114 protein-coding genes and 3 tRNA genes (1 of these 117 only partly in view) are annotated in these 111,000 nt (G+C 68.8%); 59 read left to right on the plus strand and 58 right to left on the minus strand.

Annotation, left to right across the window (positions count from 1 at the left end):
* The 8 genes from ACYVL2_RS01830 to ACYVL2_RS01865 form a co-directional block, all read right to left on the minus strand.
* Positions 1-731: hypothetical protein (locus ACYVL2_RS01830; RefSeq protein WP_460539604.1), on the minus strand; the 731-nt coding region annotated here is incomplete at its 3' end.
* Positions 732-754: 23 nt separating this feature from the next.
* On the minus strand, positions 755-1,549 hold the full coding sequence (locus ACYVL2_RS01835) for a hypothetical protein (RefSeq protein WP_460539606.1): 795 nt from the start codon (positions 1,547-1,549) through the stop codon (positions 755-757).
* Positions 1,550-1,555: 6 nt separating this feature from the next.
* Positions 1,556-2,302 (minus strand): hypothetical protein, encoded by a 747-nt coding sequence (locus ACYVL2_RS01840; protein ID WP_460539608.1) that lies wholly within the window; start codon positions 2,300-2,302, stop codon positions 1,556-1,558.
* Between the two features lie 36 nt (positions 2,303-2,338).
* Positions 2,339-2,728 carry a hypothetical protein gene (locus ACYVL2_RS01845; RefSeq protein ID WP_460539610.1) on the minus strand — a complete coding sequence of 130 codons (390 nt, stop codon included), beginning with the start codon at positions 2,726-2,728 and terminating at the stop codon, positions 2,339-2,341.
* Positions 2,729-2,933: 205 nt separating this feature from the next.
* The gene (locus ACYVL2_RS01850) at positions 2,934-3,065 is read right to left on the minus strand and encodes a hypothetical protein (RefSeq protein ID WP_460539612.1); all 132 of its coding nucleotides are present in this window, start codon (positions 3,063-3,065) and stop codon (positions 2,934-2,936) included.
* 10 nt (positions 3,066-3,075) lie between these two features.
* Entirely contained in the window at positions 3,076-3,846 is a 771-nt protein-coding gene (locus ACYVL2_RS01855) for a transposase family protein (RefSeq protein WP_460539614.1), read from the minus strand.
* 129 nt (positions 3,847-3,975) lie between these two features.
* Positions 3,976-4,809, minus strand: coding sequence for a phosphotransferase (locus ACYVL2_RS01860; protein ID WP_460539616.1), 834 nt, complete (start codon positions 4,807-4,809; stop codon positions 3,976-3,978).
* A gap of 71 nt (positions 4,810-4,880) precedes the next feature.
* Complete coding sequence (locus ACYVL2_RS01865; protein ID WP_460539618.1) at positions 4,881-5,552, minus strand: hypothetical protein; 672 nt, start codon at positions 5,550-5,552, stop codon at positions 4,881-4,883.
* Positions 5,553-5,824: 272 nt separating this feature from the next.
* Between ACYVL2_RS01865 and ACYVL2_RS01870 the strand changes: the two genes are divergently transcribed.
* On the plus strand, positions 5,825-7,033 hold the full coding sequence (locus ACYVL2_RS01870) for a hypothetical protein (protein WP_460539619.1): 1,209 nt from the start codon (positions 5,825-5,827) through the stop codon (positions 7,031-7,033).
* On the opposite strand, the gene ACYVL2_RS01875 is transcribed toward ACYVL2_RS01870, so the two are convergent.
* The 3 genes from ACYVL2_RS01875 to ACYVL2_RS01885 all read right to left on the minus strand — a co-directional run bounded on the left by ACYVL2_RS01875 (position 7,024) and on the right by ACYVL2_RS01885 (position 10,375).
* A complete protein-coding gene (locus ACYVL2_RS01875; RefSeq protein ID WP_460539621.1) occupies positions 7,024-7,368 on the minus strand; it encodes a hypothetical protein in 345 nt (114 codons plus the stop codon). The genes ACYVL2_RS01870 and ACYVL2_RS01875 overlap by 10 nt on opposite strands.
* 14 nt (positions 7,369-7,382) lie before the next feature.
* On the minus strand, positions 7,383-8,924 hold the full coding sequence (locus tag ACYVL2_RS01880) for a hypothetical protein (RefSeq protein WP_460539623.1): 1,542 nt from the start codon (positions 8,922-8,924) through the stop codon (positions 7,383-7,385).
* A gap of 68 nt (positions 8,925-8,992) precedes the next feature.
* Positions 8,993-10,375, minus strand: a complete 1,383-nt coding sequence (locus ACYVL2_RS01885) for a hypothetical protein (RefSeq protein ID WP_460539625.1) — start codon at positions 10,373-10,375, stop codon at positions 8,993-8,995.
* A gap of 199 nt (positions 10,376-10,574) precedes the next feature.
* Between ACYVL2_RS01885 and ACYVL2_RS01890 the strand changes: the two genes are divergently transcribed.
* Positions 10,575-10,910, plus strand: a complete 336-nt coding sequence (locus ACYVL2_RS01890) for a hypothetical protein (protein WP_460539626.1) — start codon at positions 10,575-10,577, stop codon at positions 10,908-10,910.
* On the opposite strand, the gene ACYVL2_RS01895 is transcribed toward ACYVL2_RS01890, so the two are convergent.
* The 3 genes from ACYVL2_RS01895 to ACYVL2_RS01905 are packed head-to-tail and all read right to left on the minus strand — an operon-like array spanning position 10,894 to position 12,855.
* The gene (locus tag ACYVL2_RS01895; protein WP_460539628.1) at positions 10,894-11,805 is read right to left on the minus strand and encodes a hypothetical protein; all 912 of its coding nucleotides are present in this window, start codon (positions 11,803-11,805) and stop codon (positions 10,894-10,896) included. The genes ACYVL2_RS01890 and ACYVL2_RS01895 overlap by 17 nt on opposite strands.
* A gap of 4 nt (positions 11,806-11,809) precedes the next feature.
* Positions 11,810-12,118: a hypothetical protein gene (locus ACYVL2_RS01900; RefSeq protein ID WP_460539630.1), complete on the minus strand. Its 309-nt coding sequence runs from the start codon at positions 12,116-12,118 to the stop codon at positions 11,810-11,812.
* The gene (locus ACYVL2_RS01905) at positions 12,118-12,855 is read right to left on the minus strand and encodes a hypothetical protein (protein ID WP_460539632.1); all 738 of its coding nucleotides are present in this window, start codon (positions 12,853-12,855) and stop codon (positions 12,118-12,120) included. The genes ACYVL2_RS01900 and ACYVL2_RS01905 overlap by 1 nt, the downstream gene beginning before the upstream one ends.
* A 117-nt stretch (positions 12,856-12,972) precedes the next feature.
* Between ACYVL2_RS01905 and ACYVL2_RS01910 the strand changes: the two genes are divergently transcribed.
* The 4 genes from ACYVL2_RS01910 to ACYVL2_RS01925 are packed head-to-tail and all read left to right on the plus strand — an operon-like array spanning position 12,973 to position 17,164.
* Positions 12,973-14,361: a hypothetical protein gene (locus ACYVL2_RS01910; protein ID WP_460539633.1), complete on the plus strand. Its 1,389-nt coding sequence runs from the start codon at positions 12,973-12,975 to the stop codon at positions 14,359-14,361.
* 5 nt (positions 14,362-14,366) lie between these two features.
* Positions 14,367-14,696, plus strand: coding sequence for a type VII secretion target (locus ACYVL2_RS01915; protein WP_460539635.1), 330 nt, complete (start codon positions 14,367-14,369; stop codon positions 14,694-14,696).
* On the plus strand, positions 14,696-15,910 hold the full coding sequence (locus tag ACYVL2_RS01920) for a hypothetical protein (protein WP_460539637.1): 1,215 nt from the start codon (positions 14,696-14,698) through the stop codon (positions 15,908-15,910). Before ACYVL2_RS01915 ends, ACYVL2_RS01920 begins: the two co-directional genes overlap by 1 nt.
* A gap of 18 nt (positions 15,911-15,928) precedes the next feature.
* Entirely contained in the window at positions 15,929-17,164 is a 1,236-nt protein-coding gene (locus ACYVL2_RS01925; RefSeq protein WP_460539639.1) for a hypothetical protein, read from the plus strand.
* On the opposite strand, the gene ACYVL2_RS01930 is transcribed toward ACYVL2_RS01925, so the two are convergent.
* Positions 17,122-17,943, minus strand: coding sequence for a hypothetical protein (locus tag ACYVL2_RS01930; RefSeq protein WP_460539641.1), 822 nt, complete (start codon positions 17,941-17,943; stop codon positions 17,122-17,124). The two genes, ACYVL2_RS01925 and ACYVL2_RS01930, sit on opposite strands and share 43 nt — an antisense overlap.
* A 658-nt stretch (positions 17,944-18,601) precedes the next feature.
* Here ACYVL2_RS01930 and ACYVL2_RS01935 point away from each other — a divergent pair.
* The 7 genes from ACYVL2_RS01935 (at position 18,602) to ACYVL2_RS01965 (ending at position 27,352) form a co-directional block, all read left to right on the plus strand.
* Positions 18,602-18,883: a hypothetical protein gene (locus ACYVL2_RS01935; protein ID WP_051393149.1), complete on the plus strand. Its 282-nt coding sequence runs from the start codon at positions 18,602-18,604 to the stop codon at positions 18,881-18,883.
* A gap of 42 nt (positions 18,884-18,925) precedes the next feature.
* Positions 18,926-19,315, plus strand: a complete 390-nt coding sequence (locus ACYVL2_RS01940; RefSeq protein WP_460539643.1) for a hypothetical protein — start codon at positions 18,926-18,928, stop codon at positions 19,313-19,315.
* Entirely contained in the window at positions 19,312-22,449 is a 3,138-nt protein-coding gene (locus ACYVL2_RS01945) for an ATP-binding protein (RefSeq protein ID WP_460539645.1), read from the plus strand. The genes ACYVL2_RS01940 and ACYVL2_RS01945 overlap by 4 nt, the downstream gene beginning before the upstream one ends.
* 239 nt (positions 22,450-22,688) lie before the next feature.
* Entirely contained in the window at positions 22,689-24,335 is a 1,647-nt protein-coding gene (locus tag ACYVL2_RS01950) for an MFS transporter (RefSeq protein WP_460539647.1), read from the plus strand.
* Between the two features lie 2 nt (positions 24,336-24,337).
* The gene (locus tag ACYVL2_RS01955) at positions 24,338-24,907 is read left to right on the plus strand and encodes a hypothetical protein (RefSeq protein WP_460539649.1); all 570 of its coding nucleotides are present in this window, start codon (positions 24,338-24,340) and stop codon (positions 24,905-24,907) included.
* A complete protein-coding gene (locus ACYVL2_RS01960) occupies positions 24,904-26,034 on the plus strand; it encodes a M23 family metallopeptidase (protein ID WP_460539651.1) in 1,131 nt (376 codons plus the stop codon). The genes ACYVL2_RS01955 and ACYVL2_RS01960 overlap by 4 nt, the downstream gene beginning before the upstream one ends.
* Positions 26,035-26,404: 370 nt before the next feature.
* Complete coding sequence (locus ACYVL2_RS01965; protein ID WP_460539653.1) at positions 26,405-27,352, plus strand: SMI1/KNR4 family protein; 948 nt, start codon at positions 26,405-26,407, stop codon at positions 27,350-27,352.
* A gap of 229 nt (positions 27,353-27,581) precedes the next feature.
* Here the strand turns inward: ACYVL2_RS01965 and ACYVL2_RS01970 are convergent, their stop codons facing one another.
* From ACYVL2_RS01970 to ACYVL2_RS01990, 5 genes are all read right to left on the minus strand, one after another.
* On the minus strand, positions 27,582-28,475 hold the full coding sequence (locus tag ACYVL2_RS01970) for a hypothetical protein (RefSeq protein ID WP_460539655.1): 894 nt from the start codon (positions 28,473-28,475) through the stop codon (positions 27,582-27,584).
* Between the two features lie 300 nt (positions 28,476-28,775).
* On the minus strand, positions 28,776-28,958 hold the full coding sequence (locus ACYVL2_RS01975; protein ID WP_460539657.1) for a hypothetical protein: 183 nt from the start codon (positions 28,956-28,958) through the stop codon (positions 28,776-28,778).
* A gap of 85 nt (positions 28,959-29,043) precedes the next feature.
* A complete protein-coding gene (locus tag ACYVL2_RS01980; RefSeq protein WP_460539659.1) occupies positions 29,044-29,493 on the minus strand; it encodes a MerR family transcriptional regulator in 450 nt (149 codons plus the stop codon).
* Between the two features lie 318 nt (positions 29,494-29,811).
* Positions 29,812-30,654 carry a Rossmann-fold NAD(P)-binding domain-containing protein gene (locus tag ACYVL2_RS01985; protein ID WP_460539661.1) on the minus strand — a complete coding sequence of 281 codons (843 nt, stop codon included), beginning with the start codon at positions 30,652-30,654 and terminating at the stop codon, positions 29,812-29,814.
* Between the two features lie 35 nt (positions 30,655-30,689).
* Complete coding sequence (locus ACYVL2_RS01990; protein WP_460539663.1) at positions 30,690-31,280, minus strand: hypothetical protein; 591 nt, start codon at positions 31,278-31,280, stop codon at positions 30,690-30,692.
* Positions 31,281-31,433: 153 nt separating this feature from the next.
* Between ACYVL2_RS01990 and ACYVL2_RS01995 the strand changes: the two genes are divergently transcribed.
* From ACYVL2_RS01995 to ACYVL2_RS02030, 8 genes are all read left to right on the plus strand, one after another.
* A complete protein-coding gene (locus ACYVL2_RS01995; RefSeq protein WP_460539665.1) occupies positions 31,434-32,072 on the plus strand; it encodes a histidine phosphatase family protein in 639 nt (212 codons plus the stop codon).
* A gap of 175 nt (positions 32,073-32,247) precedes the next feature.
* Complete coding sequence (locus ACYVL2_RS02000) at positions 32,248-34,581, plus strand: fibronectin type III domain-containing protein (protein WP_460539667.1); 2,334 nt, start codon at positions 32,248-32,250, stop codon at positions 34,579-34,581.
* Positions 34,582-34,640: 59 nt separating this feature from the next.
* Positions 34,641-35,375, plus strand: a complete 735-nt coding sequence (locus ACYVL2_RS02005) for a DUF7873 family protein (protein WP_460539669.1) — start codon at positions 34,641-34,643, stop codon at positions 35,373-35,375.
* 481 nt (positions 35,376-35,856) lie between these two features.
* Positions 35,857-36,381: a hypothetical protein gene (locus tag ACYVL2_RS02010; protein ID WP_460539671.1), complete on the plus strand. Its 525-nt coding sequence runs from the start codon at positions 35,857-35,859 to the stop codon at positions 36,379-36,381.
* Positions 36,382-36,862: 481 nt separating this feature from the next.
* Positions 36,863-37,642, plus strand: coding sequence for a hypothetical protein (locus ACYVL2_RS02015; protein ID WP_460539673.1), 780 nt, complete (start codon positions 36,863-36,865; stop codon positions 37,640-37,642).
* Complete coding sequence (locus tag ACYVL2_RS02020; RefSeq protein WP_460539675.1) at positions 37,642-38,010, plus strand: hypothetical protein; 369 nt, start codon at positions 37,642-37,644, stop codon at positions 38,008-38,010. The genes ACYVL2_RS02015 and ACYVL2_RS02020 overlap by 1 nt, the downstream gene beginning before the upstream one ends.
* A 284-nt stretch (positions 38,011-38,294) precedes the next feature.
* On the plus strand, positions 38,295-39,002 hold the full coding sequence (locus ACYVL2_RS02025; RefSeq protein ID WP_460539677.1) for a sensor domain-containing protein: 708 nt from the start codon (positions 38,295-38,297) through the stop codon (positions 39,000-39,002).
* Positions 39,003-39,100: 98 nt separating this feature from the next.
* Positions 39,101-39,964: a class I SAM-dependent methyltransferase gene (locus ACYVL2_RS02030; protein WP_460539679.1), complete on the plus strand. Its 864-nt coding sequence runs from the start codon at positions 39,101-39,103 to the stop codon at positions 39,962-39,964.
* On the opposite strand, the gene ACYVL2_RS02035 is transcribed toward ACYVL2_RS02030, so the two are convergent.
* On the minus strand, positions 39,961-41,103 hold the full coding sequence (locus tag ACYVL2_RS02035) for a HEAT repeat domain-containing protein (protein WP_460539681.1): 1,143 nt from the start codon (positions 41,101-41,103) through the stop codon (positions 39,961-39,963). The genes ACYVL2_RS02030 and ACYVL2_RS02035 overlap by 4 nt on opposite strands.
* A gap of 322 nt (positions 41,104-41,425) precedes the next feature.
* On the opposite strand from ACYVL2_RS02035, the gene ACYVL2_RS02040 reads away from it, so the two are divergent.
* From ACYVL2_RS02040 to ACYVL2_RS02060, 5 genes are all read left to right on the plus strand, one after another.
* Positions 41,426-42,265 (plus strand): hypothetical protein, encoded by an 840-nt coding sequence (locus ACYVL2_RS02040; protein WP_460539682.1) that lies wholly within the window; start codon positions 41,426-41,428, stop codon positions 42,263-42,265.
* A gap of 134 nt (positions 42,266-42,399) precedes the next feature.
* A complete protein-coding gene (locus tag ACYVL2_RS02045) occupies positions 42,400-43,224 on the plus strand; it encodes an endonuclease domain-containing protein (RefSeq protein ID WP_460539684.1) in 825 nt (274 codons plus the stop codon).
* Positions 43,225-43,382: 158 nt separating this feature from the next.
* Complete coding sequence (locus ACYVL2_RS02050; RefSeq protein ID WP_460539686.1) at positions 43,383-43,820, plus strand: hypothetical protein; 438 nt, start codon at positions 43,383-43,385, stop codon at positions 43,818-43,820.
* 6 nt (positions 43,821-43,826) lie between these two features.
* A complete protein-coding gene (locus ACYVL2_RS02055; RefSeq protein WP_460539688.1) occupies positions 43,827-44,429 on the plus strand; it encodes a DUF1707 SHOCT-like domain-containing protein in 603 nt (200 codons plus the stop codon).
* 319 nt (positions 44,430-44,748) lie between these two features.
* Complete coding sequence (locus ACYVL2_RS02060) at positions 44,749-47,721, plus strand: S8 family peptidase (protein ID WP_460539690.1); 2,973 nt, start codon at positions 44,749-44,751, stop codon at positions 47,719-47,721.
* Between the two features lie 201 nt (positions 47,722-47,922).
* Here the strand turns inward: ACYVL2_RS02060 and ACYVL2_RS02065 are convergent, their stop codons facing one another.
* Positions 47,923-48,645: a winged helix-turn-helix domain-containing protein gene (locus ACYVL2_RS02065; protein WP_460539692.1), complete on the minus strand. Its 723-nt coding sequence runs from the start codon at positions 48,643-48,645 to the stop codon at positions 47,923-47,925.
* Positions 48,646-48,948: 303 nt separating this feature from the next.
* Here ACYVL2_RS02065 and ACYVL2_RS02070 point away from each other — a divergent pair, with 303 nt between their 5' ends.
* The 4 genes from ACYVL2_RS02070 to ACYVL2_RS02085 all read left to right on the plus strand — a co-directional run bounded on the left by ACYVL2_RS02070 (position 48,949) and on the right by ACYVL2_RS02085 (position 52,287).
* A complete protein-coding gene (locus ACYVL2_RS02070) occupies positions 48,949-50,013 on the plus strand; it encodes a hypothetical protein (RefSeq protein ID WP_460539694.1) in 1,065 nt (354 codons plus the stop codon).
* Between the two features lie 12 nt (positions 50,014-50,025).
* Positions 50,026-50,754: an LmeA family phospholipid-binding protein gene (locus ACYVL2_RS02075; RefSeq protein ID WP_460539696.1), complete on the plus strand. Its 729-nt coding sequence runs from the start codon at positions 50,026-50,028 to the stop codon at positions 50,752-50,754.
* Between the two features lie 338 nt (positions 50,755-51,092).
* Entirely contained in the window at positions 51,093-51,944 is an 852-nt protein-coding gene (locus ACYVL2_RS02080) for a sulfurtransferase (RefSeq protein WP_460539698.1), read from the plus strand.
* Between the two features lie 28 nt (positions 51,945-51,972).
* Positions 51,973-52,287: a DUF1416 domain-containing protein gene (locus tag ACYVL2_RS02085; RefSeq protein WP_460539700.1), complete on the plus strand. Its 315-nt coding sequence runs from the start codon at positions 51,973-51,975 to the stop codon at positions 52,285-52,287.
* 96 nt (positions 52,288-52,383) lie between these two features.
* Here the strand turns inward: ACYVL2_RS02085 and ACYVL2_RS02090 are convergent, their stop codons facing one another.
* Both ACYVL2_RS02090 and sigJ read right to left on the minus strand, forming a co-directional pair.
* Entirely contained in the window at positions 52,384-52,857 is a 474-nt protein-coding gene (locus tag ACYVL2_RS02090) for a carboxymuconolactone decarboxylase family protein (RefSeq protein ID WP_460539702.1), read from the minus strand.
* Positions 52,858-52,868: 11 nt separating this feature from the next.
* The gene (gene sigJ, locus ACYVL2_RS02095; RefSeq protein ID WP_460539704.1) at positions 52,869-53,771 is read right to left on the minus strand and encodes an RNA polymerase sigma factor SigJ; all 903 of its coding nucleotides are present in this window, start codon (positions 53,769-53,771) and stop codon (positions 52,869-52,871) included.
* A gap of 90 nt (positions 53,772-53,861) precedes the next feature.
* Between sigJ and ACYVL2_RS02100 the strand changes: the two genes are divergently transcribed.
* The gene (locus tag ACYVL2_RS02100) at positions 53,862-54,536 is read left to right on the plus strand and encodes a hypothetical protein (protein ID WP_460539705.1); all 675 of its coding nucleotides are present in this window, start codon (positions 53,862-53,864) and stop codon (positions 54,534-54,536) included.
* A 2-nt stretch (positions 54,537-54,538) separates the two neighbouring features.
* Here ACYVL2_RS02100 and ACYVL2_RS02105 read toward each other — a convergent pair whose 3' ends face one another.
* On the minus strand, positions 54,539-55,681 hold the full coding sequence (locus ACYVL2_RS02105) for an NADH-quinone oxidoreductase subunit D (protein WP_460539707.1): 1,143 nt from the start codon (positions 55,679-55,681) through the stop codon (positions 54,539-54,541).
* Positions 55,682-55,783: 102 nt separating this feature from the next.
* On the opposite strand from ACYVL2_RS02105, the gene ACYVL2_RS02110 reads away from it, so the two are divergent.
* A complete protein-coding gene (locus ACYVL2_RS02110; RefSeq protein ID WP_460539709.1) occupies positions 55,784-56,242 on the plus strand; it encodes a DUF1707 SHOCT-like domain-containing protein in 459 nt (152 codons plus the stop codon).
* Between the two features lie 99 nt (positions 56,243-56,341).
* Here ACYVL2_RS02110 and ACYVL2_RS02115 read toward each other — a convergent pair whose 3' ends face one another.
* From ACYVL2_RS02115 to ACYVL2_RS02145, 7 genes are all read right to left on the minus strand, one after another.
* Positions 56,342-56,860: an SUKH-4 family immunity protein gene (locus tag ACYVL2_RS02115; protein WP_460539711.1), complete on the minus strand. Its 519-nt coding sequence runs from the start codon at positions 56,858-56,860 to the stop codon at positions 56,342-56,344.
* Between the two features lie 36 nt (positions 56,861-56,896).
* Complete coding sequence (locus tag ACYVL2_RS02120) at positions 56,897-57,436, minus strand: hypothetical protein (protein ID WP_460539713.1); 540 nt, start codon at positions 57,434-57,436, stop codon at positions 56,897-56,899.
* Positions 57,433-57,957, minus strand: a complete 525-nt coding sequence (locus ACYVL2_RS02125) for a hypothetical protein (RefSeq protein ID WP_460539715.1) — start codon at positions 57,955-57,957, stop codon at positions 57,433-57,435. Before ACYVL2_RS02125 ends, ACYVL2_RS02120 begins: the two co-directional genes overlap by 4 nt.
* A gap of 52 nt (positions 57,958-58,009) precedes the next feature.
* Positions 58,010-58,507: a WXG100 family type VII secretion target gene (locus ACYVL2_RS02130; protein ID WP_460539717.1), complete on the minus strand. Its 498-nt coding sequence runs from the start codon at positions 58,505-58,507 to the stop codon at positions 58,010-58,012.
* Positions 58,508-58,532: 25 nt separating this feature from the next.
* Positions 58,533-58,859: a WXG100 family type VII secretion target gene (locus ACYVL2_RS02135; RefSeq protein ID WP_460539719.1), complete on the minus strand. Its 327-nt coding sequence runs from the start codon at positions 58,857-58,859 to the stop codon at positions 58,533-58,535.
* A 2-nt stretch (positions 58,860-58,861) separates the two neighbouring features.
* Positions 58,862-59,263 (minus strand): YbaB/EbfC family nucleoid-associated protein, encoded by a 402-nt coding sequence (locus ACYVL2_RS02140; protein WP_460539721.1) that lies wholly within the window; start codon positions 59,261-59,263, stop codon positions 58,862-58,864.
* Between the two features lie 70 nt (positions 59,264-59,333).
* Positions 59,334-60,281 carry a glycoside hydrolase family protein gene (locus ACYVL2_RS02145; RefSeq protein ID WP_460539723.1) on the minus strand — a complete coding sequence of 316 codons (948 nt, stop codon included), beginning with the start codon at positions 60,279-60,281 and terminating at the stop codon, positions 59,334-59,336.
* A gap of 178 nt (positions 60,282-60,459) precedes the next feature.
* Between ACYVL2_RS02145 and ACYVL2_RS02150 the strand changes: the two genes are divergently transcribed.
* The 3 genes from ACYVL2_RS02150 to ACYVL2_RS02160 are packed head-to-tail and all read left to right on the plus strand — an operon-like array spanning position 60,460 to position 62,746.
* Complete coding sequence (locus ACYVL2_RS02150) at positions 60,460-61,203, plus strand: LamB/YcsF family protein (RefSeq protein WP_460539725.1); 744 nt, start codon at positions 60,460-60,462, stop codon at positions 61,201-61,203.
* A complete protein-coding gene (locus ACYVL2_RS02155) occupies positions 61,200-61,859 on the plus strand; it encodes a 5-oxoprolinase subunit B family protein (protein WP_460539727.1) in 660 nt (219 codons plus the stop codon). The genes ACYVL2_RS02150 and ACYVL2_RS02155 overlap by 4 nt, the downstream gene beginning before the upstream one ends.
* On the plus strand, positions 61,856-62,746 hold the full coding sequence (locus tag ACYVL2_RS02160; protein ID WP_460539729.1) for a 5-oxoprolinase subunit C family protein: 891 nt from the start codon (positions 61,856-61,858) through the stop codon (positions 62,744-62,746). The genes ACYVL2_RS02155 and ACYVL2_RS02160 overlap by 4 nt, the downstream gene beginning before the upstream one ends.
* On the opposite strand, the gene ACYVL2_RS02165 is transcribed toward ACYVL2_RS02160, so the two are convergent.
* From ACYVL2_RS02165 to ACYVL2_RS02175, 3 genes are all read right to left on the minus strand, one after another.
* A complete protein-coding gene (locus ACYVL2_RS02165; RefSeq protein WP_460539730.1) occupies positions 62,743-63,531 on the minus strand; it encodes a class I SAM-dependent methyltransferase in 789 nt (262 codons plus the stop codon). The two genes, ACYVL2_RS02160 and ACYVL2_RS02165, sit on opposite strands and share 4 nt — an antisense overlap.
* A gap of 86 nt (positions 63,532-63,617) precedes the next feature.
* The gene (locus ACYVL2_RS02170) at positions 63,618-64,763 is read right to left on the minus strand and encodes a trans-sulfuration enzyme family protein (RefSeq protein ID WP_460539732.1); all 1,146 of its coding nucleotides are present in this window, start codon (positions 64,761-64,763) and stop codon (positions 63,618-63,620) included.
* A gap of 77 nt (positions 64,764-64,840) precedes the next feature.
* Positions 64,841-66,871 (minus strand): cytochrome c oxidase assembly protein, encoded by a 2,031-nt coding sequence (locus ACYVL2_RS02175; protein WP_460539734.1) that lies wholly within the window; start codon positions 66,869-66,871, stop codon positions 64,841-64,843.
* A 130-nt stretch (positions 66,872-67,001) separates the two neighbouring features.
* Here ACYVL2_RS02175 and ACYVL2_RS02180 point away from each other — a divergent pair, with 130 nt between their 5' ends.
* The 4 genes from ACYVL2_RS02180 (at position 67,002) to ACYVL2_RS02195 (ending at position 70,977) form a co-directional block, all read left to right on the plus strand.
* Complete coding sequence (locus ACYVL2_RS02180) at positions 67,002-68,147, plus strand: DUF5925 domain-containing protein (RefSeq protein WP_460539736.1); 1,146 nt, start codon at positions 67,002-67,004, stop codon at positions 68,145-68,147.
* Positions 68,148-68,327: 180 nt separating this feature from the next.
* Entirely contained in the window at positions 68,328-69,761 is a 1,434-nt protein-coding gene (locus ACYVL2_RS02185) for a collagen-binding domain-containing protein (protein ID WP_460539738.1), read from the plus strand.
* A 58-nt stretch (positions 69,762-69,819) separates the two neighbouring features.
* The gene (locus ACYVL2_RS02190; RefSeq protein ID WP_460539740.1) at positions 69,820-70,482 is read left to right on the plus strand and encodes a pentapeptide repeat-containing protein; all 663 of its coding nucleotides are present in this window, start codon (positions 69,820-69,822) and stop codon (positions 70,480-70,482) included.
* A gap of 171 nt (positions 70,483-70,653) precedes the next feature.
* On the plus strand, positions 70,654-70,977 hold the full coding sequence (locus ACYVL2_RS02195) for a DUF3817 domain-containing protein (RefSeq protein WP_460539742.1): 324 nt from the start codon (positions 70,654-70,656) through the stop codon (positions 70,975-70,977).
* 88 nt (positions 70,978-71,065) lie between these two features.
* Here the strand turns inward: ACYVL2_RS02195 and ACYVL2_RS02200 are convergent, their stop codons facing one another.
* The 3 genes from ACYVL2_RS02200 to ACYVL2_RS02210 form a co-directional block, all read right to left on the minus strand.
* A complete protein-coding gene (locus ACYVL2_RS02200; RefSeq protein ID WP_460539744.1) occupies positions 71,066-71,674 on the minus strand; it encodes a hypothetical protein in 609 nt (202 codons plus the stop codon).
* 161 nt (positions 71,675-71,835) lie between these two features.
* Positions 71,836-71,912, minus strand: a tRNA-Pro gene (locus ACYVL2_RS02205).
* Positions 71,913-72,115: 203 nt separating this feature from the next.
* Positions 72,116-73,012: a metallophosphoesterase gene (locus ACYVL2_RS02210; protein ID WP_460539746.1), complete on the minus strand. Its 897-nt coding sequence runs from the start codon at positions 73,010-73,012 to the stop codon at positions 72,116-72,118.
* Between the two features lie 24 nt (positions 73,013-73,036).
* Between ACYVL2_RS02210 and ACYVL2_RS02215 the strand changes: the two genes are divergently transcribed.
* The 4 genes from ACYVL2_RS02215 to ACYVL2_RS02230 all read left to right on the plus strand — a co-directional run bounded on the left by ACYVL2_RS02215 (position 73,037) and on the right by ACYVL2_RS02230 (position 76,987).
* Complete coding sequence (locus tag ACYVL2_RS02215) at positions 73,037-73,498, plus strand: GatB/YqeY domain-containing protein (RefSeq protein WP_460539748.1); 462 nt, start codon at positions 73,037-73,039, stop codon at positions 73,496-73,498.
* Between the two features lie 108 nt (positions 73,499-73,606).
* Positions 73,607-75,211 (plus strand): peptide chain release factor 3, encoded by a 1,605-nt coding sequence (locus ACYVL2_RS02220; protein ID WP_460539750.1) that lies wholly within the window; start codon positions 73,607-73,609, stop codon positions 75,209-75,211.
* A gap of 1 nt (position 75,212) precedes the next feature.
* On the plus strand, positions 75,213-76,058 hold the full coding sequence (gene rsmA / locus ACYVL2_RS02225) for a ribosomal RNA small subunit methyltransferase A (protein ID WP_460539752.1): 846 nt from the start codon (positions 75,213-75,215) through the stop codon (positions 76,056-76,058).
* Entirely contained in the window at positions 76,055-76,987 is a 933-nt protein-coding gene (locus ACYVL2_RS02230; RefSeq protein WP_460539754.1) for a 4-(cytidine 5'-diphospho)-2-C-methyl-D-erythritol kinase, read from the plus strand. Before rsmA ends, ACYVL2_RS02230 begins: the two co-directional genes overlap by 4 nt.
* Positions 76,988-77,060: 73 nt before the next feature.
* Here ACYVL2_RS02230 and ACYVL2_RS02235 read toward each other — a convergent pair whose 3' ends face one another.
* From ACYVL2_RS02235 to ACYVL2_RS02265, 7 genes are read right to left on the minus strand one after another with little or no spacing between them, the layout of a single operon-like run.
* Positions 77,061-77,822 (minus strand): type III pantothenate kinase, encoded by a 762-nt coding sequence (locus ACYVL2_RS02235; protein ID WP_460539756.1) that lies wholly within the window; start codon positions 77,820-77,822, stop codon positions 77,061-77,063.
* Positions 77,823-77,825: 3 nt separating this feature from the next.
* Complete coding sequence (gene nadC / locus ACYVL2_RS02240; RefSeq protein ID WP_460539758.1) at positions 77,826-78,707, minus strand: nicotinate-nucleotide diphosphorylase; 882 nt, start codon at positions 78,705-78,707, stop codon at positions 77,826-77,828.
* On the minus strand, positions 78,704-80,359 hold the full coding sequence (locus ACYVL2_RS02245) for an L-aspartate oxidase (RefSeq protein WP_460539760.1): 1,656 nt from the start codon (positions 80,357-80,359) through the stop codon (positions 78,704-78,706). The genes nadC and ACYVL2_RS02245 overlap by 4 nt, the downstream gene beginning before the upstream one ends.
* Positions 80,356-81,822, minus strand: a complete 1,467-nt coding sequence (locus ACYVL2_RS02250; RefSeq protein WP_460539762.1) for a S10 family peptidase — start codon at positions 81,820-81,822, stop codon at positions 80,356-80,358. The genes ACYVL2_RS02245 and ACYVL2_RS02250 overlap by 4 nt, the downstream gene beginning before the upstream one ends.
* Before the next feature lie 11 nt (positions 81,823-81,833).
* Entirely contained in the window at positions 81,834-82,256 is a 423-nt protein-coding gene (panD, locus tag ACYVL2_RS02255) for an aspartate 1-decarboxylase (protein ID WP_460539764.1), read from the minus strand.
* A complete protein-coding gene (gene panC / locus ACYVL2_RS02260) occupies positions 82,249-83,094 on the minus strand; it encodes a 4-phosphopantoate--beta-alanine ligase (RefSeq protein WP_460539766.1) in 846 nt (281 codons plus the stop codon). The genes panD and panC overlap by 8 nt, the downstream gene beginning before the upstream one ends.
* The gene (locus ACYVL2_RS02265) at positions 83,091-84,011 is read right to left on the minus strand and encodes a Rossmann-like and DUF2520 domain-containing protein (RefSeq protein ID WP_460539768.1); all 921 of its coding nucleotides are present in this window, start codon (positions 84,009-84,011) and stop codon (positions 83,091-83,093) included. Before ACYVL2_RS02265 ends, panC begins: the two co-directional genes overlap by 4 nt.
* Positions 84,012-84,140: 129 nt before the next feature.
* Here ACYVL2_RS02265 and ACYVL2_RS02270 point away from each other — a divergent pair, with 129 nt between their 5' ends.
* Positions 84,141-85,073, plus strand: a complete 933-nt coding sequence (locus ACYVL2_RS02270; RefSeq protein ID WP_460539770.1) for an SAM-dependent methyltransferase — start codon at positions 84,141-84,143, stop codon at positions 85,071-85,073.
* A 6-nt stretch (positions 85,074-85,079) separates the two neighbouring features.
* Here ACYVL2_RS02270 and ACYVL2_RS02275 read toward each other — a convergent pair whose 3' ends face one another.
* Positions 85,080-85,289 carry a hypothetical protein gene (locus tag ACYVL2_RS02275; protein ID WP_460539772.1) on the minus strand — a complete coding sequence of 70 codons (210 nt, stop codon included), beginning with the start codon at positions 85,287-85,289 and terminating at the stop codon, positions 85,080-85,082.
* A gap of 29 nt (positions 85,290-85,318) precedes the next feature.
* Entirely contained in the window at positions 85,319-86,248 is a 930-nt protein-coding gene (locus ACYVL2_RS02280) for an AraC family transcriptional regulator (protein WP_460539774.1), read from the minus strand.
* 107 nt (positions 86,249-86,355) lie between these two features.
* Between ACYVL2_RS02280 and ACYVL2_RS02285 the strand changes: the two genes are divergently transcribed.
* Both ACYVL2_RS02285 and ACYVL2_RS02290 read left to right on the plus strand, forming a co-directional pair.
* A complete protein-coding gene (locus ACYVL2_RS02285; RefSeq protein ID WP_460539776.1) occupies positions 86,356-87,012 on the plus strand; it encodes an NADPH-dependent FMN reductase family protein in 657 nt (218 codons plus the stop codon).
* Positions 87,013-87,069: 57 nt separating this feature from the next.
* Positions 87,070-88,716 (plus strand): ABC-F family ATP-binding cassette domain-containing protein, encoded by a 1,647-nt coding sequence (locus ACYVL2_RS02290; protein ID WP_460539778.1) that lies wholly within the window; start codon positions 87,070-87,072, stop codon positions 88,714-88,716.
* Here ACYVL2_RS02290 and ACYVL2_RS02295 read toward each other — a convergent pair.
* Together ACYVL2_RS02295 and ACYVL2_RS02300 are read right to left on the minus strand one after the other, a co-directional pair.
* Positions 88,713-89,540, minus strand: a complete 828-nt coding sequence (locus tag ACYVL2_RS02295; RefSeq protein WP_460539780.1) for an HAD family hydrolase — start codon at positions 89,538-89,540, stop codon at positions 88,713-88,715. The two genes, ACYVL2_RS02290 and ACYVL2_RS02295, sit on opposite strands and share 4 nt — an antisense overlap.
* A gap of 59 nt (positions 89,541-89,599) precedes the next feature.
* Complete coding sequence (locus ACYVL2_RS02300; protein ID WP_460539782.1) at positions 89,600-90,448, minus strand: HAD family hydrolase; 849 nt, start codon at positions 90,446-90,448, stop codon at positions 89,600-89,602.
* Between the two features lie 117 nt (positions 90,449-90,565).
* Here ACYVL2_RS02300 and ACYVL2_RS02305 point away from each other — a divergent pair, with 117 nt between their 5' ends.
* Positions 90,566-90,931 carry a DUF488 domain-containing protein gene (locus ACYVL2_RS02305; RefSeq protein WP_460539784.1) on the plus strand — a complete coding sequence of 122 codons (366 nt, stop codon included), beginning with the start codon at positions 90,566-90,568 and terminating at the stop codon, positions 90,929-90,931.
* A gap of 49 nt (positions 90,932-90,980) precedes the next feature.
* Here the strand turns inward: ACYVL2_RS02305 and serS are convergent, their stop codons facing one another.
* Positions 90,981-92,237: a serine--tRNA ligase gene (gene serS, locus ACYVL2_RS02310; protein ID WP_460539786.1), complete on the minus strand. Its 1,257-nt coding sequence runs from the start codon at positions 92,235-92,237 to the stop codon at positions 90,981-90,983.
* A 66-nt stretch (positions 92,238-92,303) separates the two neighbouring features.
* Between serS and ACYVL2_RS02315 the strand changes: the two genes are divergently transcribed.
* The 5 genes from ACYVL2_RS02315 to ACYVL2_RS02335 all read left to right on the plus strand — a co-directional run bounded on the left by ACYVL2_RS02315 (position 92,304) and on the right by ACYVL2_RS02335 (position 95,790).
* Positions 92,304-92,645 (plus strand): metallopeptidase family protein, encoded by a 342-nt coding sequence (locus ACYVL2_RS02315; protein ID WP_460540197.1) that lies wholly within the window; start codon positions 92,304-92,306, stop codon positions 92,643-92,645.
* Positions 92,646-92,727: 82 nt separating this feature from the next.
* Complete coding sequence (locus tag ACYVL2_RS02320) at positions 92,728-93,147, plus strand: TOBE domain-containing protein (protein WP_460539787.1); 420 nt, start codon at positions 92,728-92,730, stop codon at positions 93,145-93,147.
* Complete coding sequence (gene modA, locus ACYVL2_RS02325) at positions 93,144-93,899, plus strand: type 2 periplasmic-binding domain-containing protein (RefSeq protein ID WP_460539789.1); 756 nt, start codon at positions 93,144-93,146, stop codon at positions 93,897-93,899. The genes ACYVL2_RS02320 and modA overlap by 4 nt, the downstream gene beginning before the upstream one ends.
* Positions 93,896-94,723 (plus strand): molybdate ABC transporter permease subunit, encoded by an 828-nt coding sequence (locus ACYVL2_RS02330; RefSeq protein WP_460539791.1) that lies wholly within the window; start codon positions 93,896-93,898, stop codon positions 94,721-94,723. The genes modA and ACYVL2_RS02330 overlap by 4 nt, the downstream gene beginning before the upstream one ends.
* A complete protein-coding gene (locus ACYVL2_RS02335; RefSeq protein ID WP_460540199.1) occupies positions 94,705-95,790 on the plus strand; it encodes an ABC transporter ATP-binding protein in 1,086 nt (361 codons plus the stop codon). Before ACYVL2_RS02330 ends, ACYVL2_RS02335 begins: the two co-directional genes overlap by 19 nt.
* On the opposite strand, the gene ACYVL2_RS02340 is transcribed toward ACYVL2_RS02335, so the two are convergent.
* The 4 genes from ACYVL2_RS02340 to pheA all read right to left on the minus strand — a co-directional run bounded on the left by ACYVL2_RS02340 (position 95,725) and on the right by pheA (position 99,413).
* Positions 95,725-97,017 (minus strand): MFS transporter, encoded by a 1,293-nt coding sequence (locus tag ACYVL2_RS02340; protein ID WP_460539793.1) that lies wholly within the window; start codon positions 97,015-97,017, stop codon positions 95,725-95,727. The two genes, ACYVL2_RS02335 and ACYVL2_RS02340, sit on opposite strands and share 66 nt — an antisense overlap.
* Before the next feature lie 69 nt (positions 97,018-97,086).
* Positions 97,087-97,767, minus strand: a complete 681-nt coding sequence (locus ACYVL2_RS02345) for an ArsR/SmtB family transcription factor (protein WP_460539795.1) — start codon at positions 97,765-97,767, stop codon at positions 97,087-97,089.
* 41 nt (positions 97,768-97,808) lie between these two features.
* The gene (locus ACYVL2_RS02350; protein WP_460539798.1) at positions 97,809-98,459 is read right to left on the minus strand and encodes a GOLPH3/VPS74 family protein; all 651 of its coding nucleotides are present in this window, start codon (positions 98,457-98,459) and stop codon (positions 97,809-97,811) included.
* 36 nt (positions 98,460-98,495) lie between these two features.
* A complete protein-coding gene (gene pheA, locus ACYVL2_RS02355; protein WP_460539800.1) occupies positions 98,496-99,413 on the minus strand; it encodes a prephenate dehydratase in 918 nt (305 codons plus the stop codon).
* Between the two features lie 168 nt (positions 99,414-99,581).
* Between pheA and ACYVL2_RS02360 the strand changes: the two genes are divergently transcribed.
* Positions 99,582-99,654, plus strand: a tRNA-Glu gene (locus ACYVL2_RS02360).
* A gap of 85 nt (positions 99,655-99,739) precedes the next feature.
* Positions 99,740-99,814 (plus strand) — tRNA-Asp (locus tag ACYVL2_RS02365).
* A 116-nt stretch (positions 99,815-99,930) separates the two neighbouring features.
* Here ACYVL2_RS02365 and ACYVL2_RS02370 read toward each other — a convergent pair.
* A complete protein-coding gene (locus ACYVL2_RS02370; RefSeq protein WP_460539802.1) occupies positions 99,931-100,437 on the minus strand; it encodes a hypothetical protein in 507 nt (168 codons plus the stop codon).
* 90 nt (positions 100,438-100,527) lie between these two features.
* Between ACYVL2_RS02370 and ACYVL2_RS02375 the strand changes: the two genes are divergently transcribed.
* From ACYVL2_RS02375 to ACYVL2_RS02385, 3 genes are all read left to right on the plus strand, one after another.
* Positions 100,528-101,052 (plus strand): DinB family protein, encoded by a 525-nt coding sequence (locus ACYVL2_RS02375; RefSeq protein WP_460539804.1) that lies wholly within the window; start codon positions 100,528-100,530, stop codon positions 101,050-101,052.
* Between the two features lie 107 nt (positions 101,053-101,159).
* Positions 101,160-103,208, plus strand: coding sequence for an RNA degradosome polyphosphate kinase (locus ACYVL2_RS02380; RefSeq protein WP_460539806.1), 2,049 nt, complete (start codon positions 101,160-101,162; stop codon positions 103,206-103,208).
* Positions 103,205-104,086, plus strand: coding sequence for an NUDIX hydrolase (locus tag ACYVL2_RS02385; RefSeq protein WP_460539808.1), 882 nt, complete (start codon positions 103,205-103,207; stop codon positions 104,084-104,086). Before ACYVL2_RS02380 ends, ACYVL2_RS02385 begins: the two co-directional genes overlap by 4 nt.
* Here the strand turns inward: ACYVL2_RS02385 and ACYVL2_RS02390 are convergent, their stop codons facing one another.
* Both ACYVL2_RS02390 and ACYVL2_RS02395 read right to left on the minus strand, forming a co-directional pair.
* The gene (locus ACYVL2_RS02390; RefSeq protein ID WP_460539810.1) at positions 104,087-105,001 is read right to left on the minus strand and encodes a hypothetical protein; all 915 of its coding nucleotides are present in this window, start codon (positions 104,999-105,001) and stop codon (positions 104,087-104,089) included.
* Between the two features lie 95 nt (positions 105,002-105,096).
* The gene (locus ACYVL2_RS02395; protein ID WP_460539812.1) at positions 105,097-106,194 is read right to left on the minus strand and encodes an alkene reductase; all 1,098 of its coding nucleotides are present in this window, start codon (positions 106,192-106,194) and stop codon (positions 105,097-105,099) included.
* Positions 106,195-106,250: 56 nt separating this feature from the next.
* On the opposite strand from ACYVL2_RS02395, the gene ACYVL2_RS02400 reads away from it, so the two are divergent.
* Positions 106,251-106,625 (plus strand): MerR family transcriptional regulator, encoded by a 375-nt coding sequence (locus tag ACYVL2_RS02400; protein WP_460539814.1) that lies wholly within the window; start codon positions 106,251-106,253, stop codon positions 106,623-106,625.
* 10 nt (positions 106,626-106,635) lie between these two features.
* Here the strand turns inward: ACYVL2_RS02400 and ACYVL2_RS02405 are convergent, their stop codons facing one another.
* Positions 106,636-109,725 carry a glycoside hydrolase family 3 C-terminal domain-containing protein gene (locus ACYVL2_RS02405; RefSeq protein WP_460539815.1) on the minus strand — a complete coding sequence of 1,030 codons (3,090 nt, stop codon included), beginning with the start codon at positions 109,723-109,725 and terminating at the stop codon, positions 106,636-106,638.
* A gap of 102 nt (positions 109,726-109,827) precedes the next feature.
* On the opposite strand from ACYVL2_RS02405, the gene ACYVL2_RS02410 reads away from it, so the two are divergent.
* Positions 109,828-111,000: the 5' portion of an Hsp70 family protein gene (locus ACYVL2_RS02410; protein ID WP_460539817.1), read on the plus strand. Its footprint extends 1,158 nt past the window's final position; the window shows 1,173 of its 2,331 coding nt (coding positions 1-1,173); it begins with the start codon at positions 109,828-109,830; its stop codon lies beyond the right edge, outside the window.

Here is a 111,000-nt window from a genome sequence, read left to right on the forward strand (position 1 = left end):
GCACCGGCTCCGCGACCGCCGCCTCCGGCGCCACGACCACCCGCGCCCGCACCGGCACCGCGGCCGCCGCCCATGGCGCCGCCGCCCATCATGCCGCCGGTCCCGACACCGGCACCGGCACCGCCGCCGACACCGGCCCCGGCTCCACCGCCGATGCCACCGCCACCGCCGAGGCCGGGGCCGCCCCCAGGGCCTCCGCCGAGCCCACCGCCGCCACCGAGGCCGGCCAGGCCACCGGAGACGTCATCGGGGTCGTAGCCGCCGGCCGACTCCCACGGGTTCTCATCGTCAAGGCCGAGATTGCTTCCGGAGCTGTAATCGCCGAGGCCGGAACCGGTTCCGCCGGCGCCGGCACCGGACCCGAAACCGCCGGCTCCAGGTTCATAGTCGGAGAGGTTGGGCGAACCGCCCGGGGTGCTGTTAAAACCGCCCATGCCTCCGGTGGAGGGCATATTGGGTTTCGGGGCGCCGGTGACGCCCGGGGAGGGATCGACCTGCTCCCCGTCGGCGATGGGCGCCGGATTCTCCGCCTCATTGCCGAAATTGAGGCGGCCCGCGTCGGTCTTGGCGTTCTGCCGCCGGTTGACGATATCGTCGACCTGCGCCTGGGCCTCCTCGTTGTACTCCTGCATCGTCTCTTCGCTGGCCCCGGCGATGCGATCCTGCGACTTCCTGCGATAGATCGCGCGCGCCTCGTCGAGAGTCAGCTCACCTGGCTCGTAAGTTGGCATATCGTGTTACCTTCCCGGTCTCGTCAGGGGCCGTAGACCTGAGTGTTTTCGCTCCCGTCGGAGACGTAGCCGCCGTTCTGGACCAGATTCTGTGCGTTGGACTCGATCCATTCGCGCTCTTCCTGTGCAAAGGAGGCGCCTTCGGACACGAGCACTTCCGCGATCGCGTCGCCGCCTTCGAAGACTTCGCAGTCTCCCGAGTGCCACGGCGGCCGGACGTGCAGCTTGTAGTCGTCACAGCATCCCGACTCCTGGTTCACGAGGTTGAAACCGGCGGGTGGGAACGGCGTCTCTCCGGTTTCGAGTGCCTGGTGGGTCCGAAGGTTCGAAGCGGCCTCGTTGAGTTCCTCGTGAAGCTTGCTGATTTTCTCCCGAGTGCGGCCCAGATTCGTGAGAGTGGTGTTCATGTTGTCTTCGAGGCCATCGAAGTCATCCCCGACCCAGCTGTTCGCCAGTGTCGTAGTGGCGCTTCGAAGATCGTCCTCGATGAGCCTCAAGTGCGTGCCGCCCAACCGGTCCCACATATCGGCAATCGGTTGGATCGCGTGCTCGTCCGGCGGCCTGATCGCATCCATGACCATGTCGAAGGTCGCCTGAGTGGGCGTCACATAGGGGTTCGCGTCGTGCGGCAGTGTGAACGAGACGCCCGGGTCGGGGAGTCCGGACATGAGGGCCTCATAGGCCTCCTCCGCCTGAGTACGTCCAAGTGTGCAACCGTCCTTGCTGCACTGCCGCTGGGAGCCGCCATAGAAGTCGGCTTGGAAGTTCTCCAGACCATCATGCTGGTCGATGTCTTCTCCGGGCGTACCGCCGGTCATTGTCGGTCACTCCTCGAGCTTGCTGGAGATAGTTTCATTCAGATTGGGCAGGTAGTCCGACTCGAACCAGTCGGCGAGCTCAGGCGGGGTGAACTCGTAGACAGGGCTCTCAAAGGTCTCCATGCTCTTGAGCGAGAGCGCCTCTTCCACTCCCGGGTCGGGGTTGTACCCGATATCGATGTAGACGAAGTAAGAGTCCTTGAGATACATCGCCCTGGTCGTGTTACCCGTTCCGACGGACGCTAGGACAGCTCCCTCATCCCATTCTCCCGAGATCTCCCGATCGACAACCTGCTCCATTTCAGGTCGCTGGTGGAGCTGCTGGGCCACGTCGTCATAGGTGGTCTGGTAGGCGTCCGCCGCCTCTTCGGCACTGGCGTATGGAGCCAGCACCATGTAGACCCAGCCGCCGCGGTCGCTTCCATAGTGTTCAGCACCAGGATATTCAGGGAAATCGAAACTGAAGTTACACTTCAGTGCGCCGGGGAAGTTGCCTTCGTTCATTCCAATATGGTTGGGACCCTCGGAGTATTCGGCAATGTCCAGTTGCTCGGAGAGCGCGTCGGGATTGAACACTTCGCACACGTCGGTCCAGCCCTGGATCTGAGAGGTGGTGGAATCGACCTCGTTCTCGTTGGCCGCCGGACCCTCGGGGCCCTCGGAACCACCGGAACACGCCGATGCGAATAGGGCCAAGCCGACGATTCCGACTGCGGTCAGCTGTCGGCGATTGCCTATGATCTGCACGCTCACTGCCTTTCTGATAAGGGATCTCGGAACGGACGAGCCCTAGACGGGCTGATTCCCTCCGAGGCTGGTGTAGTCCGGAGGTTCGGAATCCCCCTCCGACGTTGAGTGGATTCCCTGGAGGTCGTAGACGTTGAGCTCGGCGACGTTCGCCTCTTCTGTCAGTTCGTGACCCTCGAGCGCCTGCTCGACGACGTCGATCATTCCCTTGAGCGTCGCCTTCAAGTTCTGAATGTCCATCCAGATGTTGTTGAAGTCCTGCTCGTATTCCCCGGCCTTCCCCGCTTCGTCGGTGAGACCGAAGGCGGGTGCGTAGCTGAGCACACCCTCCTTCATCAAGGGGATGATCTCGCCTTCGATGTATTCGAGTTCGGCTTCGAGCACCGCTTTGTAGTGGTTTGCCTCGTCCGGGTCAAACTCGCGCTGGGCCATCGGTGGCTCCTCCGGGGATGCGGGTTCGGGGTCTTCGTAGCGATTTCAGCTTCAGATTAGCAGGGCTCCGCAAACCGCACGTTCCCGAAGGATCCACCTCGGGGAGGGGCAGACTCGCTGGTCGTGCACTCAAACGATCGGAGTCGAGGGTGCCCATGGAGCGGTGCGGCGATGCCCGTTCACGACGTGAGGGCCCTCCCGCGATTTACTCCTGGAGCCTGTTGATGATGGTCTCGTTCAAGTTCGGCAGGTACTCCGACTCGAGCCAGTCGGCGATCTCGGGTGGGGTGAACTCGTAGACCGGGTTCTCGAAGGGCTCCCTGTTCTTGAACGCCAATGAGTTCGTTTCATCCTGACTGGGTTTCGTAGTCGTTGAGGACCTGGACGGCTTTGGCGATCTCGGTGGTTCGGTCCGGGGCGCAGCGGAGCAGGTCGAAGATTGACCATTTCTTGAGCTGCGCGAATGCCCGCTCGCCGGGCGCTCGGAGTCGGGCGTGGAGGCGGTTCGCCTCCTTCTGCCATTCGGGTTTGCCCTTGCCCCAGAACGGCGTGATGACCAAGCCGTCGTCGAGCCCGCGGTAGTCCTTGTCACCCAAGGCGAACAGGTCGGCCTCGCGCAGCAGGCGCGGGATCTGCCAGATTCTGGCGGCGGTGTCGTGGATCGAGCCGGGGATCGCGCCCGAGATCCACAGCAACTCGCCGCGCTCATCGGTCACCGCCTGTAGGTTCATGCCGTGGTGTCGGCGTTTGCCCGAGTAGAATGGTTGGTCGACCCGGTTGCGGCGGATGCGGATCAGGGTGCCGTCGAGGATGACGAAGGTCGCTCCGGCCCGCCGGACTTGGCGCAGGGCCGTTTGCAGCCCCGGGGCGCGGGCAGCGAGGAGGCCGATGGTCTCGCGGATGCGGCGACATGCGGTGGCGGCCGAGATGCCGAATCCGGCGGCGAGGTCGGCCAGCCGCTCGCCTTTGTGGAGGTGGGCGAGGGTAAGCAGGGCTTGCTGACCGGGGTCCAGGGTCCGCCATCGAGAGCCGATGTGCCGGCGGTGACCCCGGATGAGTCCGGCCACGCGAGTCAGGGTTGCGGTCGACAAGGGCAGCGCGGCGGGGTAGAAAAGCAAGGGAGCTCCTGGAATCTCGATTGGCAGATGTAGCATTCGCCGTTCTACCAGGAGCTTCTTCACTCCCTTAACCCGCTGGAGTGTTGAACCCGTCGCGTTCCAACCGATCGCGCCGGGCAGGCATCGTCGTTACTGAACGAGATTGAGAATCGCGTCCACGACCGGCGCATGGCGATCCGCCAGCGACGCGTCCCACGCGTTACGCAGGTGGAGCGTGACCATGCGGAAGGCCAAGGCGCGCACCAGCAGCTGATTCCACTCCTCGATGTTCCGCCCTGCCACCTGCAGCAGCTCCATCGAGGCGCCATGCCAGCACACGGCATCCACTGCGGCGATTGCGGCACCGAGACCGGCCGGTCGCCAATACACGGCCCAGTCGATGATCGTCGGCGGCTCCCCTTCGGCGAAGAGGACATTGCCGAGCAGGTCACCATGGATGAGCTGCGATGGCGACTCCACCGGTCGAAATGCTGCCGCAAGGCGTTCGAGCATCACATCAGCAGGCAGGGACTCCTCTTGCCAAGCGACGCGGTCAGCGCGAGCCCACGGGTCGTCGTCAGCGTCGATGAACGCCGGGCGAGATAGGGCCGAGATCGCGTGATGGAATGCGGTCCCTGCCCTGACGACGTCCAGGAGGCGTGACTCGTCCGCAGCGCCGGGCACCCACTGCAAGGCTTCCCAACCATCTACGACCCACTGGCCAGATACGGCTCTGATGGGACGCGGCGTCCGGAACTCCGCCGTGTGTACAAGACGTTCGAGCACACCTGCTCGCCAGTTTGCCCCGTCCCCACCCGCGGTCGGGCGCACCACCACCGGCCCAGCTCGCCATGTCAACCCCCGGCCGCCATCGAGCTTCTCAGGCCGCTGCCGAACGCGGCAAAGACCGCACCCGATGGCCTTCTCTGCGCTGTTACCCAAGCAGGTTATCGAGCCTCCGAGTCTCAGCATCCGCGCACCCATCGGGGCTACCTTCCTGTCCGCCACTGGGAGGCAGCACGATCGCCATCAAACGTAGTGCACAGCAAGCAAATTCACTCAAGTTGAAACGACCTCAATGCCTCCTGAACACCGGGGTCGGGGTTGTATCCGACATCGATGTACACGAAGTAGGAGTCCTTGAGGTACATCGCCCTGATGTTGTTCCCAGTGCCGACCGAGGCGAAGATCGAACAACGATCCCAGTCTCCGTATACAGCCCGGTCGACGACTTGCTCCTTTTCCTGACGTTCGCGGAGCTGCTGAGCAACGTCCTCGTAGGTGGCCTGGTATGCGTCGGCGGCCTCTTCGGCATCGCTGTACGGCGCCAGCACCATGTAGACCCAGCCGCCTCGATCCCCGGAATAGTGCTCGGCTTCGGGGTACTCGGGGAAGTCGAAGCTGAAGTTGCACTTCAGTGCGCCGGGGAAGTTGCCCTCCCACTGGCCAAGATGGTTCGGCCCTTCTTTGTAGCGGGCGATGTGCAGCTGGTCCGTGAGCGCGTCCGGATCGAACACCTCGCACACGTCGGTCCAACCCTGCATCAGCGAGGTGGTCGAATCGACCTGTTCCCCTTCACTCACCATGGAGTTGCCCGAACCGCCCGAACACGCCGAGGCGAACAACACCAAGCCGACGACTCCGATCGCGGTCCGCTTCCAGCGGTCGCCTGCAACCTGCACACTCACTGCCTTTCTGGTATCCGGCCGAGCGCTCAGCCGATCCACGCCTCCGCGGGCCACTCGCCTGGACACCGGCATCGGAACGAACGCACGGTGTATCGGCTTCCAGGAGGGATCAGCTCCGGCACTGCCGGTTTGAGGGTTACTTCCTGATTTCGGCAATCAGGTTAGCAACATGCTGCTTTCGGTGCGGTACTCAGGGATTTCGGGTGCCGGCATCGGGAAACTCAACGCGGTGCAAGGAACGCCGTGCGGTGGTTGAATACAGGTTCGGGCAATTCGGTCGAACAGCTGGCACTGAGGTGGGCATGTCGGGAATGGACGCGGGCCGCGGGTTCGGGGACGTCGGGGAGGTGGACCCGGAGCCTCGGGCGGCGTATCGGGATGCTCGAAGACGTTCATTCCGCGGCGATCATCCGGGCCTGGTTCGGTTCGACGGCGTCGCGGCGTTTCGCGGCGGCGACACCGCCGATGCCGAACCCGGTGCCGGGCTGGGAGTCCTGGACGTCTTCGTGTGCACGAACGCGTCCGCGAACGGGACCGGTGTGCTGCTCGTCGACGGGGACGTCGTCGGGGCCGGCGACGGACGGTATCAGGTCGAGTTGCAGCCCGGAGGACACCGGGTAGAAGTGCAGGGCGCCGATGCTTCGAGCGCGGAGTTCACGATCGATCCCGGCGAGCGGGCGCGGTTCACCAGCGCCCACGGGGTCGCCGTCAGGCACCAGCCGGGGTTCCACACCCGCTTGTACCAGGTCAGCGGCGCCTCGGACTTCCTGCCGACCGTGACCCGGGACGCGGCCCGGAGCGCGAGCCTCGGTTGCCTGGTCACCGTGGTCGGCCTCGTGACGGTGATCGTCGGTGCCGTCTGGGCGGCGCTCACCGGGAGCCAGACCGCGGAGATCATGGCCGCCACCGCGGTACTGCTGGCGGCGGTCGGGCTGATGACCGGGGTGGTCATGGGGGTGCGGACGGCGCAGCGGGTGCAACGGCGGGTGGAGGCTTCACGGATCGGAGTGGAGCGGCGCCGGACGAATGCGCTCGCGTTCGCTTCTCCTTATTACCTGCGGCGGTTGGACAGCGGATCGACCGGTGCGGCGCTGGTATTCGATCTGTTCCTCTATCGAGTGGAGCGACGCGACGACGGTTCGGTCGCCTACACCGGCGAGGACGAGGAGTTGCCGCTGGCCCATGCCGGTCCGGTGCGGCTGTGGATCGACGACGTCGAGGCGCCCTGCGACTGGTCGACCTGGTTCTATCCGCTAGACGAAGGCCGGCACTCGTTCCGGGTCCAATACGGCCCCGACCGCTTCGGGGAGACGGCGCACCACCGGTTCGCCTTGGTCGTACAGGGATTGAGCGTCGTGCACGTGCCGGTCCGGGTGTTCCGGATCGCCGCGGGCGGTACGGTCTCAAGCCTGCCGCCGCAGGTCTCCCACAGGATCACGCTGGTCGGCGCGTTCGACCGGCGTCACGACGACTGGCTTCCGTCGCGGATGTGGCCGGAGCATCCCGGCCCTCAGGCGTAGACGTCGCCCTCGGGCAGCCGGGACATCTGCGAGGCCACCCAGTCGTCGACCTTGCCGCCGTTCTCGATCGCCGTCTGGAGTCCGGCGATCATGCCGTGCAGCGTCCCCCGAAGGTACTGGAGGTTCCGCCACGTCGTGGCGTGGAACTGCGCGTACTGCTCGGCCGCGTTCTGGTACGCCCCCGGCGTCGAGCCGAATGCCGGGGCCTTCCTGAGGGTCCCGTCGCGCAGCGAGGGGATGATCTCGTTCTCCAGCTCGTCCAGCAGCTCGGCCAGGAATCCCTGGTAGCGCTCGAGAGCGGCCGGATCGAACGTGCGGGTGCGCTGCGTGACCATCTCGCGAATCTCCTCTAGGCGTAGGGGTCTTCGTCTTCGTTGACGAAGCCCCACATGTTCTCGTCCTCGACCAGGTCGACGTCGGGGTCCCGTTCCTGGTCGTCGGCCGGCATGCCGCGGCCGCCGGCGCCGGCGCCGCCCATCATCCCGGTCATGCCTCGGCCGCCCGAGCCGGCGGCCGCCGCCGCTCCTCCTGCCGCTCCACCGGCTGTCGCGCCGCCGGAGACGGAGCCGGTCGGTGCGGCCCCGGTCGTCGATCCAGCACCCGATGGCGCCGACGCGACCGAGCCGCTTGCGATGCCGCCAGGGCCTCCGGACGCCAGTCCGCCGCTCTCGCCACCGTCATCGCCTGAGTCCTTCCACGGCTCGTCCTCGCCGGGGACCCGGCCCGAGGGCGGTTCGAGCGACGGGTCCTGCGTCGATTCAGGCGACGCGGTACCGGCCGGCTGCTCCATCGTCGGCGGTTCGAGGTCCATGTGCGACTCGTCGGCCACCGCCGGGTACGGCTTGTCGCTCGAGGTCGTCCGCATCGACTGCTGCTCGGATTCGTTGTCGGCGCTGCGCTGGCCGATCTCCTCGTCGACGTGCTCGTGGCGGGCGTCGTATTCCCGCCGGTTCTGCTCGACCACGCTCCCGTAATGCTCGTTCGCGTCGGCCACGGCCAGCTCTTTGGCCTCGTCGACGGTGATGCCCTTGGGGTCGAGACCGTCTCGTTCGATGTTGACCGGGCTCTCGTAGTACTCGATGTAGTGCTCGACGCGTTCGTCGATGTAGTCGATGATCTCGGTGGCCAGCTCCGGGTCGGCTCCCGCCAGCGCGAGGACGTGCTCGGCGTCCTGGCAGGTGTAGGAGATGCAGTCGCCGTGCCACCACGCGGGGCGGATGTGGACCGACACCCAGCTGTGCCATTCGCCTTCGATCCAGAACTGCGGCGCCGGGTAGGGAATCTCGCCGGAGTCGCCGCCCTGCAGCGTGTAGATGGATTCTTCGGTGGACTGGAGTCCGGCGACGGTGGTGTCGATGTCGTCGAGGATGTCGTCGACCAGTTCACGGGTTTCGGCGCAGACCTGCTCGAAGGCCTCGAAGTCGGTGCCCGACCAGCCTTCGGACAGGTCGGTGAGGTTTGATTTGATCCGCTCGGACCAGTCGCCGAGCTTGTCGGCGACCTCGTCGTTCCAGCCGGTGCGCAGCCGTGCCAGGGAGTGCTCGTCGGCGTGTTCGGGCCGGACGGCGGCGACGGCGGCGCGGAAGTCCGCTTCGGTCGGGTACGACATGCCTTCGACGCGGGGCCGCAGTCGGTAGAGCTGGTCTTCGACCGGGACGGCGGACATGAGCCGCTGCCAGTCGAGTTCGGACGGGTGTTCGGTCAGGTTGCCGCAGTCGCCGTTGGAGCACGGCGGGCGGATCGGCACGGGGAGGGTGTCGATCGGGCCGTCCGGCTGCGTCTGGATTTGGTCGGGTTGGGTCTGCACGTCGCCGAAGGCCGGTGCCGGGGCGGAGGCGGTGGCGGGCTCGAGTCCCTGGTATTCGGCCGGCTGGAACTGGCTGTCACTCATCTACGGGTTCACCTCGGCGACGACGGAGGGCTTCGGCTCCAAGGTAGCAATGCGCGTCAAGGGGCGCCTCATTCGCCGAGTCGCTCCCACCAGCGTCCGGTCGCCGATCGCCGCAGTCCTCCTCGCACGTCGGCTCGCGGTGCGATTCGCGGCGGCGGCGCTTCGGCGGCCTCGAACCGTTCGATCCGGCAGCGCCATTCGTAGAGGCGGGCTTCGTCCGGGTTCTGTGCGGCGGTCACCTCGACGGCCAGGTCGATTCGGGTGGTGCGGCCTTCGGGCAGGTCGATCTCGACGGTCGCGGTCTCGGGCGGCGCTTGGCCGTGAACGACCGGCAGGAGCGCCCGGGGTGTGGTGACGCTGAGGCGGTGCCGGCCCGGCGGGACTTCGATCCACATGCGGGTCCAGGTGGCGGCCAGGAGCCGGCCGTCGAGTTCGATTTTCGGTGGCGGGACGGCGACGCGGTGGCGGATCGGCGTGATCTCTCCGATCGCGTCCAGGCGTCGGCGTCCTCGGCGGTCGAGCCGGAGCCCGGACACCTGGGCAGCCAGGTGGACCGATTCGAGGTCGGCTTTGACGAACCGGGCGTCGATGAGGACGGCCGCCGCGCCTGTGGACGGTTCGGGCGCGTCGCCGGCCGGGTCGAGCACGTGCGGCGCGAGGCGGCCTTCGGCTGCGATCGCGGCGGTGTCGAGCGGCGGCTCGGGCGGGCAGCGGTTGTAGCGCCGCCAGGTCCACAGGACTCGGACGCCCCAGACGGCCAGCGTCGTCAGCCACATTGCCGCGCACGCCAGGATCGCGGTGGCGGCGGGGGCTCCGAGGGACACGGCCGCCCAGGTGGCCGGGCCCGAGACGGCGGCGACGAGCAGCACGGCCATGAAGCTGCGGCGCTCGCGAGCTCCGGGTGGGAGGTACTGCCAGAATTCGAGCCTGCCTCGCGGGCCGAGCGTGTACCCGGTGTAGCCGGCGAGCGCGCCGCCGACCGGCCCGTTCGCGTACTGGCGGTGCCGGTCGCCGAGCATCCCGATGTAGTCGAGCTCGGCGGTCCGGCCCGGTTGGATGTCGACCGCGCGCCAGGCGCGGGAGTGCTGGCTCTGCACCTCGACCAGGTGCCGCCCGGCCGGGAGCGGGATGCGGATGCGTCCCCATCCGGCCGCGACGGCCCTGCCGTCGACGAGGACGACCGGCACGAGGCTGGATCTGAGGTCGCCGCCGGTGGCGAGCGGGTCGCCGGCGCGGCGGCGCCGGTCGAGGGCCTCCATCGATTCGGCGAGGGTCTTGGAGGCGGGCCCGCGGCAGTGTCCGACGCGCAGGTCCAGGCTGCCGTCGCCGGCCGGTGCAGGGCCGATCCCGGTGATGCGCCAGGGCTTCCACGGGGCCTTGAATCTGGGGCTGCTGCCGTGGATCAACGCCGCCTCGCTCGGTCGGAGCTGCTCGCTGTCATGGGCTCTCACCTCGGCGACCACGGTAGCAACCCGCGCTCGTTCCGGGGGCGCGCGGCCGTTTACGCTGGGGCGGACCCTTGAGGAGGCGCGATGTCGGCGATGCGCGGATTCGACCCGGAGACCACTCCGCAGGCGTTCTTCTGGGTCGCCGTCGCCTTCTACCTGCTGTTCCTGCTGGTGACCGTGCTGGCGTTGCAGAGCAATCTGCGTGAGGCGCTCTCCCCGCGCCGCCGCTGCCGCACGGCCGAATGCGCGGCGACGCACCGGCGTCCCGGTCGGCGTGGTCGAACCGGGCTCGGACGTTCGCGGGGTCGACCATCTGGCGGTGCGCCGCTCGGCGTCGCTGGGCGCGATCGGTTTCGCAGCTGGAGCGGGCGTGGCGCTGGTGCTGTGGCTGCCGGTCCAGTCGGCCACGGACTCGTGGGCCTGGCCTTACTCGTTCGTCGCCCACCTGTGGTGGACGCTGCCGCTGTCGCTCGGCGCGGCCGGGGTCTGGACGGTCATGTTCCGCGCCCGCTACCAGCCGGTCACTCGGTCCAGTTGATCTCGTCGCCGGTCGGGTCGCGCATCACGTCGGGCACGTTCTCGTCGCCGTCGTAGAAGTTGCTCGCCAGCGAATCGACGACGCCGAAGCCGCCTTGGGTCTGGACGCCGTGGCGGAACGCCGTCCCGCCGGTGACCGCGGCGTGCCTGCCTCCGGGGGTCATGGTGAGCGAGCGTTCGGCGAAGGTGCCGAGGCCGAGCAGCATGTTGGTCAGGCCCGATCCGGCGATGTCCATCGGGGAGACCGGGTTGCCGTGGGCCTTCTGGAACACGAAGGTGATGCCCGACAGGCCGGCGGTCAGTGCCGCGCAGCCGGCGGAGATCGACCTGATGGTGGCCTCGAAGGCTTTCACGGTAGAGCAGAAGGCGGTGGCGACCGTGACGCAGCTGGTGCGGATCGCCTCGGCGCCCACGGAGGTGACGACCCCGGCGTAGGCGGCGACGTAGGCCGCGAGGAACACGCCCATGGTGACCGTGCAGGCGAACAGGAACACCCAGTAGATCGTGAGGGCGACCGCCAGCGCGATCAGCTGCGCGCCGATGAGGAACGCGGTGACGGCCAGTTCGCCGAGCTGCTGCTGGATGTTGTCGGAGGCGTCCTTGAACGCCTCGGCGTCCTCGCCTTTCCAGTTGTCGTCGCCTACCCGGTCGGTCTGGCCGCCGAGGGACTCCATGGCCTCGAAGTTCTTCTCGGCGAGTTTGATCCAGGCACCGGCGGACTTGATCATGTCGCCGGGGTTGCACTGGTTCATGTAGATGCTGGTGGCCAGTGACTGGACCGACAGCCCGAAGGTGAGGGCCGGCGGCGCGATCGCGACGGCGCAGCTTTTGATGACGCCTTCGTAGTACCCGGACATGGCCTCGCCGGCCTGGTATATCTCGTCTCCTGTGGACATCGGCTCACCCTTCGCTGCCGAATGCGGTGGCGACCGCGTCGTCGCAGGCTTCGTAGTCGGCCGCGCAGTCTTCGAGGGCGCCGTGCATCTCGCGGAAGCATTCGGCCGCCCCGGCCATCGACTCGGTCACGGTGGAGACGGCCGCCGTGTAGGCGGCGGCCATCGGCAGCGTGACGGAGGTATAGAGGCTCCGGTCTACCGCCCGCAGTTCGGGCAGGATGGCGGTGGCCTCCTCGAGGATGGGGACGACCTCGTTCTCGATGTCGGCGCCCAGCCGGGAGACGAACTCGGTGTCGCAGAGGGTCTCGCCCACTATTTTCCTGCCTTTCGTCGGAGCGATTCGGTTTCGCGGACGACGTCGTCCATCATGCGGCTGCCGAGGCGACCGGCCCGCTCGCCTTCGGCCGGGGCCTGTTCCATGGTCTCGACGGTCTCGTCGGGCAGTTCCCGCTCGAGGTGTTCGCGGGACTGCTCGTGGAGGTCGGCGCGCGCCTGGGCCAGCAGCGAGGTCAGGGTCTCGCCGAGGCCTTCGACGCCGCGGTTGCGGGCGGTCGGCCCGATGTGGACGGAGGCGATGACCCGCTCGGAGGTGGTGGTGACGGCGAGGTCGCCTTCGTCGGTGGCGGCGGTGGCCTCGACGACCGGTTCGGGTTCGGGTTTCGGCGCGGCGCTCTTGCGCATGTTGTCCAGGGTGGCGCCGAGCGCGGCCGCGAGGCTGGCGTCCTGCTCGGACGATCTGATCGGCGGGGTCGCCGGCTCTTCGATGCCGAGGCGGCTGCGCATCATGGCGCTGAACGCCTCGAAACCGCCGGTGGCCAGGGCCTGCTGCACGTCGGCGACGGCCTTGGCACCGGACTCGAGGGCGTCGCGTCCTTCGTCCGCCGGATTCGGCAGACGAGCGCCGGTCTCGACGATCAGGTGGGCGAGCGCCGCGGGCGGCTGCCGGAACCCGGTCGCGGACACTTCGACGGCGACCTCGCCGTCCGCGGCCACGCGGATCGTCACGTGCCCGTCGAGGTCCGTCAGCGTCTGATCTGCGGAGCGGTCCACTCAAAGTCTCCCTAGGTCTGCAGTCGGTCCCACGATAGCCGGGGCTCGCCCCGTCGACGGAGCGTGCGCGACTGCAATAGCCTGGCGCTACGCCGACCTGACGACCAGGGGGACGCCTTGCTGGAATACTTGGAACGCCGCCTGCGGTACCTGGGTCTGCGGCTGCGGAGGGCCCACCGGTTCGCGCCGCACGCGCATTCGCCGTTCCCGGTCGTCGCCGGCCGTATCGACCCACCGGCGGGCTGCGGAGTGATCCGCTTCCGCTCCAGACTGATCGGCCGAGCGGCCGAGCCGGCCGAGCCCGAGACCGCGCCGGGCGAGCCGCTGCCGCCGAAAGGCCGGGAGCATGCGCTGCGCCAGAGCGCCGACCACCTCCCGGTGGTGCTCGTCGACGGCGTTCCGGCCGCGACCGGGCTGGGGTGCGGGCGGATCGTGGTGCCGGCCGGGCGGCACCTGGTGCAGGTGCAGGCTATGGCGTCGGGCCGGTACTGGCCGGTCGAGGTCCCCGACGGCGGGACGGTGCGGTTGTCCTCGGTGGTGGCCGAGCCGCGGTACAGCGGCTTCCTCCCTCAGCGTATGGACCGGTTCTACCGGTGTTTCGCGTTGGGGCCGCGCGCGTTCGTGAAGCCGTATCAAAGCCTGGTCGCTCCGACGGCGCTCGCGGTGGCGTTGTTCGCGGTCGTGTTCCTGGCGACCGGGCCGGCATCGGCGGCCGGACCGATGGCCGCGGTCGCCGTATGGGGTGCTTTGGCGGTCTGGCCGACGGCGCGGTCGTGGTGGCATCGGTTGCGGGGCGTGCCGGTGGCACGGTACGAGCCGGTGCCGGTCGACGGCGCGGTCTCGTGGCGGATCGTCGACCCCGGCGACGAGACCCCGGCCGACGCGGGAGGCCGGGCGGTCCTGCGGATCCATCCGGTGTTCCTGCACGACGCCGGCGGCGACTTCCGGCCCGTCGTCGTCGAGCGGACACGGCCGCCGACGGTGCCGGTCGCGGCCGCGCCGATCCCCGGCCGGCCGGAGCGTCCGGACGCCACCGTGACCGAAGTGCTCGGAGAGGAGTTGGAGGGCATCGGCCGGTGGACGCGATCGGAGTGGCGGGCGCTGCGCCGCCAGATGGGTTGGGACGCCGACTACCGGGAGCGCCTCGAGCAGGCCAGAGCGGCCGAGTCCGGACGCGCGGCGGTGCTCCCGTGGATCGATCCGCCGCGGGTGACGATCGGCGACCGCGAACTGCCGGCGATCTGGGGGCTGAATGAGTACCGGCTGGAGCCGGGCACATATCTGGTTGAGGTCGCGGTACCGGGGCCGCCGCAGCGGCTCGACAAAGGAACGAAGGTCGATTTGCCCGGCAAGGCTAGACTCCTGTACGAGTGCAAACTGGAGCCCGGCGCGGTGACGACGATCGAAGCCTACGCCCGCATCACGACGGTCATGGGCGGCGACGGCCTGGCACTGCGCGAGTACTCCGGCCGCATCTGGACCACCTCGAAACCCCTGGAGCAGTGAGACCGATGAGCTGGATAGACGTCGACGCCGACAAACTCGAAACCGCCGCATCGACCATCCGCGGCACCGCCGCCGAGGTCGAGCACCTCGCCGAGTACGCCCGGGAGGCCGACCCCGACTGGTGGATGTGGGGCCTGGGCGGCATCCCGTTCGCGGCCCTCTACTTCGGGGTCGCCGAGATGGCCGTCCACCCCGCGTTGGAGGACGCGGCCGCGTCCATCGAAGGCCTGGCCGACCGCTTGGACGACTGCGCGCGCGATCACCGCGACAACGACGATGAGATCGCCGCCGAGCTCGAGAAGATCGGCCAGGACATCGACGAGGGAGCGCTCTGATGTCCGGCAACGACTCGGAACTCAGCTGGGACGACGACGCACCCTCGCAGAAACCGACGTTCGGAGAGGACGGCGCCTGGGGCGGGGACTGGAAGAACTTCTACGACGCCTTCGCCGGATCCGGTTCGCGCAAGGCGAGCTTCGACGAGCAGACCAGCGCCCTGCACCAGGCCGGCTCGACCCTCATCCCCGACGACGGCAACACCTCCTACCAGAACACGCACCAGGGATTCGGGATGTACGGCAACATGCCGGTGCATCTGCGATACGACGGCGACACCGTCGGCTCCGACGCGCGAGTGAGCGGCACGAACCCCGACGGCAGCATCGCCTACAACGGACGCTCCCACAGCAACGTCTCGGGCATGAACATGCTGCACAGCGCCGCCGCTCCTGTCAATCTCGGCGTCAACACCTTCAACAACGCCCGCAAGATCGAGAGCCTGACCGACTGGGACGGCTGGACCGGCCTGGTCACCGGACTGGCCGGCGACGTCGCCGCCGTCGGCGGCATGGTCAGCGAGTACAACGCGTTCGTCGAGCACATCACCGACCCGAAGTTCGATCCGGTGCAGTGGCTCGCCGGCACCCTCATCGACTTCCTCATCCAGGCGTTCCAGCCGCTGGAGGACCTGGTAGGGCTCGTGTCGGGCAACGAGACGCGGATGAAGGACTCGGCGAAGATGTGGAACACGGTCGCCGCCGGGGCGCCCGAGGTCGGCGAGTACATACAGCAGACCGGCGCCGAGGCCCTCGCCGACTGGGTCGGGCACGACGGCGACAGCGCCCGTGCCCGCGTCGAGGAGCTCGGCAACTCGGTGCGGGGCCTGGGCATCCTCGCCGAGGGCATGGAGGCGATCCTGCTGCAGATGGCCGACGTCGCCAAGCTGCTCCGCCAGGACATCGTGGACCTGATCGCCAAGGGCGTGTCGTGGATGCTCACCCGGCTGCTGCCGCAGGCCGCGGCCGCGGTCGCGACGTTCGGCGCCTGGGCCGCGAGCATGGTCGCCCAAGGCGTCGCCAAGGTCGCCCAGCTGGTCCTCAAGGCGCTGAACTCGGTCAGAAAAGTGCTCGGCATCTCCATGGACGCCGCGACGGTCGTCCAGAAGATCGCCGAGGGCATCGCCTACATCAGGCCCGTGCTCGACTTTTTGAAGAACAACAAGAACGCCATCAACCTCGGCGCGGGAGTCGCCGAGCAGTTCACGAGGTGAGCCCTGAATTTCCGGTGGTTGCGCGCGCTCGGCTCACAGGCCGCCGCGCCGTATGAGCTGACCCGGCATCCGCTCGGGCGGGCGCAGGTGTTCGCCCACGAGCTGTACTCGATCTTCGTGCGCAGCACCGTCGGGCAGCGCGGCGCACCGGCCCCCGACCAGGGCGCCCTGATCCTCGAGTCGGGCCTGCTGGGCCGCATCGACGAATCGGCGCCAGCGCGGCCGTTCACACCGGTCGTCCTCGTCGACGGCGAACCGGTCGCCACCGGGTTCGGCCGCGCCGACATCGATCTGGCGCCCGGCCGCCACCTGCTGCAAGTCCAGTCCGGGGCCTCGGGCGCCGTCGCGTTGATCGAGGTGCGGCCGGGGAGGTTCACCCGCTGGTCGTCGTTCGTGCCGCAGCGGATCCAGACCGGTGCCGGCGCGAGTGCGTTCCTGCGGCGGTTCCTGCTGGTGCCCAAGCGGACGGTCCCGCTCATGCCCGGGCGCAGGACGACGGCGATCGCCTCGGGGATCGGCGCGGCGGCCGGTTTCATCATCTCCACGATGCTGCTGACCTCGCTCGGCGCGCAGAGCAAGTGGTGGATCCTGCCGGCCTTCGCCGCCTCCGGGTTCGCGGCGTGGGTCTGCTACTGGATCGCCAGAGCGGCCGAGTCGGCATGGGTCGCCTCGGCCGAACGGGCGCTGCTGCGCAGGCGCCGGCCGGCATGGCGGCACCCGGAGCAGGAGATCCGAGGCGGCACATGGCGGCCGATCGACCCGCCCGGCGCGGCGGCCGAGGCGGACGAGAGCCCGGTGCTGCGCGTCGCGCTCGCCTACGTCCAGACGCCGCACCGGATCGTCCACGAGCCCGGGACCGTGCTCGACGAGCGGGCGGTGCGGACCGCCGAGCGCCGGCGGCACCGGTTCGGCGAGGACTATCCGCCGCCGCTGCGGCCCTGGATCCAGGCGCCGGTCGTCCACGTCGACGGGAATCCGGTCCCGGCGGTGTGGGGCCTCAACGAGTACCGGCTCGCTCCCGGCGAGCACCGGGTGGCAGTGGCGGTCCCGCCTCCGCCGGAAGTGCTGGTCGGCGAGGACACCGTCGTCGAACTCGGCCCGGATGCGAAGCAGGTTCACGACGTCGTCGTCCGCGCCGGCGCTTCGGCCTCAGTGGAGGCGATGGCCGAGATCGAGATGACGCCGGGATTCGAAGGCTGGGAGCTGGAGCGCTATTCGGGCGCGATCCGCGACGAATCGGCCTCGGCCAGCTGATCCGAATCCTCTTCGGCATTGCCGTTCTCCAGTGGCCAGACCGTGGCCTCGACCGAACCGACCAGCTCCAGCGGGCCGACCAGCGCGGCGGTGCGGGCGACGGTGAAGTCGGACAGCGCCAGTAGGCCGATGCCGCCGCGGCTCTGGGCCACGGCCGCATAGAACGCCCCGGTGCCGCGGTCCTGGAAGACCCAGCCGGGGCGGGTGTCGGTGGGAATGGTCGGCACCCCGGTGCGCTGGCGGCTCAGGTTCCCGGTCGCGGCCGTGTCCGGCGCGAACGGCGGGACCGGCTGCCTCGGTTCGGGCGCATGGATCGCGCCATTGGCGTCGACGGGCACCTCGGTGCGGTCGGGGACCTGGTAGCGGGTCGGGTCGCCGGAGACGGGGATCGGGGGCATCGTGGTCGGCCGGTCGGCCTCGGTGATGAGCGCCCGCACTTCGACGCGCCCGGCGAAGTGGTTGACCGCCGCGACCCCGATGGCCAGGGCCAGCAGGTCGACGCCGACGGCGAGCAGGACCCTCACGTTCGGGTCGAGGCCGGTGCCGATGCGCACCAAGGAGAACAGCCCGGCGGCCAGAGCGAAGACGACGAGACCGAGCATCGCTCCGGCCAGCGCCACCGGGCGGGGCACGCGCGGGCGGGGCGCGGAGGGCCACTTCTCGGCGGCGCGCACGCCGCCGAGGGCCGCCGCCGAGAGCGCGGACAGCACCAGTCCGGCGACGGCGAAGGCGATCGCCGCGGCGGTGAGCCGTCCGGCGATGTCGTCGAGGTTGTCCATGGTGGTTGCTCCGTGCCTAGGCGTGACAGACGATGCGGGTTCGGCGGCGGCATCGGCCGTCACACAGCGTCAGCATCGCCTAGTCATTGGCATTGGTTTTCGAGTTCTATTGTGCAGTTCTTCGTCGGTATCGAGCGTAGGACACCGAGCACCCCAAGTTTAGTGTCGGATTGCCGACACAGGGTGACCAGGCGAAAGACGCTCGGACCGTGCCCGTCCGAACAGGCGGTGACCGAAGCGTAGGCCCGCTCACCGACTACCCACCACCCAGTCACCGCGAGCCACGGCGGCGAGCCGGGCGCGGTCGCACCGTGAGAACCGCTACGCCGACGCGGTCACCTCGGGTCGAGACCGGTTGCCACCATTCGTAATGAAGCATCCTCACAACGTGTTCGTTCGGTGTCAGATACACGACAGGGAAGGAATCGCATGCCGGACAGCCGCCACGGCCCCACTGTGATGCGCTTGCAACCGAGGCCGGGTCCAACACCTCGCGCACACTGAGCGCCACCGCGCATCGCGGTGACGACAGTGCGTGTTGTCCTGCGTCCGGCATATGATGAACACAGACCCCACGACGGGTTGGGAGACCAGATAAATGAGTGAAAGCTGCGTAACCTGAGGTCCGTGTGACCCTTGTGACGAGATGGGATTGACGATGATCAGAGAGACCCTTTGGACGGTGGCGGCACAGGTCCAAGCTCAGGATGCCGAGATCAACACGCAGGGCATCATCAGCTTCTTCCTCAGCCGCATCGCACCGATCCTGCTGGCCATCCTCGGCCTGATCTTCATCGCCCGCGCCAACAAGGGCGAGGTCAGCCGCGTGCTCACCTCATCGACCATCGCCATCCTCGGTATCGCTTTCATCGCCGGAGCGGTCGTCCTGGTCGCCGTCGGCGGCGGCCTCGTCGACGTCCTCTTCAGCGAAGGCGAATAGCCCCCTCGCCCGCTACCGAGCCAGCCCGGATGGAGGACGCCCATGCGCTTGCGCACTGACGACGACATCTACCGCGCCCGGCTGCTCTACCTCGGCCCGCCCGGATACACCCTCCCCATCCACCTCCCCTACGCCCAGTACGGGGTCTTCGCCGCGCTGCTGGCGCTGTTCATGTTCATCCACTGGCTCTTCACCCGCGAAGTCGAACTCTTCCCGTCGATCGAGATCTCCCTCGCCCTCGTCGCCACCTCGCTGATCTTCCGCTACGTCGACGCCGACCGCCCCGCGACCACCGTGGTCCGCACCCTGCTCACCGACTGGAAGCACACCAGAGACGCCGGGGTCGAGAAACGCGTCCACTCGTTCTCGACCCGATCGATCAGACTGCGTCCCACGCTCGTGGAGACCGTCCGACAAGAGGAGCGCCTATGAGCGGCGAGGATCGCCGACAGCCCGTCGCCAAGTTCTCCGCCCCCCGGCCTCCCGCGCCGGTACGCGACCGCCAGCGCTCGGGAGACCTCGACGACGACGCGACCGCTCTGGCCGACGCCGTCTTCAGGGCGGAGCCCGCCAAGGAGCACCGCCAGGCGAAGCCGGCCGACGAGCCGAGGCGCGCCGAGAACCCGACCGGGCAGCCGACACCTCCCGGCCACCCGGCGGCCACCCCGGCGCCTCAAGCGCGACACGCGTCTCCACCTGCGCCGACAACGCCGCCGTCCACAGGTTCTCCACAGGGTTATCCACAGGAACGGCCAAGTTATCCACAGGGCCGTCCACAGCAGTTCCCACAGGCTCCCACCAGCGGGAATCCACAGGGTCATCCACAGCGCGCCCAGAGTTATCCACAGAGCCCGCCGAGTTATCCACAGGCCGGTGACCAGCGGCGCGGGAGTGTTTCCACAGGTCAATCCCGAGCGCCCAAATCGGGCCATCAGGACGGCCGTCGCGCGCCGTCCCAGGACCTCGTGCCCATCAAGCAGACCCGCAGCGAAGCCGTCGTCACGGCCGCCGAGACCAAACCCACGCGAGTCCCCAAACCGGTCAAACGCGAGAAGGAACGCCAGCCGCTGCGCGACCTGGCGCTGACCGAGATCGCCGGACACGCCACCTTCACGCCGACCACGGTCACCGCCTGGTACGCCCTCCCCGGCGTCCGCTGGTCCTTCCGCCCCGACCTCGAGCGAGAAGCCCTCATCACCGCGATCGCCGAGCAGTTCGCCGGCCTCGCCGGGATGCGACTGCACCTGCGGCGCACCACCAAGCCCTTCCCCGCCGACCAGTGGGCCCGCACCGTCGACCGCAACACCGCCCACCCGCTGCGCACCGTCCCCGGCGGCACCAGCTGGTCGGAGCACCTGGTCGCCGCCCAACGGCACCTGCACTCGCTCTCCCACGCCGAAGGCGAGACCTTCCTGGGCATCTCCTTCGCGCGCCGCTCCATGTTCGACAACCTCGGCGAGAAGGTCGGGCGCATGTTCGGCCGCGGCACCAAGCTCTCCGAACGCGAACGGATCGAACGGCGCAGCCTCCAGTTCGACGAAGTCCTCGGCTCCTTCGGCGTCCGCGCCCGCCGCGCGACCACTTCCGAACTCGAATGGCTCGTCTTCCGGTCGGTCGCCCTCGGCATGGAACCGCCGCGCCTGCTCTCCGGCTCCAACGCCGCATGGGAGGCCGGCGACGTCCTGGCCCTCTCGGAATCGATCGAGCGGTACCGCAGCCCCTACGGCTCCACCGTCAAACTCGTCAACCGGCTCACCGGCGAAGAGAAGCACACCGCCGTGCTCACCGTCGGACGCATGGAAGAACTCGAGATCCCCCAGCGCCACGAGCCATGGCTGCACTTCCACGAACGCTGCCCCTGGCCCCTCGAGCTCTCCAGCCGCGTCGACATCCTCGGCCCCGGCGAAGCGTTCAGAGACCTCGACCACCGACTGCGGCTCATCCGCAGCCAGCAGCACGACTACGACGAGCACGCCCTCGACGCACCGCCCGAACTGCAGCGGCTCGCCGAGCGGGCGCTGAACGTCGGCGACGAGATGACCACCGGCCTCCCGATCGACGCCGCGCGCGCCCACGGCTGGCACCGGATCGCGGTCACCGCCGACACCAAAGACGAATGCCTCGAACGCGCCCGCGTGCTCATGCAGATGTACCAGCGCGAACTGCGGATCAGCCTCCAACACCCCAAGAACCAGGACTGGCTGGCCCGCGAGTTCATCCCCGGCGAACCGATCGCGCAGACCGGGTACGTGCGCCGGATGCCGGTCAAACTCTTCGCCGCCGCACTCCCGCAGGCCGCCTCCACCGTCGGCGACCGGCGAGGCGACCTCATCGGCAGAACCGCCGGCACCTGCCGCCGCCCCGTGTTCCTCGACCTCCACTTCGCCACCGAAGTGCGCGAACGCTCCGGCCTGAGCGTCTTCGTCGCCGAACCCGGCGGCGGCAAGTCGACCCTCATGGGCGCCCTCGGCTACCTCGCCGCCAGGCGCGGCGTCCAAGTCACCCTCCTCGACCCGTCCGGGCCGCTCGCGAAACTCTGCGAGATGCCCGAACTCAAGCCGTACTCGCGAGTGCTCAACCTGACCGGCTCCGAATACGGCACCCTCGCGCCGTACGCGCTCATCCCCTCGCCCAAACGCGAACACTACGAAGACACGCCCGACGGCCAGCGCGAATACGACATCGCCGTCTCCAACGCCCGCTCCGAACGACGCATGCTCGTGCAGGACATCTGCGCGATGCTCCTGCCACCGCAAGTCCAGCGCGAAGCCGCGACCGCACGACTGCTGCGCCACGCAGCGCGCCACGTCCCCGCCGAAGAGGACGCCGCCCTCGAAGACATCGTCGAAAGCCTCCAAGACGCCGAAGACCACGTCTCCGGCGACGGCGCCGAACTGGCCGCACTGCTGCTCGACACCGCCGAGATGCCGCTGGCGAAACTGTTCTTCGGCAACGCCGACAAAGGCGTCCTCGAAGACGACACCGCCCTGACCGTCATCACCATGTCCGGGCTGCGCCTGCCCGACCTGGGCATCGAACGCGAATACTGGAGCGCCGAAGAGGCACTGGCCCTGCCGATGCTCCACACCGCCCACCGCCTCGCCGTCCGCCGCGCCTACGGCGGCGACATGAACCGCCGCAAGCTCGTCGGCCTTGACGAAGCCCACTTCATGGAAGGCTGGAAATCCGGCCGCAGCTTCCTCGTCCGGCTCGCCCGCGACTCCCGCAAATGGAACCTCGCGGCCCTCGTCGCCAGCCAGAACCCCAAGGACATCCTCGGGCTCGACGTCCAGAACCTGGTCAGCACCGTCTTCGTCGGCCGCATCGCCGAAGACGCCGACGTCGCCTCCGAAGCGCTCAAACTGCTCCGCGTACCCACGGACGTGGGCTACGAGCAGGTACTCGCCTCACTGAGCGAAGTCGACGCCACCGAGACCAAACGGCTCCCATACCGCGAATTCGTGATGCGCGACGTCGACGGCCGCGTACAACGCATCCGCGCCGACTTCGGCTGGGTGCGAGGCCTGCTCGACTACCTGAACACCACGCCCGGGGAGGTCAAGTAGTGGCCCACCCCTCCAGCCGCAACTCCCATAACCTAGGCCGACTGGCCCGGCTCCTGCTCGTCCTGACCGCCACCGCAGGGGCGCTCGTCCTCACCCCGAGCGCCGCCGGCGCCCAGGACAGCAGCGGCTGCTCGGACTGGGAATGGCACAACGAGTGGGAAAGATGCCTCCAGAACGTCGCCGACTCCCCCGAAGTCGAATGCTCCGAGGCCCCGACCCCGTCGAGCCCCGACTCCGGCATGGCCGGCTGGTTCGCCGAACCGAGCCTCCCCGACAAAGGCGAAGGCATCGGCCAGTATTCACGGTACGGCTACGCCGGCTACCAGCTGCCGATGTACGCCTCCAAGGAACTGAGCGTCGGCGGCCAATGCATCGACTCCCTGAGCCTTCCCGACGGCGCGGACACGGCGAACGCGCTCGCCAACATGGAGTTCAACACCTCCACGGCCGTCATCGGGGCATCGAACTCGATGCGCCAGGCCGCATGGGACCCGCAGCGCCTGTGGGGCTGGTCGAACGAGTTCATGCAGACCGGCAGCGAAGCGGTCTACAGCCAGGTGTTCACCGTCTTCGGGGCGGTAACGGTCGGCGTCGTGGGTATCTACCTGCTGTGGCGCAGCCGCCAGGCCGACATGAACAACGCCGTCACCACGGCGGCATGGGCGGTGCTGATACTCGTGCTGGTGACGGCCGTGGCGCGCTGGCCCGTGCAGGCCGCGAACTGGGCCGACCACGGGATGGCGGCCGGGCTGAACCTGAGCCAGGGCCTGATCCAAGACGAGGCCGCCGAGGGCTGCATCAGCATGCCGGGCCTCAGCGACGCCGAGTACGAGGAAGCGAGGCGCGCCAACCCGGACGCGGAGTGCATCGACACGCGCAGCGCGGCGGTGAAGGCCTCGGACATGTCGACCGGCGACGTGCTCTACCAGAACTGGCTCAGGGCGATGCTCGGCCAGGGCGAGGACGTCGAGTACCGGACCCAAGGCGGCGAAATCGCCGACGACGAGGACGGCAACCCCGACGTCCAACAGTCGAACACGGCCTACAAGTACGGGCCGGCTCTGTATGCAGCTCAGGCTATGTCCTGGACCGAGGACTATGAATCTGAGGACGCCGGTCGACGCGCAGACCTTATCGAAGAAAAGCAGGAGAATTGGCGGAAACTCGCCACCCTGATCCAGCAAGAAGACCCCGAAGCGTACGAGCACTTGACTGGAGGCCGCGCTTGGGAGCGGACCGGCTCCGGCCTGCTTGCTCTCCTGACGGCACTGTTCTTCTCTCTGTTCGATCTCACTGCCTCGGTCCTCATCATCTTGGGATTCATGATCGTCCGGTTCGCTGTGATCGCGCTTCCGATCATCGGCACGATCGCGATCCTTCGCCCGGCGGGCGGTCCATTCAAGCGCCTGGTCAATATCGTGCTGGCTGCGGTGATCAACGTGATCGTCTTTGCGGTGGCTGCCGTGATCTATCTCTTCGCAGCTGATCGCATCCTCGGCGCCAATCTGCCGAGCTGGATGCAGGTAATGCTCATCGGTCTGGTCGGGGTGGCCGCCTGGCTGCTGCTGCGACCGTTCCGCAGGCTTTCTAGCTTCCAGGGAGCCGGAGGTCCGACCGACGCTCTCTTCGGCCGCACCATCGACAAAGAACGGCGTAAAGAAACCGAGATCGAGCGGCGCCGAGAGACCATCCGGCAGGGCGAAACTCGGCCAGAATCGCGTTCTGATGCCCTGCCGGGCAGATCCTCTGAACGCTCCGAGACCCAGAGCGCACCGCCAGACCAGCGAACCTCAAGCTTCAGCTCCTCGACCAGATCGACCGCCTCCACTTCTGGTGGGAGTAGTGGCGCTCAGGGGGGCGTCTACACCCCGCCGAGGAGGGGTTAGCCATGCGCACGGCGTTGCGGATCATTTTCTCTCGCTATGGCATCGTCGTCATCATCGTGCTGCTCGTGGTCGCGGTCATCGCTCTGTCCCAAGGGCGCGAGGAGTTCCCCCTCAGCTCGGGAGACTCGGAAGAGGAGGCTTCTTCATCCGATACGCCGTCCTTGGAGTTCACCGCCGATGACGGCATCACGGCTCCCGAGTGCCAGGGCGAGGAGTGCGAGGAAGGCGACTCGCCCTTGCACGACCCTTATGACGAGCCCGAGCTTCCGCAAGAGGCCGCTGATAAAGCCGTTGATTTCGCAGAGGCATGGCTGGACGTCGAAGGTAAGGATGCGAACTCGTGGTTCCAGGGGATGCAGCCGTATATGACCGAGGAGACCGCTGAGCTCATGCGCGATGTCGAGCCGGTATCGGTTCCGGCCAGCGAGACCACCGGAGAAGCACTCATCGACGGCGGTAAGGTCCGCATCCCGATGGACACCGGAACCCTGATCCTCACCATGATCGAGGGCGACAGCGCCTGGGCTGATCAGGAGTGGCTGGTGTCCGCAATCGACTGGGAGGCCGCATGACAACTCTCAGCACACCTAAGCGTCCGGGATGGTGGCAACGGTGGATGTGGGGTGTCGCGCTCGCTTCAATGTGCTGTCTCGGGTCGGTGGCGGTCATCGTGCAGCTGCTGGCAGACCAGTCGGACGGTGACGAGGGCGATGTCATGGCCCCTGTCGGCTGCGGCTTGAACGTCATGGTCGACCCGGATGCGGAGCTGCCTACGATCTCCGGCCTCAACGACGATCAGGTGTACAACGCGGCGGTCATCATCTCGGTCGGCCAGGAACTAGAGCTGAGCCCTCGGGCGTGGGTCATCGCTATTGCGACGGCGATGCAGGAATCACGGTTGACCAACCTGGGTCACCTAGGCGATGCGAATGACCACGACTCCCTCGGTCTCTTTCAGCAGCGACCGTCTTCAGGTTGGGGCACCCCGGAGCAGATTCAAGATCCCGTCTATGCCTCGACGAAGTTCTACAAGAAGCTCCAGACGATCGACGGGTGGGAGAGCATGGCGCTGACCGTGGCCGCCCAACGCGTCCAGATTTCGGCTTTCCCGAATGCCTACGCCAAGCATGAGCCGAAGGCGACCGAGATAGTCAACGCCCTGACTGGCGGTGGCGGACGCTCTTCGGCCGTGAATGTGAACCTGGGCGAGTGCGCTGCTCCGGGAGAGCTGTCCGCGGCGGGCTGGATCGTCCCAGTCGACGGCCCGGTCTGGTCGGGGTTCAGAACGGCAGAGCGCCCCACCCACCAGGGCGTGGATATCGGGGTGCCTCGCGGTACTCCTGTTGTGGCGGCGTCCAGCGGTACGGTCATCACCTCAGAATGCAATGCCTTCGCGCCAGATGGCAGCCCCTACTCGTGCGACGTGGACGGCTCGCCATCCATCGCGGGATGTGGCTGGTACGTGAACATCCTCCATGCAGGCGATTATCTGACGCGGTACTGCCACTTCCAATCACGACCACTCATTGATGAAGGCGATATGGTTCGGGCCGGTCAGGTCATCGGCTATGTCGGTTCGTCGGGTCGTTCCTCGGCACCACATCTTCATTACGAAGTGCACTTGAACGCGGACCGCTCAGCGGCGGGTGCCGTGGACCCGGTTGCCTTCATGAACAACGTGGGAGCACCCCTAGAATAGATCGAGTCATTGAGCCCTTCTCAACCTGATTGATGTTCTAGTCGAAGGCTGTGACGGCGCTGGGGGATCCGGGCGGCCCAGGCCGGATGAATACAGTTCAGGGCGATGTCGGCGGTCGGCATTATGGTAGGACCCAATTCATAGCTCCTTTGGCACCAACCCTGTCCAGTCAGGAGGAACGTCGATGCCGCCGGCGGAGTCACTCGGCCCGAAGATCGTCCGTCCCGTTGGGGTGAACAGCGCCGGTTACGTGTTGCTGGTCGATGGAGCGGTGCCGGAGCCTGCCCGACGTGGTCCGGAGACGTATCCGGGCCGGGGCGCGGCGCCGTCGGCCGACCCGGAACGTTTGGAACGGGTGCTGCGTTAGCGGATGCCGGACGCGGTCGGCGCTACTGAAGACGAGATCGCGGACGTCGAGGAGCGCCTTGGGATGTCGATTCCCGAAGAGCTCAAGGCGATACTGCGAGTCACACGGGCCAGATACGGCGATTACGTTCGCTACGGGGAAGACGAGCGGTACGACCGAGATATCAAGGCCCTCGGCGGGATCGAGCTGTTCGGCCTCGACGGCATCGAGCGCGCCTCGGAGGCGGACGTCCGCACGGAGCCGTCGCACCCGTGGCTCGCGGACACGGCGGTGGTCACCCGGTCGGACTCGGCGGTGCAAGGGCTCGTGGCCTCGCCTGGCTGGATCGTGATCGGTGACCACGGTGGCGGTACCGGGGATTGGACCGCTATCGACGTGCTACCGGGACCGTCCGGGCATGTCGGACAGGTAGTGGTGCTGGATCATGAATCGAAGATCGGGGCGCGCTTGCTGGCGGAATCACTCCCTGACCTGGTCATCAACGGCGCCACCAAACCGTCATGGCCCTCCCGGCCAGGGGAGGAACCACCGGAAGTGGTGAGGGTGAATAGCAGCAACGGGCACTCGGTCGAAGCGGCCGCCACCGAGCAGCTCGAGGTGCTGAAGACCGCGGGCAGGGAGCCGTCCGATCTCACACCGCTGGTGGGTCTGCCTCGTCTACGCACGCTGATCGCACAACCGGGCGCGATCGCTGATCCGGTCGTCAGCGGCGATCTGACCGGCCTGGAGTACCTTCAGATCGGGCTGACCGAATGGCGAGCCCTACTCGATGCCGACGCCGTCCCCCGTTCGCCGCTGGCCGCCGGCGTCTCTGGCCACCGCCTTAGCCGTGTGCAAGTCGACCTCGTGTATGAGGCTCTGATCCGTCTCTGGAGCGGTGAGCGCCAGCGGACATCGATCAGACATCGATTGATTCGCCGGGTCAAGGGTCGTTATCAGATGGACTCTTGATGCTTCAGCGAGGGGTACTAGGAAATGGCCAAATCGGTGAGAAAAACGAAATGCAGCCTTGAGATATCGACACCTGATATCCCATTTCAGCCCGAGCAAAAGTTGCGCCTCAACCAAACGACTGCGATGAGGGCGCAACAACCGGTGAAAAATCCACGGAACCATGAGAGCTCAGCACTGCAGCCTGGTAAGTCCCCTGGAGGCGGTCAGATGCACTGAGAATCTACGGTTAATCATCGGACGGGTGGAGAAGCGCTTCGTCCCCGGACACTTTAGTGATGCAGTTGTTCACGATCGTAACCTCGAATGCGAACGATTCGGTCGCTCGAAGAGAGCTGAGCTCAACGCTCATAGGCACAACCGTGCCGGAATCAGACTCCGTCGGTTCACCTTCAAAACTCTGAACCGGCGTGGCGTCGCCGAAGACGCCCTCCCATTCCCTCAGCGCATTTTCCAGCTCCTCGGGTTGAGGGCCGTCATAGCCGACACAAAGATGGCTGGAAGCCAAATTCGGATCTCGAACCACGAATACCGCGCTTAGGAACTTTGCAGCCTGGTCCTGAGGGTCGACTCGATCCGCCGCGTCTTCATCATCCGACCGGACCCTTACCACCTCGGAAACGCAATACCTGCTACCGGTTGCCAGGACGGTAACGGTGAACTGCTCCCGGAAAATACTGTCGCCTATGAACGAAACGGTAGAGTCCACCACCATCCCGGAAGCCGAGCCGACCGGTTCCGTGGTGCTGACCTCTATCTCTGGATAAGCTCCAAGCGCCTCGTCGTACTCGTCACGCAGCGCCACGAGGTCGGACTGAAGCATCTGTGGAGCAGCGTCATCGCAGAGCACAGCGCCAGCGCGATCAGACTCACCGTTCAGACCCGCTTCCAGATACCTGGCCGCCGCCTGGCGCGGAGTTATGGGAGCTTGGTCGCGGGCGTCGGTCTCGTCGGAGGCGCCTCCAGAGGCGAAGCCCGGGGCCATCCACGCGCCCCCGAACAGGACGACGGCCCAGAGACCGGCCATCGAGGCGACGCGGCCCCAGTGCCTCGGCGGATCACCGAAATCCGGTTCCTCGTCGACCGGCACGACCCTGTACTTGCGTTCCGAACCCTTGCCCACACCATCACACTACCGAGACATCGCTCCAACGGGAATCCCATCCCGTTCTGCTTTGCGGAGCACATCCGCGTGCCCCTGGACGCACGGTAGGAGGCTGGAGCGAAGTGCATCTCACGGTCGTACCGGTCCTGTTCGGCCAGCGGAAACGGTCCTTCGGATCGTTTACCGGTGCGCTGCAGATGCTGACAGATGTGCCTCGTCATTGCCGTTGGTCGGTTCGCTGAGAGGTCCGGGGATCCGCTCGGCTGACGGCCGGATGTCCGAAGTTCCGTGGTGAGCGCGATTGGCGCGCCAGCTCGATCAGGCGCTGTGGGCGCAGGCGCAGCCGTCCGCGGTGTGTTCGGAGCGGCAGGTGCAGGATCGGGCGCGGCGGCGTTGGAACCACCACATGCCGACCGCGAGCGCCGCGAGGGCAACAGCCAGGGCGGGCAGCCAGCCGACCACCACGGCTGCGCCCCCGCCGATGACTCCTGCGGCGATCAAGACGGGCAGCAGGCAGCAGGCCAGGCAGGCGAGCCCCGCCAGGCTACCCAGAGTTTTGGGGCCCCGGGCGCGGGCGGATCGCGGTTCAGTGACAGGGTCCGGCACGGTGATGCTCCTCGGCGAGGTCGGCGAACGGCAACGGGCAGCAGGTGCTCTCGGCGCAGGCGGTCAGGTCGTCGCATCCGGCGTCGAGGGCGTCGGTCAGGGCTTGGCGGATGACGGTCAGGTCGGCGATCTTGGCGTCGACTTCGGCGACTTTTTCCCTTGCGCGCTTCTGGAGTCCGGCGCGGGGGCGTGCGTGCCGGTGGCCGCCGATCTCGAGCAGCTCGGCGACTTCTTTGAGGGTGAAGCCCAGTCGCTGCGCGGCTTTGATCACTCGCAGCACGGTGACCGTCTCTGGCGGGTACAGCCGGTGGCCGCCGGGAGACCGCTGGGGTCTGGCGAGCAGGCCGCGCCGCTCGTAGTAGCGCAGCGTCTGCAGGTTCACCCCGGCCGCTGAGGCGACCTGCCCACTGCGCAGTGCCGACCCGCTCACCGCCCTACCCCCGGTGCCGTGGCGTCAACCGACGCGGCCGGTCCGCACACCGCCGCCCCTGGTGAAGCGATGGCACCAGCGCTATTGACCGGGGCGTCGGTTTCGTGTTTGCTCATCGTGGGTCTCCGTCGGGTCTAGTGGAACGGCCGAGCAGGCCGCCCAGCGTGGTCCCGGAAATGCAGCGCATCCCTCGTTCAGTCGTCCCGACCGCGCATGTGCGAGACCGGTGCTGCTTTCCGTATCGACGGTAAACCTGTACCTACGTACCGGATGCAACCTCGATTGCAGGTGACGGTGGACACTCCGAGGCTCCCGGCGTCAGTGGGGCCGGGTCGCCGCAGTGCGGGACGGTAGCCCGTAGCTGCGGCGCAGCAGGTACTCGACGAGCCGCTGGGGCAGGAGTGTGGTGAGGTAGGGCACCCAACGTCCGTCGGCGCCGGCTCCGTAACGGGCGCGCGGTCTCCGTGCTCGGGAGGTCCTCACGATCAGTTCGGCGACGGTGCGGGGGTCGCCGCCTTTGCTCATGCTCCGGTGGAGTGTGCGGCGGGCCGCCTCTCGTACGGCGTCGTAGTCGGGCATGGTCCGTTCGGTTGTCGAGGCGGCGTTGAGCACGTCGGTTCGGAACGCGCCCGGCTCGATCAGGGACACCCAGATGCCCAGCGACCGGACCTCGTGGCGCAGCGCCTCGGTGTAGCGGGCCAGTGCGGCCTTGGACGCGGCGTAGAAACCCTCGCCCGGTTCGCCGACCCATGCCGCCAGGGAGCCGATATTGACGATGCGGCCCCGGCGGCGTTCGCGCATGGTCGGCAGTACGGCGTTGACCACCCGTGCGGCGCCGAACAGGTTGGTCGCGAAGAGGTCCTCGGCTTCGGCGATCGCGGTCTCTTCGGCGATCCCCTCGTGCATCGCTCCGGCATTGTTGACCAGCACGTCGATCCGGCCGGTGCTGGCAAGAATCGTCTGCACGCAGTCGGTGACCGATGCCGTCGAGCGCACGTCCAGCCGCAGCATGGTCACGCCGTCCGCATCGGGACGTTCGCTACGGCTGGTGCCGAAGACCCGATAACCGAGACGCGCGAACTCCTGCGCGGTGGCTTTGCCGATACCCGACGAAGCACCGGTGACCAGGACGACGTCGCTGGAAGTCCGCGGTGTGGCCATGAAGGCGAGTCTGCCAGCCGCATCACCCTGCAGGCCTATGGAGCATCGGCTCGGCCGAGCGGACGCGCACCTTGCCGATCGCACCATGCGGCCATGTCGCGGGTTCCGACCAACATCACGAGAGCTACCGCGGTCACCACGCCGACCATCGAACTCGAGACGACGGCTCCGACGAGCTTGCCGTCCCCGGTGGTGATAGCCAGCAGCAGCCAGGCCGTCGCCGCCGCTCCCATCTCGAGATACTGCAGCGCTATGAGGGTTGTCCGTGCCCATCGCTTTCGGGCGGCGATCGCTCCGGCGATCACGGCGCGAAGGATCGTGCCCCCAACAAGCCAGGCGAGCAGCAGCATCAATGCCGCCCGTGCGAATAAGGGCTCCGAGGTGAGCGCCGCTAGCTGCTTCGCCGGGTCCTCTGCCTCGAAGAGACCCGTCACGGATTCGACGCCGAGACCGGTCCAGCAGAGGAGTCCGAGGAAGACCTGTATCCGCAGGATCGCCACCGCGATCTTGCCTTCAACGGGCATTTCGCGAACGGTCGGGCGAGATTCCGGCTCGGCTTCCGCCGCGCCGGGGTCCGAGCGTTGAGTCATCAGCGACTCCAGCAGGTCGGCGCCTTTGACGTTCAATGCTAGTCGCGTTCTGGCATTGACTCAGTCTGAAATGCGACTGTTCCCCAACACGTTTGGGAACCGTCGCTTCCTGAAGTCGGTTGCGGTGGTGCTGTTCGACTGCGACGGTTGCGGTCAGGCAGTTCAATTCCTCTCGGAAGGCCCGCACCGGTGCGCACCCTCTATGTCGTCACTCATCCAGAGGCGATCCACCATCTCGAGGGCTTGGTCGGCGGGTGGTATGACTCGCGACTCACGCCCTACGGCATCCGTGCCGCGCAGTCCATCGGCCGGGCTCTACGCGCTGCGGTACCCGACGGTACCGAGGTACGGCTGTGCTCCTCAGATCTCCGACGCACAGCTCAGACGGCCGAAGCGATTGCCGAGCGATTCGGCGTTCGACCAGTGCTCGATCCCAGGCTGCGGGAGATGTCGTTCGGCCGCGCCGAGGGAAGGACGCGTGAGTCGTGGGATCGGCTCGTGAACCCGCCGCCGACCGACGGCGACCGAATGGAGCACACCGATGTGCAAGGGGCCGAATCAAAAGTGGCGGTCGCGCGGCGCGCCTACGCGGCCATGGACGACATCCTCCGCAACCAGTACGAACACCAGATCATCGTGACCCATGGTTTCGCCTTGACGTTCGTGGTGGCCGCTTGGATCAAGATGCCGATCGCCTCGCTCGGCCATGTCGTCTTCAAAGCCTCCTCGGGCAGCATCACCACACTGCTCGAGGACGACTTCTACCGAGGCCGCCTGGTGGTCCGCCTTGGTGACACCCGCCATCTCGACGGCGTATCGGCCTCTTGATAACCGACGCCGGTGTGCCGGAAATCGCGCCACTCGATAGCGACCGCGACACGTTCTCGGGTCCAGCCGTTCCACCACGGCGAGCGTGCACCACTGCGGTGATCCTCCGCATTGGAGTCAGTACGCTACAGTGGTCGAAACACCCTTTCTCCGACCCCTGACCCGAATCGCCCCCATGACTTCGAACGCACCCTCGTCCCGCAATATCCGCAGCCTCAACCCCAAAGGCCTGCTCATCGCACTCGGCCTCCCGATCCTCCTGGTCGGCGCCCTGGTCGCCACCCTGCTCGGCACCGGCGCCTTCTCCCGAGACTCGCCCGGCGAGGACGGAAGCATGTGGCTGTGGACAGTCCCCACAGGAGAGATAGCCCGCGTCAACGGGCTCACCGCCGCCACCGATGCCCGCGTCGAAATAGCGGACGGCGCCGGAAACGCGGTGCAGATCGAGCAGAACGACCGCTATCTCATCCTGCGCGATCTCACCACCGGCAAGGTCAACGCGATCGACCTCCGCACCCTGCAGATCACCGGCACCGCCGAGACCGCCCCCGGGGAAGGGGTCCGCCTCGCTCTCCACGACGACCGAGCCTTCATCGTCGACCGCTTGCAGGGCCTGGTCACGCAGGTCGACCCCGTAGACCTGTCGCCGATCGGCGAGCGGCTGGTCTTCCCGGCCGGACTCGTCGGCGGCACCTTCGACGTCGACGGCACACTGTGGATCGGAAGTCCCCGCGAAGGCACCGTCGTCGCCGTCGAACCCGGCGCCAAAGGCGCCCGCACCGCTCGCACCGAGTCCATCGCCGACCCAGGTCAGGAACTCAGTCTCACTGTGCTCGGCGACGGCGTAGCGGTCCTCAACCGCACCGTCGCGCAGATGACGACCCTGCGGCCCTCGGGCGAGATCTTCACCGCCGACGTGGAATTGAGCGGGCCGACACGCACCGCCGATATCAGCCCGGGCCGTTACGCGGCCGTGACGGTCGCCTCCCCTCCTGGCGTAGTGGCCGTCCAAGACGAGCGGTCGCAGACCTTCCCGATCGACGCCGATTCGACCCCGCTGCTCGGCGCGGCAGTGGAGTTCCGCGAGCGCGTCTACGTCCCTGACGGCAGCGCCGACAAGGTTCTCGTGTTCGGCCTCGACGGCACCGAGCTCGACGCCATCGACATCGATGCCGGCGGTGGCCCCATCGAACTCGTCTCCGCAGGCGACATGCTCTTCGCCAATGCCGTGTACACCAACAACGCCGTCGTCATCGCGGCGGACGGCTCCGCCAGACTCGCCCCGAAGGACCGCGACGACGTTCTCGGCGGCAACGTCCCGCCTGTCGAGCCGGTCGGAGACGAGGGTGAGGACGGCGACCTAGGCGTATCGGATCACGAGGACGGCGCTCAGGACGGTGGCGATTCCGAAGCGCCTCCAGTACCGGAGCCGCCCGGTCCCGTCACCGGTCTTCGCGGAGCGGTGTCGGACCGAGCCGTGACGCTCTCCTGGGAGCCCGCCGCTAACAACCACGCACCGATCACCGAGTACACAGTTGAAGGAGACGGGCGCAGTTGGTCCGTCGCTCCAGGTCAGCGGGTCGTGGAAATCGGCGAGCTGGTCAACGGCGAGACGTACGAGTTCACCGTCACCGCCCACAACTCGGAAGGCGCCGGGCCGACGGTGACCAGCGAACCGTTGCGGCCGACCGCCGAGGTGCCCGATCCGGTCGAGCTGGTCACGGCCACGGCCGGGCCCGACGGCACCGTCGCCCTCCAGTGGGGCGAGCCCAATGGGCAGGGGCTCGAGATCACCGGATACCTGGTCGAGTCGGTCGCCGATGACGGGACTCGAGAGCGGGTGGTCGAGACCGCGGAGCCGGGACACACGTTCCTCGACGGTGAGCTCACTTACGGGCGCAGCCACATATACAGCGTGACGACCCTGGCCGGCGACGCCGCGGCGGAGCCCTCGCCGAATTCGGAACCGGTGACGCCTTTCAACAACCCGAACCGGCCTCGCACCGTGCGGGTGGCCACCGACAAGGACAACGCCGGCACCCTCAACGTCTCGTGGTACAAGCCGTCGGACAACGGCAGGGACATCACCGGATACCGAGTCACCGCCGGCGGCGACTCCATCACGGTGACCGGTACGGAGGCCACGGTCTCGGGACTCGGCGACGGCCGGACCGTGGAGGTCTCGGTCGTCGCGGTGAACGAGGCCGGCGAGTCGCCGGCGGCTGCCGCGAGCGGCACCACCATCGACGTCCCGAGGGTCACCACCTGGCACCGGTACCAGTGCCAGGTGGACGGCGAGTGGAAGATCTGCAGGGACTTCGAGTACGACGACGGCGGCGGCAACGTCACCTGTGAGATCACCTGGGACGGCGAGACCACCGGTCCCACTTCGTGTGCCTCTCCGGGCGCGATCGGTTTCATCCCCGAAGGGGATCCGAACCCCATGCGGGTCAGAATCTGGAACGACGCCGGAAGTGATGCTGCCAGCACGCAGATCGAGTGGATGTAATCGGTTGCGCGGGCGGCTACATGGGCCGTACCGTTCTGGGCGAACGAAAGGTAGCCCCCGTGAGCAAGTTGAACCAGATCATCGCCATCGAGAAGAGCGTCAAGAACAGGGCCTCTCGCGCGCTCGGCGACGCCGGCCGCGAGCTGTCCAAGGCGCCGTTGCTGTCCGGCATCTCCCGCACGTACCAGCCCAAGGACGAGGAAGGCGAGCAGCTGCCGTCTGAGTCGACGAAGGTCCAGCGGCGCGTGGAGGAGCAGTTGGCCGAGGTGGCCTCGGCGATGACCCGGATGCTCGACGTCGTGGCGACCAAGGACCGCACCAACGCGCTCGCCACCGCCGACGTGGTGGTCGACGACGAGGTCCTGCTCGCCGACGTCCCGGTCACCTACCTGCTGTTCCTGGAGAAGCAGCTGGCCGACCTCCAGGCTTTCGTGAAGTCGCTGCCCGTACTCGACGAGGCGGAGTCGTGGGGCTTCAACGAGTCGACGAACTGCTTCGCCACTGAGCCGGTCAAGACCGTGCGCACGAAGAAGGTGCCGCGCAACCACGTCAAGGCCGAGGCGACAGAGGAGCACCCGGCGCAGGTCGAGGTGTACTACGAGGACATCCCGGTGGGCTACTGGACCACGGTGAAGTTCTCCGGAGCCGCTCCGGCGAAGCGCGTGGCGACGCTGGTGCATCGGTTGGAGAAGCTGCAGCACGCGGTGAAGTTCGCCCGGGAGGAGGCCAACGGCACCGAGGCCGTCGACGAGCGGGTCGGCGACAAGGTCTTCGGCTACCTGCTGGGAGACTGAAACAACGAGACTCCCCTGTTGAGCGACAGGGGTGCGCGAACAGCGCAAAGCTGAAACTGAGGTTCAGTCTGAGCATCACGCGGTAGAGTTGGGGGTTCGAGTCCCTCCGCCGGTACGAACCGGCGTGGCCCAACTGGCAGAGGCAATCCGCGGAACTTGAGATTCTCGCTCCAGATTCAGCATTCGCCGTGCCGCGCGTGACCGCGAGCGGGTTCCATTGGACATCGGGGTTGGCGGTTCAAATCCGCCCCGCCCTACCACGCAGGGCGGTAGCTCAATGGCAGAGCACGGTGCTAGCAGTAGTTTCACGGCCCGCCGAAGGTTCGCAGCGGCGACATGCGGCACATCGCGGCCCGGGATTGAGGTCAACAACCCGGGCCGCACCTGTGTCCGCCGGCGGCCGGCTCCTCGTGAACCCCGCGTTCGCCGGTTCTGCACTAGGATCGCCGTTCAGAACTGCCCTCGCCTACAGGAGCCCCCAATGGTCGACGCATCGCCCACTCACGCCTTGACCGAACCCGCGCCCACGTTCACCGATATGCCCGGAGTGACCAAAGCCGCGGTGGTGCTGCTCTGGGTCATGTTCGGTTTCGGGACCTGCGGCGCCGTCTTCACGGTCATCGGGATCACCTTCCTGGCGCGACTCGGCCTCGCCGGCATGCCGACAGCGGTGGGCGTGCTCTTCGTCCTCGGCATCGTGCAGGGACTGGTGTGGACCGTGTTGAGGGCTGTGTTCGCGGTCAAGATCGCCCGCCGCCGTAGCACGGGCAGCCGCGGTGTGATCGCGTTGGAAGTCGTCGGTCTGGTCCTCGCCGTGGTGTCCTCTGTCGCCTCGTTCGTTTGGTTCACCCACTTGTTGAACGACACCATGACCGCTTCGGGCGTCGAGGCGTCGACGTCTTCGAATGCCGGGGGCATGTTCGGCACGGTGTTCGGTGCCGCACTGTCCTGTGTCGTCATCGGACTGCTGTTGACACAGGACTCGCGAAACTGGTGTGATCGCTGACGGGAAGACGAACAGCAGTGCGGTGATCCGGTTGCGTTTTGCATCACAGCACTCCACCTCGGACATTATGAATCATGTTCCATTTCGCTCTCACCGATTGGGCGCCAATTCTTCTCATGTCGAGAATTGAACTTTATGGATTGTGAATCGCTCTCATACCCTGCGATGACTCCGGCTGCAGTTGACAGGTGTGCGATTCGAGCGTCATCATTCGATGCATATGATGCAAGTCGGATGGGAGACAAGTACTTACGAACGAAACTGATTCGTTTACGAAGGATCTGAGTCGCATCCGGCCCAGTCATACATCAGAATAAGATTCGCCGCCCGGTGGTCACGAGCTACCAACTTGATCCCGCCGGGCGGCGCCGAGCAAGGAAGGAAGCCTCCCTTGTCCTCTACGACAATACGCTATTCCGGCGTGCCTGAAAACCTCCGTCCCGAGGAGCACGCGCCGCGATCGGGCCCCGGGAGTCCTCTCGTGGAAGTCCCAGGTGACGGCCACTATGACTGGGCCGGTCGGCGGCTGTTCCTGGCCGACGGCTCGCCGGATCCCGATACTCCAGGCGCCTACCGATACCAGCACCGCCCCGACTGCTGCGATCCGGCCGCTTCCGACGACGACCCCGCCAGCCCGTGGTACGAGCCTCCCTACCTGCGTCACCGACCAGGTGACACATGGCAGATCGGCGGCAAGCCCGAAGACCCGCTCGACCCGGGGCCGTTCGGCTCGCCCGGCTGGTATCAGGACCGGCGCACCGGGCGCCATCGGCGCGGCGAACTTCCCGATCCGCTGCCGCCCGACGATCCGTCGCAGGCAAGTCAAGTCTCCGCGTGGATCAGGCTCAACCTGCCCGCACCGGCGCCGGTCATCGAGGTATCGCGACCATCGGTCGACGATTCGGCGACCGCTTCAGAGCCGGCATCGGCCGGTGAGCCGCCACCCGAGCGGGCCGGACTGCGATCGTCGAGCCTGAGGGAGGACGCCTGGCAACGGTTCCTCATCGGCTCAGAGCCTCTGGCGCGTGCGCACATCGACGGGAGAGCGCGACTGCATCGGAGGAAAGGCCGGTTCACTCGGTTCAGACACTGGGTCGCCGACCGGTTTCGACCGGCGGCACCCGCCGAGCGCCCCACAGCGGCGCCTGCGCGCGGAACCGCCCGGGTGCCGCCAGTGGCGGCTCCCAGGCACGGCGCGTACATCGCGGGCTGGGAGCACGCCTTCGACACCAACCGTGCCTTCGGCACCGGGACGTTCTGATGGGGCCGTCACGCTACATCCCGCGGCTAATCCGTCGGCGCTACTTCGCCGCCCTCGACGACCTGCCTCGATTCGAACCGTCCAACGCCAGAGCGGCACCGGGGAGTCTGGTGCCGGTCGACACTCGAACGGTCGATGAGCGACTCATCCGCTTCCACGTCGTCGCCGGGCGACCGCGGCTCCGACTTTCGTTCGTGGACGTCGAGCCGGCGGAGCTCGGTTCGGTGATCGGACTCGACGACCGTCCGGAGCTGGTGATCAGCGAGCAGCGCCATCTCGAATGGGCGAGCGAGGCGGGGCGGGCCCGGAGCATCCGGGCGCTGGCCGTGCAGGTGTGGTCATCCGTCGAGCGCAACTGCGAAGGTTGACTCGAACGATCCAGCGGCATAGATCAGCGCTCACACCACTCGCGGATCTCGCTTCGAGAGAGCAGCACGAGTATGGCAATGCACATCGCGAAGAGCCGAGACTGAGGACCGCAGACGGAGGACACCGTCACCAGTGGCCCCATCAGGCCCGCGCCGACATGGCCGGCAGGGAGGTCACTGTGATCTGGACCGACGCCTCGGGAAGCCACGGTAGGGCTGTCCTCACCATTGGAACGCCAGCTCACAGGCTCGAATGCGCCGGCGGATCGACATAGGTTCGACTCATGCGAAAGACCCTCAAGCAGCTGGGCCGCGACACCGGTTACCTGCTGGCCGGCCTCCCGATCGCGATACCCGCGTTCGTCATCACCGTCGTCGGCGTCGCCGCCGGCGTCGCCACCGCGGTGGTCTGGATCGGTGTGCCGGTCCTCGCCGCGACACTGCTTGCCATGCGCGGCATGGCCGCCGCCGGGCGCGAACAGCTCGCAGAGGTGACCGGCGAATCGGTCCCGCGCCCCCGGCACAAGCAGGCGCGGCCCGGTGCCTCCGGACTCCGCCGTCTCCTGACGGCCGTCGCCGACGGCCAGTCCTGGATGAACCTGCTGTGGAGCGTGATCAACTTCCCGGTCGCCATCCTCGGGTTCGTCGTCGCCGCGACCTGGTGGGCCGCCACCGTGGCTTCCCTGGTGTACCCGCTGTACGGCTGGATCTTCCGCCGCCTCTTCGGCAGCGACGGCGACGGCATGGAGTACGCCACGCGGTGGCTCGGCTGGGGCGACTCCTACCTCGCCGTCGCGGCGCTCGGCTTCCTCGGCGGTCTCGTGCTGGCGGTGCTCCTGCCGCTGGCGCTGCGCGGCTGTGCCTTGATGCAGGCCGGTATCGCCCGGAGCCTGCTCACCGGCCTGGCCGAGAACGGATCCCCGCGCCTCGACCGCGAACAGCGGCTCGACAGCGAGTCCACCCGGGTTCGCGACCGGATCGCCCGCGCCTGAGGCGCTCGCCGCACCGGGCGGGCCGCGCGCAAGCGCCACACCCGATCGGCGAAGCCGCGCTGAGGCCCCCGGCGAGGCCCATGGTCTAGGTTGGGGGCATGAGCAACGGTTCGCCCTCCGAGACGTCCGCGGCGATCGACTTCGGCGAGGCGGTGGCCATGTTCCGCGAGCGAGCGGAAGCCGAGTCCGAACGCTACCGGCGCCAGGCCGAGCGATTGAGTTCGCCCGACGACGCGGTCATGCTCGACGTCGGCTGCGGCGCCGCGGGCATGGCGCTGGCGCTGGCCGAGTCGCATCCTCAGGCACGGGTGTTCGCCGTCGACTCCCATCCCGACATGGTCGAGCTGGCACGCCAACGCGCCGCCGAGACCGGTCTGGCCGTCGACACCGCCGTCGTCGACCTCAACGATCTCGGCGCCCTCGCCGACCTCATCCCGCAACCGGCCGACCTGGTCTGGGCCGGCGGCGTCATTCACCATGCCGCCGATCAGCAGGCGGTGCTGGACGACCTGTCGGGGATCCTCGCTCCCGGCGGGCGCCTGGCGCTCGGGGAGGGCGGGATCGCGCCGCGATACCTACCGTGGGACATCGGCATCGGCCGGCCGGGACTCGAGCTGCGGCTGGCCGAAGCCTGGTCGCGGCGCATGGAGGCCGAGAACGCCGCGCACAAGGCCACTCCGCTGCCGTACGGCTGGAACGTCGCTCTCGAGCGCGCCGGGTTGACGGAAGTCCGGGAGTTCAACGACGTCGTCGCACTGCCGGCTCCGCTGGAGGGCGAAGCGCTCGATTCGACGCTCAAGGCGCTGGCGGCCAGAGTCGCCTGGTTCCAGGACTTCTTGGACGGCGAGGACCAGTCGACGTGGGAGGCACTGCTCGATCCCGACAGTCCGCACTGGCTCGGTGCGCGCCGGGACCTCCACCACCTGGAGATTCGATCGACCTATGTGGGCGTCAAACGCTAGTCGTCGGCTTCGAGCGTGCCGGTCTCGGTCTCCAGCTGGAAGAGGCGGTCGAGCGCGGCCAGCCCGAAGACGTTGTCGAGTTCGTCGGCGCGGGCGAAGTCGCTGAGCAGGTCGAAGCCGTCGCTGACGCCGAGCCTGCCGAGGCGGTAGGCCGCTTCGATCCGGCCGTACCAGGCGAAGTTCGCGTCGACCGCGAGCGCCGAGTACGCCTCGATGCCGTTGTCGGGGCTGATTCCGTGGAGCGATTCGGCAGCGTCGATGCCGACGTTGTAATCCATGCTGGACTCGACGCCTTTGATGAGCCGCCACAGGACGTTCACCGCTTCGTGGGCGTTGTCGTCGGCGAGCTGCTCGGCGCAGATGATGCGCACGCGGGGGCTGACGAGCGGGGCCGCCGCCAAGTGCTGGAAGGCCAGCGCGGCGGAGGACCGGTTGACGCGGCGGAGCATGTTCGCGGCGCCGTGCCGCACGTATTCGCTCACCGAGTTGTCGGTGACCAGCCGCATCAGCGCGATGCCGGCCGGGCGCCTCGCGCAGTCGACCAGGGCGCTGGCGGCGTCGAGGCGGTACTGGTCGTCGACGGTGGTGTCGGTGGCGATCGCCTCGAGGGCGCGGGCGCCGTCCTCGGCGCTGAAGCGGCCCATGTGCTCGGCCGCTTCCAACCGCACCTCTATATCCACATCGGATGACCTTACGACGGGGAGGAGTCGTATCGCCATGTCGTGGCCGCCGAGGTCGACCAGGTCCTGGACGAGTTGGATGCGCAGGTCGGCCTCGATGCCTTCGTTCTTGATGCTGTCGACGAGGTTCCGCATGGCCCGTTCGCGCTGTTCGGGCGGGTGCGAGGAGCTTCGGCGCGCCACGTCGATCGTCTCGGAGATCTCGCCCATCTTGTCCTCGCGCCAGAACGAGGTCCGCGAGTCGGCGCCGCCGACGGCCCTGCGGCCGGAGTCTTCGCGGAGGCGGGCGAGTTCGCGGCGGCGGCACCAGCGGCCGGTGGCCCAGCCGGCGACCACGGCCGGGCACAGCAGGCCGTAGCCCCAGCCTCGGTGCAGGCCCAGGGCCTCCACGATCGGTATGGGGGCGAGCACACTGGAGAACCGCAGTGTCCACAGACCCAGAACTTGGACAGTCGCCATACGTTGAACCTCGGGAAATAGCCGGTTGTGTCGCTGCCTGAACTTCTCGGTACGGCTCTGCCAGTCGCTCCATCGGGTCGGCGCGTCGCAACGGAGTCGTATGCGGCCTGCGGTGTCAGTGCCGGGGTCATACATGTTAAACCCCAATACGAAGCCCCATCGCACAGGGTGTGCGACACACGGTAACCGTTCGCCAGTCGATGCGGGCCCGAGCTCGTCTTGGCGTACGACGGAGCGGCGGAGTCGCTGTACGATCGGTTACACCCCGGTGAAAGGCCTTCACCGCCACCCGTCCCCGCAAGAGCAGAGGCAGCAGAGAGCGATGACTTACCCGCCCCCCGGCGGCTACGACCCGCAGCAGTACCCGCCGGGTTCCCAGCCGCCCCCGCCGCCGAACGACCCGTATTCGCAGGGCTACCACAGCGCTCCGCAGCCTCCGCCCAATTACGAGTTCGGCCAGCCACCGCAGTACGGTCAGCAGCCGCCGAACATGACCCCGCCGGTCGGCGTCCAGCCGGGCTATCCGACCCAGCCCGGGCAGGTCATGCCGCCGCCGCTTCCCCCGGCCAAGCAGGGCGGCAACCTCGGCATCATCCTGGTCGTGATCGTCGGTCTCGTGGTGATCCTCGGTGTGGCCGCGGTCCTGCTGGTGCCGGGGATGCTCGACGACGAGTCGGGCCAGGCCGGTAGCACCACGAGCGAGACCAGCGAGGCCGAGCCCGAGGAGTCCGAGGCCGGCGAGCCGGAGGAGCCCACCGAGTCGGACGAGCCGGCCGACTCGGGCGGCGAGCCGGGGGCCTACGACGGCTGGGGCGAGCCGGTGAACGCCGACGACTACGACCCGAACACGCCCGAGGGCGTCGCGATCGACTGGGCGCTGGCCGCCGACTCCGGCGACATCGCCGCGATGGAGGGGCTGATGTGCTCGGAGCCGTCGGACATGCTCGAGTGGGAGGTCGACTACTACGAGGACACCGGCGCCACCGACTACGGCTGGCTGATCTGGGGCATGTCGCGCGAGGTCGACGGCCAGATCCAGGCGTGGGCGAACTGGACGTTCGACGACGCGGCGCCGAACGAGGACAACGCCGGCGTCTACTCGGCGTTGGTCATGGTCGATGAGGGCGGCGCCTGGAAAGCCTGCGACGTCGTCTACTTCTAGTCTCTTGTGGCTTCGCCGAGGCCGGGTGCCCGCCGATCGAGGCGCGGACCCGGCTTTTCGCTTCCCGCTCGAAGTTATCCACAGGCCGAAAATGAGTCGTTGACGCCGCGTGCCCGTTCAGTGACACTCGATGCATGCTGCAGATACCGACATACCGCACCGCACTGGCAGATCCGTCCCCTCAGGCCCACCAGGGGCTTCGCGGGCGCTTCGAGGCCGCATTCGAATCCGACTTCAGTGTCGTGGCCACCGGGCGCACCGCGGCCTGGATCCACGGCTTCGACGTACTGCCGCCGGGAGCGGACGAGCGCGGCTGGCCGCTCGAGTGCGCCGCCGACCTGCCGGAGAGCGACACGACCGTGATCGACGGGTTGCCGGTGACGCACCGGTCCCGCACCCTCGTGGACTGCGCGGCGGACCTGCCGCGCCTCGAGGCCGTGGCCGCCGCCGACCAGTTCCTGCGGGCCGGCGTCGACTCGCGCGGCTTGGCGGCCGCGCTCGAACGGCTGCACGGCGATCGGCTACGGCGCGCCAACGCCACCCTGCTGGCGGCCGACCCCAGGGCCGAATCGCCCATGGAGTCGTGGTCTCGCTGCCTGATCGCCGATGCGGGACTGCCGGGGCCGACCCCGCAGCTGCGCGTCCGCACGCACGGCCGGCGCCCGCGGTTCCTCGACCTCGGATGGAAGGGCTGGAAGGTCGGCGTCGAATACGACGGCATGGCCGTGCACACCGGCACCGCCGCCGAGAGCTCGGATCGAAGACGCCACCGCGTGCTCGGCGATCTGGGCTGGAAGGTGCTGGTGCTCAACGCGAGCGACGTGATGGAGGACCCGCGCCGCTGGCTGGCCGAGCTGCGCGAACTCCTGCTCGAGCGAGGGTGGGATCCGGACCTGGCCGAGCTCCACGACGTGGGAGCGAGGATCGACGCGGTAGCCGACGCGATGACACGCCGATGAGACCGGTCGCGACACGACCGCGCTCACCGCCGACGACCTCGATGGGGCGGGGAGGCGGAGGTCATGGCGGCGGGCAGGAAGGAGGGCGGAACAGCACAGTCGGGTTACGATCGGTCGAGCATTGTTCGAATCCCTGAGATCGGCCGCCGGGAGTACACGTGACGGAAGCGTCCTTCACCGGGTTCGCCCACCCCGCGCTCCCCACCGTCGAGGAGGTCCGAGCCTGGGCGCTCGACCCGCTCTCGGTCGCACCCGAGGGCCGCCAGTGGGACCTCACGCTCGCCACCGACGAGCTCGTCGACGCCTGGCTGGAACTGGCCGCCGACTCCACCTGCCCGAAACGCTCGTTCGCCCTGCACATCCTCTACATCTACTCGGGCGACGCGGTGCGCACCAAGTTCAGGGTGCACTCGCGCAAACGGGTCGACAGACTACTCGAGAAAGCACAAGAGACCGGCGACCAGTATGTTGGACTGTGGGCCGCGAACACCAAGGCGCTCATCCGCCAGCCGGACCTGTTCGACTACGACGAATGGTGCAACGGCGGGCTGGTGCGCCGTCCCCGGCGGCTCAGCCCCGGTTCGAACAGAAGGTAAACCGAAATGTCCACGCCCGACCCGACCATGCGGATCTCGAACGCCGAACGCGAGGCGATCATCGGCAGGCTGCACTCGGCCACCGAGGAGGGGCGGCTCGACCTGGACGAGTTCGCCGAGCGCTCCCGCGAGGTGTACGCGGCCAAGACCTACGGCGAGGTGGCCGGGCTCCTGGCCGATCTGCCCGACGACGAGACCGGCCGGCTGGCGGTGCCCGGCTCCGCGGCCGATGCCCGCCGCGCGGCACCGGCGCCCAGCGAGATGAGCCTGGCGCCCACCGCGTCGTCGATCCACCGCACCGGCGAGTGGCTGGTGCCGCGGCTGCTGAAGATCAACGGCAAGGCCAGCTCGCTGAAGCTCGACTTCACCAAGGCCGTCATCGGCACCCGCGAGGTGGACATCGACATCGACCTGAAGGCCAGCTCGCTGGAGCTGATCCTGCCGGACGAGGCCTACGCCGACGACAGCGTCGAGGTGATCGCCAGTGCGACGAAGAACAAGTGCGAGTACAAGGGCGTCAACGGTCTTCGCATCAACGTCACCGGTGCCGCCAAGGCCAGCTCGGTGAAGATCCGCTACCAATACCGCTTCCTGTGGTGGCGCTGGTAGTAATCACCGCAAATCGGCCGGACCGTACTGTCGGGCGGCTCGGGAGCGGGTCCACTTCGACTTGCGTGAGATCGCAATGTCACGGCCGCATAACAGTATCGGCGGAACGCCGAAATCTCCTTATATGAGGGTTTACACGGAGTCGGGCTCACAATAGGCTCGCTCTGGTGCGTCGCATCCTCACCCTCCGCGGCGCTCGTCCCCTTTGAGAGGAGCTCATCGAATGGGATCTCCGTCCCCCCGTATATTCCGACGGCACGCCAGAGGGCGTGCGAGAGCCGGAACCAGGGCCATCCTGGCGGCCGCGACCGTTCCGATAATGGTCGCCGGTCTCGCCACCGCCGCCGGACCGGCGGCGGCCGAGCCATCCTCGCTGCCTGAAGTCACTCCCGAGTACTACAAGGAAGCCCCGGCACAGGCCGTCGAGTACACCGACGGCTACTACATCGTCCAGCTCGACGACGAGCCGGTGGCCACCTACGACGGCGACCAGGCCGGCCTCGCCGCGACCGCGCCGACCGAGGGCGAGAGGATCGACTTCGACTCCCCCGAGGTCGAGAAGTACCGCGATCACCTGGCCGAGCAGCGCGACGAGGTCCTCGACGAGTTCGACCTCGAACCGGCCGCCGAGTACGACACCGTCCTGAACGGTTTCGCGACCGAATTGACCGCCGAAGAGGCCGAGGCGCTCGCGCAGAACGACCGTGTCGCCGCGGTCGAGCCCGACAAGATCTACCAGCTCGACACCGCCACCACCCCCGACTTCCTTGGCCTGGAAGGCAAGAAGGGCGCCTGGAAGCAGTACTTCGGCGACCCGGAGCGGGCCGGTGAAGGCGTCATCGTCGGTGTCCTCGACACCGGCATCTGGCCCGAGAACCCGTCCTTCTCGGCCCTGCCCGAACCGCGCCCCGACCAGGACGTCATCGACGCCAAGTGGAACGGTGAATGCGAGGAGGGCCAGGACGAGGACCCCGCGGGCAACATCACCTGCAACAACAAGCTGATCGGCGCCCGCTGGTTCGACGCCCGCGGCGTGTCGGCCGACGGTTACGCCTCCCCGCGTGACGGCAACGGCCACGGCACCCACACCGCCAGCACCGCCGCCGGCAACTACGAGTCCGAAGTGGTCATGGACGGCGAGGAGTTCGGCACCGTCTCGGGCATGGCCCCGGCCGCCCGCGTCGCCGCCTACAAGGTCTGCTGGGGCGGCTGCGCCGGCTCCGACCTCGTCGCCGGCATCAACGCGGCCGTCGCCGACGGCGTCGACGTCATCAACTTCTCCATCGGCTCGGTCGGCACCAACGAGTTCATCGACTCGGTCTCGATCGCGTTCTTCAACGCCGCCTCCGCCGGCGTGTTCGTCGCCTCCTCGGCCGGCAACAACGGCCCCGGTTCCACCGTGGACCACCAGGAGCCGTGGGTCACCACCGTCGCCGCTTCGACGCACGACATGACCTACCGCTCGGAGCTGACCTACGGCGGCACCACCATCGAGGTCGGCGCCATCAACGGCGCCATCGACTTCCCGGTCAAGACCGGCCTGGAGGCCGCCTTCGACGACGCCGATCCCGAAGCGGCCGTCGGATGCGACCCGGGCACGCTCGACCCGGCGAAGACCGAGGGCTTCGGCGTCCTGTGCCAGCGTGGCAACCTGTTCACCGACATGGCCAACGAGGTCGCCGCCGCCGGCGGTTTGGCATTGATCGTCCGCGACGCCGACGACCGCGGTCCGGCCTCGGTGGTCACCTCCCAGGCCGTGCCGACGATCCACGTCGCTTACAACGACGGACTGGCCCTGGCCGAATGGGTCGAGTCGACCGACGACCCGGCCGTCTCGGTGACCACCTCCGAGCGCCAGGAGCAGAACGCCCCCGAGATGGCCGCGTTCTCTTCGGCCGGTCCGGCCCTGGCCGCCGGCCAGAACCTGCTCAAGCCGGACGTCACCGCCCCGGGTGTCGAGATCCTCGCCGGTCTGACCCCGGAGCACAACCGCGGCAACGACTACGGCGCCTCTCAGGGCACCTCGATGTCGAGCCCGCACGTCGCCGGCCTGGCGGCGCTGCTGCTCAGCGAGAACCCCGAGTGGTCGCCCACGGCCGTCAAGTCGGCCATGATGACGACCGCCTACACCGAGGACGAGAACGGCGGCACCATCCAGCGCGGCGGCGAGGACGCCACTCCGTTCGACTTCGGTGCCGGCCACGTCGACGGCAAGTCGATGTTCGATCCCGGCCTGGTCTACGAGTCGGGTCCGGTCGACTGGATCCAGTACATGTGCGGCACCGCCGAGGCGTACAAGATCGCGTCGGCCTGCGAGGTCTACGGTTCGATGGAGCCCTCGCAGCTGAACTACCCGTCGATCACGGTCGCCGAGCTGACCGGCGTCTACACCGTCACCCGCACCGTCACGAACGTGTCGGACCGCACCGGCTTCTACAAGGCCAAGGTGAAGGACCCCGAGGGCACCGACGTCTCGGTCAGCCACCGGTACCTGCTCGTGCCGGCCGGCGGTTCGGCCACTTACACGGTCACCATCGAGCGCACTGACGGCACGTTCGACGAGTGGGCGTGGGGCGAGATCACCTGGAAGGAGATGGGCGGCTGGGGCAAGTCCAAGCACGAGGTCCGCTCCCCGATCGTGGTCAAGCCGACCCAGCTCGGCGTCGAGGACGAGGTCAACCTCGAGGGCGCCTCTGGTGAGACGACGCTGACGGGCACCGCCGGTTTCGACGGCGGCCTCACCGCCGGCGTGTCCGGCCTGGTGGCCTCCGAGGTCTCGACGGCGACGCTGACCGACCCGGACAGCTCTTCCTTCCCCGACGCCGACCCCGTCGAAGGCCCGCACACCAAGGCCTGGGAATTCGACACGCCGGCCGACGCCTCGCTGGTGCGGTTCTCGACGTTCGACGCCGACCACCCGGACGGCACCGACCTCGACATCTTCGTGTACCTGAAGAACGACGACGGCTCACTGAGCCTGGTCGGCTACTCGGCGACCGGCACCTCGAACGAGACGGTCACCCTGCCGGGCGGCTACACGTTCGTGGTCTTCGTCGACCTGTGGGGCGGCCCGCAGAGTGTGGACACGATGCTGCACAGCTGGACCGTGCCGAGCTCGGACGAGGGCAACCTCACCGTCTCGCCGGCCGAGCAGTCCGTGTCGCTGGGCGGATCGTTCGACCTGGACCTGGCCTGGACCGGTCTCGAAGCCGACTCCCGTTACCTGGGCACGGTCGACTTCGGTTCGAACGGCGAGTACATCGACTCGACCGTCGTGAGCGTCACGACCTGATAAGGAACTCCGCACAGGGGCCCGCCGCGATCCGCGGCGGGTCCCTTTTCGTTTCGCGTTCGCGGCGTGGCGGCACCTACCGGTGGCGCGGGCCGAGACCGACGCCGCTCCGCTGCCCCTGGCGACATCCCCGCCCGAGAAAACAGCACCGCGATCCTATAGGATATAGGAAATATCCTATAGGATCGCGGTGGGCGGTCGTCAGGCGTCGACTCTTTGCGGCTCCGGTTCGGATTCGCGGAGGTTGTCCGGCGGCGGGGCCACGAACTTGTAGCCGACCTGCCGCACCGTGCCGATCATCGACTCGTATTCGCTGCCGAGCTTGGCCCGCAGCCGCCGCACGTGCACGTCGACCGTGCGGGTGCCGCCGAAATAGTCGTAGCCCCAGACCTCCCGCAGCAGCTGCTCGCGGGTGAACACCCGGCCCGGGTGCTGGGCCAGGAAACGCAGCAGCTCGAACTCCTTGTACGTCAGGTCCAGCGGGCGGCCCTTGAGTTTCGCGGCGTACGTGTCCGGGTCGACGGTCAGGTCGCCGGCGCGGATCACGGCCGGACCCGAGGCGGCCGCCGCGTTCGGCTTGCCGGTCGCCAACCGCAGCCGGGCCTCGACCTCGGCCGGGCCGGAACTCGACAGCAGGAAATCGTCCACGCCCCAGTCGGCCTGCAGCGCGGCCAGACCCGCCTCGGTGACGATGCCGAACAGCGGAACGGTCAGTCCCGTCGCCTGCAGGACCCGGCAGGTGGCGCGGGCATCCGCGAGATCGGCGCGCGCGTCGACCATGACCGCATCAGGGCTGGGACCGCTCAGCAGGGCCCGAACGTCGCGGCCCGCATAGCGGGCGCGGTGGGGCAGCAGTTCGAGCGAGGGCAGAATCGACTCTGGTGACTCCGGTACCGGATTCGAAGTGAGGATCAGTATTTCCACAGCAGTCCTCCGCTGTTCTTGAGCACACGCGGCCTAGGCTTCCCGACTTCGGCGGCGGGCTGTATGTACAGACGGTAGGTGGAGTCTCGATCAGTGTATGCGGATGCTGAACAAAAGGCCAGCTTCACCCCACTGAAACCTCACCATGTGACAAAGCCGCTGTGAACGGACGGACCTTCCCCGGACGCGGGTCCGCTATACGGCGGTCTGGGAGACGCCGGGAGCGACACGCCCGGATCGATACCTCCCCGCCCGGCTGCGAAGGTGAACAGTTCACAGGCGGCTTGCCGTAGGCTGTCCATCGTGTCGTACAGCCGACCCGACGAGACTTGGGGCCACCAGCCGGCCGAGGCCGCGCCGCCTCCTGAGGACCCTGCGTGGGCAGCGGCGCAGCCGCCCGCCGAACCCGGCGGCGCCGATCGACCCCGCCGCGCCGCCGGCCGCAGCGAGCGGGCCGGAAGCCGCATCAGGCGCCTCATCCCCTCGACCGAGCCGAGCCCCTACCGCCAAGCCGGCGAAACGGACACCGGCGACGAAGACCACACCATGCCCCCGCCGACTCCGCACTGGCTGCACCGGCTCCCGCCCCTGGCGGTCACCGTCCTCGTCAGCGCGGGCCTCATCCTCGGCGCACCGCTGGAACGCCCGATCTACGCCGCCGGAATCGCGGTGCTCCAGCTCGCGATGCTCGTGACCGTCGTGTGGACCCGCCGCATCGCCGGCGCCTGGGTGCCCCTGGCCGTCGGCGCCGCGCTCGCGCTGGCCGTCGACTGGGTCGCCGTCACCTGGACCCCGGTCTCGCTGATGCCGATCACCATCCTGGTCGCCCTGGCGTTCCAGGGCGCGGCCTTCGCGCACCTGTTCCGCCGCGACCACGCCGGCGTCATCGAGAACCTCGGATTCACGATGCTGCTGTGCATCGCAGTGGCCGGATATGCCTCTTATATAGCGCTGTCGCGGCTGGGCGCGGCACCGCCCGCGATGTACTCGGCGGTCGTCGCCGCCGGGACGGCCATCCTCGCCGCCCGCGCCGTCGACGTCGTCATGCCCGACCCGCGCATCAACCGACAGGTGACCCGCGGCGCGTTCGGCATCGTCATCGGCACCATGTGCGGCACCGCCTCGGCGGCCTACGCCGGCCTGGTCATCGAGGGCCCCGAACCGCGCAACGCCGCCATCGGCGGTCTGCTCGTCGCCCTCACCGCCGTCCTGGTCGACCTGGCCTGCGGCTACGTGGCCGCCGCCCGCCGCATCGACGGCGACGGCACCGCCCCGCAGCCGGTGATCAACGTTGCCGGACCACTGTTCGCGTTCGCGCTCACCGGACCGGTCGTGTATCTGTTGAGTGCCTACTACATCATCGACTAACTGGAGACCCCTGTGGGCAAGTTCGTCCGCTACCTGCTCATCACCCTCGTCATCGTCGCAGCCGTGCTGGCCCTCGGCGACCGGGTCGCCAACGCCGTCGCCGAACGCCGCATCGCCACGGAGGTCGCCGAGACCGCCGCCGACCACGGCGCCTACTCCGACCAGCGCCCCGACGTCACCGTCCACGGCTGGCCGTTCGTCACCCAGGCCTGGTCCGGCGACTTCGAGCAGATCGACATCTCCCTGCGCGAGGTCGGCGCGAACGGACTGACCTTCCCCACCCTCGACCTCGTCGCGAACGACGTCGAGGCCGACTGGCGCGAGTTCATCGACGGCGAAGGCCGGGTCACCGCCGCCACGGTCGACGCCAGCGGCACGATCGCGCTGGAGGCGCTCTCGAACCTGGTCGACGACTTCGTCGACTTCGAAGTGAGCGTCGAGAGCGGCGGCACCGTGCGCATCGACGCCGTCGCCGAGGCATTCGGCCAAGAGGTCGCGATCACCGGCACCGGTCAGATCGAACTGGTCGACGGCGCCCTCCGCATCGACACCGAACGGTTCGAGCCCGCCGAAGGGGTCCTGCCCGAAGGCGGCCAGGAGCTGCTCGACCAGTACACCCAGCAGTTCAACACCACCTTCGACCTTCCCGAGCTGCCCTACGGCATCGAGCTGACCGAGATCCACTTCACCGAGAACTCGATGGAGGTGACCGGCTCGGCCCGTGACGTCGTGCTCACCTGAGGCGTACCGCATCGCGAGAGGGGTGTGGTCACGGGCCGGGATGTCTGCTAGCGTTCTGCCCATGCGCAAGCCGATGCTCACCAAGCGGCGCGCGATCGACTTCTGCAGGATCGCGACCACGCTCTGTCGAATGCCCTAGGCGACTGGCCCTCAGGGTAGTCGCCGCTATGCGGCCCGGCGTGCGCACATTAAGAGCAAGGCTTCAACTCATCTCCCACGGCATGTATCCGCCTGGATTCTCCCTGCTCGACGAGTTCCGAACCCGCGCACCGGCCCGCTCTCGAACTCAGTCAGACCAAGTGCAGCAATACCCACCTAGGGATCAGGAGAGAACGACCATGGCTCGTGAAGACGTGCTGGTAACCGCCGACTGGGCGGAAGAGAACCTCGACAGCCCGGGCGTGGTGTTCGTCGAAGTCGACGAGGACACCACCGCCTACGACTCCGGCCACATCAAGGGCGCGATCAAGATCGACTGGAAGGACGACCTCCAGGACCCGATCCGACGCGACTTCGTCAACCAGGAGCAGTTCTCCCAGCTGCTCAGCGAGCGCGGCATCAGCAACGACGACACCGTCGTCCTCTACGGCGGCAACAACAACTGGTTCGCCGCCTACGCCTACTGGTACTTCAAGCTCTACGGCCACGACAACGTCAAGCTCCTCGACGGCGGCCGCAAGAAGTGGGAGCTCGACGCCCGCCCGCTGACCACCGAGGTCCCCGAGCGCGAGCGCACCGACTACGTCGCCAAGCCGCAGGACCTGTCCATCCGCGCCCTCCGCGAAGAGGTCGTCGACGCCATCGGCGCCAAGAACCTCATCGACGTGCGCTCCCCCGACGAGTACGCCGGGCGACTGCTCGCCCCGGCGCACCTGCCGCAGGAGCAGAGCCAGCGCGCCGGCCACGTCCCGACCGCGCTGAGCGTGCCGTGGAGCAAGGCCGCCAACGAGGACGGCACCTTCAAGTCCAACGAAGAGCTGCGCGAGCTCTACGTCAAGGAGGCCGGCCTGGACGAGTCCAAGTCGACCATCGCGTACTGCCGCATCGGCGAGCGCTCGAGCCACACCTGGTTCGCGCTGCGCGAGCTGCTCGGCTACGAGGACGTGAAGAACTACGACGGCTCGTGGACCGAGTACGGCTCCCTGGTCGGCGTGCCGATCGCGCTCGGCGACGAGCCCGGCTCCAAGTAGACCGGCGACGGTTCAGAGAGGAAAACCCATGGCTGCAGATGGTTGCGGTGCGCCCGCCCAGGACACGGCCCTTCCGGCGTCGGTCGACCTGGAGAAGGAGACCGTGCTGACCGGCACGGTCGTCAATGACGAAGGCGAGCTCGTGCAGGGCGCTTATGTGCGCCTGCTGGACGGCTCCGGGGAGTTCACCGCCGAGGTGGTGACCGGCGAGGGCGGCCAGTTCCGTTTCTTCGCCGCCCCGGGCAAGTGGACGCTGCGGGCGCTGTCGCGCTTCGGCGACGCCACCGGCGAGGTCGAGGCCGTGCAGGGCCTCAACGAGACCAAGCTGTCCGTGAGCCGCTAGAGACCGACCGGGACGATTCAGCTCGCACCCAGTCAGGAAGGGGCGGGGCCGCTATGCGGCCCCGCCCTTTTCTTCCGCGGGTGTTCCAGAAGGCGGTCAGGCGTATTGGCCGACCTGGTAGTCGCCGCCGGGCAATCCGGAGATGACCGACAGGCGGTTGTAGGTGTTGATCACCGCGATGAGGGCGATCAAGGCGGCCATCTGGTCCTCGTCGAAGTGCTTGCGGGCCGCTTCGAAGGTCTCTTCGCTGACGCCGGTGCCGGCGTCGGCGATGCGGGTGCCCTCTTCGGTGAGGGCGAGCGCCGCCCGCTCGGCGTCTGAGAAGACGCCCGCGTCGCGCCACGCCGCGGTCAGGACGATCCGCTGGGTCGTCTCGCCTGCGGCGAGGGCCTCCTTGCTGTGCATGTCGGTGCAGAAGGCGCAGCCGTTGATCTGGCTGGCGCGGATCTTCACCAGCTCCTGGATCTCCTTCGGGAGCGTGGAGTCGGAGACGACCTTCCCGGCGGCGTTGAACCGGCGGTAGAACCGCTGACCGAACTCGTTGTCGTGGAGGTTGAGACGGGCTTCCATGGTGTTTCCTTTCAACGGTCGCCCGCGCCGGTGGAGCGCAGGCCGTGGAACTTGTGGGGGTTGCGGACGGCGTCGATGGTCGTAATGCGTCCCCCGCTCATCCCGAGGGTCATCACCGAGCACACGGCGCCGCCGGTGAAGAACACCACCGCCGGGGTGCCGTTGACGACGGTGGCGCGCATCGTCATGTCGTCGTATTTGACGAGCGTCCGGGCGATGAACCGGGCGACCTTGTCGGCGCCGAGGATCGGGTTGAGGGCGGCGCGGACGACGCCGCCGCCGTCGGCGGTCAAGACCGAGTCGGGTGCGAGCAGGCGCAACAGGCCGTCGACGTCGCCCGAGGTCGCGGCCGAGGCGAAGGCTTCGACGACGTCGCGGTGCTCCTTGGGGTCGACGTCGAAGCGGGGCCGGCGGGCCTCGACGTGCTCGCGGGCCCGGGAGGCGAGTTTGCGGCACGAGGCCGGGTTGCGTCCCAGGGCCTTGCCGATCTCCTCGAACGGGAGCCCGAACACGTCGTGGAGGACGAACGCGGCCCGCTCGGCCGGTCCGAGGGTCTCCAGGACCACGAGCATCGCCCACGACAGGGACTCGGACAGGCTCACCGTGTCCGCCGGGTCGGGCGCGGTCTCGACCGGCTCGGGCAGCCACGGCCCGACATAGGCCTCGCGGCGGGAGCGCGCCGAGCGCAGCACGTCGAGCGCGATCCGCGACGTGGTGGTGACCAGCCATCCGGTGAGGTCCTCGATCGCCTCCAGGTCGCTGCCCTGGAGCCTGATCCAGGCCTCCTGGACGGCGTCCTCGGCCTCGGCGAGCGTGCCGAGGAGCCCGTAGGCGACGCCGACGAGGCGGGGCCGCAGCTCCTCGAACACCGCGGCGGCCGCTTCGGCTTCCGACCCGACGTTCGGTTCGTTCATGTCAGTAGGACGAGACATGAGACCGAAGTGTGACAGCACCGCACCGATTGTGGTCGGCGTCTCTCAATTCGATAGGGCACACTGGGCGTCGTGTTCTCGAACGTGTCCCCCGCGTGGCGCCGCCGGCTGCGGATCATCGTGGCCGCCTGGGCGGTACTGCTGGTCACCGCCGCGTTCTTCGGCACGCGGGCGACGGTGCGCGAGCAGGCCGACGCCGCCGAAGGCCGGGAGGCGGCCGACGCGGCGGTGGGCGTGGCGGCCTCGGCGCTGGCCGGCGACGCCTTCGAGTTCCACGTAGGACCGCCGGCGGCGCTCACGTGCTCGCTCACGCCGGTGCGCGACGGCGTCGAGTACACGCGGACCTTCCTCATCGTCACCGACGAGCCCGAAGTGGCTTTCGCCCAAGCGGGCGCGGCGCTGGCCGACCACTTCGGGACCGAACGGCCCGAATCCGACGGCCACTGGCGCCACACCAGCGCCGCGTTCGTCAACGTGCGCCTCGACGTCGACACCGAAGCGCCCGCTGTGCGCGGCGCGTTCACGACCGGCTGCCGGCCCTCGGGAGCGGCCTTCGGCGCCGTAGTGCCGTCCGAGCGGCCCGGATGGATCACACTCGCCGAGGCCCACCCGGGCCTGGAGGCCGCCGGAGCCCGGATCGAGGCGTACGGGCGCATCGAGTGCGCCCGCGGCGGCACCGTCGAGACCTGGTGGTGGGACGCCGGAGCCGACGAGCCGATCCCCTCGACCAGGGACGAGTGCCGGTAGCGCTACTTGTCGATGTCGCCGACGACGAAGAACATCGAGCCGAGGATGGCGATCATGTCGGGAATGAGGCAGCCGGTCATGAGCGTCGTCAGCGCTTGGACGTTCGAGTACGACGCCGAGCGCAGCTTCAGCCGGTAGGGCGTCTTGTCCCCCTGGCTCACCAAGTAGTACCCGTTGACGCCCAAGGGGTTCTCGGTCCAGACATACGTTTCGCCGGCCTTGGGCTTGAAGATCTTGGGAAGCTTGACGTTCACCGGGCCGTCGAGGGCGGCGGCACGGTCGAGGCAGACGCGCGCGAGGTCGAGCGAGACCTGGACCTGCTCGAGCAGGCACATGAACCGGGCGTAGCAGTCGCCCTCCTCAAGCAGCACCACCGGCACGTCCAGTTCCCCGTAGGCCAGGTACGGCTCGTCCCGACGCAGATCGAAGTCGAGGCCGGAACCGCGGGCTACCGGCCCCGAGACACCGTAGGCCGCGGCGGTGGCCGCGTCGAGGACCCCGACGCCCTTGGTACGGGCCGCGAAGATCTCGTTGTGGCGCAGCATCTTGTCCATGCGGACCATCCCGCGCTCGGTCTCGTCGAGGGCCTGGCGGGCCCGGTCCTCCCAGCCCGCCGGGACGTCCTGTTTCAGACCGCCGACGCAGTTGTACATGTAGTGGATGCGCCCGCCGCTGGCCTCCTCGAAGACCGCCTGGAGGACCTCGCGTTCGGTGAAGGCGTAGAACATCGGGGTGATCGCGCCGATCTCGAGCGGATACGACCCCAGGAACATGAGGTGGTTGAGCACCCGGTTCATCTCGGCCAGGGCCATGCGCAGCCAGACGGCCCGCTCGGGCACCTCGATCTCGCCGAGCCGCTCGGCGGCCAGTGCCACTCCGAGCTCGGACGAGAACGCCGAGAGCCAGTCGTGGCGATTGGCAAGGAGCATGATCTGCCGGTAGTCGCGCACCTCGTAGAGCTTCTCGGCGCCGCGGTGCATGTAGCCGACGATCGGCTCGCACTCGGTGACGCGCTCGCCGTCCAGGCGCAGGCGCAGGCGCAGCACGCCGTGGGTCGAGGGGTGCTGGGGCCCGATGTTGAGCACCATGTCGGTGGACTCGGTGCCCGAGCCGACACCGACGACGACTTCTTCCCTTGCGCTCATGGGGTTCATGGTCGCAGGTCCGGACGCGGGAGGGAAGTCCTCTGCGGCATGTTGCCCTGGCCTGGCATCCTTGATATCGCAACCTATGTTGGAGGTGGCCGAATGGATCGCGATCAGATGCGCGCCTCGGAGTCGGATCGGCAGCTGGTGTTGGACCAGCTGCGCCAGGCGGTCGAGGACGGGCGCCTCGACGTGGCCGAGTACCAGCAGCGCATCGACGCGGCGATGGGCGCGAAGGTCTATTCGGAGCTGGACGTGCTGCTGGCCGATCTGAAGCGGCTGCCGCCGCCCGGATACCAGACCGTGTTCCAGGACGCGCAGTTCTCGCAGCCGACGACGCCGGTGAATCCGACGAGCATCTCGAAGGTGAACCAGCACTTGCGCGAGGAGATGGTGCGGCGGCCGAGCCGCTGGCGCCTCGCCGGCGCGGCCGCCTTGATCGCGGCGGCGGTCGCGGTGGTGCTCATCGTGATCTGGCCCGAACTGCTGCTCTACATCGCGATCACGATCCTGGTGGTGCTGATCCTCTTCGTCCTGGGCGCCGTACTGGGACTGTTCTAAGCGGCGTCGCCGTCACCCACGGCCGCAAGACACTTCGCTCCCGGCGGCGCGAACGCCCAGGCGGTCCATGTCAGGGCGACCGAGCGGGCTCTGCCGGGATCAGGACATCAGCTGGTCGAAGACCAAGGGCCACCATGCGTCGTCCTGGAACGCGTTCGGGTCGATGCGCTGGAGCGTCGCCCGCAGCTCGGCGGCCCGCTCGGCTCGGCCGGCTTTGCCCTCGTCGCCCTCCACGAACAGCGCGAAGTGGTACAGGAACTCGACGAAGCAGCGGAAGTTCGAGTTCACGCCCTGGATGTCATGCTCGACCAGATCGAACTGGACGATCTCCCCGGTCTTGGGGTCGAGGGCGTAGAGAAGATTCGGGTTGTCCTGGACTGCTCCGACCACGATGAGCAGGATATCGAGTTTGCCGTCATCGGTGGTCAACTGGATCGGATCATAGGCTTCGAGGTCGCCTTCGAGGAAGGTGGTATAGACCACCTCCACTTCCATGGGAACCTCATCGCCGTCCGGAAGCGCGTCGGCCGGAAACCCGAGTTCGAGCCACGCCTCCTTCGGATACGGGACCATGCGGTCTTCGCCCCAGAGCGATCGATACTTCGGTGAAGCGGCCATCTCACTTCCTCAGCAGTCGGGTGCGCGGCACTACCGTCAATCGGACAGGCCCGCCCGTCGCAGCAGCGTCAACCACGAGTCGTCGGGATCTGCGTCTTCTTCCGGAGCGACATACCGTCGGTAGTTTTCGCCGAACAGATGATCGGTGAAGAACTCGACCGGATCCGGTATGAAGAGCCGCTTCTCCACAGGCTCCCCGCTCTCCTCGAAGTACATGAAATCGTCATCGGAGTAGACGCTCACCGCCCCGGTCGACCGGGAGAGCGTCACCAGGTCCGAGGACGTCATGGTTCCAATACCCACCTCGTCGCGAAGGGCCTGTTCGGACGGACTGTCGCCGATCTGAGCCTGAAACGCGTTCTGCGCGTCCTGAAATCCGGAGATCTCCATCAACGGAAAGGCCTCGCAGCCGTCGAAGACGGAATAGAGCTCGAGGACTCTATCGGGAATCCCGGAAACGGACTCGCGAGGCGAGCCGACTCCGACCACCGGCGGGAGACCGTCCCACTCGACGGCGTCGACCGTGTCCCGAGCGAGGGCGATGCGTCGCCGAAGCTCGTCGAGCACGTCCGTCACCTCACGATCCTCACGATAACCGGGGTCCCCTCCGCGACTTTGGCGTCTTCCAGCGCCTGGTAGATGTCCCTGCCTATCTTACGGTTGGTGTGCGCATCCATCCACCGGAGGTTCGATACGTCGTCAGGTCCGCCGAGCTGCAGTTCGTGCACATGATCGGGATCTCGCAGCTGCCCCTTCTCCGTGACCGATTTGGGCCGCCACTTTCCATCCGGCCCTTTCTCGCTGCCTTTGAACTGCTCGATGATCTGTTTGAGCTTCGGGTTGTTCTTGTGCTTCTCGGCCAGATTCTTGATCATCCGGGAGCGGTGCTTCTTGGTGATGTCGGGATCGCGGATGCTCTTGGTGTCCAAGGTCCGCTTGAGCTTGCCCTGCTGCCCGAGTCGGACGAGGTCCTTCGCCTTGCGGTTGAAGTCCTTCTTCTTCATGTCCGGCGTGTACTTCAGCTCGAGTACGACGGGCTTCTTGCCGCCGCCCTTCGCGGTCCGGAACGCCTTGACATCGTCCAGCGTGGCGGCCACGACTCGTGCGCACCTGCCGTTGAATCCCTTTCGCGGAGGGTTGACCCGGGTTCTAGCCATTGAGCACCGTCTCGATCGCGATGCCGATGAGCTGGTCGACGATGATGCCTGTGATGATCTTGAAGATCGGGATCTGCGCCAGCGAGGCGCCGAAGGTCACCGCGGCGGTCGCGATGGCCTGGGCTATCTGGAAGGCGAGGATCGCCAGCTGCACGATCACTTGGATCTTCAGCGCCATCACCACACCGGAGGCGACCATCATGCCGATGCTGATGAGGTTCGAGGGGTCGGCGACGTCGAGGATGTTGCGCGCCGCTCCTTCCAAGTCCTCCCATTCGGACTGGAAGGCGTCCACCTCCGCACCGGAGTTGTCCTGCAGCACCGTCTGCGCCGCGCTGTTGAGCGCTTCGACCTTGGAGCCGATCTGGTCGGCCATACCGGTCCATTCCCCGGCCAGGTTGAAGATCGACTCTTCGTCGGACTCGGGCCAGTCGTATCCGAGCATGCCCAGCAGGTACGCCAGCTCCGAGGGGAGATCGATGTACGCCATCGCGTGCCTTTCGTTCCGGGGCCGCTCAGGATTCGAGCTCGGCCAACAGCTGCTCGAAGATCTTGGCCGCCTCGTCGTCCGAGGTCTGGTGGTTGTCGGCCATCTCGCGCAGGCAGGCCGCATAGTCCTCGAGCTCGTCGATGTTCGTGCCGAGGCACTCGCTGAGCGCGTCCGCGCAGGCCTGGTGGGCGATGCCCAGGAGCATCCCGATCTCGTCGCCGCCGAATGCGTCGGCGAACTGTTCCAACGCACCCATGAACTGGTCGTAGAGGGCTCGGACCTCCTCCTTGGCCGCGTCCATCTGGTCGGCGGCCCCTCGCATGCTCTCGGGGTCGATGTCGAAGCCGGCCACGGCTATTCCCTTCCGTGGAGCTTGCGCATGACGTCGTTGATGGAGGCGCTCATCTCACGCATCTGCCTCATCGACCGGTCCTGCAGGTCCTCGAGGGTGGCGTCGACCGCCTCCATGTCGGGGACCGGCTCATCGGTCTGCATTGCCGCGGCGCGATCGTCCATGGCAGCGTTGACCGCCGTCTTCAGCTCCTCGGCCAGGTACTGGGAGCCTTCGCGCATGAGGCGCGGATCGAGTTCGAACCGCTCGACGCGGCCGTCGGGACCGATGGTGACCCGCAGCCGTCCGTCGGCCCCTTCGGCGGTGACTTCGCCGACCTGGTCGTCCTCGGGGGACTGCGCCGCGCTGCGCAGCGCCGACCGCGCTTCCGCCAGTTGCTGCGCTATGGCGTCCTCTCCGAACATCAACGCTCCCTTCACCGCCCGCTTTGCGAGCCTTACTCACTATATCTCGGCGCGGCTACGGGAACGGCTCTCAGAAGTCGCCTCCCCGGAATACCGGGGCGATCGATGGCTCTGGGGCGTAAGTGAACGGGTGATCCCGTTCGCACCGCAACCATCCATCGCGGACATAGAGCCTGGCGACCTGGACGGTCGAGCGGCGTCCTCCTCCGGGGTGCGTGAAGTAATAGAGGAAGGCCTCATCCTCGCCCTGCGGCAGCGCCATGGCGTGGCGCCCGAGAGCCTCGTCGTACGGGCGCCGCCCCGGCGCCGCCAGCAACGGCATCGGCTGCGGGTGCCACGAGCGCATGTCGGTGGAGCGGTATACCGGCAGGCCCGACCAGCCGTCGGTGACCATCCAGCACACGCCGCCCAGCTCGAAGACGGTCGGTCCCTCCTGGGGCCGGTTCTCGAGCACCGGGCCGGCGGTCTTCCACTCGAACAGGTCGTCCGAGTCGGCCGCATAGATGTGCGAGTCGCGCCGCTCGTCCTTGTACCACATGCGCCACTTGCCGTCCGGGAGTCGATGAACGGCGGCGTCGATGGCGCGCTCGGAATCGAGATCGATCGTCGACCGGTAGGTCCAGTCGCCGAGGTCCTCGGAGGTGTAGTGGCGGATCTCCGCCGGGCCGGTCCAGTCGTCGCGGATGCCTTCGAGGAAGGTCACGTACATGTGCCAAGCGCCGTCGTGACGCACCACCTCCGGGGCCCACCAGGTGTTCCCGCGTTCGCAGTCGGGGCCGGCGAGGGTGCCCTCGTACGTCCATTCGCGACCATCGGGGCTGGTGGCGTGACCGATGTCGGTGCCGTGGACCCAGGCGACGCCCGCGTCCGGCTGGTCGGCGCGGCGCTGGGTGTAGAACAGGTGCCACCGTCGTCCGGCCGGGTCGTAGACGACGGTCGGATCGGTCGGCCCTCCGAAGACGGGGTCGGTGTAGAGCGGGGCGGGGGCGCGGCGCTGCTGCGTCTGGCCGGTCGTCATCGGTCCTCCCAGGGTCGGGTGACATTGAACGCATATGGATAGCGCTTTCCAATCATTCTGCCTCACACCTCCCGCACCTGCACGGCGAGGGTCGCTCCGACCGCGCGCCGGACCGGTGGAGGTTTCGCACGCCCTTCCTGAAGCGCCCGGTTTTCAACGGTTCCGGTAACGTGAAGACATGGACCTCAACGCGGACCTGGGGGAGGGTTTCGGGCGCTGGGAACTCACCGACGACGCCGGACTCCTTAGCGTGGTCACGAGCGCCAACGTCGCCTGCGGCTTCCACGCCGGCGATCCGATCACCCTCCGCCGCGTCTGCGAGACGGCGGCCGCCGGCGGCGTCGCCATCGGCGCCCAGGTGTCGTACCGAGATCTGGCCGGATTCGGCCGCCGCGAAATGGCGGTGCCGCCACAAGAATTGGCGGCAGAGATCGCGTATCAGATCGGCGCCCTCCGGGTATTCGCACAGGCGGCCGGAAGCGAGGTCGGATACGTGAAACCACATGGAGCGCTTTATCATCGAGCAGGACGCGACCCCGGGCAGGCCGGTGCCGTCATCGAAGGCATGAGCATCGCGGGGGTGGAGACGCTGCTGTGCCAGACCGGGACCGAGCTCGAACGCTCCGCCCGGGCAGCGGGAATCCGCGTGGTCGGCGAGGCGTTCGCCGACCGGGCCTACCGTCCCGACGGCCGCCTCGTCCCGCGAGGTGACGCCGGGGCACTCCTCGACGGGGTCACCGCGGTGGCGCATGCGGTCGACCTCGCGACCATCGGCCGGGTCACCGCGACCGACGGCACCCGGATCGCGGTGGAGGCGGACTCGATCTGCGTCCACGGCGACAGCCGTGCGGCGGTGGCCACAGCCGGCGCCATACGTTCCGCATTGGACAACAAAGGCATCAAAGTGGAGGCCTTCACGTGACTGTCCCGCCAAGCCGCACCACACCGGGCGGACGGCTCAGGCCCCTGCCCTCAGGGCCGCGCGGCGTTCTCATCGACTGCGGCACCGGCGAAGCCGCCCGCGCCTGCTTCCGGGCACTTCAGGCGCGCCGCGTCAACGGCTCGCTCGAAGCGACCGACCTCGTGCCCGGCGCGACCAGCGTCCTGGTCGACGGCGTCGAGGAACCCGATCTCCTGGCCGCCGAGATCCCCGACTGGGTGCTCACCGACGACAGCGAACCGCGCGGGGACAGCATCGAGATTCCCGTCTGCTACGACGGGCCCGACATGAACGCCGTCGCCGAGATGTGGGGGGTCAGCGCCGACGAGGTCGCCGACATCCACGCCTCCTTCGAATACGAGGCGGCCTTCTGCGGCTTCACCCCCGGGTTCGCCTACCTCGAAGGGCTGCCCGAGCGGTACCACACCCCGCGTCACCGGCAGCCGCGCCAATCCGTTCCCGCCGGATCAGTCGGCGTCGCCGGAACGTATACCGGCGTGTATCCGCGATCGAGCCCCGGCGGCTGGCAGCTGATCGCGACGATGACCAACCCGGGACGCCTGTGGAACGAGCACCGGGAACCCGCGGCCCTGCTGGTGCCCGGCACTCGCGTGCGCTTCGCGGCGGTGAAAGTATGAGCCACATCGAGATCCTCCGCGCCGGCGTGCTCACCACCTGCCAGGACGCCGGCAGGCCCGGCTGGGCGCACCTGGCGGTGCCGCCGTCAGGAGCGGCCGATCGTCCTTCTTGGAGACTCGCGAACCAACTGGCCGGCAACCCGACCGGCGCCTGCGCGCTCGAGACGACTTTGACCGGCTGCACGGTGCGGGCCCACCGCGACGTGACCGTCGTCGTCGGCGGCGCATCGTGCTCGGTGACGGTCGACGGCCACCCCGAGTCCTGGGGGCAGCCGGTGAAGCTGCCGGCCGGTTCGGTGCTGGACGCCGGGCCGGCCGAGGTGGGCGTGCGTTCGTACCTCGCCTTCTCGGGCGGACTCCACCCGAAGGCCAGCCTCGGATCGCATTCGACGGATCTGCTCTCCGGGCTCGGGCCCGCGCCGGTGGAGGACGGCGACACCATCCCGCTCGGGCCCAGCCCCGCGCATCCGCCGCTGCCGACCCAGTGGCCCGCGCCGTGGGCGGGCGTGAGCGACGAGATGGTGATGAAGCTGCACCTCGGTCCGCGGCTCGACTGGTTCGCCGACGACGCGACCGGCGAACTCGCCAGAGGAGTGTGGACGGTCTCAGAGCACTCCAACCGCATCGGCCTGCGGCTGACCGGCCCGCCCCTGCCGCACCGGGACCCGGGCCGGGAGCTGCCCAGCGAGGGCATTCTCGCCGGGAGCCTGCAGGTGCCGCCGAACGGGCAGCCGATCCTGTTCGGCGCCGACCACCCGACCACGGGAGGCTACCCGGTGATCGGGGTGGTGGGTCCGGCGGCGCTGGCGGCGGCGGCACAGGCCCGGCCGGGCACGAGGATCCGCTTCGCGCCGATCCCGGTGCCGCACTGGGACGAGCGACCCTAGGCCGCGCTCGTCAACACCAGGGTGCCGCGATCGTGGTCCAGCCGCCGGGAGCCCCATCGCGGGTGCCGTTCAAGCCATTTCTCGGCGATGCGGCGCTCGTCGGAGCGGTTCGCATCGTCCAGCACCACCAGTGCGTCGTCGGCCAGCCGGTCGGCCAGCAGCGGCAGCGCCGGGTACCGGGCCTCGGGGCCGGTGTTTCCGGGAGGGCCGTCCACGAGCAGCAGATCGATGCCGCCTTCGGGCAGCGCCGCGGGGTCGTACCAGCGCCACGTCCCCTCCGCCAGTTCCACGTCGGCGAGCTCGGCGTCGACCACTTCGGCCCACTCGACGAGCCCTCTCTCGCGCAGCTCGCGGCGCGTCGCCTCGGCGAAGTGACGGTCGTGTTCGAGCGCCGTCACCCTTCCCGAACCCAAGGCCCGGACGGCGTAGGCCAAGATGACCGTGGTCGTCCCCGAACCGCATTCGAGCACCTGAGATCGCCGGTGTGCTACGACCTCTTCGTACAGATACCGCAGCAGCTCCGGGCCGGCCGCCCAGCCGCGCATGCGCGGCAACGCGGTCCCCGGATCGATGTAGCGGTACAGCGCCATGAGGTCTTCGGTCTGCGCGTAGCCGCGGCGGGCGCCGCCCTTGACGGCCTTGCCGTCGCGCTCCACCTGCCGTTCGAGGGCCTCGAGCCGCTCCACGATCGCCTGCTGCGTGCGCCCCAGACGTTCCACGGCGGTCGCAAGTTCCTGCATGCCGTTCGTGATGGCGTGCAGCGTCATCCGGTCAGATTCCCCCACTATGGCCCCCTTGAACGGATCGCGTGGACTATTCGTCCGCTCCGGCCACAGTATTGGTGACGCCGACGTCAGCGGCCGCTGGGGCGTCAGCCCGCCAGGGCCTGCGCGAAATCGGCGAGGAGGTCGTCGGTCGCTTCGATCCCGGCCGAGAACCGGACCAGTTCGGGGCCGAGGCCGTTCGCCTCGTCCGCGTCGGCCTCGCCGCCGATCGCGGGCCTGGTGACCAGCGATTCGACTCCGCCGAGGCTGGAGGCGGCGTACGGCAGCCGCAGCGACTTGATGAGCACCTCGGCGGCGCCTGCGCCGCCGACGGGTCTGAACGCCAGGACCGACCCGAAGCCGTCCAGCAGCGCCGCCGCCCGCTCGTAGTCGGGATGGCCCGGCAGCCCCGGGTAGCTGACGTGTTCGACCCTGTCATGGGCGGCGAGGAGTCGGGCGACCGCGAGCGCGTTGGCGTTCTGCGCCCGCACCCGCAGCGCCAGGGTTTTGAGCCCGCGGTCGAGCAGGAAACCGGCGTGGGGGTCGAGGCTGCCGCCGTAGACGCCGAGGACCGCTTCGACCCGGTCGATCAAGGCACGCGAGCCGGTCACCACGCCCGCAGTGATGTCGGAGTGGCCGTTGAGCGCCTTGGTCGCCGAGTGGCAGACCGCGTCGAAGCCGACCGTGTGGGGGCGGAAGACCACGGGCGTGGCCAGGGTGTTGTCGATGATCGAGGTCAGGCCGTGGCCTCGGGCGAAGTCCGCCAGACCCGGCAGGTCGCCGACGCGCGCCAGCGGGTTGGTGATCGTCTCGGCCAGGAGCGCTTTGGTGCCGGGGCGCAGCGCGCTCGCCCAGGCGTCGGGGTCGCACGGGTCCACGGTGTCGTAGCTCCAGCCGAGTCGTTCGGCGTGGTCGGCCAGGAACCGGTCCGTGCCGCCGTAGAACGTACCCGCTGCGATGAGGTGCGACCCGGTATCGAGGACCGAGTGCAGGACGGTGGTCAGTGCGGCCATGCCGGAGGCGGTGGCGACCGCGGCCTCAGCGCCTTCGAGCGCGGCGAGCCTGCGGTGCAGGTGACGCTGCGAGGGGTTGGTGCCGAGGCGGATGTACGGCGCCGCTTCGAGCGAGTCTCCCGGCGCGGTCTCGAAGACGGTGCCCTGGTAGACCGGATACACGACCGAGCCGCGTTCGGCCGGTCGGTGCTCGCCGCCGTGGACGGCGAGGGTCTCGAACCGAGGTCGCTTGTCGCTCATGAGGCCGAGGCTACGGATTCGAACAGCCCGAATCTATGGATTGGCCTTAATTTCCGGTTGCGTCTGCTAATGCGCACTCAGCGTCGTTCCTGGTCGAGCCCGGCGAGGTAGGCGTTGTAGACCTCGTGCGGGTCGTCCTCGGGGCGCCCGCTCTCGCTGGCGCGTTCGGCCATGCGCTCCAGGCGGCGGCCCTCGCGTTCCTCCGAGCGCGCCCATTGGGCGATGAGCACGCCGATGATGATCAGGCTGGGGATTTCGCCGAAGGCCCACGCGATGCCGCCGCCGGCGCGCTGGTCGGCGAGCAGGTCGTCGACCCACGGCAGCGCCAGGGCGGTGTACCAGTCGCCGGCGATGAGGATCGTGCCCATCATCAGCGCGAGCCCGAACACGGCGTGGAAGACGATCGAGACGAAGTAGAGCAGGACCTTCGCCGGGTACGACAAAGGCCGGGGCTTCGGGTCGGGACCGATGACGATCCAGAAGAACAGCGCCCCCGCGATCAGGAAGTGCGAGGTCATGAACAGGTGCCCGAAGTGGGACTCCATGGCCCATGCGAACAGGCCGGTGAAGTACATGAGGTAGAGGCTGGTCAGGTAGATCAGCAGCGCGACCAGCGGTCGGCACACCAGGCGCGAGAAGCGCGAGTGCACGACCGCGACGATCCACTCTCTGGGTCCACCGGCCCGGTCGGGCGGCAGGGCGCGCAGCGCCAGCGTCACCGGCGCGGCCAGGACCAGGAAGATCGGAGCGAGCATGTTGAGCGCCATGTGCTGGACCATGTGGGCGCTGAACAGCACCATCCCGTATTTGCCGAGCCCCGACGAGGTGACCAGGACGATGACCGCCCAGCCGGCGATCCACAGGCCGGTGCGGTACCAGGGCCAGGAGTCGCCGCGGCGACGCAGCCGCGCCACGCCGGCGATGTAGAAGCCGACGCCGAACACGGCGGCGGTGCAGAACATGACCGACGGGTACCAGTCCAGAGCGATCGAGGAGAACGTCATCGGACCCGGCGTCGCGAACCCGAGGACGGCGGTGTTCGGGTCCGGGAGCGCCTCGGCGGGCGGCGGCGTGACCGACAGCGAGGACGCCAGGCCGAAGGCGACGGCCATGAGGATCAGCTCCACCCCGGCCAGACGCACGAAGGCGCGGCGGTCGCCGGCCGCCACCGCGGGCAGGGTGCGGCGGCGGTGCGCCCAGCCGACGACGCCTCCGGCGGCGAGCACGGCGAGTTTGGCCACGACGATGAGTCCGTACTCGGAATTCCACAGGTCGGCGAAGTCGACGTTCGCGAGGAACACGATCAGTCCGGAGGCGGCGATCGCCGGGTAGGCCAGCGCGGCGGCGGCCGAGTAACGGCGGGCCGCCACGGCTTGGCCGGTGCGGGCGATGAAGAGCGCGAACAGCCCGCCGACCCAGAATGCGGCGGCCGCGACGTGGACGATGAGGGCGTCGACGGCGATCTGGTGGTTGCCGTTGGCGGCCGAGTGGCCGGTGAAGATCGGCGGCAGTGACGCCGCCAGCGCCAGTGCCGCGGCGGCGACCGCGCCGACGACTCGGAACGATCGGGCGGCGATCAACATGGCCGCGGCGGCGAGCAGCGCGGCGATGCCGAGGCTCTGGCCTTGCTCCGATTGTGTGAAATACGACCACGAGCCCGCCGGCGTGACCTGCGTCAGGGGCAGTGCGAAGGTGTCGGCGTAGTCGACGGGGATTCGGGCGAGGGCGACCAGCGCCCACAATCCGGACGCGGCGGCGCCGATGCGCAGCCACCGCCAGGACTGCGCGGCCAGTCGCGACCGGTCGTCCGCGCGGCCCGGCAGGAAGAACGCCGCGGCGACGGTGCAGCCGACGGCGGTGAGCATGAGCAGGTCGTAGGCGTAGCCGAGCAGCCCGGACACCCAGGTCACGGCCGGGTCGGCCGCCCTGAGTCCAGGAATCGGCGCGAGGTCGACCGCGCCGCCGAACTGCAGGCTCAGGACCGCGGCAATCGTTCCAATGACAGCGGCGAAGAACACAGTCGCCGCCCGGCGGCCCGAATGCCCGAAACGGCGCGGGTCCGGTAGGGTGTCGGCAGTGTTTTCGCTGGTCTCGGTCGACGTGCTCACGTGAACAAGCATGGCTGAATGTTCCAGCTCACGCCCCACCGGGTGGGGCTTCCTATCTTCAAGAACTCCCCGCGAGCCCCGCTGTACCGGCAGGCCGGTATGTCGGGGCGGTAAGGCATCCTGATCTGCAATGGGAATCATCGAACAACGCGGCGACATCAAGCAGCTGCTGCACGGAACGGGCGGTGTCCTCGGGAACATGCACTTCACTCTCGACGGTTCGGACGATCCCTCGAACGTGCTCAACCTCATGAGCCTGGACGCGTATGTGGCCGGGACGCAGCCGCACGCGGTGGTGCGCGCGCTCGAGGCGGTCGGCGACGACTTGGACCTCATCCCCGAGGGCGGCCGGCTGGTTCGTTCGATCTCCGGGTCCTCTTACCTGCAGCTCGTGCGCGGTGACGATTGGACCCTGCGCACGCAGCGCTGGCGCGACGGTTCGGGACAGGCGGTGGTGACCGCCGAGACGCGCGACCGCGCCGACGAGATCGCCGCGTTCGTGGTCGACCAGGCCGGCTCCCCCGAGGAGGTCGGTGACGACAAGGTCGACATGGGGTTCTGGTATCGCTCGGCGCGCGGGCCGTTTCGTTCCACCCGGTCGATCGCGGCCCCGCGGTGGCCCGAGATCGAATGCAACTACTCCTCCAACGCCTCGTCGGCGCTCGGGAAGCTGATGGCGACGCAGCCTTCGGACGTGACCGGGCGGCTGGTGCTGCTCCACGGTCCTCCGGGGACGGGGAAGACCACGGCGTTGCGGGCGCTGGCGCGCGAATGGGCCGAATGGTGCCAGGTCGACACGGTGCTGGACCCGGAGGCGTTCTTCGCCGACCCCTCCTACCTCATGGAGGTGATCATCGGGTCGGAGATGGACATCCACCTTGCCGAGGACGGTCCGCGCGGCGACGGCTGGCGGTTGATGATCCTGGAGGACTGCGACGAGCTGATCCGCGGCGAGGCGAAAGAGGCCTCGGGCCAGTCGCTGGCGCGGCTGCTGAACCTCACCGACGGCCTGCTCGGTCAGGGCCGGGAGATCATGGTGGCGATCACGACCAACGAGCGCTTGGACCGACTGCACCCGGCGGTGGTGCGCCCGGGCCGCTGCCTGGCGCAGATTGAGGTCGGCGCGCTGTCGCAGTCGGAGTCGAGCGACTGGCTCGGCGGCGAGTCGGTGACCAGTCCGATGACGCTGGCCGAGCTGTACGCCCGCCGGGGCGGCACCGACCCGACGATCACCGACCCCGAGATCCCGCACCAGTCGGTGGGGCAGTACCTCTGACGGCCGGGGCCCGGAGGGATTCACGCCGAGCCCATCGCCGACGACTGTGACGTCTCCCTGAGCCGCCGTTCGCGCGAATCCGACACTCGCACCTGTTCACCATCGCGTGAAATGTGCTGATGCATCGCTACGATGGCACCGATTCCCCCGGGTCACAAGTCTGTCACGACGGGGGAAACCATGTCCGAATCCGCGACTCTGCCCAGATCGCGCCGCCACCGGCTGGCCGCTCGGCTGTCCATCCTCGGAGCGGCCGGTGCCGCCACGGCGATGACGCTGGCCCTCACCGCCGGGAACCAACGGGCGCTGGCAGAGGTGGTGACGATCTCCCCGCTCGATCCGGCCTTGGGTTTCAACGCCTTCGTGGAGGGCGACACCTCACTGACCGAGAACGAGATGGAGGGGCCGCTGGCGACCGGCGGCGACCTGACGCTCGACGGTCTCTACGAGATCGACATTCACGGTCACGCTTCGTTTGTAGACGGCGCGGACGCGCTGCCCAGTTCGCTCGTCGTCGGCGGGCAAGTCGATTTCTCCCAGAGCATGGACGCAGGGATCGCACGGATTCTCAGTTCCTCCTATGTCAAGGTCGGCGACCTCACCGGCACCGACGTGCTCATCGTCGATCAGAACGGTGCGAGCGTGGACACCCGTCTCGTCGCCGCAGGCGCCGGGTACGAGAGCACTCCGCGCGTCGAACTCGCCGTCCAGCAGCCGGTCGACTCCGTGCAGTCCTCACCGATCGACTTCGCCTCGGCGTTCTCCGCTCTCAGGTCGAACTCGGAGATCCTGGCCGCGTGCGCGAGCACCGTCGCGATGATGGACGCGGGCGGAGCCACCGTCGAGAAAGGCCAGGTGCTGCCCGGCCAGCAGATCCGCATCGAACTAGCCGCGGGCCAGACCAACGTCCTCGAAGTCACCGGCGAGGATCTCGACAACATGTCCGAGCTCGACTTCGTGAACCAGCCGTCGGAGACCTCACCGCTGCTGATCAACGTCGACACCTCAGCGACGGGGGGCGTTTTCAGCTGGGACGTCCCCACGCAGGCCGGCATTGGCGGCGCGCAGGCGCCGTACATCCTCTGGAACTTCAATGACGCCACCGCCGTGACGCTCGTGGGCGGCGACACGGTCGAGGGCAGCGTCTACGCGCCCAACGCCGATTTCACCGATCTGGCACCCGCCAATGTGGAGGGGCAGATCGTCGCCGCGAACGCAGCGCTCGGCACCCTCGCCGCTGACTCCGGCGAACTTCACCATTTCCCGTTCGCCGCTGAGCTGACCTGCGACTCGCAGATAGAGCCGACGCCGCCGCCGACGACGACGGAGGTGCCCACCACCGAGGCACCGACCACGGACGCTCCTACGACCTATGTGCCCACCACGGAGGTGCCCACCACCGACGCACCGACCAGTGAGATGCCGACATCGGCGTCACCGCCTCCGACGCACGCTCCGGTGACCAGCAACGACGTGAGCAGTCACAAGCCCATCGGCTTCCTTCCGTCGACCGGCACGTCGATCGCGATGCTCGGGCTCTTGGCGCTCGCTCTGATCGGTGGCGGCGCGGCCGCGGTCACCGCGAGCCGAAAGCGGCGCCAGTCGACCGAGTAACGCGGCAAGTCATAAGGCTCCCGTAGCCTGCGGGAGACCGCACCAGCACGGGAGCCCTATGAGATTCAGGAAGATCGACGACGACCGCTCGATGCGGCGGCCCGTGGTCGAGACGGAGACACTCGAAAAGCTCGACGACGAGCTCGACCACGACTTCGAATACCGGGATCGGCTGCTCGAAGGCATCGACTGGTCGGACGGCATCGGCGACGGCGTCCTGGAGTCCAGCTCCGTCAAGGACTGCGACTTCTCCGGGTGCGTGCTCTCACCGCTGGAGATCGTGGACACCTCTATCGACCACTCGGTGCTCTCCAACGGGCGTTGGGAACCGGTCACGGCCCGCCGGCTGGAAGTCACCGGAAGCCAGCTCGTCGGCTGGCAGGCGCAGTTCACCCTCGCCGCCGACGTCTACATCGCCGACTGCCGCGCCGACTTCGCCGCCATCTCGATCGCGAGCGCCAAGGGCCCGGTCGTATTCGAGCGCTGCCGATTCGCCAGCGCGAACTTCATGGGCGACCTTTCGAAGTGCGTGTTCATCGACTGCCAGTTCCCAGGCGCGGACTTCACCCGCGTGTCGAACGCCCGCGACTGCGACATGCGTCGCGCCGACCTCAGCGGCGTCACCGGCCTGATGAGTCTGAAAGGTTCGCTGATCACGCCCGACCAGGCCGTCGCGCTCGCCGGTGAGCTCGCGGTCGCCGCCGGTTTTCGTCTCGCTTAGCTTCCGCCTGATGCCGACACTGCGAAGGGCGCCGCCAGCCCGGTTGTGAACATGCCGACTTCCGGCCCTGCGAGTTCGAGCGGTCACGAAAGGTCAACGCCTCCGCACCGGCGGCGAGGCCGAGCCTACGATGCGGGGAAAGTACCTCCCACCTCTACGGCAAGGACCGCCATGTTCGCCAATCCCGTGTTCCGCTACCGCATGCTGACCTTGGCCGAAGGTTGGTCGTTCGTGATCCTCCTGGTCTTCGGTTCGCTGCTGAGCAGGATCTCCGAGATCGACCTGGTCGGGCCGCTCGGGCTCATCCACGGCATCCTGTTCGTCCTCCTCGTGGTCGCGACATTGGTGATCCGCCGCCGCCTCGAGTGGGGTCTGGGAACGACCTTGCTCGCGCTCATCGCGGCGGTGGTCCCTCTGGCGCCGTTCGTGTTCCACCGTCTCAAGCGTGAGGAGCTTCTCGCGGCCGAGCACGCCGCCGCGCCGGCTCCGGCCTGACCGGAGCCCGCAGACGGTCGTCCCCATGACGCGCAGCGGGCCACAACCGCGCCGATCCTCATCGACAGCGTCGCGACGTCACTCGCCGCTACGTTGCTTCGACCTCCTTTCGGAGAACGCCGATGGCGCCGGTTCTGGTGATCTGCGCCCGGTGGTAGGCGTCGATGGCGGCCTGCACCGCCTCCTGGCGTCGGCGGAAGTCATCGTCGTCGGTCTCGGCGACCGCGCGGAGGGTGGTGCCTCGGCGGTGAAGGGACTTGCGCAGCCACACCTGCCAGTTCTTCGAGGCTTCGGCCTCGGCCACGGTTTCGGGCAGCCACACCGGCATCGGATGCCCGCTACCGGCGAACCGCGGGTTCGGTTTGAAGCCTTCCGGTTCCGGCAGGAAGTCGCGGACGGCCGCATCGGTCCATCCGCGCGCCTTGAGGATCGGTTTGGTGGCCCAGACCCGGTTCTCGGTGTTCCGAACGAAGTTCCGCGCCCGAGGCGAGTCCCCACCGGATTCGGTGTCGCTTCGGAGCAGCTGGGAGTTTCGTTCGTCGGGCTCGGCTCCGGCCCAGGCCAGAGCCGCCAGGCCCAGCTCTGAGAGCCGGGTGGCGTCTCCTCCGTGCCGGAGCAGCCACTTCATGGCTTCGAAGGCGAGCTCCTTGGCGATGAGCTCGGCTCCGGAACGTTCTGACGGTTTCGGTAGCGTCATGACACCCTCCGCTCAATCGGTCGCGCATCGACTACGCTGCGTTATTCGCTTACCGATTCGAGGGTACGGAGACGACCGACAATCCCGGCTCCGACGATGCGCCACCAGGTGCCGCGGGCCCCGCACACGCACGAAAAAAGGGGCCTTACGGCCCCTTCAATTGGTCGGGTTGACAGGATTTGAACCTGCGACCCCCTCGTCCCGAACGAGGTGCGCTACCAAGCTGCGCCACAACCCGATGTTTATTGATTTGAACCTGCGATCCCTCGTTCCGAACGAGGTGCCGCCGCTTGCGGCCTGAGCGCAGTCAAACTGCGCCACAACCCGATATTCAGCTGTTCTGTGAACGTTGTGGGACGTTCACACCGAGACCAAATGCTACCCGAGGTTGAGCAGCGTCGTCGAACGGGGTCCGGCCGGGCCGGACCCCGTCACACCGTCTCAGAATTCGGCCGGCACGAACGTCAGGAGGCTGGCCTCCGGCGCGCAGGCGAATCTGACCGGCGCGTAGGGCGAGGTGCCCAGACCCGCGGAGACGTGGATCCACATGTCGTCCCACGGGTGGAGGCCCTTGACGCGATCGCGGTCGATGCCGCAGTTGGTCACCAGGGCGCCGTAGCCGGGTACGCAGACCTGGCCGCCGTGGGTGTGCCCGGCGGCGACGAAGTCGTAGCCGTCGTGGGCGAAGCCGTCGAGGATCCGCGGCTCCGGCGTGTGGGTCAGGCCGATCGAGAGGTCCGCGTCGCCGGGGACGCGCCCGGCGACCAGGTCGTAGTCGTCGAGGTCGAAATGCGGGTCGTCGACGCCGGCGAAGTGCATCTTCAGACCCGAGATGACCGTGTCGGCCGAGGCGTTGTTCAGATCGGTCCAGCCGCCGTCGACGAGGACCTTGTGCAGTTCCTCGGTGGGCAGCGGCTCGCCGTACTTGTGCTCGTGGTTCCGGTTGAAGTACTGGAACGGGTTCTTGAACACCGGCGCGTAGTAGTCGTTCGAGCCGAAGACGAACGCGCCCGGGGCCTTGAACAGCGGCCGCAGGGTCTTCGACACGAGGTCGATCGCCTCCGGGTGGGCGAGGTTGTCGCCGGTGAGCAGGACCAGGTCGGGGTCGAGCGCGGCGAGCGACGCGACCCAGTGCGCCTTCCTGGTCTGCCCTGGAGTCATGTGGAGGTCGGAGATGTGCAGGACTCGGATCGGTTCGGCTTCCGGCGGCAGCACCGGCACGGCGAAGTGGCGGAGCGTGTACTGGACCCGCTCGTACAGGGAGGCGTACGCGAGCGCCAGCGCACCGGCGCCGACGCCGATCCCGGCTGCTGCGGCAAGGCCACGGCTCATCTTCATACCCCAACGGTAGATTGTCGAGATATGAGTGAGCTAAAGACCCAGTTGGAAACCGATATGCGATCGGCCCTCAAATCGAAGGACAAGGTGACGCTAGGCACGCTTCGAATGGTGCTGGCGGCGGTCCGGAACGAGGAGGTCGCCGGGAAGTCGGCGCGCGAGCTCAGCGACGACGAGGTCATCAAGGTGCTCATCAAGCAGGCCAAGCAGCGCCGGGAGGCGGCCGAGGCGTTCCAGGACGGCGGCCGGCCCGAGCAGGCCCAGGGCGAACTGGCCGAGGAGGCCGTGATCAAGCGGTACCTGCCCGAGGAGCTCAGTGAGGCCGAACTCACTGACATCGTCCGGTCGACCATCGCCGAGGGCGGGTTCTCCGGCCCCAAGGACATGGGGAAGGTCATGAAGGCGGTGCAGCCGAAGGTCGCCGGGCGTGCCGACGGGAAGGTCGTGGCCGGCATCGTCAAAGCCGAGCTCGGAGCCGCCGGCTGAGGGGCCTCACTTCCAGGCCGGGCGCGGCGCGGGGGCGTGTGGGCGGGTGCCCGGCACGGCTATCGTTGAGCGTCGGGCCCGATCCGTTCGCCACACCATGAGGAATCCATGTCCAGCCACATCACGGCCGAATCCGCACGCCGTCGCACCTTTGCGGTCATCTCTCACCCCGATGCCGGTAAGTCGACGATCACCGAGGCCCTGGCCCTTCACGGCCAGGCGATCTCCTCGGCCGGCGCCGTCCACGGCAAGGGCGACCGCAAGGGCGTGGTCTCGGACTGGATGTCGATGGAGCAGGACCGCGGCATCTCGATCACTTCGGCCGCGCTCCAGTTCGAATACCGCGACTGCGTCGTCAACCTGCTCGACACGCCCGGCCACGCCGACTTCTCGGAGGACACCTACCGGGTGCTGACGGCGGTCGACGCCGCGGTCATGCTCCTGGACGCCGCCAAGGGCCTGGAGCCGCAGACGCTGAAGCTGTTCGAGGTCTGCCGGGCCAGGCGCATCCCGGTGATCACGTTCATCAACAAATGGGACCGGCCCGCCAAAGACGCCCTCGAGCTGCTGGAGGAGGTCGAGGACCGGATCGGCATCAAGCCGACTCCGGTGACCTGGCCGGTCGGCATCGGCGGCGAGTTCCGCGGGGTGATCGAGCGTGTGGCCATCGCGGGTTCGCGAGCCCCGGGCATGGTGCGTTACGAGCGCTCCCCCGGCGGCCAGCGGCTCGCCGTCACCGAGGTCCTCGACGAGGCGGAGGCGCAGTCGCGCTTCGGCGACGACTTCGCCCGCGCGGCCGAGGAGTCGGCGCTGCTGTCGGAGGTCGAGGCGGACTTCGACCAGAAGACGTTCGAGGCCGGTCAGACCACGCCGACGCTGTTCGGCGCGGCGCTGGTGCATTTCGGGGTCGGCCAGCTGCTCGACCTGCTGGTCGACATCGCTCCGTCCCCGTTCGCCCGCGAGGACGTGTCGGGTCAGCCCCGTGAGCTGGAGGCCGGCTTCTCCGGGTTCGTCTTCAAATCCCAAGCGAACATGAACGCCTCTCACCGCGATCAGCTCGCCTTCGTCCGCGTCTGCTCCGGCCGCTTCGAACGCGGCATGCAGGTCACCCAGGCCCAGGGCGGACGCACCATGTCCACCAAATACGCCCAGACCATGTTCGGCGCCTCCCGCGACACCCTCGAAGAGGCCTGGCCCGGAGACATCGTCGGCCTGGTCAACGCCTCGGGCCTGGCCGTCGGCGACACGATCTACGCCGGCAAGCCCGTCGAGTTCCCGCCGCTGCCGGCATTCGCCCCCGAGCACTTCGGCGCCCTCCAGATGCACGACACCTCCAAGGCCAAACGCTTCCGCCGCGGCATCTCCCAGCTCGACGCCGAAGGCGTCGTCCAGGTCCTCTACTCCGAACGCCGCGGCGAAGCGACCCCCGTGCTCGCCGCCGTCGGCCCGCTCCAGTTCGAGGTGACCCTGGCGCGTCTCGCCGCCGAGTTCGACGTGCCCGCCGCCATCGACCACCTGCCCTACCAGCTGGCCCGCCTCACCGACGCCGAAGGCGCGAAGCGCCTGGCGAACGCCCCCGGCGTCGAGGTCTTCACCCGGCCACGCGACGGCGCCCACCTGGTCGCGATGCCCAACAAGTACCGCATCCAGACGATCCTCAACGACTACCCGGACGTCAAACTCGAACCCCTCCTCGCCGGAGGCCAGGGCTGACATGGCGCGACTGCTGACGTCGAGCGACATCCGGGCCCTCTCCAAGGGCCTGAACATCCAGCCGGCCAAGAAGTGGGGCCAGAACTTCGTCGTCGACGCCAACACCGTGCGCCGCATCGCCGCCACCGCCGACCTCGACGGCGACGACGTGGTCATGGAGGTCGGGCCGGGCATCGGATCGCTCACCCTCGCACTCATCGAGACCGCACGGCGCGTCATCGCCGTCGAGATCGACCCCAAGCTCGCACTGGCCCTGCCCACCACCGTGGCCCACCGCGCCCCCGACGAGCACGAGCGGCTGACCGTCATCGAAGCCGACGCCGCCCGCATCGACCCCGACGAGCTGCCCGAGCCCCCCACCGCACTGGTCGCCAACCTGCCGTACAACGTCGCCGTGCCCGTCGTGCTGCACGCCCTCGAAGTCCTCCCAAGCCTGCGAAAAGGCCTCGTCATGGTCCAGAAAGAGGTCGCCGACCGACTCACCGCGACGCCGGGATCCAAGATCTACGGCGCCCCATCGGTCAAAATGGCCTGGTACACCAAGGCCAGGCGCGCCGGCTCGGTCTCGGCCAACGTATTCTGGCCGGTGCCGAACGTCGCGAGTGGACTCGTCTCGTTCGAGCGCATCGCCTCGCCCGAGGCCGACCGCGCCGAGGTCTTCGCGGCCGTCGACGCCGCCTTCGGGCAGCGCCGCAAGATGCTCCGGCAGGCCCTCAAAAGCTGGGCCGGATCCGTCGAGGAGGCCGAGGCGATCATGCGCCGAGCGGGCATCGAGTCCACCCGGCGAGGTGAATCGTTGGACATAGGGGAGTTCATCGCTCTCGCCGAAGCCAAGGAGGACCAGTGAGCGGACAAACGGCGCCCGCCGCGCCCGGTGCGGTCGTCGCGGTCGATGTGCCCGCCAAGATCAACCCGCACCTCGGCGTCGGCGACGCCCGCGCCGACGGCTACCACGCCCTCTCCACCGTCTACCAGGCCATATCGCTGTACGACACGGTCAGAGTCGCACGCCGCGACGAGCCCGGCATCGAGCTGACCGTCTCGGGCGAAGGCGCCGACTTCCTCCCCACCGGCGACGACAACCTCGCTGTGCGCGCCGCCAAGCTCATCGCGATCTACGGCGCCGTCGAACCGGACGTCCGCATCCACCTCAACAAACGCATCCCGGTCGCCGGCGGCCTGGCCGGCGGCTCCGCCGACGCGGCAGCCGCCCTCGTGGCCTGCATCCGGCTCTGGGACATCGAGATCGGAGACGACGAGCTCTACCGCCTCGCCGCCGGACTCGGATCCGACGTGCCGTTCTGCCTCAAAGGCGGGATCGCGGTCGGCACCGGACGCGGTGACGAGCTGACGCGGGTCGAGGCCAAGGGCACCTGGCACTGGGTGGTCGCCACGAACGACACCCAGATCTCCACGCCGGAGTGCTACAAGGAGGTCGACCGACTCCGCGCCGACGGGATCGGACGCTATTCCTCGGACGTCGACCCGATCGTCAAGGCGTTCGAAGCCGGGGCCGACGCCGACGAACTGGCGCGACTGCTGGTCAACGACATGGAGGCGGCCGCCGTGAGTCTGCGGCCGCAGCTGGCCTCACTCATGCACGGCGGCCTCGAAGAGGGCGCGCTCGCCGCGCACGTCTCGGGCTCCGGACCGACGGTGCTGTTCTTGGTGCGGGACGCCAAGCACGCCGTCGCGCTGGCCCGCCGACTCCGCATGCGGGGCGGGACCCGCAGCGTCCACATCGCCGAAGGGCCGGTCGCCGGACCGGCCGCCTGACGAAACCATATATCCTATAGGATATAAACTAGACCTTAGGCTCCCTATAGGATATAGGATATTTCCTATAGGATCAGTGGTTGCGGTCGAAGATCATTCGCAGGCCGTGGAGCGTCAGGTTCGGCTCGTAGTGCGTGACCGTTTCGCACTGCTCGATCACGATCGGCGCCAGACCACCGGTGGCCACCACCGCCGTCGGCGCGGTCTCCAGTTCGTCGCTGATGCGGCGCACCAGGCCGTCGACCTGCGCGGCCGTGCCGTAGAGCATCCCCGACTGCAGGCACTCGACGGTGTTCTTCCCGATCACGCTTCTTGGCTTGACCAACGGGATCTTCAACAGGTTCGCGGCCCTGGAGGCGAGCGCGTCGATCGAGATCTCGATGCCGGGCGCGAACGCCCCGCCCAGGAAGTCGCCGTGCTCGGAGATCACGTCGATGTTCGTCGAGGTCCCGAAGTCGACGGTGATGCACGGCCCGCCGTAGAGGTGGAACGCCGCGTGCGTGTTCGCGATGCGGTCCGGGCCGGCCTCCTTCGGGTTGTCGATGCTCAGCCGCACCCCGGTCTTCACTCCCGGAGCGATCGATACCAGGTGCGCGTGCGGGTAGTAGCACTGCACCATCTTCCCGACCTCGGCGCCCTGCTGCGGCACCGTCGAGGACAGCGCGATCCCGGTGATGTTCACGCCGTCGCCGTCGAGGAGCGCCCGGAACGTCAGGCCCAGTTCGTCGGCCGTGGCGCTGGGGTCGGTGCGGATGCGCCAGGAGTGCTTGAGGTGCTCTCCTTCGAAGACGGCGAGCACCGTGTTGGTGTTGCCGATGTCGACGCACAGCAGCACTGTCTACTCCTCGAAGTCGAGCCCGATGTCGAGAATGGGCGATGAGTGGGTGAGGGCGCCGACCGAGACGTACTCGACGCCGGTGGCGGCGTACTCCACCACGGTGTCGAGCGTGATGTTCCCGGTCGCCTCGAGGTCGGCCCGATCGCCGACCGCTTCGACCACTTCGGCGAGCTCCTTGGGGCTCATGTTGTCGCACAGCAGGAACGTCGCTCCGGCGGCGACCGCTTCCAGCGCTTCGTCGACGGTCTCGACCTCGACCTGGATGTCGACCTCGGGCTCGGCCGAGCGCACCGCGTGGAAGGCGGCGCTGACCGAGCCGGCGGCCTCCTTGTGGTTGTCCTTGATCATCGCCACGTCGAACAGGCCGAAGCGCTTGTTCTCGCCGCCGCCGACGCGCACCGCGTACTTCTCCATGGCGCGCAGACCCGGCGTGGTCTTGCGGGTGTCGAGCACGATGGTCGGCCAGTCGGCGAGGAGGTCGGCGAAGCTCCTGGTGTGCGTGGCGATGCCGCTCAGGCGGCACAGGAGGTTCAGGGCCGTGCGCTCGGCCGCGAGCAGGTCCCGGGTGTGTCCGGTGATGCGGGCGAGCCGCTGGCCGTCGCGGATGCGCGCCCCTTCGCCGGCGAGGTAGGTGAACTCGATGTCGCCGGGCATGGCCTCGAAGACGGTGTGGGCCACCGGCAGGCCCGCCAGGACCCCGTCGGCGCGGGAGGTCAGGACCACGGTCGAGGAGTGCTCGGGCCCGAAGATCGACTCGGAGGTGACGTCGCGGCGGCTCGCCGACAGGTCCTCGTCGAGGTACTCCTCGACGGCGACGTAGACGTCCTGCGGGTCGAGCCCGCCCGCTACGAGCCTCGCCGCGGCGTTCCAGTCCTCGCTCATGCGCTCTCCCAAGTCGTGTTGAGGTCCCCGTCGGGACTGATGGACAGGTGGAGATGGCCGAGCCAGTCGTCGGAGGCCTCCGGGTGGTCCTCGCGCCAGTGGCTGCCGCGGGTCTCGCGCCGCCGGTGAGCGGCGGCGGTGAGCGCCGTGGCGACCGTGAGGAGGTTCGTCGCCTCCCAAGTAGCCGGACGCGGCCGTCCTGACACATTGTCCCCCAAAGCCGTCAGAGCTTCGGCGGTGGCGTCCAGGCTCGCCTCGGAGCGGAGCACCCCCGCTCCGGCGGTCATCGCCTCCTGGAGCGGGGCGCGGGAAGTCGTCGAGCTGACCCACCCCTCGGCGTCCGGCGGCTCGGGCACCCCGGGGCTGGGTTTGTGCTCGGCCAAGTCGGCGGCGATCCGGTGGGTGAAGACCAAGGCCTCCAGCAGGGAGTTCGACGCCAAGCGGTTGGCGCCGTGCAGGCCGGTGCACGCGGCCTCCCCGGCGGCGTACAGGCCCGGCACCGTGGTGCGGCCGCGCAGGTCGGTGCGCACGCCGCCGGAGGCGTAGTGCGCGGCCGGGGCCACGGGGATCAGGTCGACGACCGGGTCGATGCCGAGGGCCCGACACGAGCCGGTGATGGTCGGGAACCGCTCTTCGAGCATGGTGCGGCCCAGGTGCCGCGCGTCCAGCCACACGTGCGGCCGGCCCTCGGAGCGCATCCTCGCGGTCGCGGCCTTGGCGACCACGTCGCGCGGGGCCAGCTCGGCCATCTCGTGGCGGCCGACCATGAACCGCTCCCCCGAGTGGTCCCGCAGGTGCGCCCCTTCGCCGCGGAGGGCCTCGGAGATCAGCGGCTGCCGGTCGCCTTCGTTGCCGTCCAAGTACAAGGCGGTCGGGTGGAACTGGACGAACTCGAGATCGGTCACGTCGGCGCCGGCCCTGAGCGCGACGGCGACGCCGTCGCCGATCGACACCGACGGGTTCGTCGTCGACTGGTAGATCTGGCCCATGCCGCCGGTGGCGAGCACGACCGCGCGGGCCTCGACACCGCCGACGCCGTGCTCGACGCCTTCACCGAGGACGTGGAGGCTCACGCCCGCCGCGTGCCCGGCCGCGTCGGTGAGCAGGTCGAGCACCATCGCGTTCTCGATGATGCGGATCCACGGGTCGCGCAGCACGGCCTGGTGGAGGGCCCGTTGGATCTCGGCGCCGGTGGCGTCGCCCCCGGCGTGCACGATCCGCCGCGCCCGGTGCCCGCCCTCGCGGGTCAGCTGCAGCGATCCGTCCGCGTGCCGGTCGAACTCGGCGCCCAGATGGATCAGGTCGGCGATGCGGTCCGGGCCCTCGGTCACGGTCACCTCGACCGCGGCCGGGTCGCACAGGCCCACGCCCGCGATCTGCGTGTCGCGGGCGTGGGCCTCGGGAGTGTCGAGCGGGTCGAGCACCGCGGCCACGCCGCCCTGCGCCCACCGCGTGGAGCCGTCGTCGATGTGGACCTTGGTGACCACGGTGACGTGGAAGCCGGCCTGGCGGAGGTTCAACGCGCAGGTGAGGCCCGCGACGCCCGAGCCGATGACGCACACGTCGGTGGTCTCGGTCCAGGACGGGGCCTCGGCCCGCAGCCGCCGCGGCAGGCGCGGCAGCCGGGGCAGCGGCGTGGTAGTCGGTGTCACCGGTTCGATGCTCTCCTGATGAAGTCGGCCAGGTCGGCCGACTGCTGGACGCGCGAAGGCTCGTGCACGTACATCATGTGCCCGGCCGGGTAGGTCCTGGTCTCGATCCGCTCACGCGCCTCATTCGGGATGGCGAGGTGGTCGAGGGTGTACTCGATCGCCTCGACCGGGACACCGCCGTCGTAGCGGCCCATCGCGACGTGGACCTTCAGCGACGGATTGCCCCGCATCGCTGCGGCGAGCCGGTCGACGACGTCGACCGCTTCGCCCTCGAACTCCTTGTACGACCAGGGATGCACGTTCCGCGAGAGCCGCTCGTACACCGTGTCGTTCTCATACTCCAGCTCGGCGCGCAGGTAGTACTGGAGCGCCGCCGTGTACGACCCGTCGACGGCCGACAGGAACGGGTCGGACGGCATCTGCTCGTGGATGTAGTGGTCGGCCGGGCCGGTGAAGCGGGTGTCCAAGCGACCGGTCACCAGCTTCTTGTGGCGCTGGAGCTCGGCGTAGTACCGGGTGTGCTCCAGGCGCAGGTCGGCGTTGTCGACGTACTCTTCGCTGACGCCGGCCAGGGAGGCGATCTTGGCGACCGCCGCCGCCCGCTCGTCGGGAGCGAGGTTCCGGCCCTTGGCGAGCACGGCGCGGTACTCGTCGGCGTAGGCCCGCGCCTCGGCGACCAGGTCGTCGAGCTCCCGTCCCTCCTGCAGGCCGTGGTAGTGCGAGGTCGCGGCGTAGGTCGGCAGGAACAGCGGGTTCGGCAGGTCCGAGCGGTTGGCCATGTACAGCGTCTCGAGGTTGAACGCCGGAGCGAGGAACATGACGCCGTTCAAGTACAGGCCGTAGCGGGACTGCAGGTGCTCGGCCAGACCGGCGCCGCGGGTGCCGCCGTAGGACTCGCCGATGAGGAACTTCGGCGACAGCCAGCGGTTGTTCCGGGTGGTCCACAGGCGGATGATCTCACCGACGGACTCGATGTCGCCGGTGAAGCCGTGGTAGTCCTTGGCCTTCTCGCCTTCGGCGGCACGGGAGTAGCCGGTGGAGACCGGGTCGATGAAGACCAGGTCGCTGTGCCGCAGCAGGGTCTCCTCGTTGTCGAGCAGCCCGTACGGGGGCGGGGTGAGGTTCCCGGCGTCGCCGGAGTCGACGCGGCGGGGACCGAGCAGGCCCAGGTGCAGCCAGATCGACGAGGAGCCGGGGCCGCCGTTGAAGGCGAAGGTGACCGGCCGAGAGGTCACGTCGGCGTCGTCGAGCGTGTAGTAGGTGACGGAGACTTCGGCCTTGGGTTTGCGGCCGTTGTACTTCTCGTCCTCGGTCACTTCCTCGCGCAGCACGATCCGCCCGGTGGTGGCGGTATAGGCGAGGTCACCAAGGGTGTGGTGGGTGGTCTTGAGGTCGTCGGAGGGCTCGGGACGGTCGTCCTTGCCGTCCTCTTTCGGGGCCTCGTTCTGCTTTTCTTCGGTCATGCTCAAGTAACTTACCGCTCGGCTAGTGGCGATGCCAGCGCGTTCCCGGCCGTTCCCGGCGCCGGGCGGGCCTTGTCGCCGTTGACCTCGATGATCTCGTTGCGCTCGTCGACGTGGACCACGCGCGGTACGAACGTACGCGCCTCGGCGTCCTCCATCTGCGCGTAGGAGATGAGGATCACCAGGTCACCGGGGTCGATCAGGTGCGCGGCGGCGCCGTTGATGCCGATGACGCCGCTGCCGCGCTCGCCGGCGATGGTGTAGGTCTCCAGGCGCGCGCCGTTGGTGATGTCGACGATGGCGACCTGCTCGCCGTCGAGGATGTCGGCGGCTTCCAGCAGGTCCGCGTCGACGGTGACCGATCCGACGTAGTGCAGGTCGGCCTGGGTGACCGTGGCGCGGTGGATCTTGGACTTGAACATGTTCCTAAGCATCGGGGTCTCCGATCTGGCTGTGCCCAATGAAGACCTGGGCGTTGTCGATCAGGCGGGTGGCGCCGGCCTTGGCGGCGATGAGGAGGCGGGCGGGGCCCCGTTCGGGGGCCTCGCCTAGGTCGGTGCCGCGCACGGCCACGTAGTCGAGGACCAGGCCGGGTTCGTCGGCGAGGACCTTCTCGGCGGCTTCGAGCGGGTTCGGGGAGTCCTGGGCGGCGCGGATGGCGTGCGGGATGGCGAGCGCGGCGGCGCGCTCGGTCTCGGAGAGGTAGACGTTGCGGCTGGACAGGGCCAGTCCGTCGGGTTCGCGGGCGGTCTCGACCGGGACGATCTCGATGCCGAAGTCGAGGTCGCGGACCATGCGGCGGATGAGCGTCAGCTGCTGGTAGTCCTTCTCGCCGAAGCAGGCGGCGTCGGGGCGGGTGAGGTGGAAGAGCTTGGAGACGACGGTGAGGACGCCGGTGAAGAAACCGGGCCTGGAGGCGCCTTCGAGGATCTCGCCGGCCGGTCCGGCGTGGACGGTGGTGAGTCCGGTGCGGCCGTCGGGGTACAGCTCGGCCTCGACCGGCGCGAAGATCGCGTCGACGCCTTCCTGTTCGCAGACGGCGGTGTCGGCCTCGAGGGTGCGCGGGTAGCGGTCGAGGTCCTCTCCCGGTCCGAATTGGAGCGGGTTGACGAAGATCGTGACGATGACCGAGTCGGCGATCTCTCTGGCGCGCCTGATGTTGGCGCGGTGGCCGTCGTGGAGCGCCCCCATGGTGGGGACGAGGGCGACGCGGCCGGGCAGTCCGGCGCGGACCCGGGCCAGGTCGCCTCTGGTATGGACGAGCGTTGTCATTCGGGGGCCTCCTCCTGGGGGTGGGCGAGGACGTCGAGCAGTCCTTCGGCGTCGGCGGGCCGCAGTCGTCCGGCGTTGAGGGCGCGTTCGGCGGTGCGGCGGGCCACGGCGCGGTAGACGTCGGCGATGCCGGTGTCGTCGAGGGCGGCCAGGTGGCCGGCGACGGTTCCGGCGTCGCCGCGGGAGACCGGGCCGGTGAGGCCGGCGTCGCCGTGGCGGAGGGCGTTGTCGAGTGAGGCGGAGACCAATGGGGAGAGGAGCCGTTCGGGGGCTTCGACGCCGATGGCGCGGAGCTGGTCGACCGCGTCGTTGACGAGGGTGATGAGGTGGTTGGCGGCGTAGACGAGTGAGGCGTGGTAGCGGGCGCGGTCGGTTTCGTCGACGTGCTCGGGTTCGCCGCCCATCTCGACGACGAGGGCCTCGCCGATGAGGCGGGCGTCGGCTTCGCCGGTGATGGCCCATGAGACGCCGTCGAGCCGGTCGAGGTCTTCGGCGCGGCCGGTGAAGGTCATGGCGGGGGCGAGGGCGATGGTGAGGGCGCCGGCTGCGGCGGCGGGGTCGAGGGTCCGGGCGCCGTTGGCTCCGGAGGTGTGGACGACGATCTGGCCGGGCCGGAACGGCAGGGCGGCGGCGAGGGGCGCGATGGCGTCGTCGGGGACGGCGATGATGAGCAGTTCGGCGGAGGCGGCGACGGCCTCGGGCGGGAGGATCTCGGCGTCGGGGAAGCTGCGGGCGGCGCGGGCGAGGGAGGCGTCGGAGACCGCGGTGGCGGACACGATGCGGTGGCCTGCGCGGGCGAGCGCGGCTCCGATAGTGGAGCCGACCCTGCCGGCGGACACGATGCCGACCGCGAGGCGGCTCGCGGCGGTGTCCGGGCTGCCGCCGTGCCGTGTCGGCCCGGCGCTGGGCTGATCCATGAGGCTGATCCAGTCCTGTTCGAGGTACCGGTCATTTTGCTTACGGGTTAATTGTGCGCCGCCAGATCGGGGACGCCAGTCCGGGAGCCTCGGAGTGGCGATTTTCACTCGGGGTCTAGGGTCGGAGGGATGACGGGGTACCAGCGCTGGAGCGCCGCGATGGAGCGGGCCTTGTACGGCCCTGGAGGCTTCTACCGGCGTGAGATTCCGCGCCATCATTTCTCGACCAGCGCGCAGACGCCGGTGTTCGCCGAGGCGATCGCCCACTTGGCCGACGCCGTGGACGCGCGTCTGGGCCGGCCGGAGACGTTCGACGTGGTGGATGTGGGAGCCGGCAACGGCGAGCTGCTCGGCCATCTGGCGAACCTGCTCGATGAGCGCGCGCGGCTCACGGCCGTCGAGCTGCGGCCGAAACCGAAGGACTTGTCCGACCGCGTCGCGTGGCGTCCTGACCTTCCCGAGCGGGTGTGCGGCCTGCTCGTCGCCTGCGAGCTGCTCGACAACGTCCCCTGCGACGTCGCCGTGATCGACCAGGCCGGCGAGCTGCGCTACGAGGAGGTGGACCCGGCCGGACGCACCAGGCCCGGGGCGCCGGTCGAGGAGGCCGACGCGAAGTGGCTGGCCGAGTGGTGGCCGCTGCGGCAGGTCGGCGAGCGGGCCGAGATCGGACGACCGCGCGAGACGAAGTGGCGGGAGCTGACCGGGCGCGTGGAGGCCGGGACGGTGCTCGCGATCGACTACGGCCATACCAGGGGATCGCGTCCGGAGACCGGCACGATGGCCGGGTTCCGCGACGGGCGGGGCGTGCGGCCGGTCCCGGACGGGACGTGCGACATCACCGCCCATGTGGCGGTGGACGCGCTGGAGTGCGAGCGGCTGCAGACGCAGCGGGAGGCGCTCCTGGAGCTGGGGCTGCCGGTCGAGCGCCCGCAGCTGGCGTCGGCGTACCGCGACCCGACCGGCTACGCGGTGGACCTGGCCCGGGCTTCGGCTTCGGCGCGCCTGACCGACCCGGGCGGCCTGGGCGCCCACTGGTGGATGACGGCCCTGCGCGAGCCGTGAAGCCGGTCAGGTTTCGTCGAACAGATCGGACACGCTGTTCACCGAGGAGGCGCGTATCAGCCACCGGTTCAGCGTCTCGACGTCCGTGCAAGTCGCAATCCTCGACCGTTCGGCTTCGCTGACCGCGATTCCGCGATCTTCTAGAATCACCAAGATCGACTCCGCGCGGCCTTCGGCGCGGACTTCGGAAACGTACCCGTACGACATGGTCTTCATTATCCTCCTCCATTCTTGTTTGGCGCTCGTCAAGCTTTCGCCGCGCGGAAGGCGCTGGGACTCATGCCCCTGCGGCGTTTGAACGCGGCGCTGAAGCCGAAGGCGTCGGCGTAGCCGACCGCGCGGGCCACCTCTGCGATGGTGCGGTCATGGTCGGCCAGCATTCCCTCGGCCACCTCCATGCGCCAGTCGGCGAGGTAGCTCAGGGGCGGTTCGCCCATGATCTCGGTGAAGCGCTTGGCCAGCAGCGCCCGCGACACGCCGGACTCGGCCGCCAGGGTCGCCACCGTCCACGGCCGCTCGGGACTGGTGTGCATCGCCTCGAGCGCGGGCCCGACCACCGGGTCGCTGAAGCCCCGGTACCAGTTCGGGGAGGCGCAGCCCTCCTGGTCGAACCAGGTGCGCAGCGTGCAGACCAATCCCCAGTCGAAGAGCCGGTCGATGAGCGCCTGCGTGCCGGGTTTGCGGTCGGCGATCTCGGCGGCGGCCGCGTCGAGCCAGGCGCACACCTCGGTGCCGTCCTCGACGACCAGTGCGGGCGGCAGCGACCGCAGCAGCCGGTCGTGCCGCCCGGTGGCGCGATAGGAGGCGACGAGCACGGCGGTCGAGCCGTCGGGGCAGTTGCCCCATTTCTTGCCGCCGAAGTCGTCGTAGGTGCCGCATTCGGGTGCGGGCTCGAAGCAGGAGAGGCGGTATTGGTGGTGCGGCCCGGATGCCGATCCGGGTTCGTCGGCGAGCAGGAACGGTTCGGGGCCGCGGACGACGGCCGTCTGGCCGCCGACGATCTTCATCTCACCGCCGTCATGGAGCAGGAGCACGCCGCTGCCGCGCACCATCGTGAGCATCGTCAGCGGGGCGCGGTCTTGGAAGCTGATCGTCCAGGGCGACTCGAGGACGGCCTCGCTGACGACCGCGCCGTCGGCGCGGATGCCGCTGAGGAGCTGGCTCAATGGGTCCATGCCGCCAGCGTAGACGATCTCGCATGCATCGGAGGGTTTGAACCATACTCCGTCCACCGATTCGGCGGTGTACTTGCCTCACCGACCCAATCGGCAAGGAGGACAACATGAACACCCGACCGACCGCACTCGTCGTCGTCGCCCACCACCGCCCTGACTCCCTCACCGCCCACATCGGCCGGAAGGTCGCCGATCGGCTGGAGGCCGGCGGCTACCGGATCGACCGCATGGACCTGCACGCCGAGGGCTTCGATCCGCGCATGACCGTGGCCGACCAGCCCGACTGGGGCGACCGCGACAAGATCTACTCCGAAGAGGTCCGGGCCCACCAGGCGCGCCTGCTGAACGCCGAGGTGATCGTCCCGGTCTTCCCGGTCTACTGGTTCAGCCTCCCGGCCATCCTCAAAGGCTGGATCGACCGGGTCTGGGGCTACGGTTTCGCGTACGGGCGCAGCAAGCCGCGCCTGGCCGGGAGGAGGATGCTCTGGCTCGGCCTCGCCGGCGCGGCCGCCGGCGACTCGATCGCCCCGGTCATGAAGGAGGCGCTCGAGGGCCAGCTGCGCGACGGCATCTCCTACTACTGCGGCATCGCCGAGGCCGCCGTGGAGATCCTGTTCGACGCCGAGGCGCAGCCGCAGATCGTCGACGAGTCCGGCAACCTCACCCTCGGCGAGGAACTGCGGGGCGAGGCCCGGACGGCCCACTACGCCGAGTTCGAGCGCACCGCCGTCGCGCATGTGGAGAAGTTCCTCGCCCTCCCCTGAGGCTTGAGGCGGACTAAACGCTTTGACCGTCACGCCGGGCGGGCCGACAATCACCTGATGGGCTTTGTCGAACTGTCCGGTGTGACCTACCACCTGAGCGACGGGAGAACGCTGTTCTCCGACGTCTCGTTCCGCGTGGGCGAAGGCCGGAAGGTGGCGCTCATCGGCGCCAACGGCACCGGGAAGACGACGCTGCTCAAGACCGTGACCGGTGAGCTGACGCCCGACGAGGGGACCGTCGCGCACGGCGGCGGTCTCGGCGTCATGCGCCAGCTGGTCGGCATGCGCGAGGGCGCCCTGCCGCTGCAGACGCTGGCGGTCGCACTGGCGCCGCCACGGCTGCGGGACATCGCCGAACGCGTGACGGCGGCCGAGCGGCGCATGGCCCACGGCGGCTCGACGGCCGCGCAGCTGGACTATGCGCAGGCGCTCGCCGACTGGGGCGAGGCCGGCGGATACGAGTTCGACGTCCTGTGCGACACGGTCTCGGTGGCGATCCTCGACTCGACATGGGAGGAGACCAGATCGCGGCCGCTGCGGACCCTTTCGGGCGGTGAGCGGAAGCGGTTCGCGTTGGAGCTGCTGCTGCGCGGACCGGATGAGACGCTGGTGCTCGACGAGCCCGACAACTTCCTCGATGTGCCGGCCAAGCGCGAGCTGGAGCGGGCAATTCGGGAGTCGGACAAGTCGATCCTGTTCGTCTCGCACGACCGCGAAGTGCTCGCCAACTGCGCCGAGTCGATCGTGACGTTGGAGGCGGGGACGACCTGGACGCACGGCGGCGGCTTCGCGACCTGGCACGAGGCGCGGGCCGCCCGCCATGACCGCTTGGAGGAGCTGCGTCGGCGCTGGGACGAGGAGCACCACAAGCTGCGTGAGCTCATGCTCATGTACAAGAACAAGGCCGCGTTCAACTCGGATATGGCCTCCCGGTACCGCGCCGCCCAGACGCGGCTGCGGAAGTTCGAGGAGGCCGGACCGCCGCCGCTGCCGCCGCGCGACCAGAGGATCAGGGTCAAGCTGGAGGGCGGGCGGACCGGCAAGCGCGCGGTCATCTGCGAGCAGTTGGAGTTGGAGGACCTGACTTTCCCGTTCGACTTCGAGGTCTGGTACGGCGACCGCGTGGCCGTGCTGGGAGCCAACGGGACCGGCAAGAGCCACTTCCTGCGGCTGCTGGCGCGCGGCGGGTCGGAGCCGGACGCCGGCATCGCCGCCGAGCGGGCGCTGGATCCGGTGGCGCACCATGGCGTCGCCCGGCTCGGCGCACGGGTCTACCCGGGGCACTTCTCGCAGACGCATGAGCATCCGGAGTTCGAGGGGCGCACGCTGCGGGAGATTCTGTGGGACGGCGACGTGGACCGGCCGTCGCTGGACCGGCAGCGGGCGATGAGCGCACTGAACCGCTACGAGTTGACCGCGCAGTCCGAGCAGGTCTTCAAGACCCTTTCGGGCGGGCAGCAGGCGCGGTTCATGGTGCTGCTGCTGGAGTTGTCGGGGGCGACGTGCCTGCTGCTGGACGAGCCGACCGACAACCTCGACCTGGCCGGCGCGGAGGCGCTTGAGGCAGGGCTGCGTTCGTTCGACGGCACGGTGCTGGCGGTGACGCACGACCGCTGGTTCGCCCGCGGTTTCGACCGTTTCCTGGTGTTCCAGAACGACGGCGAGGTCGTCGAGACGACCGAGCCGGTCTGGGACGTCCGTTAGGTCAGGTCGAGGATCGCTTCGATGTATTGGGCGACGCCGTCGTCGTCGTTGCCGGCGGGGGCGATCTCGTCGGCGGCTTCCTTGACCCACGGGTGGGCGTGGGGCATGGCGACGGCGTGGCCCGCGCTGCGGAGCATCGGCAGGTCGTTGGTGGCGTCGCCGAAGGCGACCACGTCGTCCCAGTCGATGTCGAACTGGTCGAGGACGACCTGGATCCCGGCGGCCTTGTTGACGCCGACGGGGCAGACTTCGAGGATGCCGACGCCCGATTCGGTGACGGCGACCTTGTCGGTGTCGACGACCTCTTGCGCCTCGAGCAGCAGTTCGTGGCCGGAGAGGGTGTCGGAGACGAAGTAGCCCTTGACCATCGGTCCGCGGAAGGCCTCGTGGCGCGGGGCGGTCTGGAGGGTGACGGCGGGCCAGGGCCAGTCGGGCATCTCGTCGCCGGTGATGTTGCGCTCGGGCTCGGCCGGCTCGGCGAGGGCGCGGAGGGGGCCGACGCGGTTCTCGATCAGTTGGAGCGCTTCGTAGATGACCTCGCCGTCGACCGAGCGGTCGGCCAGTTGGACGACGGTGTCGTCGTAGCGGCATTCGTAGACGAACGCGCCCTGGCCGAGCACGAGGAAGTCGGCCGAGGGGACGTCGTTGCGGCACAGGTCGAGCAGGCGCGGGCCGCGGCCGGTGGCGCCGACGACGATGACGCCGGAGGCGGCCAGTCGCTTGAGCGCGGCCATGCTGCGGGGGGACACGGTTTCGTCGGACCGGACGAGGGTGCCGTCCAGGTCGGTGACGACGAGTCGGGGTGCCTTCGACAGTTCGATCATGGAGTCTCCTAGCTTGTCGAGTCGTTCTCCGCCGCCGCTTGCCGCTTTTCCGCCCGGAGTCAGAACCACCGCCGCAGGACCTTGGCCACGCCGTCTTCCCAGACCGGCGGGGCCACCTCGTCGGCGAGGGCGCGGACTTCGGGGGCGGCCTGCCCCATGGCCACCGCGTATCCGGCCCACGCGAACATCGTCAGATCGTTGTGCGCGTCACCGAACACGACGGTGTCGGCCGATGATACGCCGTAGTACTCGGCGATGCGCGCTACTCCGCTGGCCTTGCTGACGCCGGGCGGGCCGACGTCGATCCAGCCGTTGAAGCCGACCTCGACGTGGTAGTCGGTCGGGTCGATGGCGGCGTTCTCGGCCAGGCGGAGGGCGTTGGGGCATCGGGTGCCGGAGCCGTACGGGTTGTCGGAGGCGACGCGCGCGACCATGCGGGGCGTGGGCCGGCTCATCAGGTCGTCGAGGTCGATCTCGCGGGCCCATAGGGCGTGGAAGTCGCGTTTGAAGCCTTTGGTGTGGTACCAGCCTTCGAGGTCCCATTCGACGGCGAATTCGACCGAGTCGTCGGCGGCCAGGAAGGCTTCGACGGCGGGGCGCGGGTCGAAGGTGACCTGGTGGGAGATCTGGCCGGTCTCGAGGTCGTATTCGGAGGCGCCGTGGGAGGCCGAGGCGAATCCGTCGGCGAGCTCGAGGTCGCCGGCGGTGCGTTCGGCGCCCCAGATGGCCCGGCCGGTGACCACGGCGACGGGGACGCCGGCGTCGCGGACGGCCTGGAGTGCGTCGATGACCTGCCGGGTGGGCTTGGTGACGGTCATGTGGTGGTAGTCCACGACGGTGCCGTCCAGGTCCACGGCGACGAATTTCGGCGGGGCTTCTCTGAGTGTTGACGGGGCGTAGTCTTGCACCCTCCAACCGTAGCCCCACCTAGGTGAACGGCAGGGGGCCGAGCGGCTGAACTCACGAGGACAGGGGATTCGGACAGAAACCGCCCATCGCCGCCTGCGGCGACATACGGTTCGGGTATGGCCGACATCACGATTGAGCGCGTGTACGACTACCGCGAGAGCCCGGGCCGCGGCGGCGCGGTCTTCCTGGTGGACCGGCTGTGGCCGCGGGGCGTCAGCAAGGAGGAGCTCGACGGCGTGACGTGGCTGCCGGATGCCTCTCCCTCGCCGAATCTGCGGATCTGGTTCGGGCACAGCGCCGACCGGTTCGAGGAGTTCACCGACCGGTACCGGGCCGAGCTCGACTCGCGGCCCGAGCACGCCGAGGCGATCGTCGAGGCCGCCCGCTCGGAGCCGGTGACGCTGCTGTACGCCGCGAAGGACCCGCAGATCAACCACGCCGTCGTGCTCAAGGCATGGTGCGAGGACGAGATCGGCGAGTAACGCAATTCGATCGTAGATACTATAGGAAAATAGGATCTAGGATCGAGGGTCACTTCGGTTCGATGACGTCCTTGCCGAGGAACGGCCGCAGCGCCTCCGGCACCGCCACCGAGCCGTCGGGGCGCTGGTGGTTCTCCAGGATCGCCACCAGCCAGCGCGTGGTCGCCAGCGTTCCGTTCAGCGTCGCGGCCACGGCGTTCTTGCCCTGCTCGTCGCGGTACTTGACGTTCAGCCGCCGGGCCTGGAACGTCGTGCAGTTCGACGTCGAGGTCAGCTCGCGGTAGCGGCCCTGGCTGGGCACCCACGCCTCGCAGTCGAACTTGCGGGCCGCGCTGGTCCCCAGGTCGCCTGCGGCGGTGTCGATGACCCGGTAGGGCAGCTCCATCTTCTGCAGCATCCGCTCCTCGTAGGCCAGCAGCCGCTCGTGCTCGGCCTCGGCGTCCTCGGGCCGGCAGAAGGAGAACATCTCGACCTTGTCGAACTGGTGGACGCGGATGATGCCGCGGGTGTCCTTGCCGTACGAGCCGGCCTCGCGCCGGAAGCACGACGACCAGGCCGCGTACCGCTTCGGGCTCGACAGGTCCCCCAGGTTCTCGCCCGAGTGGTACGAGGCCAGCGGCACCTCCGAGGTGCCGACCAGGTACATCTCGTCGCGCTCGAGGTAGTAGACCTCCTCGGCGTGCTCGCCGAGGAACCCGGTGCCCTCCATGGCCTCGGGGCGCACCAGCACCGGCGGGACCATCGGCGTGAAGCCGGTCTCGACGGCCTGCTGGACGGCGAGGTTGAGCATCGCAAGCTGCAGCAGCGCGCCGTCGCCGGTGAGGTAGTAGAACCGCGCCCCGGAGGTCTTGGCGCCGCGCTCGGTGTCGAGCAGGCCCAGGGCCGTGCCGATGTCGAGGTGGTCGCGGACGTCCTCGGGCACATTGGTCTCGCCGACCTCGCGCAGCACGACGTAGTCGTCCTCTCCGCCGGCGGGGGCGGCGTCGGCGACGAGGTTCGGAATGGTCTTGGCGGCGGCGTCGAAGGCCGCGGCGGTCGAGGTCACGCGGGCCTCGGCGGCCTTGACCTCTTCGGCGAGGGTCTTGGTGCGCTTCAGCAGCGCCTGCTTCTCCTCGCCTTGGGCGCCGGCGATCTGCTTGCCCAGGCCCTTCTGCTCGGCGCGGAGGGTCTCGAAGGACTGCAGGGCGCTGCGGTGCTCGGAGTCGGCCTCCAGCAGCCGGTCGACGGCTTCGGGGGAGGCGCCGCGCTTGCGCTGGCTGGCGCGGTAGGCGTCCGGGTTCTCTCGCAATGCACGCAGATCGATCACGGCACCAGATTACCGGCCTGCTCTGAGCCGGCGTCAAAGCCATATCGTGGGCGTGTGGCGGTAGATATGGATCCGGACCGGTTCGAGGCGGCGGTCTCCGACGCGCTCGACGAGGTGCCGCAGGAGTTGATGGCGATGCTGGACAACGTGGTGATCCTGGTGGAGGAGGAGCCCCAGGGGCCGGACAAGGACCTGCTGGGCCTCTATCACGGGACGTCGCTGACCGACCGGGGCTGGGAGTACGGCGGGGTGCTGCCGGACACGATCACGATCTACCGGGGGCCGACGCTGCGCATGTGCTCCAGTGTGGACGAAGTGATCAGCGAGGTCGCGATCACCGTGGTCCACGAGATCGCCCACCACTTCGGCATCGACGACCACCGGCTCCACCAGCTCGGCTGGGGGTAATTGCGAGCCTCAATCGGGTTGGGACTCGATTCTGCGAGCTTAAGGTGGCGTTCTGGCTCGCAGATGCCGTATCGTGGCTCGAGTGACGATGTTTCGGATCGGCGAGGCCGCGGAGCTGCTCGGCGTCAGCGCCGACACCGTGCGCCGCTGGGTCGACGGCGGCAGGCTCGAGGCGTCGCGCGACGACCACGGGCACCGGGTGATCGCCGGGGTGGACCTGGCCGGTTTCGCCCGATCGAGGGCCGCCGAACCCGAGGCCGGCGCCGGCGAGTCCTCGGCACGGAACCGCCTGCGCGGCATCGTCACCGCCGTCACCAAGGACGCCGTCATGGCGCAAGTGGACCTCCAGGCCGGGCCGTTCCGCGTCGTCTCGCTGATGAGCCGCGAAGCGGTCGACGAACTCGATCTCCAGGTCGGATCCGTCGCCGTCGCCGTGGTCAAGTCGACGACCGTCGTCGTCGAACGCGCCTCCCCCGCAGAGCGTGAGAGGACCCGCCCGTGAAACCCCGCCTCCGCGCCGCGGTCAGCGCCCTCGCCGCCGCCGCGCTGACACTCACCGCCTGCGGCGACGCCGCCGAGACCGCCGGAGTGATCCACGTGTTCGCCGCCGCCTCCCTGACCGAGACGTTCAACCGAATCGGCGACGCCTTCGAGGAGACCCACCCCGACATCGACGTCGTCTTCAACTTCGCCGGCAGCTCCTCACTGGCCGCCCAGATCGACCAGGGCGCCCCCGCCGACGTGTTCGCCTCGGCCGCGCCCGCCAACATGGACGCCGTCGTCGAGGCCGGCCACGCCGACGACCCGCGGACCTTCACCCGCAACGAACTGGTCATCGCCGTCCCCGAGCACAACCCCGAGGGCATCGAATCGCTCGCCGACCTGGCCGAGAACGGACGCAAAGTCGCAGTGTGCGCCCAGGAAGTCCCCTGCGGGGCCGCCGCACAGGCCGCGCTCGAGGCCGCCGGCGTCGACCTCACCCCCGCCACCTACGAGACCGACGTCAAAGCCGCCCTCGCCAAACTCGGCATGGGCGAAGTCGACGCCGCCCTGGTCTACCGCACCGACGCCGAAGCCGCCTCGGGCGCGGTCGACGCCGTCGAGTTCCCCGAATCGGCCTCGGCGATCAACGACTACCAGGTCGCGGTCCTCGACGAGGCCGCGAACCCGGCCGCCGCCAGAGCCTTCGCCGACTACCTCGAATCGGAGGAAGCCCGGGCGGTCCTCGCCGAAGCCGGATTCCAGTCGCCATGACCGCGACCGCAGCCGAGCCCGTCCGCAAGGGCGCGCCCCGCCACCGCCGGCGCGTCCCGCTCGCGCTGCTCGTCCCCGCACTGCTCGGCCTGGCCTTCCTCGTGCTGCCCCTCGCCGGCCTGCTCATCCGCACCCCGTGGGCCTCGGTCCCGCAGCGACTGGCCGAGCCGGCGGTCCTGCAGGCACTGTGGCTGTCGCTGCGCACGGCGACCCTGGCGACCGTGGTGTGCGTGCTGCTGGGCGTCCCCCTCGCCTGGCTGCTCGCCCGCGTCGACTTCCCCGGCCGCCGCCTCGTCCGCGCGCTGGTCACCGTGCCGCTGGTGCTGCCGCCGGTCGTCGGCGGGGTCGCGCTGCTGCTGGTCTTCGGCAGGCGCGGCCTGGTCGGCACCTGGCTCGACGAGTCCTTCGGGATCACGTTGCCGTTCAGCTCCGCCGGAGTGGTGATGGCGATGGCGTTCGTGGCCATGCCGTTCCTCGTCGTCGCCGTCGAAGGCGCCATCCGCGCCGCCGACGTGCGATTCGAAGAGGCCGCCGCGACCCTCGGCGCGGGCCGCTGGACCGCGTTCACCCGCGTCACGCTCCCGCTCGTGGCGCCCGGCATCACCGCGGGCACGGTGCTGTGCTGGGCGCGCGCGCTCGGCGAATTCGGCGCCACGATCACCTTCGCCGGGAACTTCCCCGGCCGCACCCAGACCATGCCGCTGGCGGTCTACCTCGCCCTCGAGACCGACCTGGAGGCCGCGATCGTGCTCAGTCTGATCCTCCTGGCGGTCTCGGTCACCGTCCTGGTGTGCCTGCGCGAACGCTGGACGGCCGCACCGTGACCACCCCATCGGACGCGCTCCTCGACGCCCATCTCGTGGTCGACCGCGGCGACTTCCGGCTCGACCTTCGCCTGAGCGCCGCCGCCGGAGAGACGGTGGCGCTGCTGGGACCCAACGGCGCGGGCAAGACCACCGCGCTGCGGGCGCTGGTCGGTCTCGAGGCTCTCACCGACGGGCACGTGCGGCTCGGCGGCCGCGACCTCGACCGGCCCGCGGCCGGGAAGTGGGTGCCGACCGAGCGGCGCGGCATCGGCGTGGTCTTCCAGGACTACCTGCTGTTCCCGCACCTGAGCGCCCTCGACAACGTCGCCTTCGGACCGAGGCGGCAGGGCGCGGGCCGCGTACGCGCGAAGGAGCTGGCCTCGGCGTGGCTGGACCGGGTCGGCCTCGCCGACTTCGCGGACCGCCGGCCCCGGCACCTGTCGGGCGGGCAGGCGCAGCGCGTGGCCTTGGCCAGGGCGCTGGCACTCGAGCCGGGGCTGCTGCTGCTCGACGAGCCGCTCGCCGCGCTGGACGCGCGCACGCGGCTCGACACCAGGGCCGAGCTGCATCGGCACCTGGCCGGCCATACCGGGGCGACGGTCGTGGTCACGCACGATCCGGTCGACGCGCTGATGCTGGCCGACCGCTTGGTCGTCGTCGAGGACGGCCGGGCCGTCCAGGAGGGCGACGCGGAGTCGGTGACCGCACGTCCCCGTACCGAGTACGTGGCGCGGCTGGTGGGTCTGAACCTGTACCGGGGCCGGGCCGAAGGGCGCACGGTGCGGCTGGAGGACGGGCTGGAGCTGGCCGCGGCCGATCCGATCGACGGCGAGGCGTTCGCGGCCTTTCCGCCCAGCGCGGTCGCGCTGTTCCCGGCCCGGCCCGAAGGGAGCCCCCGCAACACGTGGGAGGCCACGGTGACCGGCGTCCACCGCCACGGCGACAACCTGCGCGTGCAGTTGGCCGGGCCGCTGCAGGCCGCGGCCGATGTCACTCCGTCGGCGGCGGCGCAGCTGTCGCTAGCTCCGGGCCAGCGCGTCTGGGCCGCGGTCAAGGCGACCGAGATCCGCGCCTACCCCGCTTGAGGCGGCCGGTTCGGGTTCGTCGTCGCGGACCCCTCGGCGCACCATGGGGACGCAGGCGGCGACGATCGCGATGGTGGCCAGGCCGATCGCCAGGAACGAGGGCCGGGTGTCGAGGACGGTCGAGAGCGCGCCGCCGAGGACGAATCCGATGAGGGTGGCGGCGTTGAGCAGCCCGTTGACGCGGGCTCCGGCGCGGCCCCGGAAGCGTTCGGGGACGCGGCGGGCCAGGGAGATCTGCATGACCGAGTTCTGGGAGGCGTTGAGGACGCCGCCGATGAGGTAGAGCGGGACGAGCAGGCCCGCGGCCGGCAGCGGCAGGCTGAACACGGTCACCAGCACTCCGGTGGCGGCCAGGCAGGCCAGGAGCATCCAGGCGAGGTCGCCGTCGCGTTTGAAGCGGCCGATGGCGGCCGCGGCGATCCAGGCTCCGGCGGCCATGCCGGCGGTCCAGGTGGCGTTGACGAGGCCGTAGAGGCTCTCGGAGGCGCCGTAGACGCCGCGGACGAGGAAGACTTCGAGGACGTTGACCGCGCACAGGCAGGCGATGACCGCGGCCGCGCCGATGACCATGGTGCTCAGGAGCCGGTCGCCGCGGAGCCGCCAGGGCGGTTGCGCGGTGTCGTGGCGGGCGGTGAGGTCGCGGCGGATGCCGCCGCGGCGGGTGCGGATGTCGAAGCACAGCAGGGCGGCCGCGGCCGCGGCGCAGGCGCCGACGACGAGGGCCGTGTCGGTGCCGCCGGCGGCGACGATGAATCCGGCCGCGGCCGGTCCGGCGGTCATGCCGAGCAGGGTCCCGGTCTGGACGCTCGCGATCGCGCGCGGCAGGTCGGCGGCCGTGGCGATGAGGGGGACGAGCGCGCCGACCGTGGGCCGCAGCAGAGCGTTGCCGGCGGCGTTGACCACGACCAGTGCCAGGAGGGCGACCAGTTCGTCGGCGGCGGTCATCGTGGCGATGGCGGCGGCTTGGAGGAGGCCGCTGCCGGCCATGAGGGTGCGGCTGTCGAAGCGGTCGGCCATGCGGCCGGTCAGGGGTGCGAGCAGAACCATCGGCAGGGTGGCGCAGATGATGAGCGCGGCGACCGCCGGGCCGCCGAAGCCTGAGGACTGGAGGTGCAGGACGAGGGTGAAGTCGGCGGTGAACATGGCGGTGCCGGTGAGGAAGGCGCACGCGGCGGCGGCGTGGACGTCGGTCCAGCGGGTCCCGTCTACGGAAGTTGTGAAAGACATATTTCGAAAATACTCTTTCACATCAAGATGCGAAAGAGGTTTTTCAGATTTTTTCGAAGTGATCCTCGTCTACACGTGCGGGAAGAGCCGGCCGCTGAAGTTCCAGAGCATGGTGCCGTCGGCATCGGCCGGCGGCTCCTCGGCCTTCGCGCGCTCGAACGTCCGCTCCTGGTAAGGCTCCAGCACCTCGTGGATCTTCCGCTGGATCTCCGCGGCCTCTTCGACCGTCACGCGGAGCCGGCTCTGCGTGAACATCGAGGCCTCGCGGACCGCCGGGGCGGCCTGGTACTTGATCTCCTGCCAGCGTGCGAAGTGCCGGTCCAACTGCGCCGCGATGGCCTGGGTCGCCGCGCTCTCGGCGAGCCGGGTGCTCTCCGGATCCTCGTTGTCGGCCCCGAGGTTGAAGCTGTGGAGCGCTATGCGCCAAACGCGTTCGCGCGCGTCGCCCCGGCTCGGCGCCTCCTCGATGAAACCGGCTTTGGCCAGGGTCCGCAGGTGGTAGCTCATCGCGCTCGGGGTCATGCCGACCACTCCGGCGATCTCGGTGGCGGTCGCGCCGTCCTTGCCTTGGAGTCGGCAGGTGCCGAGGAAGTCCCAGACCGACAGCCTGGCCGGGTGCGCCAAGGCTCGCAGGACCTCGGGATCGGTGATCTTGACCGTCTCCGGCGGCTCCGGCGGGGCGGGGGGCCTCGGCGGCTCCGGCGGGGTGGGCGGATCCTGGTCCGGACGCGAAGCGGGTGTTGCAGGCATGCCCCAAGCTAATCACGGGCCAGGGCGGGCGAGGCCGGGTCTCAGCTTCCACCCGCGCTGATGGTGCCGGCGGTCGCGAGGGCGAGCACGCCGGCCACTTGCGCGTCCTGGATGGCCTTGCGGGTGGCGTCGCCGGGCCACCATCCTTCGGCGATGGCCCTCAGCACCCTCCTGGTCGAACGCCGGTCGCGGTTCGGCAGGGCGAGGTGCTCGGCCCGGAGCGCGTGGACCAGGGAGGCGAGTGCAGCGGTGCGAGCGTCGGCGGCGGACCCGCGCTCGACGGCCGATGAGAGCCGGAGGCGGATGTCGGCCTTGGCCGCCGGGTCGTTCGGGAAGTAGCGGTCGACATCGAACAGGCCGAACCGCCGGTCGGTCTCCAGCCGCAGCACGCCTCGGGCGAGGAGGTCGCCGAGGACTTCGTGCTTCATGCCCTTGCCGATGCGCTGCACGACGTCGGCCGGTTTGCGGAGCCTGCCGGCGGCCAGGTCGCGGAGGGCCCCGTCGGGGAACCGCTGGCCGATGGGAGTCATGTCGAGGACGCGGACCCTGCCGCCCACCACGGTGACGCGGCCGGCGAGGGTCAGCTCCAGCAGCATCGCGCCGCCCAGGGCGATCTCCAAGGCGCGCACGCGGTTACGGCCGGTGTGGTCGTCGTAGGCGAATAGGAGCAGTTCGTCCAGTATGGGGGACATGTATTGAGCGTAAGACGGAACGGAGCGTCGCGGGGTTCACGCCCGACCGGCTTCGCGCAGGCGCTGGAGCCAGGCCGCGGCGTTGTCGAAGTCGGCGTCGGTCTGGCCGGGCGGGGCGGGGACCGGAGCGTCGGAGTGGTCGCGGCGGTAGGAGCCGAGGTAGCGCACGTCGTCGCAGATGCGGCGCAGGCCCGTGAGCGCCTCTCCCATGCGGGCCTCTGCCAGGTGTCCGGCGCAGTCGAGGAAGAAGGCGTAGCGGCCGAGGCCCTCGCCGGTGGGCCGCGACTCGATGCGCGTGAGATTGATGCCGCGGATCGCGAACTCGGTGAGCACTGCCAGGAGCGCGCCGACCCGGTCGTGATCGATGTAGACGGCCAGCGAGGTGATGTCGTTCCCGCTGGGCTCGGGCGGCGGGCAGGGACGCACGACGTGGACGAACCGGGTCTCGGCCTTGGCGTTGTCACCGATGTCGAAGGCCTGCACCGCGAGCCCGGCGGCTTCGGCGGTGAACGGCGCGCAGACGCAGGCGTCGACCTCGCCGGTGCGGACGCGCTCGGCGGCGTCGGCGGTCGAGAGCGCCTCCTGCACGCGCGCGCGGGGCAGTTCCCGGCGCAGGAAACCGCGGACCTGGGCGAGCGCGTGCGGGTGCGAGGTGACCGTGGCGATCTCGCCGAGGGACCTGGACGAGGCGAGCACGAAGGTGACCGGCAGCGCCACCTCTCCGGCGATGACGAGCGGGTCGCCGCCGACGAGTTCGTCGACGGTGACGGTCACCGTTCCCTCCTGGGAGTTCTCCAGCGGCACGAAGCCGGCGTCGACCTGACCGCGGCGCACGGCCTCGAGGACCTCGGCGATCGACGGCAGCGGCGTGGTCACGGCGCCTTTGGCGGCGGGCAGGCGCCGGAGCGCGGCCTCGGTGAACGTGCCGCGGGGACCCAGGTAGGCGAACTCCATGAGGCAACGCTAGCAAGGCCGAGCTGAGACGGCAGTCTCACTGCGCCCCCGGCGTGGACGGGTCCCCGGCCGTCACGTATGCTTGTCGAGCCCAAGCGGAGTTCCGCGGTGGTCAACCCAGCGAAATCGAGATGCGGCGCAGCGCGCCTCCTGTCAATCTTGCTGAGAGCCCCCATCGTCTAGAGGCCTAGGACGCCGCCCTTTCAAGGCGGTAACACGGGTTCGAATCCCGTTGGGGGTACGCTGAGGCGCGACACCGGTCACACGGAAGCGCCTGGTATAACTGAAGAGGTCTTGCGACCTTGAAGGATTTCGATCCATCTCAAGGTCCCGTGGAGCAGTCAGGAGTGCTCGCCGCCCTGTCAAGGCGGAGGTCGCGGGTTCAAATCCCGTCGGGACCGCAGACAGAACCCGCTGGTTTACCAGCGGGTTCTTTGCTTGCCTTGATCTTCTATGAGTCCACTTCGCTTAGTTGGTGAATGCCTGGGGGCCAGAAGGGGGCCACCGTGGCCCCCGGTCACCCCCGCGGCGTTAAACGCCAGTCTTCCGGCTCCGGCTCCGGTTCCAGGTCTTCGGTCACATCGGGCTCCTCGGTCGGCGCCAGGTCGGCCTCCGGATCGGCCGGCGGGCCCGCTTCCCAGGACTCCCGGATCTCGCCGGCCCGCTCGCGGTCGTCGCCGGTCTCGTGGAGGGCTCCCTGCGCGGGATCCTCGGCCGGCGCCTCGGTCTCCTCGGCGTACCCGTCGAAGTTGTCCACCAGGGTGCCGGTCTGCGGATCCGGTCCCGCTTCCCATTCGTCGGTGACCTGCTCGGCCGGTTCGTCCGGTCGCTCCTCCTCGAGCGCCTCGTCAAGGGGGACGTTGGTCTGCTCCTCTGACGGAGTGGTGCCATGGCGGTTGGCGCCTCGGTAGTCCTCCGCCTCGAGGATCTCCTCCTCCACGGGCCGCTCATTGTCGAGCTCGTCGTCCACCCAGCTGAAGGCGTCCTTCTCGTCGACGGAATACGGTTCTCGGTTGTCGGACATGGCTCCTCCTTGTTGTCGCCAGCGGGTTACCCGCCGCCGCGGGGCCATAATCCGCTGGCTCGGGTCGGGCGGCGCGGTTAGGTTGGCACGATGACTCCCACCGCATCCGACATCGAACGCGTCGACCCGCCCTCGAACGGCGGCGAGCGCGAACTGCTCGAAGCCTTCCTCGACTACCACCGCGGCACGCTGCTGATGAAGTGCGCCGACCTCGACGAGGAGCAGCTCAAACGCGCGTCGGTCGAGCCGTCCGTGCTGTCGCTGCTGGCCCTGGTCCGCCACCTCACCGAGGTGGAGCTGTCCTGGTTCTGCGAGCGGGTGGACGGCCAGGACGAGGCCGATCTGCCGTACTACGGGCACGAGGACGACATGGACGCCGACTTCAACGAGGCCCCGCAGGCCGATCCGGCCGAGACCTTCGAGCGCTACCGGTCGGCCGTCGAAGCGGCCCGGCGGGCCGCGGCGGCGCACGGTCTCGACGACACCCACGAGACGTCGCGACGCGGCCCGACCAGTCTCCGCTGGGTCTATCTGCACATGATCGAGGAGTACGCGCGGCACAACGGCCACGCCGACTTCATCCGGGAGCGGATCGACGGCGCCACCGGGGAGTAGCCCTGACCTGCGGATCGGCTTTCGACGGGCATGGTGATCTCGTGAACGCGTACGGATTTCAAGATCGATTCACCGAAAGTTCACCTTGCTCGATAACCTTGTGATGTATGACGAATAATGATCCTGTTCCCCTCGTTGGCACCGATTTGCCGCCCGACCGGTTCCTCGACCGCGAAGAGAGCTGGCTGCGGTTCAACGGCAGGGTCCTTCGTCTCGCCCAGTCCCCCGAGCTGCCGCTGCTCGAACGCGTCCGGTTCCTGTCGATCTTCTCCTCGAACCTCGACGAGTTCTTCATGGTCCGCGTCGCCGGCCTCATCCGGCGCATGGCCACCGGCCTGCCGGTGCGCACCGCCACCGGCCGCCAGCCGCTGAGCGTCCTCAAGCGCACCGCGGGCCTGGCCCACCGGCTCAGCCACGAGCACGCCCGGTACTTCCGCGACGAGGTGGCCCCGCTGCTGGCCAAGGAGGGCATCGAGATCCTCCGCTGGGAAGAGCTCCTCGAACCCGAGCGCGATCTCATGCACGAGCTGTTCCGCACCCGCATCTACCCGGTGCTGACCCCGCTCGTCGTCGACCCGGCCCACCCGTTCCCCTACATCTCCGGCCAGTCGCTCAACCTCGCCGTCCAGGTCCGCGACTCCCGCAAAGGCGTCACGCGCTTCGCCCGCGTCAAGGTGCCCCCGCTCCTGTCGCGCTTCATGGCCGTCGCCCCGGGCCGCTTCGTCCCGCTCGAGGACGTCATCGCCGCGCACCTGAGCCAGCTGTTCCCCGGCATGGAGGTGCTCGGCCACCACACCTTCCGCGTCACGCGCAACCAGGACCTGGAGATCGACGAGGACGTCACCGAGAATCTCGTGCAGACCCTCGAGCGGGAACTGCTGCGCCGCCGCTTCGGACCGGTGGTGCGGCTCGAGGTCGAGGACACGATCGACCCCGGCGTGCTCGACCGGCTCACCGCCGAGCTCGACGTCGACGAGGAGGTGGTCTACAAGCTGCCCGGGCCGCTCGACCTGTCGGGCCTCGACGCGATCGCCGACCTCGACCGCAGCGAGCTGAAGTATCCGCCGTTCCGACCCTCGGAGGCGGTGCTGCCGCCCGACGCGGACCTGTTCGCCGTCATGCGCGAGCAGGACATGCTGGTCCACCACCCCTACGACTCGTTCACCGCCTCGGTCGAGCGCCTCATCGAGGAGGCCGCGGCCGACCCTCAGGTGCTGGCCATCAAGCAGACGCTCTACCGCACCAGCGGCAAGTCCCCGATCGTCGACGCGCTCATCAAGGCCGCCGACGCCGGCAAGCAGGTCGTGGTCGTCGTCGAGATCAAGGCGCGATTCGACGAGCAGGCCAACATCGACTGGGCCCAGAAGCTCGAGCAGGCCGGGTGCCACGTCATGTACGGCATCGTCGGGCTCAAGACCCACTGCAAGCTGGCGCTGGTCGTCCGCCAGGAGAACGACGGGAGCCTGCTGCGGTACAGCCACATCGGCACCGGCAACTACCACCCGAAGACGGCGCGGCTGTACGAGGACCTCGGGCTGCTGACCACCGACCGGGCCGTCGGCGAGGACGTGAACGAGGTGTTCAACCACCTCACCGGGTACTCGCGCTCCGAGGAGTACGAGCGGCTCCTGGTCGCTCCGCACTCGCTGCGGCCGGGCCTGGTCGAGCGGATCCACCGCGAGGTCGACAACCACCGCGCCGGGCTCCCGGCGCGCATCCGCTTCAAGTGCAACTCGCTGACCGACGAGGCGATGATCGACGAGCTGTACCGGGCCTCGCAGGCCGGCGTGCAGGTCGACCTGCTCATCCGCGGGATCTGCGCGCTGCGACCGGGCGTGCCGGGGCTGTCGGAGAACATCCGGGTCAGGAGTGTGCTGGGCCGGTTCCTCGAGCACTCGAGGGTGTACGTCTTCGAGAACGCCGGTGACGCGGAAGTATGGTTGGGCTCGGCGGACCTGATGCACCGCAACCTCGACAGGCGTGTCGAAGTGCTCTTGCAGGTGACCGGCGGCCCCCACCGGGCACAGCTCATCTCGATGCTCGACCATGGGATGGACGACCGGACGCGGTCGTGGCGGCTCGGTCCGCTGGGCCTGTGGTCCCGGCAGACCGGCGGCATCGACCACCAGGAGGTACTGATGCGGGAGCACTCTTGAACGAACCGGAGATCTTCGCCGCCGGAACGGTCCTGTGGCGGAACGGCACCGACGAGCCCGAGCTGGCGCTCATCCACCGTCCCAAGTACGGCGACTGGTCGTTCCCCAAGGGGAAGCTGAAGAAGGGCGAGCACCTGCTGGCGGCGGCGCAGCGGGAGGTGTTCGAGGAGACCGGCATCCGTCCGGTGCTCGGTCGTCCCCTCTCGCCGTCGTTCTACGACAAGGAGGGCCGGCTCAAGCGCGTCGACTACTGGTGCGCGACCGGGGCTGCCGACGCCGTCGACGACGCGGTCGACCCGAACGAAGTAGACGGTATGGAGTGGGTGCCGCTCAGTGAGGCCGCCGACCGTCTCACCCATGAACGCGACCGCCCGGTTCTGGACGACTTCGCCTCCACGCACATTCGTGAGACGGTGCCGTTCATATTCGTGCGCCATGCGGTGGCGCTGTCCAAAGCCGACTGGTTCGACCGCGACGAGATCCGTCCGCTGAACCGCCGCGGCCGCGAGCGCGCCGCGGAACTGCGGACGCTGCTGGCCGCTTACCCGGTCGGCGCGGCCTTCAGTGCCACCAGCGCCCGCTGCCTGGAGACGCTGGTCCCGTACTGCGCGAGCGAAGGCGTGCCGCTGACCGGCCTGCCCGAGTTCACCGCCGGGCGTACCGAGCCCGGCCAGGCGATGAAACGGCTCGAGGAGCTCATCGACGAGGGCCGCCCGACGGTCGTGTGCGGCCACGGCGAGACGATCGGTGACCTGGTCGAGCACTTCTGCGACCGCCTTGGGGCGGCGGCGCCTGAGGACCCGAGCCTGTCGAAGGGTGCCTTCCGCGTCTTCCACACGGTCGGCGGACGGATAGTCGCCACCGAGCACCACGACTGATCAGCGGTCGGCGAACTCCAGTCGCCGCGTTTCGAGCACCTCGTCGATCCACGCTTCCAGCTGCTCGAGGTCGTCGCATGCCTCGATACGCCTCCGCTGCTCAGCGGTGACCCCGCCCGACAGGCGCTCCAACAGCTTCAACAGGTGGCGCCGCGACGCCAGCACACTGCCTTCCTCTCGGCCTTCCTGACGGCCTTCCTCACGGCCTTGCTCACGGCCTTCTCCTCGGAGTCGATCGCTGAAAGCGGAGTGGTAAGGCCGTGACTCGGTCTGCATGAGCGTCTCCAGCATGTTCTTGGGCTCCTTCGCGAAGAGTGCGAGCAGATACGTTGTGTAGTCGACCGCGCGCTCTTTCGGTTCGATCTTACCGAGCGCTCGGTCGACATTCGAGATGAACAGCTCGACGTCAGGGGGCGGCTTTCGTCCCCTGAAGGCGGCCGCGATCAGCGTGAGAGCCGGCTCGGTTCCTGGATCGATCGCGGCGGGATCCGGGAAGTCGCTGGGGCGGATGGCGCGGATCGCGATGGTGTTGGCCGGTCCCAGCTCGATTCCTCGGCCGAAGCGTCGAGCGACCGCGTCCGTGCCTCCGATGAGCAGCAGCTCGACGGGGAGCTGGTAGTCCTCGAACGCCCGCGTCATGTAGCCGGGCAGCCGGTAGTACTTCTCTCGGCTCCACTCGTTCTGCACTTCTACGATCGTGATTCGCTCGGATCCGTCGGCGTAGTCGGTCTTCACGACCAGGTCGGCGCGGCGCTCCACCGGGGCCGAGGACCCCACTGAGCACGAGCGGGTCTCGGCGGCGGTGCAGCGCACCGGGCTCGGCTCTCTGCTCAGGAGATCGGACAGCTCCGCCACGACTTCCGGCTGGTCTTGGACGAGCTTGACGAGTATCTCGTGGAGCTCTCCTGGCATCATGTCTCGCTTTCCATGTCAGTCCATTCCGAGAGACCAACGAGCGGGATGTGAAACAGGAACGCAACTGTCCGATACTCGACAGAGTCGTCCCGGCGCTAGCCGAGGGTCGGGTAGTCGGTGTAGCCCTCGACGCCGCCTCCGTACATCGGCACGTCTTCGCGAACCGGATTGAGCGGTGCGCCCAGGCGCAGCCGTTCGACGAGGTCGGGATTGGCCAGGAACGGCCGGCCGAGCGCGATCAGGTCGGCCCCGGCCTCCAGCAGGAGCGTCGCCTTGCCGAGGCCGCCGTCGGCGGGCAGGGGCAGGTCCGGACCCAGCACCGGGTTGGCGAGCAGAGCGCTCTGCCAGCGGCGCCGCAGTTCGGCGAACAGCTCCGTCTCCGGGTCGGCGAAGGCGATGTGGAGGTACGCGAGACCGACGTGGCCGACCGCGTCGAGCAGTGCCGGGTAGAGCCGGTCGGCGTCGTCCATGGCGATGCCGTTGTCGGGGTTGCCCGGTGAGATGCGCAGGCCGGTGCGTTCGGGCCCGACTGCGGCGGCCACGGCCTCGACGACTTCGACGACGAACCGGATGCGGCCGGCGATCGAGCCGCCGTAGGCGTCGGTGCGGCGGTTGGTGCTGGTGGCAAGGAACTGGTTGAGGAGGTAGCCGTTGGCGGCGTGCACTTCGACGCCGTCGGCGCCGGCTTGGAGCGCGCGCCGCGCGGCGGCGGCGAAGTCGTCGACGGTCGAGCGGATGTCGTCGGCGGTCATCTCGCGCGGCACCGGCGCGGGCTGGTGTCCGGACGGGGTGTGGATGCCGCCGGGCAGGGCGATCGGTGAAGGCGCCATGGGGATCAGTCCGCCGTTGTCGGGGTGTCCGATGCGGCCGCCGTGCTCGAGTTGGAGGAAGATCCGTCCGCCTGCGGCGGCGACGGCGCCGGTGACGCGCCGCCAGCCTTCGGTCTGGGCGTCGTTGAAGATGCCGGGGATGTCGGGGTAGGTGAATCCGACTCGGCTCGGGGTGCTGGCTTCGGCGACGATGAGGCCGGCCGAGGCGCGCTGAGCGTAGTAGTCGGCCATGATCGGGCGCGGTACGCCGTCGGCGGTGGCGCGGTTGCGGCTCATCGGAGCCATGACCAGGCGGTTGGGCAGGTTCAGAGAGCCGAGGCGGACGGGTTCGTGGAGGCGTGATGCCGTTGCCGTGTTCGTCATGGCGCTAACGTAAAACCTGACATTGATGTCAGATTCAATGAGTTGTGAGGCACACCATGCGAATCGGCGAACTCGCCCGGCGCACCGGCGTGAGCGAGCGTTCGCTGCGTTACTACGAACAGCAGGGGCTGCTCGAGGCCCAGCGCACCCCCGGCGGTCACCGCGAGTACGGCGAGTGGGCCGTCGACAGGGTGATCCGCATTCAGGTGCTGTTCGCGGCGGGACTGCGCAGCGACGCGATCGAACGTCTCCTGCCGTGCATGCGCGACAGCGACGGCGGCCCGAACGAGTCGGCCACGCCTTGGCTGGTCGAGGAGCTGACCGCCGAGCGCGGCCGGATCGACCGGGCGATAGCGGACCTGGAGCGGTCGCGGGAGATCCTCGACGAGGTCATCGACACGGCCCGCATTCCAGGGGAGGACGGGCCGTGAAGCGCCCCGGTCAGCGGCGCAGGCGGATCGATTCGACGTAGACGCCTCCGGCCCGGAAGCGCAGGTACAGGTTCGCGACGCCTTCGGCTCCGGTCAGCGGGGCCCGGACGTCCTCGAACGCCTGCAGGTCGCCGGTGATCGGGACCGTGACCTCCGCGAGCACCGGCCCGCCGGGCTCACCCTTGCGGACCTCGATGACCGGGTCGGAGAGGTCCGCCCAGTCCGCGGCGGTGGTGGCGCACCGCAGTTCGATCGCGGTCGCGCCTTCGAGGTCGACCTTCGTGAACCCGATGTGGTCACCGTGTCGGCGTGAGCCCGTCGAGTGGTAGCCGCCTTGCCGGGCGAGGGTGTTCAGCTTCGAGACCTCCCAGTAGGTGACGCCCTGGCTGAGCGTCGCGGTCTCCCACACGTTGCGTCGTTCGAAGAGGTCGAGCGTTCCGATGGTCTCGCCGGTGATGCGAACGCTCGTCTCGAATCCGCCCGGGCCTTCACCGACCCAGAAGTCGTAGGCGCCGGTCTCGACGATCCGTTTGCCGGTCACCACATCCCACACGAACAGGTCCTGCGGGTCCACTTCGACCTCGACTCGGCGGGTCTCTCCGGGAGCGACGTCCTTGACGCGCGTGAACGCGGCGAGCCGGTGCGATCCGACGGTGTTGGCGTAGTACGTGCCCAGATGGCCGGCGAAGATCAGCACGACTTCGTCGGAGGTCCGTCGGCCGGTGTTGGTCAGATCGAACCCCATGGTGAACGGCTCGTCGGCGCTGACTTCGGCGGGAAAGTCGGGGGCGTCGTACTGGAAGGTGGTGTAGCTCAAGCCGTGTCCGAAGCCGTAGACCGGCTCGGCGTCGGAGTACCGGTAGGTCAGGCCCGCCGAGATCACGTCGTACTCGAGCATGTCGACCTCACTGACGCGGAACTGCTCGGTCTTCGGCCCCGGCTTCGGCAGCGAGTCGACGTCGGGCAGCCAGGTCGAGGTGAGTCGTCCGGCCGGTGAGAAGTCGCCGAAGAGCGCTTCGGCGAGCGCGGTCCCGGCCTCTTGCCCGGCGTGGGAGGTGTAGACGATCGCGGCCACATTCGGGTCGGCGGCGATGTCGCCGATGGCGAGCGGGTAGGAGGAGACGACCACGACGACGGTGCGGCCGGGTTTCGCGGCGGCCACTTCGCGGACGAGGTCGGCCTGGCGCGGCGCCAGGTCGAGTCCGGGGCGGTCGAAGCATTCGCGGGCGTTCATCAGCGGGTGGTTGCCGACCATGACGACCGCGTAGTCGGCATCGGACGCGATGGCGGCGGCCGTTTCGGGGCCGTTCTCGACGAGTGTCTCGGACAGCGCCGCGCCGGTCCGTTCGCGCTCCAGAGGGAGCGAGCCGTCGTCGGCCACGCCCACGTGGAAGGCGTCGTCGGCGCTGATGTCGGCTTCGACGTGGTTGAGCCCGAAGAACGAGAGCCGTTCGCCCTCATGGTGGTAGTGGAAGTTCTGGAAGGTGAACCAGGCGTTCGCGTCGACCATCGTGTCGTCGACGGCCTTGAGGATCGGGCCGCTGCGGCTTCCGGTGGCCCCGGCCTGGTTGGTGAAGCTGGCCGGGCCGTCGCGGAAGCCGAGGATGTCGGCGCTGACGAACGTGCCGGCGCCCTGGTTGCGGAACAGGTACTGGTCGTGGGCCCAGTCGAAGACCTCGAAGGTCTCGGCGGGGCCGATCGTGTCGGCTCGCGCCACGAGCACGCCGCCCTCGTCCACGGTCACGTAGGAGCCGTTGCCGTGCCAGGCGATCTTGTCGGTGCCGCGGTGGTGGAGCACCCGGTCCTCGCCGAGTCGGGTCCGGATCGCCTGGAGCGGCGTGGTCCGGCGCTCGCGGTCGACCAGCGGGCTGTAGTAGTCGCGGAGGTTGAGGTCGGACAGCGGCCCGAGGACGGCGACCTTCGGCCGCGACGGCAGCGGCAGCAGGTCGTCGTTCTTGAGCAGCACGATCTGTTCGCGGGCGGCCTGGAGCGCCAGGGCGCGGGACTCGGGGCGCTCATGGGGGGCGTCGGTGGTCTCGATCCGGTTCCACGGGCAGGCGTCGCCGTCGAGTCTTCCGATGCTGACGAGGAAGGAGAGCCAGTCGCGCACGACCTGTTCGGCGTCGGCGACGGTGAGGCCGAACAGTCCTCGGCGCACCGCTTCGGCGGCCTTCTCGCCGAGCGGGAGCGTCGAGCCGTCGCGGAAGTTGGTCTGGCCGGCTTTGAGCATGAGCGCCGAGGCGTAGACGAGGATCTCCTCCTCGTCGATGTCGCGTCCCTCTTCGGCGGCGAGGGCCTTGGGGTAGGGCACGTCGCGGCTCTCGGGGGTCTCCCAGGTGTCGAAGGGCGCGCCCTTGGTGGTGTTGAGGTTGACCGCGTCCCAGCCGTCGGGCAGGTACATGAAGGGCCCGGGGGCCCATTCCTCTCGCAGCACGTCCATGATCGGGTTGATGATCGAGGGCACGCCGTTGACGAGGTTGTAGGCGGTCATGGCGCCGAGGACGGCGCCTGCTTCGACCGGTTCGCGGTAGGGGACGGCCTGGTATTCGTGGAGCGCGCGCACGCTCATCGAGGCCGAGGTGCGGTGGCGGTGCCATTCGTGGTTGTAGCCGAGGAAGTGCTTCATCTGCGGCAGCACCCGCACGTATTCGGGGTGGCGTCCGCGCAGGCCGCGGGCGTAGGCGGTGACCATCGCGCCGACGTGGAGCGGGTCTTCGCCGAAGCCCTCTTCGTAGCGGCCGGCCAGCGGGTTGGAGCGGATGTCGGCGACCGGCCCGAAGGCGGCCAGGACTTCGGGGTCGCGGGCGCGCATCTCGTAGCTCACGACGTCGCCGATCTGCTCGAGCAGTTCGGGGTTCCATGTGGCGCCGAGGCCGATGGCCTGGGGGAACATGGTGGCGTTCGCGTGATGGCCGGAGCCGTGCAGGACTTCGGCGAAGCGGTTCTCGAACCCGGGGAGCTCGTAGCCGTCGGCGAGGGTCAGGCCCTCGGGGATGCCGCCGAAGCAGGTGAGCTTCTGCTCGTCGGACATGAGCTCGAGGATGGCCTCGACGCGTTCGGCGACGGGCCGTGCGGGGTCGAGGTAGGCGGGTGCGGCCATGGGTTTCCGATCGATCGGTGACAGTGCCCCCTTATTATGACGGGTGTCCCGACAAATTCAAGCTGATAACCGGTCCTGTGCCCGCACCGTTACGATCGGGCCATGACCCCGCCCCCGCCGCAAGGACCGTCGCTCGGCATCGATTTGGGCACCTCGCACACCACCGCCGTGGTCCGCCGCGCCGACGGCAGCGTGCGGCCCCTCCTGTTCGACGGCGCGCCGCTGATGCCCTCGGCCGTCTGCGTCGACCCGAACGGCGTGCTGCTCGTCGGCCGCGACGCCGTCCACAGCGGGCGGCGGCATCCGGAGCGCTACGAGCCCAACCCCAAGCGGCTCATCGACCGAGATTCGGCACTGCTGGGCGGCAAGGAGGTCGCGGTCTCCGATCTGCTCGCCGCGGTCCTCAAGGCAGTCGCCGACGAGGCCCGCCGCGTGGTCGGCGCACCCCGCCAGGTGACGATCACCGTCCCGGCCGACTGGGGACCGGGGCGGCGGGGCGTCATCGAATCGGCCGCCGCGGCGAGCGGCCTCGGCCGCGTCCGACTGGTCCCCGAGCCGGTCAGCGCCGCCACCTACTTCGCCGAGACGCTCGGACACCGCATCCCGGTCGGGCAATCCATCGTGGTCTACGACCTGGGCGCCGGCACCTTCGACGCCAGCGTCGTGCGGCGAACCCCGCTCGGATTCGAGACCGTCGCCCTCGACGGCCGCGCCGATCTGGGCGGCCTCGACATCGACGCCGCGCTCATCGACCACCTGGCCGAGACCTACAGCGGCCACGAGGCCTGGAACCGGCTCACCAATCCGACCGGCCCGGAGGAGCGGCGGGCGTTCCGCGACTTCCAAGAGGAGATTCGCGGCGCCAAGGAACGGCTCTCCCGGCACCAGCAGGCCGACATCGCCATCCCGCTGCTGGAAGTCGAGGCGCACCTGACGCGCGCCGAACTCGAGAGGACGGCCGCGCCGCTGCTGGAGCGGACCGTCCAGGTCACGCAGGCGGTGATCCGGGCCGCCGGGCTCGAGGTCGCGCACAGCGCCGGCGTCTTCCTCGTCGGCGGCGCCAGCAGGATGCCGCTGGTCGCCACCATGCTGCACCGGGCGCTCGGCGTCGCGCCGACCGTCCTCGACCAGCCCGAAGTCGTCGTCGCCGAAGGCAGCGTGCACTGGATCGAGCCCGACCGGCCCGCCACGGCCCCGACCTCGCCGCAGCCGACACCGCAACCGACCTTCCTCCCCGCGCATCAGCCGTCGCCGGCCACACCGCCGCACCCGATC

The sequence above is a fragment of the Glycomyces halotolerans genome (assembly GCF_054779575.1).

What these genes read in the sequence shown, in the direction of transcription:
- ACYVL2_RS02340 (WP_460539793.1), bottom strand. Translation starts at nt 97,017, where the DNA reads ATGTCTTTCACAACTTCCGTAGACGGGACCCGCTGGACCGACGTCCAC.
- ACYVL2_RS02080 (WP_460539698.1), top strand. Translation starts at nt 51,093, where the DNA reads ATGGCTCGTGAAGACGTGCTGGTAACCGCCGACTGGGCGGAAGAGAAC.
- ACYVL2_RS01835 (WP_460539606.1), bottom strand. Translation starts at nt 1,549, where the DNA reads ATGACCGGCGGTACGCCCGGAGAAGACATCGACCAGCATGATGGTCTG.
- ACYVL2_RS02150 (WP_460539725.1), top strand. Translation starts at nt 60,460, where the DNA reads ATGGACCTCAACGCGGACCTGGGGGAGGGTTTCGGGCGCTGGGAACTC.
- ACYVL2_RS02295 (WP_460539780.1), bottom strand. Translation starts at nt 89,540, where the DNA reads ATGATCGAACTGTCGAAGGCACCCCGACTCGTCGTCACCGACCTGGAC.
- ACYVL2_RS02395 (WP_460539812.1), bottom strand. Translation starts at nt 106,194, where the DNA reads ATGACGAACACGGCAACGGCATCACGCCTCCACGAACCCGTCCGCCTC.
- ACYVL2_RS02160 (WP_460539729.1), top strand. Translation starts at nt 61,856, where the DNA reads ATGAGCCACATCGAGATCCTCCGCGCCGGCGTGCTCACCACCTGCCAG.
- ACYVL2_RS02110 (WP_460539709.1), top strand. Translation starts at nt 55,784, where the DNA reads ATGGATCGCGATCAGATGCGCGCCTCGGAGTCGGATCGGCAGCTGGTG.
- panD (WP_460539764.1), bottom strand. Translation starts at nt 82,256, where the DNA reads ATGCTTAGGAACATGTTCAAGTCCAAGATCCACCGCGCCACGGTCACC.
- ACYVL2_RS02195 (WP_460539742.1), top strand. Translation starts at nt 70,654, where the DNA reads ATGTTCGCCAATCCCGTGTTCCGCTACCGCATGCTGACCTTGGCCGAA.
- ACYVL2_RS02060 (WP_460539690.1), top strand. Translation starts at nt 44,749, where the DNA reads ATGGTCGCCGGTCTCGCCACCGCCGCCGGACCGGCGGCGGCCGAGCCA.
- ACYVL2_RS02390 (WP_460539810.1), bottom strand. Translation starts at nt 105,001, where the DNA reads ATGATGCCAGGAGAGCTCCACGAGATACTCGTCAAGCTCGTCCAAGAC.
- ACYVL2_RS02000 (WP_460539667.1), top strand. Translation starts at nt 32,248, where the DNA reads ATGACTTCGAACGCACCCTCGTCCCGCAATATCCGCAGCCTCAACCCC.
- ACYVL2_RS02180 (WP_460539736.1), top strand. Translation starts at nt 67,002, where the DNA reads ATGGGAATCATCGAACAACGCGGCGACATCAAGCAGCTGCTGCACGGA.
- ACYVL2_RS02105 (WP_460539707.1), bottom strand. Translation starts at nt 55,681, where the DNA reads ATGAGCGCAAGGGAAGAAGTCGTCGTCGGTGTCGGCTCGGGCACCGAG.
- ACYVL2_RS02055 (WP_460539688.1), top strand. Translation starts at nt 43,827, where the DNA reads ATGTCCACGCCCGACCCGACCATGCGGATCTCGAACGCCGAACGCGAG.
- ACYVL2_RS01935 (WP_051393149.1), top strand. Translation starts at nt 18,602, where the DNA reads ATGATCAGAGAGACCCTTTGGACGGTGGCGGCACAGGTCCAAGCTCAG.
- ACYVL2_RS01985 (WP_460539661.1), bottom strand. Translation starts at nt 30,654, where the DNA reads ATGGCCACACCGCGGACTTCCAGCGACGTCGTCCTGGTCACCGGTGCT.
- ACYVL2_RS02030 (WP_460539679.1), top strand. Translation starts at nt 39,101, where the DNA reads ATGAGCAACGGTTCGCCCTCCGAGACGTCCGCGGCGATCGACTTCGGC.
- ACYVL2_RS02305 (WP_460539784.1), top strand. Translation starts at nt 90,566, where the DNA reads ATGGCCGACATCACGATTGAGCGCGTGTACGACTACCGCGAGAGCCCG.
- ACYVL2_RS02400 (WP_460539814.1), top strand. Translation starts at nt 106,251, where the DNA reads ATGCGAATCGGCGAACTCGCCCGGCGCACCGGCGTGAGCGAGCGTTCG.
- ACYVL2_RS01920 (WP_460539637.1), top strand. Translation starts at nt 14,696, where the DNA reads ATGTCCGGCAACGACTCGGAACTCAGCTGGGACGACGACGCACCCTCG.
- ACYVL2_RS01870 (WP_460539619.1), top strand. Translation starts at nt 5,825, where the DNA reads ATGGACGCGGGCCGCGGGTTCGGGGACGTCGGGGAGGTGGACCCGGAG.
- ACYVL2_RS01950 (WP_460539647.1), top strand. Translation starts at nt 22,689, where the DNA reads ATGGCCGGCTGGTTCGCCGAACCGAGCCTCCCCGACAAAGGCGAAGGC.
- ACYVL2_RS01955 (WP_460539649.1), top strand. Translation starts at nt 24,338, where the DNA reads ATGCGCACGGCGTTGCGGATCATTTTCTCTCGCTATGGCATCGTCGTC.
- ACYVL2_RS02275 (WP_460539772.1), bottom strand. Translation starts at nt 85,289, where the DNA reads ATGAAGACCATGTCGTACGGGTACGTTTCCGAAGTCCGCGCCGAAGGC.
- ACYVL2_RS02020 (WP_460539675.1), top strand. Translation starts at nt 37,642, where the DNA reads ATGGGGCCGTCACGCTACATCCCGCGGCTAATCCGTCGGCGCTACTTC.
- ACYVL2_RS02215 (WP_460539748.1), top strand. Translation starts at nt 73,037, where the DNA reads ATGAGTGAGCTAAAGACCCAGTTGGAAACCGATATGCGATCGGCCCTC.
- ACYVL2_RS01930 (WP_460539641.1), bottom strand. Translation starts at nt 17,943, where the DNA reads ATGGACAACCTCGACGACATCGCCGGACGGCTCACCGCCGCGGCGATC.
- ACYVL2_RS02250 (WP_460539762.1), bottom strand. Translation starts at nt 81,822, where the DNA reads ATGACCGAAGAAAAGCAGAACGAGGCCCCGAAAGAGGACGGCAAGGAC.
- ACYVL2_RS02315 (WP_460540197.1), top strand. Translation starts at nt 92,304, where the DNA reads ATGGATCCGGACCGGTTCGAGGCGGCGGTCTCCGACGCGCTCGACGAG.
- ACYVL2_RS02170 (WP_460539732.1), bottom strand. Translation starts at nt 64,763, where the DNA reads ATGAGCGACAAGCGACCTCGGTTCGAGACCCTCGCCGTCCACGGCGGC.
- ACYVL2_RS01945 (WP_460539645.1), top strand. Translation starts at nt 19,312, where the DNA reads ATGAGCGGCGAGGATCGCCGACAGCCCGTCGCCAAGTTCTCCGCCCCC.
- ACYVL2_RS02145 (WP_460539723.1), bottom strand. Translation starts at nt 60,281, where the DNA reads ATGACGACCGGCCAGACGCAGCAGCGCCGCGCCCCCGCCCCGCTCTAC.
- ACYVL2_RS02085 (WP_460539700.1), top strand. Translation starts at nt 51,973, where the DNA reads ATGGCTGCAGATGGTTGCGGTGCGCCCGCCCAGGACACGGCCCTTCCG.
- ACYVL2_RS02270 (WP_460539770.1), top strand. Translation starts at nt 84,141, where the DNA reads ATGACGGGGTACCAGCGCTGGAGCGCCGCGATGGAGCGGGCCTTGTAC.
- sigJ (WP_460539704.1), bottom strand. Translation starts at nt 53,771, where the DNA reads ATGAACGAACCGAACGTCGGGTCGGAAGCCGAAGCGGCCGCCGCGGTG.
- ACYVL2_RS02045 (WP_460539684.1), top strand. Translation starts at nt 42,400, where the DNA reads ATGCTGCAGATACCGACATACCGCACCGCACTGGCAGATCCGTCCCCT.
- rsmA (WP_460539752.1), top strand. Translation starts at nt 75,213, where the DNA reads ATGGCGCGACTGCTGACGTCGAGCGACATCCGGGCCCTCTCCAAGGGC.
- nadC (WP_460539758.1), bottom strand. Translation starts at nt 78,707, where the DNA reads ATGAGCGAGGACTGGAACGCCGCGGCGAGGCTCGTAGCGGGCGGGCTC.
- ACYVL2_RS02370 (WP_460539802.1), bottom strand. Translation starts at nt 100,437, where the DNA reads ATGTCCGACAACCGAGAACCGTATTCCGTCGACGAGAAGGACGCCTTC.
- ACYVL2_RS02035 (WP_460539681.1), bottom strand. Translation starts at nt 41,103, where the DNA reads ATGGCGACTGTCCAAGTTCTGGGTCTGTGGACACTGCGGTTCTCCAGT.
- ACYVL2_RS02140 (WP_460539721.1), bottom strand. Translation starts at nt 59,263, where the DNA reads ATGTTCGGAGAGGACGCCATAGCGCAGCAACTGGCGGAAGCGCGGTCG.
- ACYVL2_RS02220 (WP_460539750.1), top strand. Translation starts at nt 73,607, where the DNA reads ATGTCCAGCCACATCACGGCCGAATCCGCACGCCGTCGCACCTTTGCG.
- ACYVL2_RS02380 (WP_460539806.1), top strand. Translation starts at nt 101,160, where the DNA reads ATGACGAATAATGATCCTGTTCCCCTCGTTGGCACCGATTTGCCGCCC.
- ACYVL2_RS02210 (WP_460539746.1), bottom strand. Translation starts at nt 73,012, where the DNA reads ATGAAGATGAGCCGTGGCCTTGCCGCAGCAGCCGGGATCGGCGTCGGC.
- ACYVL2_RS02290 (WP_460539778.1), top strand. Translation starts at nt 87,070, where the DNA reads ATGGGCTTTGTCGAACTGTCCGGTGTGACCTACCACCTGAGCGACGGG.
- ACYVL2_RS01875 (WP_460539621.1), bottom strand. Translation starts at nt 7,368, where the DNA reads ATGGTCACGCAGCGCACCCGCACGTTCGATCCGGCCGCTCTCGAGCGC.
- ACYVL2_RS01940 (WP_460539643.1), top strand. Translation starts at nt 18,926, where the DNA reads ATGCGCTTGCGCACTGACGACGACATCTACCGCGCCCGGCTGCTCTAC.
- ACYVL2_RS02040 (WP_460539682.1), top strand. Translation starts at nt 41,426, where the DNA reads ATGACTTACCCGCCCCCCGGCGGCTACGACCCGCAGCAGTACCCGCCG.
- pheA (WP_460539800.1), bottom strand. Translation starts at nt 99,413, where the DNA reads ATGGAGTTCGCCTACCTGGGTCCCCGCGGCACGTTCACCGAGGCCGCG.
- ACYVL2_RS02200 (WP_460539744.1), bottom strand. Translation starts at nt 71,674, where the DNA reads ATGACGCTACCGAAACCGTCAGAACGTTCCGGAGCCGAGCTCATCGCC.
- ACYVL2_RS02330 (WP_460539791.1), top strand. Translation starts at nt 93,896, where the DNA reads ATGACCGCGACCGCAGCCGAGCCCGTCCGCAAGGGCGCGCCCCGCCAC.
- panC (WP_460539766.1), bottom strand. Translation starts at nt 83,094, where the DNA reads ATGACAACGCTCGTCCATACCAGAGGCGACCTGGCCCGGGTCCGCGCC.
- ACYVL2_RS01915 (WP_460539635.1), top strand. Translation starts at nt 14,367, where the DNA reads ATGAGCTGGATAGACGTCGACGCCGACAAACTCGAAACCGCCGCATCG.
- ACYVL2_RS02115 (WP_460539711.1), bottom strand. Translation starts at nt 56,860, where the DNA reads ATGGCCGCTTCACCGAAGTATCGATCGCTCTGGGGCGAAGACCGCATG.
- ACYVL2_RS02130 (WP_460539717.1), bottom strand. Translation starts at nt 58,507, where the DNA reads ATGGCGTACATCGATCTCCCCTCGGAGCTGGCGTACCTGCTGGGCATG.
- ACYVL2_RS02405 (WP_460539815.1), bottom strand. Translation starts at nt 109,725, where the DNA reads ATGGCCGCACCCGCCTACCTCGACCCCGCACGGCCCGTCGCCGAACGC.
- ACYVL2_RS02090 (WP_460539702.1), bottom strand. Translation starts at nt 52,857, where the DNA reads ATGGAAGCCCGTCTCAACCTCCACGACAACGAGTTCGGTCAGCGGTTC.
- ACYVL2_RS01860 (WP_460539616.1), bottom strand. Translation starts at nt 4,809, where the DNA reads ATGGGTGCGCGGATGCTGAGACTCGGAGGCTCGATAACCTGCTTGGGT.
- ACYVL2_RS02265 (WP_460539768.1), bottom strand. Translation starts at nt 84,011, where the DNA reads ATGGATCAGCCCAGCGCCGGGCCGACACGGCACGGCGGCAGCCCGGAC.
- ACYVL2_RS02345 (WP_460539795.1), bottom strand. Translation starts at nt 97,767, where the DNA reads ATGCCTGCAACACCCGCTTCGCGTCCGGACCAGGATCCGCCCACCCCG.
- ACYVL2_RS01845 (WP_460539610.1), bottom strand. Translation starts at nt 2,728, where the DNA reads ATGGCCCAGCGCGAGTTTGACCCGGACGAGGCAAACCACTACAAAGCG.
- ACYVL2_RS01895 (WP_460539628.1), bottom strand. Translation starts at nt 11,805, where the DNA reads ATGTCCACAGGAGACGAGATATACCAGGCCGGCGAGGCCATGTCCGGG.
- ACYVL2_RS01960 (WP_460539651.1), top strand. Translation starts at nt 24,904, where the DNA reads ATGACAACTCTCAGCACACCTAAGCGTCCGGGATGGTGGCAACGGTGG.
- ACYVL2_RS02190 (WP_460539740.1), top strand. Translation starts at nt 69,820, where the DNA reads ATGAGATTCAGGAAGATCGACGACGACCGCTCGATGCGGCGGCCCGTG.
- ACYVL2_RS01965 (WP_460539653.1), top strand. Translation starts at nt 26,405, where the DNA reads ATGCCGGACGCGGTCGGCGCTACTGAAGACGAGATCGCGGACGTCGAG.
- ACYVL2_RS02280 (WP_460539774.1), bottom strand. Translation starts at nt 86,248, where the DNA reads ATGGACCCATTGAGCCAGCTCCTCAGCGGCATCCGCGCCGACGGCGCG.
- ACYVL2_RS02375 (WP_460539804.1), top strand. Translation starts at nt 100,528, where the DNA reads ATGACTCCCACCGCATCCGACATCGAACGCGTCGACCCGCCCTCGAAC.
- ACYVL2_RS02285 (WP_460539776.1), top strand. Translation starts at nt 86,356, where the DNA reads ATGAACACCCGACCGACCGCACTCGTCGTCGTCGCCCACCACCGCCCT.
- ACYVL2_RS02185 (WP_460539738.1), top strand. Translation starts at nt 68,328, where the DNA reads ATGTCCGAATCCGCGACTCTGCCCAGATCGCGCCGCCACCGGCTGGCC.
- ACYVL2_RS02350 (WP_460539798.1), bottom strand. Translation starts at nt 98,459, where the DNA reads ATGTCCCCCATACTGGACGAACTGCTCCTATTCGCCTACGACGACCAC.
- ACYVL2_RS01880 (WP_460539623.1), bottom strand. Translation starts at nt 8,924, where the DNA reads ATGAGTGACAGCCAGTTCCAGCCGGCCGAATACCAGGGACTCGAGCCC.
- ACYVL2_RS02025 (WP_460539677.1), top strand. Translation starts at nt 38,295, where the DNA reads ATGCGAAAGACCCTCAAGCAGCTGGGCCGCGACACCGGTTACCTGCTG.
- ACYVL2_RS02010 (WP_460539671.1), top strand. Translation starts at nt 35,857, where the DNA reads ATGGTCGACGCATCGCCCACTCACGCCTTGACCGAACCCGCGCCCACG.